This window comes from Collinsella sp. AM43-1 (assembly GCF_003467925.1).
Lineage (GTDB): Bacteria > Actinomycetota > Coriobacteriia > Coriobacteriales > Coriobacteriaceae > Collinsella.
The window spans coordinates 1-105,343 of the sequence record NZ_QSFR01000010.1 but is presented as its reverse complement, the minus strand read 5'-3'; the positions used below and the strand labels follow the sequence as shown (position 1 = coordinate 105,343).

Below are 105,343 nucleotides of genomic sequence, written 5' to 3'. Positions count from 1 at the left end.
GTCGTTTCCGTGCCCCTGGATTGGGTCATAGTGTCTGTCGTGGCCGGGGAAGTGGGTCTTCCGTTCTTTTCACTAATCGATTGATTCGCTCCAGGAGGCTCGAGCCCGTGAGGGAGCGAGCGTTTGGGGCGTGGCTGTGGCGTTGTTTGCCGCGAATGTCCGCTTTGGGCGTATCATCGTGGGCATCTCGCAAAACCTCGTTGCAAGGGAGACTCATCCCATGGCTACAGAAAAGTCCTCGTCGCGCCCATGGATGTCCGATGCCGCGATCTATCAGATCTATCCGCGCTCGTTTAAGGATTCGACTGGTTCGGGTCTGGGCGATATCGCGGGCATTACCCAGCAGATGGACTATCTTGAGCAGCTGGGCATCGAGGCCATCTGGCTGAGCCCGTTTTACCCATCGCCTCTTGTCGATGGCGGCTATGATGTGGCGGACTACTGCGATGTCGACCCACGTCTCGGCTCGCTTGACGACTTCGATGACATGATCGCTGCGGCTCATGCGCACGGCATCAAGGTCATCGTCGACATCGTGCCCAACCATTCGTCCAACCAGCACCCCTGGTTCAAAGCCGCTCTTGCCGCCGGCCCCGGATCACCCGAGCGCGCCCGTTATATCTTCCGCGATGGTCGCGGCGAGCACGGCGAGCTGCCTCCCACCAATTGGAATGCCAACTTTGGCGGCCCCGCCTGGACGCGCGTCGCGGACGGTCAGTGGTATCTGCACATGTTTACGCCCGAGCAGCCGGACTTTGACTGGTCGTGTCCCGAGGTTCATGCGTTCTTTTGCGACGTCCTGGCGTTTTGGAGCGATCGAGGCGTCGATGGCTTTCGCATTGATGTGGCGCACGGTCTCGCCAAGGATCTCGACCGCGATGACCTCGACCGGTGGCATCTCGCCGAGGGCGATGACATGGTTGAGGACGGCACCCATCCGCTGTGGGACCGCAACGAGGTCCATGAGATCTATCGCGAGTGGCGCCGCGTGTTCGACCGTTATGATCCGCCGCGCAGCGCCGTTGCCGAGGCGTGGGTTCTGCCCGAGCGCCAGTATCTCTACGCACGCCCCAGCGAGCTTGGCCAGACATTCAACTTTGAGTTCGCCAAGGCCACTTGGACCTATGATGACATGCACGCTGCAATCGAGAAGGGCTTGAAGGCGGCTATCGAATCCAATTCTGCCTCGACCTGGGTACTCTCCAACCACGACGTGCCGCGCGTGGCGACACGCTATGCCCTGCCGCAAATCAAGGCGACGCGCTACCATCAGATTGCGCTCGACTGGCTCTTACGCGACGGGTCGTCTTATGACGAGGGCCGTGAACTCGGTGAGCGCCGCGCGCGGGCGGCCCTTTTGCTTGAGCTGGCGCTTCCGGGCTCGGCATACGTGTATCAGGGTGAGGAGCTCGGCCTTTTTGAGGTGGCCGATATCCCGTGGGCCGCACTCGAAGATCCTACTGCGACCAATACGCACGGACCGAAGCGCGAGAAGGGGCGCGACGGCTGCCGTGTGCCCCTGCCGTGGGTGGCAGCGGACGATCCCGTGCAGGGCGGATCGTTTGGGTTTTCACCGGCGGACGCCGATGCGGCGCCCCATCTGCCGCAGCCTGCATGGTTTTCCGATTACGCTGCCGATAGGGAAGAAGCGGACCCGACATCGATGCTTGCGCTCTATCGTGACGCCCTCTGGCTGCGGCGCAAGCTGCGCGGGCGCGCCAACGATCTTAAGTGGCTCGATCTTGACGGGCGCACCGGCCTTGCGGATGGTGCCGAGGGCGCTGAGGGCGGCGTCATCGCCTATCGCCGTGACAACGGCTGGGCGTGTGTGACGAACTTCGGTGCAGCACCCGTGGAGCTGCCGGCGGGCAGGGTCCTGCTCACCTCATCACCGCTTGCAGACGGCAAGCTCGCGCAGGACAGTTCTGCCTGGATCATGCTCGCTGAGTTGTAGGGGCCTCTTGCGGCGAGTTTGCGTTTGCCTGCGCTTTCCGTGGTGGCTGATGTCTTCGCGAGGTTCGCGAGGGTGTCGCAAAACTTTTCAAAAAAAGTTCTTGCATTTGGGTGGATTATCCCGTATATTAAATCCTCGCAGGCGGACATGGCTCAGTTGGTAGAGCACAACCTTGCCAAGGTTGGGGTCGCGGGTTCGAGCCCCGTTGTCCGCTCCATTTGGGCGTTTAGCTCAGGGGGAGAGCGCTTCCCTGACACGGAAGAGGTCAGAAGTTCAAATCTTCTAACGCCCACCAAATGTTCGCAGCTCAGAGGCTTAGCCTCTGAGCTGTTTTGTTTTGGTCGCCAAATCGCCGGCAAAAGGTACCTCGCTTCATGAAAGAGCGGTTCTGAACGTCAGTTTAGCCTTGTCATCTCAATCGAGTGGGGGTTGACCATTTTGAACATAACCGTGCATCTCGTTGACGTTTCTGCGATCGATCCCGGCGAGACCGTTGATATGGCATCAATCGCGGGACGTTATGCCTCGCGTGCCTCCAATGGAGATCTCCCCATTGCGTCTCGGAGGGAAGCTGCGGGCGTGGGTCTGCTGCTTCGCGACGCCCTGGGTGTCTTCGACGACACCCAGCTTGCGCGCTCTGCTTTCGGCAAGATCGAGCTTGCGGATGGGGAGGCCCCCTCTATTTCCATTTCACATGGCGGAAGCGTGGCCGTCCTCGCTGTTTCCGATGTTGCTCGGTCGGTCGGAGGACCTATTGGCGTGGATATCGAGGCGGTCGATGAGATTGTACCTATTGCGGTTGAGCGTATGGCGAGCTCAAGGGAACGGGCGTGGATTGACGCTGCGGCAGATTCGCAGGAACGCGCCTTTCGGCTGTGTCGGGTTTGGACGCGTATCGAAGCCGTCCTGAAGGCGGAGGGGTCCGGCTTTTCAATCGATCCCCGCAAAGACGGGTTGCCGAGCGGATGGTTTACTTCCTCGGTGGTGTTTGGCCAGTGTGTCATCTCTTGTGCAGCGCGTTCTATGCCCCATATCGCCATTGAGGAGCATGCCTTTCGGGTAGCCATAGTAGCCAATCGCCAACAGGGGAGGCCTTCTATGTCACTGAACGCTAAAAACGATATTGCTTCGCGGATCGAAGGCGCCGTCTTTGAACTTATGGCGACAACGCCTGTGCAATCGATTAAGGTCACCGACGTACTCCGTCTTGCCCATACATCAAAATCAACCTTCTATCGTTGCTACCGCTCTGTCGATGATGTGGTCAAGCGCTTTGAAGATGAGCTGCTCCAGAACATGCAAGACATTAACGACGTTGCCCTTGAGGCTCGTTTTGGTGATGCGCAGCTTGATCCCACGCCCACGATGATCAAGCGCATGGAAATCCTCAAGGCCAATCGCTCGAAAGTCCTGGCGCTTAACAGCGATAACGGTGATCCCGTGTTTGCACACAAGGCAACGATCTTCATGCATGACTATTTTCGCGATCGTTTGCGGTCGACGTTTTCGGATGAGACGGACCTCGATCTGTATCTTGCTTTTGCGCTTGCGGGCCACCATAACCTCATCCAGTATTGGCTCGAAGTCCGGCCTGACCTTGAGGCACGAACCGTTGCCGCCGCGCTCAATCGCATGTTCTACGCACCGCTCTTTGTCGACGATACCTCGCGCCATTGGCACCCACGTATCCCCGATTTTGAAAAGCCACTCGGGTGAGCGGCTGTTTTTTAGGGATGAACGGTTGCGCATGCAGCGAACTCAAAGTGCTCCAACCCTATGAATCGGTTTTAAGCACGGTCATTTATCTGCTATTTGGAACGAAATTAAGCTATGCGTACCAAATGATGGGACATATAACGGCTTTTTGTCCCACAACACCAAATAAACCCCTCATAAACTAAAGCTACGTTCAAAAGAACCACTGCAGTAGTTCAACGTGTGACGGCACAGAAAAGCCGCGAGCGCTCTCTCACCTTCGCTCGCGGCCGGACTGCGCCATCACTCCGTACACCCTCACATGATTAGGATGTGATATTCAGTGGTTACGCTCGGAAAGAACATGCGCAGCGTCTCGATTGTAGGCGTAGGCTGCACCCCGTTCAAGGATTTTGAGGAGCATCCCGAGACCCAGGGCATTGGCGAGGGCGAGGCGTTTGGCTATGCTGCCCTCGAGGCAATTGCCGATGCCGGTCTTGAGCCCCGCGATATCGACTTTTTCTACCACGGCAGCGCCAATCCGTATCTTGTTGGCGATTGCATTACCCCCAACATGCAGGTTGCCGATTGGTTTGGCGTTCGCGCCAAGGGTTCCGTCCATCATTCCGAGGCTTGCTGCACGGGCTACGTCGCCCTTGAGCAGGCCGTGATGGCAGTCGCCTCCGGTGCCTACGATGTCGTCCTTACGGGTGCCTGCGATTTGGCTTCGACCCTTCCCGTTGAGCACATGCCCTCGCATATTCGCCAGGACTTTACGCTTGACGTCATGATTCCCTCGCTCGATAAGATCTATGACCGCGCGTATGGTCGCCCGCTCGATGGTGCCTTTGGCGTGTCGTTCGACAACTGGATCAACGAGTATTCGATGCAGTACGACCTTACTGCCGATCAGATCGATGACGCCCTGAACGGCCTTACCAAGAGCCTTCGCCGCGGTGCCGTCCTGAATCCCCTTGCCTGGTACGAGACCACGGTCGAGGAGGATGCGAAGGCGGCTGGGTTCGATACCGCCGACGAGTATCTCAAGAGCATGTACAACCCGCGCGTTACGCAGTACCTGCGCGTTACCGGCTTTGAGAAGAAATGCGACGGTGCCGCCGCTGTTGTCGTGATGCCCACGGAGAAGGCCAAGGCCATGGGTGTCCCGTATGCACCTATCGAGGTTCTGGGCACGGGCGCCTCTGCCGTCGAAGCCGGCCTGCTTCACAACGAGCACTGGGCTACCGAGCTTGCTGCCAAGCAGGTCTACGACCTTACCGGCGTGAGCCCCGATGAGATCGACCTGTTTATGTGCAATGACTTCTTCCTGGCTTCCGAGATCGTCTCGGCCGAGGAGTGCGGCTATATTCCGCGCGGCGAGGCTTGGAAGTATGCGATCGATGGCCGCACCGCTTTTGACGGCGATAAGCCCATCAACCCGCACGGTGGCCGTTGCAACTTCGGCCACGCTCATGGCGCATCCGGTATCGCCGATATCGTCGAGGCCGTCAAGCAGATGCGCGGCGTCGCCGGTGCAACCCAGATGAAGAAGATTCCTGAGACGGCCTTCCTGCGCGGTTTTGGCGGTTCTCAGAATGTGCGCTGCCAGATTCTTCGTACCGTCGCCTAAGCGACCGCGGTTTTCGATTTCCCATAAGGAGTATTCTCATGCAACTCAAAGATATGGAGCCCGTGGTCAAGAAGTTCTACACGGGTCTTGAAGAGGGCATCTATTGGGCACGTCAGTGCCCCGAGTGCGGAGCCGTCGAGTTTCCGCCTCACCTTGCCTGCAATGCCTGCGGCTACCACAAGACCGATTGGGTCCAGGTTTCCGGTCACGGCCATCTGATCGATTTTACCCTGCCTGGTCCGCAGAACGACAAGCCCTACCTCAAGGAGTATGGCAAGTACGCCTACGGCGCCGTCGATATTGACGAGGGTTCTCAGTACACCTACGTCATCTACGGCATTACCAAGAAGAAGGCCCCCGAGATCCGCGCCAAGCTCATGGCGGGCGAGACCGTTGGTGTCCATGCCAAGGTCATCGATCGACCGGGTTACAAAGAGCTCACGTTTGAGCTTGACGACTAGGTTTTCACCCTTTTAACAATTCGATTCCTCTCTTAGGCCACGGCGGGACCCGTGTCTCCAGCCCGCCGTGGCCGCCCCTCTTTTTATCTTAGAAAGGCACCATCATGAACGAAGAACTCACTCAGCAGATCTGCGATTTTGCCAAGTCCGCTTACAACTACGATGGCGATGTGACCCCCGAGACGACGTTTGAGACCCTGGGCAAGGGCTCGATGAAGATGATCGCCCTGACCTCCATGATCGAGAACGAGCTCGATGCCGAGGTCCCCGTTCGCGAGGTCATGGTCATGAAGACCATCGGCGAGCTTATCGAGCGCACTGCCGAAGAGATGGAGTAGCTGCCATGGACCTGATGCAGACCCTGCGCGAGCAGGCTGCCGCCAAGCCTATGCGCGTTGCTTTTCCCGAGGGCGAAAACGAGACCATGATGCAGGCGGTCGCAAAGATCGCCGCCGAGCATCTTGCCGAATGTGTGCTGGTCGGCGACGGCGGTAAGCTCAAGGAGCTTGCCGATGAGCGCGGCATCTCCCTTGACGGCATCGAGATTGTCGATGTGACCGACGAGGAGGCGAACGCTGCCTGCTGCGAGCGCTACCTTTCGCATCCGGATTGCAAGTTTAAGCCCAAGGGCGCCGCGCGCCGTATGGCGCGTCCGCTTGAGCGCGCCCTGATTTTGCAGGTGCTCGGCGATGTCGACGTAATGTTCGCCGGCATTGATAACGCCACGGGCGATATTATCCTGGCGGGTCAGACCATCGTCGGCCTTGCCGACGGGGTGGACACCGTGAGCTCGTGCGGTATCGCCGACATTCCCAACTGGAACGGCGGCGAAGGTGGCCTTTTGGCTTTTGGCGATTCCGCCGTTTGCGTCGACCCTACGAGCGAGGAACTTGCCTCGATCGCGATTTCGTCGAGCGAAACGGTGCGCTCGCTGACCGGATGGGATATCCGTTGCGCGCTGCTTTCGCATTCGACTGACGGCTCGATGGATAACGAACTCGTCGACAAAGTACGCCGCGCTCGCGAGATTGCCAACGATCGCCGTCCCGACCTTGCCATCGACGGCGAGTTCCAGTTTGACTCGGCGATTAACCCCAAGGTTGCGGCCAAGAAGGTACGTCGTGAGTCCGCTGTTGCGGGACAGGCCAACGTGGTCATCTGGCCTGATATCAACGTTGGCAATATCGGCGTCAAGATCATCCAGAACCTGACCGGCGCCAATGCTTACGGCCCCATGCTTCAGGGCTTCAAGAAGATCGTGTGCGATTGCTCGCGCTCTGCGCCCGTCGACGAGATCGTCGGCAACGTGGTGATGAGCTGCGTGCGCGCCCAGGCGCTTAAGGAGGCTTAAGATATGTCCGATAAAAAGACTCCCTGGCGCATCCTGGTAATCAACCCGGGTTCCACTTCCACGAAGGTGGGCGTTTTTGAGGGTGATGAGTGCAAGCTCAGCAAGAACGTTGCGCACGATGCGAAGGACCTCGCCCAGTTCGATGGGGTTTCGGCTCAGATGCCGTATCGCTGCGATCTGATTCTTGGAGCACTGGGGGAGGCGGGCCTGAAGCTCGAGGACTTTGATGCATTTGTCGGTCGCGGCGGCGGCTTGCTTTCGTTGCCCGGCGGCACGTATGCCATCAATGAGGTCATGCTCGAGCATGCCCGCATCGGTGCGAACGGCATTCAGCACCCGGCGCAGCTTGGCCCCCAGATTGCCCATGAGTTCGCTTCAAAGACGGGCAAGCCCTCTTTTGTGGTGAATCCTCCCGATACCGATGAGCTGTGCGACCTCGCACGTATGACGGGCATTAAGGGCGTGTATCGAAACGTGCACCTGCACGCCCTTAATCTTAAAGAGACCGCCATTCGTCACGCGGCAAAGCTCGGTCGCGCATATGACGAGTGTAACTTTATTGTTTGTCATATCGGCGGTGGCATTTCGATTTCCGCTCACCTTAAGGGCAAGATGGTCGACGGCAACGACATCGTCGGCGGCGAGGGCCCCATGGCGCCGACGCGCTGTGGCTCGGTCCCCGCAATCGAGGTCGCGAAGTATACGGCGGAACATGGTCTCGACGTTGCCCGCGCCCATTGCATGAAGACCGGTGGCTTCGTTGACCTTTTGGGTACGTCCGATGCCATCGAGGTGTGTGAACGTGCCGCTGCGGGCGATAAGGCTGCAGCACGCGCTTGGGATGCAATGGTTTACCAAATCTGCAAGTGGATTGGCGAGATGGCCTGCGTGCTGAAGGGCGACGTCGACGGCATCTTGCTCGGAGGCGGCATGGTCCACAGCAAGGAGCTCGTTGCCTCGATTGAGGAATGCTGCTCTTGGATCGCTCCCGTATCGGCTTATCCCGGCGAGTTTGAGCTCGAGGCGATGGCGTCTGGCGCCTGCCGCGTGCTCGATGGTGTCGAGGAAGCGCTCGTGTACAGCGGAGAACCCGTGTTCACCGGATTCAACGACTAATAGTGCTGTGTTTGGGGCGGCCGCTGGTGATGTCTGGCCGCTCCGACCCTTTTCTTTAAGTGTAAGGATGGATCATGGATAAAACCAAGATCAAGTACCTGGTGGGCATTTACGCAGCCGCCATGTGCATCATGGGCATGCTCGTGCCCGTTCCCATCGTGGCCTCTGTTGCGGCCGCGTTTCCCAACGAGAACATCGCTGCCGTTCAGATGATTATCGGCATCATCCCGTTGATGATGGCGTTGTCCGCCATGCTCGTCTCTTCACAGCTTGCCTCTCGCGTGTCCAAGAAGAAGACGACGCTCGTCGGTCACATTATCGTGATGCTGGCAGGCGCCTCGGTGCTGGTGTTCCACGACTCGCTCGGCCAAGTCTTAGCGGCTTCTGCTGTCATGGGCCTTGGTCTCGGTGCCGTGCAGAATTCAACGGACGCTCTTATCGCGGATTACTTTGGCGGAAAGCAGCGCTCGTTTGTCATGGGCATCTACTCCACTTTTGTTGCACTGGGCGGCATTATCTGGACGATGGTTTCCGGCATCTTGGGTTCTGCCGAGTGGTTCCACAGCTATGCGGCGTACTTCATCATGATCATTTTCATCGTAATCGAGGCTGTTTGCCTTCCTGAGGGTCATCTTGAGCCCAAGCGCGAGGTCAACGTGTTTGCCAATATGCCTAAAGAGGTCGCGATTATCACGCTCATGAGCTTTGTGTTCGTACTTACGTTCCAGCTCTTTAGCTCCAATGTCTCGCTGCTTGTCGTGGGCCGTGGCTTTGGCGGTACCGTGGAGGCCGGTCTTGCCTCTACCGTTATGACCGTTGCCGGTATTGCGGCTGGTCTTTTGGTCGGTCCGCTGTTTGCCAAGTTTAAGAACCTGGCTATGCCGATCGCGTGGGGCGTGACGCTCGTCGGCCTGGGCCTGACGCTGGTTGCGCCCGCCTTTATGGTGCTGTGCGTTGCGGGTTTTGTCGTTGCGCTGGGCAAGGAGACCTACGTGCCGCTGGAGGGCAATTTTGCCGCCGGCAACTCTGCCCCCGAGGGACGTGCGTTTAACCTCGCCATTGGCATGGCAGGTATCAACTTTGGCATGGCATTGTCTCCCATTGTGTTTGAGGCCGTGACGTCGCCGTTTGGTGCAACGATTGACCAGAAGTTCATCGCCGGCATGATCGTCTGTGCGGCTTGTGTCGTCTTTGGCGCCATTAAGTATCGCAAGCTCACCCCGGCCCAGCTTGCCGAGGCCGAGAAGATGGCGGCCGGCGGCGAGGCGGAGTAGCCGCTCGAGTAGTTGCTTTGCCGCACATCATGTTTTATCGGGGCCGCCGACATATGCCGGCGGCCCTCTTTCTATCAATGACTTTGAAAGGCTTACGGCTATGAAGTTACCTGTCAGGCGCGTTATCGGTATTCTCAACGGCTTCTTTAACCCGCTATTGCTCTGCGCGTTTCTCCCCATCATTGAAGGGGCGCCTGGCTTGGATCTGACGGGCCCCACGGGCTTTTGGGGACAACTCATCGTGGCCACGGTGATCGCCGAGGTTCTGAGCGCACTCCCGCTGTTTGGCAAAACGGTTGGTATGTGCCTGGACTTTTTTGGTTTTGAGCAGGGGAGTGCATCACACAAGATCGCCGGTACGGTCATCGGTGCCACGCTCCTTTTTATGGTGATCGGTTTTGGCGAGATTGCCTTCCAAGGAGGATTCGGAACGATTGAAGGCCGTACGTTCTTCGCGCGTTGGGCCGGCCTCGTCACAAAGGGATGGGCCTTTGTGGTTATCGCCGGCGTGCTGCTCGATCCCTTTACAGCGGCTCTCGGCCGCATGATGGTTCGCGAAGAGAGGTAATAGATCCTCGCCTATCGAATGCCGGCGGACGGGGCGCCGGGGCTGTAGTCTTCCGAGCGTTTACAGTCCTGTCGCTCCGTCCGCCGGCATTCGACCGCAACATGTTGGTCAAGCATAATCTTTTGGATTCTTTTGGCGTGAGCGGCTTGGTTTTGGTAGGATTTGTCAGCGGCGCGGTTGAGGGGGTTTCAAAACTGCCGTGCAGGTAGTCGAGCTGATAACGTTTTAGCACTCTGCCAAGAGCCCTTCATTTTTAATGCGTTTGCAAAATGACTAATTGCTTTGACCTGCTGAAACACTATATGTTGTGTTTGACCTAAAAAAAGAATACAGGATATAGATGCCTCTTTGTCGTATGATAGATGGCGGACAGAGAACGAAGACCTTAACTGCCTCTTTTGAACGTGTCCTTGAGCCGCTTGATCGGCTTCTGGGAATGTCCGCATGGAGGCTTATGGTTTATCGAGAACACAGATTGCGCGACGGCGCCGCAAGACAGGGACAGGCCCTGCCGGGCATCGTTTGGCTCTGAAGCGCAATGAGGCTACGATGCGAAAGAGGCAAGAGGATGAAGATCATCAAGCGCAGCGGCACCGAGGTTGTCTTTGACATCGATAAGATCGTCAATGCCATCCGCGCCGCCAACTTGGAGGTCGAGGAGAGCTCTCGTCTAACCGACCGCCAGGTGGTTTACGCGGCACAAAACGTCGCCGAGGCATGCGAGAACGCGGGCCACACCGTTTCGGTCGAGGAGATCCAGGATTTGGTCGAGGACGAGATCATGCGTCTCGACTGCTACGAGGTTGCTCGCCACTACATCATCTATCGCTATGTTCAGAGCCTGAAGCGCCAGAAGAACACGACCGACGACAAGATTCTGTCGCTGATCGAGTGCAATAACGAAGAGGTCAAGCAGGAGAACTCTAACAAGAACCCGACCGTCAATTCCGTCCAGCGTGACTATATGGCCGGCGAGATTTCCAAGGACCTGACTCAGCGTGTGCTGCTGCCCCAGGAGATCGTGGATGCCCACAATGAGGGCCTGATCCACTTCCACGATTCTGACTACTTTGCCCAGCACATGCATAACTGCGACCTGGTGAACCTGGAGGACATGCTCCAGAACGGCACCGTTATCTCGGGCACGCTGATCGAGAAGCCGCACAGCTTCTCGACTGCCTGCAACATCGCGACGCAGATTATCGCCCAGGTTGCTTCCTCCCAGTACGGCGGCCAGTCTATTTCGCTGACCCATCTTGCCCCGTTTGTTGAGGTGAGCCGTCAAAAGATTCGCGGCGAGGTTGCCCGCGAGCTCGAGGAGCTCGGTGTTTCGGCATCTGCCGAAAAGGTCCGTGAGGTCGTTGAGGACCGTCTGCGCGATGAGATCCGTCGCGGCGTCCAGACGATTCAGTATCAGGTCGTGACCCTTATGACCACCAATGGCCAGGCGCCGTTCGTGACGGTCTTTATGTATCTCAATGAGGCCCGTACGCCCCAGGAGAAGCACGACCTTGCCATGATCGTGGAGGAGACGCTTCGTCAACGCTATGAGGGCGTTAAGAACGAAGCCGGTGTGTGGATTACCCCGGCATTCCCCAAGCTTATCTATGTACTCGAGGACGATAACGTTCACGAGAATTCTCCGTACTTCTACCTGACCCAGCTGGCTGCCAAGTGCACCGCCAAGCGCATGGTGCCCGATTACATCTCCGAGAAGAAGATGCGCGAGCTCAAGCTGTCGAAGGGCGAGACCGCCGGCAACGGCGATTGCTACACCTGCATGGGTTGTCGCAGTTTCCTGACGCCCGACCGCTCGGGCAACGGCTTTAACAATGTTGCCAACGCGCTGAACTATGACCCGACCAAACCTAAGTACTATGGCCGCTTTAACCAGGGTGTTGTGACCATCAACCTGCCCGATGTCGCGCTGAGCTCGCATCAGGACATGGATAAGTTCTGGAAAATCTTCGACGAGCGCCTCGAGCTGTGCCACCGCGCCCTGCTGTGCCGTCATGAGCGCCTGATGGGCACGCTTTCGGATGCCGCGCCGATTCTTTGGCAGTATGGTGCCCTAGCGCGTCTGAAGAAGGGCGAGACGATCGATAAGTTGCTCGTGGGCGGATACTCTACCATCAGCCTTGGCTATGCCGGCCTGTATGAGTGCGTCAAGTACATGACGGGCCACAGCCACACCGAGAAGGAAGGCACGCCGTTTGCCATGGCCGTCATGCAGCGCATGAACGACAAGTGCGCGGAGTGGAAGGCCGAAAGCGATATCGATTTCTCGCTGTACGGTACGCCGTTGGAGTCGACGACCTACAAGTTCGCCAAGTGCCTGCAGCGTCGTTTTGGCATCATCCCGGGCGTGACGGACAAGGGCTACATCACCAACAGCTACCACGTCCACGTGTCCGAGGAGATCGACGCATTCGACAAGCTCAAGTTCGAGGGTATGTTCCAGCAACTTTCGCCGGGCGGTGCCATCTCCTACGTCGAGGTTCCCAACATGCAGGACAACCTCAAGGCTGTCATCCGCGTGATGCAGTACATCTACGACAACATCATGTACGCCGAGCTCAACACCAAGAGCGATTACTGCCAGGTGTGCGGCTACGACGGTGAGATCAAGATTGTCGAGGATGACGGCAAGCTGGTGTGGGAGTGCCCCAATTGCGGCAACCGCGATCAGGAGAAGATGAACGTCGCTCGTCGTACGTGCGGCTACATCGGTACCCAATTCTGGAACCAGGGCCGAACCGAGGAGATCCGCGACCGCGTGCTGCATCTCTAATAACCATCCCAGGCTGCCCCGTAGCGAGGCCCCGGACCTTTACTCGCTATTTCGGACAGTCCTGGCTCACGACGGAGGCGCCACTGGCGCCTCCTGTTCGTGCGGAACTCATATCGAGCAAAGGTCCGGGGCCTCGCTGCGGGACAGCCAAGGTGATGTAGCTGAGATGCGGCATGCGGTCTGCTCGCTCCTCGAAGTTCTTAGCGGAAATGAGTTGAGCTGCAATGACGATCTGCTTGCAATTGCGGCTGAGCTGCAGCTGAGTATTTATTGGACCTCGAACCCTATACTCGATGTTCGCTTCGTTCATTGAGTTACCCTTTGCATGAGGCCGGGACATATCGTCCCGCCCGCAGTTTCGCAGGCCGAAGGCCGAGAATGTTTGAGGACGGGATGATATGTCCCGGCCTCCCGGGAGAGTTACCTATGAACTACGCGAACATTAAGTATTTCGACATTGCTGATGGGGAAGGCGTTCGTACTTCTCTGTTTGTGAGCGGGTGCCGTCGTGGGTGCAAGAACTGCTTTAACTCTGTCGCGTGGGACTTTGCTGCGGGCGAGCTGTTCGATCGTGCCGTCGAGGACAAGATTATCGAGAGCCTCGACCATCCCTTTATTGACGGCCTGACGATTCTGGGCGGCGAGCCTATGGAACCTGAGAATCAGGCGGGGCTCGTTGAGTTTGTCGAGCGTGTTCGTGCCGCTTATCCTGCGGGGTCAGGAAAGACCATTTGGTGTTTTACTGGCGACGTGCTCGAGGAACTTATGCCGGGCGGTCGTCACCATACCGAAGTCACGGACCGTATCCTTGCCTGCCTCGATATGTTGGTGGACGGCCCGTTTGTTCAGGATCTGTACGATATCTCATTGCGTTTTAGGGGCTCGAGTAACCAGCGCGTGATCGATATGAACGCCACGCGCGACCGTGCTGAGCGCGAGGGCGTTGCGCTTTGTGATGCGGTTGAACTTTGGCGTGATGATCCGGTCTATTCGACCCATACTATGTAGCTTGTGGTCGATGCCGAAGGGCGTGGTACCATAGCGCGAACGTGAAATCGGAAAAGTGAGGCCCAGATGGTCGATCAGGAAAAAGTCGAGGCCGCCATTAAGCTGTTGCTTGAGGGCATAGGCGAGGACCCAACTCGTGAGGGCCTGCTGGAGACCCCGGCGCGCGTTGCCCGTATGTATGGCGAGATCGCCGGCGGTATGGAGCAGAGTGCCGAGGAGCACCTGTCCAAAACCTTTGCCGTCGCTTCGAACGATTTGGTTATCGAGCGCGACATCACGTTTTACTCGCTGTGCGAGCATCATCTGCTGCCGTTTTATGGCAAGGCTGCGATCGGCTATATCCCTAACGGTCGCGTGGCGGGTCTGTCTAAGCTCGCTCGCACGGTTGAGGTCTATGCCCGTCGTCTGCAGCTGCAGGAGCAGCTGTGTGCGCAGGTTGCCGACGCCCTCATGGATTATCTCGCTCCCCAGGGAGCGATTGTGCTCATGGAGGCTGAGCATATGTGCATGACCATGCGCGGCGTGCAAAAGCCCGGCACCAAGACCGTGACGCTCGCTCGCCGCGGCGTCTTTGAGACCGATCCCGCGCTCGAGGAGCGGTTCTTTAGGATGCTGGGCCGTTAACATGAGGGTCGTCAACGACTTTACATCGAAGACCGATGAGGGGACGTCGCGTCGCGGCCTTATGGCTTCGGGCCTGGCCCCTTTTGGTGCTATGCCTCGCATTGATTACATTTGTGCCAACGGGCTGTTCCGGCGGCACCTGGGTAACATTGCGCAGTTGGAATCGGGACGCATTTTCTGCCGCCACGGTATTGACCATCTGCTCGATGTCGCTCGCATTATGTGGATCAAGAATCTCGAGGAACAGCTCGAATTTGACCGCGAGGTCATCTACGCCACAGCACTTCTTCACGATATCGGCAAAGATGAACAGTACGAATCGGGTATATCCCATGATGTTGCAAGCGAACGCGTCGCTGATGCGATTCTCGGCGGCATGCCCGATGATGTGGCGTTTGAGCCGGCCGATGCCGCAGCCATTAAGACGGCCATTTTGGGCCATCGAAAGCTGCGCGTGAACAGCCAACCGCTTGAGCGTCTGCTCTATGCAGCCGACAAAGCGTCGCGCGCCTGCTTTGCATGCCCCGCGCGCAATGCTTGCAACTGGAGCGATGATAAAAAGAACCTGTCGATTCGCGTGTAGTTAGTTTGCGCGGTCGGGGTTCTAAACGAAGGAGACGATCGCGATGAGTAACAAGAAGCTGCCCGAGAGTGCAACCAAGACTGAAGGCGCCGAGCTCGCCCGCCGTGGAAGGGGCGAAATATCCACCGCAACGGCGGTGCCCCACGTGAGCTATGACGACTTGCGCCATGCCGACCGTATTGTCATTGACGGCCTAGAGGTTTTTGCCAACCATGGCGTGTATCCCGAGGAGAACGCGCTGGGTCAGAAGTTCATCGTGTCCTTGGTGCTCTATGCCGACCTGCGCGCAGCGGGGGAGCACGATGACTTGGACGCCTCGATTGACTACGGCTCGGTGTGCCACGATGTCGATGGCTATCTGCGCGAGCATACGTTTAAACTCATCGAGGCGGCAGCCGAGGGGACGGCCCAGATGCTGCTGCGCCGTTATCCCTCGCTGCTTGGTGTGCGCATAAAGCTCGATAAGCCGTGGGCTCCTGTTGACCTGCCCCTGGCAAGCTGCGGTGTCGAGATCGAGCGCGTGCGCTAACCGGTTCTAATACGTCTCTACGGGAGGCTGCTTGAGCCGCTGCGACAGAGCTCTATTGTTGGGGCAGTACGTGTCGAGCAGGGCGTGAAACCGCTGATTGTGGCTTGGCTCGAGCAAGTGGACGAGCTCGTGGGCGACAACCATGTCGAGGCATTCGACGGGGTAGGCGGCGAGCTCGCGCCCGATGCGAATGGCGCCGGATTTGGGCGTGCATGAGCCCCAACGCGTTTTCATGCTGCGTACGGAAATGCGGGAAACGGTGACGCCCATTGCGATTTCGTACGCGTGCACGATGTCGCGTAGCGCTGCGGTGACCTCGGATGCATAGAGTTGGTCGATGCGGGTCTGGAGTTCTTTGGGCGTTAGGCCGTCAAGGGCTGTGCGCTGCTTTGCCTGCGTGCGCCCACTTGGCTCATCGGTACCCATAAAACTTGCGAAGGTGGCCTGTTTGGGTCGCGATGCGGGTGATGCAAAGTTGTGATCGAGTGCATCCTGTACCGTAATGGGCTTGCCCCAAAGTGCAATGATGGACGAGGGACTGAGCGGCTCTCGCGCCGTCGCCTGACGCTGCTCACGCTGGGCAAGTCGGCTGATAATCCAGGCGCTGTTGCGCTTCACAAACGCTTCGATACGCTCGCGGCTGGCGCCGAGCGGTGCGCTGGCGTGGACCTCGCCGCTCGATGTGACGCGTAGGTTGAAGTTCTTGACGCGCTTTTTGGTAACGACGACAGGGATGGGCGTCCCATCCGGTCGGGATACGGAAATCGTAAACTGCTGCGTCAAAAGCGGTCCTTCAGATTGGGGACGGGCCGGCATGTCGACCGTTCGGCATGCCGGCCCGCTCAAGGGATGTGAAATTAATAGCGCTCGAAGAAGGCAAGCGCGTTGTCGCTGCAGAGCTTTTGCATCACGGTCTTGCCAAAGTGCTTGGAGAGCATGTTCTGGAACTCGGGCATCATGCTGGCATCGGAGAGGAAAGCGGGCACAGTGGCGCCGTCCCAGTCGCCGCCGAGCGCGATGACGTCCTCGCCGCCCAGGTCGAGCCAGTGCTCGATATGTGCCGCTAGCTGGTCGAAGGTGACGTCTGCGGCGGTCTTGTCGGTTGCGTCGTTGGAAAGGAACTCGCTGCAGTAGTTGAGGCCGACGATACCGCCCATGTCGCGAATGGTGCGGAACTGGTCGTCGGTGAGGTTGCGCTTGACGCCGCAAACCGCACGGGAGTTGGAGTGGCTGGCGACGAAGGGACGCGTGGCGTGGGCGACAACCTCGTCAAAGCACTCATCGTTGAGGTGGGAGACGTCAAGCACCATGCCGGCGTGCTCCATCTGCGTAAGTGCCTCGATGCCGGCGGCGGTGAGGTCGGCGTGGGTATCGTGTCCGCTTGCGAGCGGCCCCTGCGCGTTCCAGCTGAGTGACGACATGAGTACGCCCAAGCTCTTGAGCACCTCGATCAGCGCGGGGTCCTCGGCAAAGAACGTGGCGTTTTCGATGGTGTGGATGCAAGCGACCTTGCCGTCCTTGAGCGCGGGGCGGATGTCTGCGGCGCTGCGCACGTTGACCATACTGTCGTGGTTGAGCATTGCCTGGCCGCTCATATGCGCCATGATCTGCGCCTGGAAGCGCGCGGCGTGGGCGGTGGGAATCTCGTCGGGGACAAACGTGGCGAAGCACTGTGCCCATGGCGTGTTGCCGATCTTTGCGAGCGAGATGGCGCAGGCGTTACCCTCGATGAGGTCGAAATCCTGCGGATGCGTTTCGTCGCCGGGGAAATAACCGTCGGTACCGGCGGTAAAGCGCAGGTCGAGATCGAGTGTGGCCCAGCCGATGCGGTCGGCGGTGTCGCAGTGTAGGTCAAATACGGGATATGCCATGGTTCCTCCGGTTGCAGCGTTTCTTTGCAAACTGTCTTTGAATTGTATGACTAGGGTATAGTTAGCGCCATATGTTCATGGCGGTCCGCGTTGTGCGCCGCCCTTATCACGGAGGTTACCATGTCCAACCAGGGCAAGAAGGTCAAGACCCATTATCGCGGCACGCTCGACGACGGCACGCAGTTCGATAGCTCCTACGATCGCGGCGAGCCGCTGGAGTTCACCTGCGGCGCCGGTCAGATGATCAAGGGCTTCGACGCCGCTGTTGTCGACATGCAGGTGGGCGAGAAGAAGACCGTGCACATTCCTGCTGCCGATGCCTACGGCGAGCACAATCCCGAGATGGTTATTACCTTCCCGGCCGAACAGGTTCCCAACATCGAGCAGATCGAGAAGGGCATGAAGTTTTTCCTGTCCACGCCGAGCGGTATGCCCGTCCCCGCCGTGGTCATCGACGTAACGCCCGAGGCCGTGACGCTCGACGCCAACCACGAGCTGGCCGGCAAGGACCTCAACTTTGATATCGAGCTCGTCGAGGTCGAGGGTTAGAGTATGCCTGAACGCTTGGTTTCGACGACATGCTTGGGAAATCTCAACGATCCGTCCTATGAACTCCTGCTTCGCCGGAAGTTGGGCGGCGTCTTTGAAGTTGACGAGCTGCTGCTCGATTGGGACCAGGCTGATGTATGCGCGCTTGTGGGCGTGACGGAGCTGGGGCGCATGGTCGATGTTCGGCTGGATACTGCCGACGGCGGTCGTCTTGCCGACGGTGACGTGCTCGCTATCGACCATACGGGTGCGGTGCCCGTGGTGGTTGTCGTACGTCTGCGCGGCGCCGAGGTTTATTTGGTCGAAGTTGACCGCATGGACCCGATTGCGCTCGCGCATGCGTGCTGGGAGATCGGCAATATGCATACGCCGCTTTTCCGAGGCGATTCGGACGAGCATACCGTGCGCATGTATACGCCGGTGCAGCCTGTTTTGGGCCGCATGCTCCGGGGCGTCGAGGGCGTTCGGCTCTCGGTGGTTACCCGTGAACTCGATTCGGACCGGCGCTTTGCGTCGAATGCGGCGGATGCCGTTGTGAGTATGGCTCCAGACTTTACGATCGTAAAGAAGGCGCGCGGTTAACGTGCGTATAAGTAAGACGGACTTTGAGAGGCAACTATTCAAAGTCCGTCTTTCTGTTGATGAGATGCTGTGGGGGAAAGCATATGGGTCTTGAAGGAATCAAGCTGATTGCATGCGATTTGGACGGCACGTTGCTGCATCCGGGGGAGCGCGAGCCGCGTTCCGAGGCCTTTGAGCTCATCGATGAGCTGCATCGTCGCGGTATCGTGTTTATGCCGGCGAGCGGCCGTCAATATGCGAGCTTGCGCTATCTGTTTGCCCCGGTGGCCGATGAGCTCGCCTATGTATGCGAAAACGGAGCTCTGGTGATGAGCGAGGGACGCGCCGTTGTCAAGCGTTCCATGGAGCGTAGCCTTGCTATGGATATCGCGAATGCCGTGATTGCATATCCCCATGCCGACGTGACCCTTTCGTGTGAGGGGCACCTCTACACCATGAGCGGCAACGATGCGTTCGTCGATCATTTGCGCTATGAGGTCCACTGCGATGTGGCGGTGGTCGACCGTCCCGAGGACATCGAAGAGGACGTCATTAAGATTGCCTTCCAGACGCCCGAGGTGAATCAGCCGGCGGCGCTGGAGTATTTTGAGCGCCACTTTAGCGATCGAGTCGATGTCATGACATCGGGAACCGAATGGACGGACTTTATCGGCTTTGATTCGGGTAAGGGTTCCGCGCTTGCCGATTACGGTCGTGCCCTGGGTATTTCGCCCGATGAGATGATGGCGTTTGGCGATAACGAGAACGACCGCGACATGCTCAACGTAGTGGGCCATCCTTATCTAATGGAGAGCTGCAATCCCTCTATGCGTGGCATCAACGACCGCGTCCGCTATGTGTACACGGTCGAAGAAGAACTGCGTCGCCTGCTTGCCGAGTAGGCATGTCCCAAACATCTACCGGCAGTCGGGGCAGAGACCCTCGAAGATGGTGTAGTGCGACGTGACGTGCCAGCCGATTTGCTCGGATGCCTTGGCGTCGAGCTGGGCATCGAAGGGGAGTGGTATGTCGATGACGCGGCTGCACGAGGTGCAGATGATATGCGCATGCGGCTCGATCGTGCGATCGAAGCGGCTGCCGCCCGGCGTCTTGATGGAGAGAATCTCGCCGGCGTCGGCCAAGAGATTGAGGTTGCGGTAGACCGTGCCGCGGCTGATTTTGTCATCCTGCGCGCGCACGACGTTGTAGATTTCGTCGGCGGTGGGATGGTTATAGCTTTGGCGCACGGCGTCAAGAACCAGCTTTCGCTGCCTGGTATTCCTTCTTTGCACCGCCATGCGCCTCGCCTCTTTTCTATCAACGGTCGTAGGTAAATGATACCGTATTTAGCACACAATACTAATAACGAGGCGTGAAACCGTCTTCATTGGCAAGTGGGGCTCGGGCCTGGGCGTCTACGAGGCGAAAACGCGTTCCCATACGCTCGTAGGAGGCATGAAGCGCCTCGAGATGAGATAGGATATTTGCCGGAGCCCCCTGTATCTCCATCTCGACTGAGCCGTCTTCCATGTTACGCACCCAGCCGGTGAGCGCGCGTGCCTGCGCGAGGTTGGTGTTGGTAAAGCGAAAGCCAACGCCCTGGACTTGCCCCGCCCAGCGCAGGAAATAGCGCAGGGGAGTGTCTTGAGTGGCCTCGTCGCTTGCGAGCACAGTAAGCCTGCGGCGCAGCTCGAGCTCGACGTTTGATGGTTTTTGAGGCTCTCGACTGCCGCCGGTGACGCTGGAGAAGAACGTATCGAAGAGGCCCATAGCTATGCCTGCTTGCCTGCGTCGGCCGGGAAGGTTATGCCGGCCTGCTGGCGCACGGCATCCATGATGCGCAGTGAGACGAGTGTGACATCGCGGTAGTGGCCAAGCTCGTGGCGTCCCGCCGGGGTCTCCCAAATCTCTTCCTTAACGTTATCGATGCCGCCGATGGCGGTGATAAAGTCTGTGAGTTCGTATTCCATAGTGTTGCTCGATTTGGGCAGGTCGAGCACGCGGCCGTTGTCTCCCTGTTCGCGCGGTGCCTCGGTCGCCGAGCCGCGTACGACGTCGCCGCGATAGTCGATGCGGACGTTGCGGGGCGTGGACAGATGGTCGATCTGGATAGTGCCACGCTCGCCTTCGATCTGCGAGGGCAGCAGGTCATTCGTAATTTTGGAGTGCGCGAGCTCGACGGAGATACGGCCGCCGCCGTAGCTGGCGAGGATGGAACCGCAGCCATCGATGGGGCCGTGCGTGAGCCGTCGCGTGGTGGGATCGAGCAGAGTGGTCATGCTCGTAAGGCCGGAGGGCATGCCAAAGATCTCGACCATGGGCTCGACGGTATAGACGCCAATGTCCATGAGGGAACCCGATGCCATATTGCAGTCGAAGATATTGGTGGCGCGTCCCGCGAGAATCTCGTTGTAGCGCGAGGAATATTTGCCAAAGCGCAATGAGGCGCGGCGGATGGGGGCGATCTCGCCCAGGGCGTCCTCGATGGCGTGGAAGGCGGGATCGTGGAGGGGACGCATGGCCTCGAGGGCCACGACACCTGCTGCCTCGGCAGCGCGGAAGACTTCCAGCGCCTGCGCTTCGGTGGCGCAGAAGGGCTTCTCGACGATGACGTGCTTGCCACCGGCGATGCAGGCAAGGGCCTGCTCGTAGTGAAGTGCGTTGGGGCTGCCGATATAGACGGCGTCGACGTCGGCGGCTGCCGCAAGCTCATCGAGTGAGATAAAGTTTCGCTCGCCATCGCGCTCGGCGGTAAAGGCAGCACCGCGATTGGCATCGCGTGAAAGCGTGCCCACAAACGCGGCTTGGTCGTTGGCGTTGACGACTTGGATAAAGTCGTCGGTGATCATGGATGTGCCGATGGTCGCGATGCGCAGCATACGTCCCCCTTGCGTTGTTTGGTCTACAGGATGAGTGTAGCGCGTGGGGATATAAAGCTGTGCGAAAACGCTATTACAGGTCGCTCTCGTTAAAGCCGGTGTCGATATCGAGGTTGCTGCCGTCGGCCGCCGTGGTGGCGAGCTCATCGCAGCGCTCATTGAGCTCGTGGCCGGCGTGACCCTTAACCCAGATGAACTCAACCTTATGCTTGCTTTTGGCGGTGAGTAGGCGCTCCCACAGGTCGCGGTTCTTGACGGGCTGCTTGTTGGCGGTTTTCCACCCGCGCTTTTTCCAGCCGTCGATCCAGTGCTTCTTAAAGGCGTTGACGACGTACTGCGAATCGGAATGGACTTCGACCTCGCAGGGGCGGTTGAGTGCCTCGAGCGCCACGATAACGGCCATGAGCTCCATGCGGTTGTTGGTGGTCTTGGCGTAGCCGCGCGAGAGCTCGGAGGTAAAGGTCTTGCCGGCGGGGTTGGTGTATTTGAGCACGGCGCCGTAGCCGCCGCGTCCCGGATTTGATCGGGCCGAGCCGTCGGTATAGATGATGACCTTCACGGGTTTCCTTTCTTTGAGTGCATTTCATGTGAGTGACCATTGTAGCGCCATGCCCGCCGGGGGCCAGCAATCTACGATTTCTGCCCCGTCTTCCGACTGTTAGCTGGCATGGATGATGCGGTTGAGCTCGTCGAGGTATTGCTGCAAGAGGAGAGAGGGCTTGCGCTCGTCGTGCATGATGTAGCCAACGTGCATCGTTGGGGCGTCTGCTAACGGGATCGATGCCATGCCCCATTGCATTTCATTGGAGAGGACACCGGTCGACAGGGTGTAACCGTTCGACGTGATAAGTAAGTTGGTAAGTGTTCCGCGGTCCGATATTCGTATGTTGCGGTCGCAAGGGATATAGCTAAAAGGTTCCTCGGCGTAATAGAAGGAGTTTGAGGTTCCCTGCTCAAAGCTGTAGCGCGTATAGGGCGCGAGGTCGGCAAGGGACAGCTGAGGGCGGCGTGCGAGCGGGTGGCGTTCGCTGACGAATACGTGGACCGTCGCGTCGAATAGGGGATGGAAGCTTGCGCGGGCATCGGCGAAGGCCTTCTGCAGAACGCGGGCGTTAAAGTCATCCAGATACAGAATGCCGATATCGCTGCGAAACGCACGGACGTCATCGATGATCTGCGATGTGGTGGTCTCGCGCATGATGAACTCGAACTTGCTGTCGCGGCAGCGCTCGACCACGTTGACAAAGGCCTCGACCGAAAAGGCGTAGTGCTGGGCGGAAATGGCGAGGCGGGCTTGCGGGGTGCCGCCGTTCTCGTAGCGTGCCTCGAGCATGTCGGCCTGCTCTACGACCTGGCGCGCATAGCCCAAAAGCTCGGTGCCGTCGTTGGTGAGCGTGACGCCGCGGCTGGAGCGCGTAAAGATCTCCAGATGGAGTTCCTGTTCCAGGCTTTTGACGGCGTTTGAGATGTTGGACTGAGCGGTATAGAGGCGCTGAGCTGCGGCGTTGATTGAGCCGGACTCTGCCACGGCGATCAGAAAACGAAGCTGCTGAAGGGTCATCGACGCCATCCTTTCGATAGTTATCTATAAAACAGATAACAAGTTAGCGCTTTTTAGTGATTGACCGAGGAAGACAATGCCCGTACTATTCAAAACACACAAAGGCGGTAGGTTATTAAGCCGACTACGGAATCGGGACGCGAAAGGAGGCCCGCATATGAATTGCTTACCAAGACGAATGCCGGGCTCCTGTTTGCGCCCGTCGGCGTGATCAGGAGACAGCGACTTACTTCTCTCTTTTTACTTACTTTCGTTCGATCAAGGAGATCATCATGAGCCAGTTCATCAACAACCCCGAGCACACCTTTGGTTTCGATACCCTGCAGCTGCACGTTGGCCAGGAGAGTGCCGATCCCGCATCCGACTCCCGTGCCGTGCCTATCTACCAGACCACGAGCTATGTGTTCCGCAACTCCCAGCACGCCGCCGACCGCTTTGGTCTTGCCGACGCCGGTAACATCTACGGCCGTCTGACCAACTCCACCCAGGGCGTCTTCGAGGACCGTATCGCCGCGCTCGAGGGCGGCGTGGCAGGTCTTGCCGTCGCCTCCGGCGCTGCTGCCATCACCTATACCCTGCAGGCTCTTGCTCAGGCTGGTGACCACGTGGTGGCTCAGAAGACCATCTACGGTGGCTCCTACAACCTGCTGGAGCATACGCTCTCCCAGTTTGGCGTCGAGACCACGTTTGTCGATGCCCATAACCTGGAAGAGGTTGAGGGTGCCATCAAGGACAGCACCACGGTCATCTATCTCGAGACGCTCGGCAACCCCAACTCTGACATCCCCAACATCGACGCCATCTCCGAGATTGCCAAGAAGCACGGTCTGCCGGTTGTCGTCGACAACACCTTCGGCACCCCGTATCTGTTCCGTCCGCTGGAGCACGGCGCCAACATCGTCGTCCACTCCGCAACCAAGTTCATCGGCGGCCACGGTACCTCGCTGGGCGGTGTGATCGTCGACGGCGGTAACTTCGATTGGAAGGCGAGTGGCAAGTACGCCCAGATCGCTGAGCCCAACCCCTCCTACCATGGTGTTTCGTTTGCCGAGGCTGCCGGTCCCACCGCCTTCGCAACCTATGTCCGCGCTATCCTGCTGCGTGACGAGGGCGCCTGCATCAGCCCGTTCAACGCCTGGGTCCTGCTCCAGGGCACCGAGACTCTGTCGCTGCGCGTCGACCGTCATGTCGAGAACACCAAGAAGGTCGTTGAGTTCCTGGCTGGCGACAGCCACGTCGCCAAGGTGAATCACCCGAGCCTGCCTGAGCACCCCGATCACGAGCTCTATCAGAAGTACTTCCCCCGTGGCGGTGCTTCGATCTTTACCTTTGAGATTAAGGGTGGCCAGGAGGCTGCATGGAAGTTCATCGATCATCTGCAGGTGTTCTCGCTGCTCGCCAACGTGGCCGACGTCAAGTCGCTCGTCGTGCACCCGGCTACCACCACGCACTCCCAGCTCTCTGCCGAGGAGCTCGCCGAGCAGAACATCACGCCCTCCACGATCCGTCTTTCCATCGGTACCGAGAACGCCGAGGATATCATTTGGGATCTGAAGCAGGCCTTTGCCGCGCTGGACGAGTAAGGCGACTTGTGCAAGGACCCCTTGCGACTCGATAGGTATAACTGCATAAAATGCCTGCTCAAGGCGCCTGTGCGAACAATGGTTGCACAGGCGTCGTTTTTGCATAGAGAGGGTGCAAAAACAGGGTTTTTGACACGCTTTATGCAATCGAGATGTGGAAAACTCCTGTTGAGAGGATGTGAGTTTTACGCAATTGACGTGCGCCTTTTGAGTAAAACCGCAGGTCGCGATTTGCTCGGGGTACTATGCAGCGCGATTAAATCACACGCAGCTCAAACGCAGCAAAAACGCACTACGGAGGTTTCCAGCTACATGAGGATCGATTCACGAAAACCGAAAGCCGCCGCCCTTTCCGCCGCTCTGACCGTGGCACTTTTGGCGGGCGCCGGCGCAACTGATGCCCACGCGGCAACACTATCCGATACGGTCGGATCTGCGCCGTCCGAGGCGACGCTGGTGCAGCCCGTCGACTACCGCGGCGACGGTTATGGCTCTATGCAGGAGTGGAACGCCTCGATGGGGGCAAAGCGCGATTCCCTGGAGATGCGCGCTCAGATCATTATGAATATGTATGGCGACTATGCTACCGATGACGAGCGCGCTGTGTTGCAGGGTTGCATCGACGGTGCGGGTAGCCTGTTGACGATGGGGGAAGTCGACGCCAAGTCGACCGAGCTCGACGAGCTTCGCTCCACGCTTGAGGATGCCAAGCGCGAGGCGCTCGAGGCTGCCGCAGCCGAAGCCGAGGCCGCTGAGGCCGTTCAGGCTTCGTATTACAACGCCGGCTCCGGCTCGTCTTATACGTCTGCTGCGTATTACGCGAACGGCTCGGGTCTGACGCGCTCGAGCGGCGTCAATAACTATAACGGCCGCCGCGAGACTTATTACAGCAGCAACGTGTTGTATCACCACCGCACGGGCGAGTGGACGCAGGATTCCGAGGGCTTTTGGCGCGATTCCGATGGTTACTACGTCGTTGCCGCGGGCGATAAGGCCCAAGGCTCTACGTTTACCGGTTCCAAGGGCGAGTGCAAGGTCTATGACTCCGGCTGCGCTGCCGGAACCACCGACTACTACACTGGCTGGTAATCTGCCATAAGCCAATAGGACATGACGGGCGGGCGTCTTTACCGAGCCTTTGGGCAACGTAAGGGCGTTCGTTTTTTGTGCGTGCTTGAGTTAACAGAGCGCTTACCGTGGCAGTACGCCGCGCATATGGGCGCGGGGCACACTAGTTCATGAGAAATAAGGTCTTTCTCTTGGAGGAAGTGGTCTTGTGAACGCTCGAGATATCGCCGTTGCCGCCGTCGCATTGGTGCTTGGTTGCCTTGGTCCTACGGCCGCGCTCATTGCGGGCATGCAGGGGTCATGCGGGGCTGCTCCAATCGTGGTTGGCGCGCTGATTGCGGCCGCGCTGCTGGGAAGTGCGGGTGTAGTCCTTTGTCGCGACGATGAGGGCCAGGCCTCGGAGTCGCAGCTCTAACCGTCGGGACATCGACTACTGGTTATAGATGAAGATGAAAGCCGCCGTAAGGGGAGTGCCCTTGCGGCGGCTTTGCTGTTGAGTCTGTTGACGTGGTGAGTCGGGCGCTACCAGCTTGCCTCGATATCGCGAATACGCTGATAGAGCCATTCGTTCTGCGGTGCCTGGATATCGTGCTTGGTCGCCAGACGGCAGATGGTGCCGGCGAACTCCTCGACTTCGGTTTTGCGCCGCGCGACGCGGTCTTGCGCCATCGAGGGCATGCCGGCGGGATCGATTCCTTCGATGAGGTGCACCATCTGCGTCAGGTCTGCCTCGGTCAGCTCAACGCCCTCGGCGTTGGCGACCGCAAGCGTTTCGCGCATGGCGGAAACAAGGCAGCGACGCTGCTCGGAGCCCGGCTCCGTGGCACTTCCGTACGTGCCGCCGTAGGCCATGCAGGTCTGGTTGATGCCGTCGTTGAGCATGAGTTTGGCCCACATGCGGTGCGCAATGTCGCTCTCGACGGTATGGGCGATGCCGCAGCGCGTGTAGAGCTCGTCGATTGCGGTGATGGTTGCGGGGTCCGTACCGGCCGCCGCGCCAAAGCGGATTTCGCCCGTGTTGGTAAAGGTGAGCTCTCCGTTGAGGAACACGGCGTCCATACCCTGGCAAATACCAAGAACGGTATGCTCCCAGCCAAAGCGCTCGGCAATCTTTTGCTCGCTCGTGATGCCGTTGCACAGCGAGGCGATGAGCGTATTGGGTCCCACGACGCGCTCCATAGTCTTGAGTGCTTGGTCGAGACCGGTGGTCTTGACCGTCAGGATGACCAGATCGGCGGGCGTTGCCTTGCTGGCGCGGACGGACTTGAGCGCACAGGGCTTGCCGTTGACGGTGAGCGCATCGTTTGCGTGACGCTCAAAACGGGCGTCATCCATAACGTATTCGACGGCGTCATTGCCGAGGGCCTTGGCAATCATGCTGCCGTAGAGCAGGCCGACGCCGCCCTTGCCGATAAAGGCGATCTTGTTGATCTGCATGCGAATCATCTCCCCATATAAAAGGCGCCCGCGTAAGGGGCGCCTGATGGATTGTATGCCGCCGGACCATGCTGCGTGCACCGGATGGCCGTATTTGTTTGTTGCTCCTTTCATCGGGCTTTTTGCTGATGTTAAAGCGGTGTCGTGACGGCTCGATTTCTGCTGCGTTACGATACGTTCTCGATTGCGATTCCACGATGTTTCGGTCGCGTGACCATTGTGTTTCGTCTTGCCGGGGCGCTGATGGCGAAAGGAGGGGCCGTGCAATACCGCGTTGACCCCAAAAGTGGTAACCGAATATCTGCTCTGGGTCTGGGCTGCATGAGATTTCCCGGTGCGCCGGGACACCCCGATGCGAAGACGGCCGATGCCATCATTTCCCGTGCGGTGGAACAGGGGATTAATTATCTGGATACTGCGTATCTTTATCCCGGTAACGAGGTGTGCGTGGGCGCCTCACTTGAGCGCTTGGGGCTGCGTGACCGGGTGTTGCTGGCGACTAAGTTGCCGCACGCTTCGTGCAAATGTGCGGAGGATTTCGACCGCTTTTTTGACGAGCAACTGCACCGTTTGCGGACCGACCATATCGACTACTACCTTATGCACAACATTACCTCGCCCGCCCAGTGGGAGCGCGTGGTGGCGTTGGGCATCGAGGACTGGATTGCGCACCAAAAGGCTGCGGGGCGTATTCGCCAGATAGGTTTTTCGTATCACGGCAGTGCGGCGGACTTCCTGACGATGCTCGACGCGTATGACTGGGATTTTTGCCAGATCCAGTACAACTACGCTGGAGAGCGCTACCAAGCGGGAACGGCGGGACTCATGGCGGCTGCGGAGCGCGGGCTCGCGGTGTTTGTGATGGAGCCGCTGCTGGGCGGGCGTTTAGCGGGCAAGTTGCCGCCGCGGGCCCGCGCTGTGCTCGATGGCGCCCCTGACCCGCATTTGCGCACTCCTGCCGCCTGGGGCCTTTCGTGGGTGTGGAACCATCCTCAAGTCACGATGCTGCTTTCGGGCATGACCGATACCGCGCAGGTGGACGAGAACGCGGCATTGGCGGATCGCGCACTGCCGAATTCGATGACGACAGAGCAGCTCGATACCATCGCGCGTGTGCTGGGAGAGTTTGAGAAATCGAATCGCGTGCCCTGTACGGGCTGCGGCTACTGCATGCCGTGTCCCAAAGGCATCAATATCCCTGGGTGTTTCGCCGCCTACAACGCAAGCTATGCGCACAGCTGGTTTACGGGCCTGTCGCAGTATTTTACGGCGAGCGCGGTGCGGACGAGTGAGCCCAAGTTGGTGAGCAATTGCGTCAAATGCGGCAAATGCGCACGTCACTGCCCGCAGCACATCGATATTCCTGAGCGTCTCGACGATGTGCGCCGACGTTTCCAGCCTGGCCCCGTAACGGCCGCGCTTAAAGCCTTTTGCAAAACGCGTTCCTGATGCCCCTTTTATAAGTTGCGGTGGAATAGTTCCTGTTTGCGGCAGAATAGGGCATCGACAGGAACTATTTCACCGCAACTGATGAGGGGGAGCTGGAGATGCTGACGATTGGGTGTCATCTTTCGACGACGAAGGGCTATCGGGCGATGGGGGAGACGGCGCTATCCATTGGCGCCAACACCTTTGCATTCTTCACGCGCAACCCGCGCGGCGGCAAGGCGAAAGATCTTGACATGGATGACGTGGCGGCCCTGCGCGAGCTTATGGAGAAAAACGACTTTGGCCCGCTTGTGGCTCATGCCCCCTATACCTACAACCCCTGTTCTGCCAAAGAGCGGGCACGCGAGTTTGCCTTGGAGGCAATGGCCGAGGACTTGCAGCGTCTGGAAGCGCTGCCCGGCAACTACTACAACTTCCACCCCGGCGCGCATGTGGGGCAGGGGACTGATGCCGGCATTCAGATGATCGTCGACACCTTGTGTCAGGTGATGTTTGAGGGGCAGCAGACGACGGTGCTGCTCGAGACCATGGCGGGAAAGGGTACCGAGGTGGGCCGTAGCTTTGAAGAGCTGGCGCGCATTATCGAGGGTGCTGCCGCCAGGCGTCCAGAGCTATCGGACAAGCTGGGCGTGTGTCTGGACACCTGCCATGTGAGCGATGCCGGCTACGACATCATCCATGATCTGGACGGCGTACTCGACGAGTTCGACCGCGTGGTGGGTATCGACCGCTTGCGTGCCGTACACATCAACGATTCGAAGAACCCCAGTGGTGCCCATAAAGATCGTCACGAGTGCATCGGCAAGGGCTACCTTGGCAGCGAGGAGTTTGGCGGCGGTATGCAGGTTATGCAGAATATTGTATCGAATGGCCGCTTGCGCGCATTGCCATTCATTTTGGAGACACCGAACGAACTTGCAGGTTATGCGGCTGAAATCAAACTGTTAAGGTCATTGCAGCAGTAATGACTGTCATAAAGTGGAGTGTTCCATTCACGTTATGGGTTTGTTTCAATCAGTTTTCTAATTGCGGATTCTTCCAAACGAGCGCATAATATCCAACAGTTTTTGCAGACCTCTGAATCAAACGGGGTCACCGGAAGGAGACTGATTATGAAGCTGAAGAAGCTTGGCGCATTTGCCGCCACGGGCGCCATGGCACTCGCCCTCGCACTGACGGGCTGCGGCTCGTCCAACGCCACCTCTGGTTCTGATGCCGGTTCCAGCAGCTCTGACGACGCTAAGGTCGAGAAGGTCGACGGCTCCAAGGAGTACGCGCTCGTCAAGGACGGTACGCTGACCGTCGGCACCTCTGCCGAGTACGCTCCGTTTGAGTACAAGGATGACAACGGCGATTATCAGGGCTTTGACCTTGAGCTTATCAAGGCTATCGGCGACAAGCTGGGCCTGGATGTCGAGTACGTCAACAATGACTTTGACACGCTGGTTCCGGGTGTCGCTTCGGGCGCCAAGTATGACGTTTCCATCGCGGCTATCACCGACACGCCCGAGCGTGAGAAGGAAGTCACTTTCTCCGATTCCTACTACATGGACGATCAGGCTATCGTGACCAAGGTCGATAACACCGACATCACGGCCGACAACTACAGCGAGAAGCTCAACAACGCCGACGCTACCATCATCGTCCAGTCTGGATCGACCGCCGAGGCCTTTGCTCAGGAAAACTTCCCCAAGGCTAAGATCGTTCCCTACAAGGACGCCACCGAGTGCTTCAGCGCCCTGCAGTCCGATAAGGGCGATGCCGTAGTCACCAACCGCTCCGTTGCCAGCCAGCTGACCGCCGAGCAGTTCAACACCTGCCAGACCATCAAGCAGGTCAGCACCGGCGAGGAGTACGCCATCGCCATCAACCAGGGCAACACCAAGCTCAAGGACGACATCAACCAGGCCATCAAGGACCTGACCGACGACGGTACCGTTGACGCCCTCATGGCTAAGTACAACATCAAGTAAATTAATGCTTGATTGCGCGCGGGCCCTTTCCGTTTTGCGGAGAGGGCCTTTGCGCCTCTCTTGACGGAGAGCGTTTCCGTCTCGTTTTGTCGGCAACTTCTACGATAGGAGCCACCTTGTCTCGACTGAACAAAGGGGCCACGGAGCAGCGTTTTTCACTGCCCGCCTTGCTCCAAAAGCTAGCCTGCGTCATGGCCGTGGCGCTCGCGCTGGTGTGCGCGGGGGCATATGCGCCCACGACCGCCCAGGCGCTTGAGACCGCAAAGATTACTGCCCGACCCAACACCGGTTCGGGCAGCGCTGTGGTCGGCGGCACCGAGACGCGCATTACCTGGGAAGTTCAGGCCGATGCCGACGAGGAGCTGAGCGGTCTATCGCTGACGTTTGTCGACGGCACGACGTTTGGTACCGATGACACGCGATTGACGATGCTCTCGGGCGAGGACCTCATGGACCGTACGCCCATGAAGCCTACGTGCAAGGTCGACGGCCAGACGCTCAAGATCGATTTTGGCGAGACGGCTCCGGCCGGCGGCTATTTCCGTGTCGAGGTCTACGGCGTGACCTTCCCCGTCGAGGGCGGCGACGAGGCTTTTAGCGGCACCTACACGTTGGCTGACGGTTCAACCAAGAAGATCTCCAAGATTCCTTCCGTCGAGATTAAGGGCGTGACGGCATTCGATAACTTCCTGGCCGACCTTAAGGAGCAGCCGTGGGTCGAGGCATGGAATTCCAACATGTTCCTTCGCCTGTTCCTGAACCCGGTCATTTTGGTTCAGAGCCTGCCGATCGTATTCAAAGGCTTCCTCATGTCGCTCTCGATCGTGCTCGTGGCATTTCCGTTGGCCATTCCCTTTGGCTTTGCCTTGTCACTCATGCGCATCTCCAAGTCGCGCATCCTGCGTTGCCTTGCCGGCATCTATGTGAATATCATCCGCGGTACGCCGGCGTTCCTGCAGATCTACATCGCGTTCTTTGGCCTGCCGCTGGCCGGCGTCAAGGTTGACGATTATGTGCTGGGCGTCATCGTCATGGCCATGAACTCGTCCGCCTACCTGTGCGAGATCTTCCGTGCCGGTATTCAGTCGATCCCCAAGGGCCAAAACGAGGCCGCGCGCTCGCTGGGCATGAATGCCTTCCAGACACTGCTCTACGTGATGATTCCGCAGACGTTCCGCAATGTCCTGCCTACGCTGACCAGTGAGTTCATCCTGCTTTACAAGGATACGTCGCTGCTCGCGGCCGTGGGCGTGGTCGAGATCGTCATGAACGCCCGTACCATCGTGGCCACGACGGGTTCCATTACGCCGTATGTGGTTGCCGCCCTGTTCTACCTGGTCATCACCCTGCCGCTTGCTCGCTTGGTGAGCGGTCTTGAGGCGAGGCTTCTGGGGACGGCCGAAACCAAGAAGAAGCGTCCCGCCAAGAGCGCTGGACAGGTCGTCGCGACGCCCGCCGACCACATCGCCGGTCTGTAAGGAGGTCCTATCATGAGCGAAACCAATAACTCGAACGAGGTCGTCGTCAGCATCAAGAACCTCCAGAAGGCCTTCGGCGATAACGTGGTCCTGCGCGATATCGATCTGGATGTGCACAAGGGCGAGGTCGTCGTAGTCCTGGGTCCTTCGGGCTCGGGCAAGTCGACGATGCTTCGCTGCATCAATCGTCTGGAGCATCCCACGAGCGGCTCGATCGTCGTTGAGGGCGTGGACGTTTGCGCCAAGGGCGTCGACCTTAACAAGGTACGTACGCATCTGGGTATGGTGTTCCAGCAGTTCAATTTGTTCCCGCACCTGTCAGTCAAAAAGAACGTCATGCTCGCACAGCAAAAGGTACTCAAGCGCAGCAAGGAAGAGGCCGAGAAAATCGCTATCGAGGAGCTGACCAAGGTCGGTCTTGCCGAGCGCATCGACTTTATGCCGAGCCAGCTCTCGGGTGGCCAGCAGCAGCGCGTTGCCATCGCCCGCGCCCTGTCGATGAACCCTCACGTCATGCTCTTTGACGAGGCCACTTCGGCACTCGACCCCGAGCTGGTTCGCGACGTTCTTGGCGTTATGCGCGATCTTGCACGTGACGGTATGACCATGATCGTCGTGACGCATGAGATGGGCTTTGCCCGCGACGTCGCCGACCGCGTCGTCTTTATGGACGGCGGCGTTATCGTGGAAGAGGGTACGCCGAGCGAGGTCTTCGACCACCCCAAGAGCGAGCGCACCAAGGCGTTCTTGGGAAATATCTCGTAGCCGCTTTATATGACTGACATAACAGAAAACGGGAGCCGGATGTGATCCGGCTCCCGTTTTTGTTGGGATGCGAATGTGTTTTGGTGCAGAGCGCGTTATGGGCGGAGCTCATTGCCGCTAGGCGAGCTCGGCTCCAAGGGCGCGGCAGGCCGCCTCGCCCTCATCGTCGGGAGCGTCGTAGCAGATGACGGAATCGACGACGTTGACACCTGCCTCGTCGGCGTCGGCCTTCCAGTTGTCCATCCACTCGCCCTCGGCCCACGAATAGGAGCCAAAGAGGACGACCTTCTTGTCACCGAGGGTTTCCTTGACTTCGTCCCACATCGGCTGGAACTCATCGTACTCGAGTTCCTCGGAGCCCATGGCGGGGCAGCCGAAGGCAAAGGCGTCGTAGTCGGCGGCCTTATCTGCGGAGAAGTCGGCGCAGGAGATGACCTCTGCCTCGGTGCCGGCATCGGTTGCACCTTCGGCAACGAAGTTTGCCATGGCCTCGGTGTTGCCTGTACCACTCCAGTAGACGACTGCGATCTTGCTCATATGTTTTCCTTTCGGTTGTGCGGTGTGCGGCCGCGTTTTGTATGCTCTATCGGGTTGCCTGGACAAGTTGTCCCAGGGTGCAGCCCTGTTGATAGATGTACGTAAGGTATTGCGTGCATGCGCGATAGGAATCGAAGGTCGTGAGCGCCTGCTCAACGTTTGTGTATACCTTCCATGCGCCAAAGACCTTATAGTTTTCGCCGTGCTGGACGATAAACTGATGGACATCTTCGTAGGGATAGCCCAAAAAATAGCCAATTTCGTGGGGGAACTCGCACATGCACCCCGTATCGCAGTGCCTATTTCGCGCGAGTGCGCAGACGCTGCTGTCATAGGCGCTTTCTGCGGCATTGCTGCTTGCCAGCGTGATGCGCGCGGCGAGATGCACCAGGGATGCGGGCAGGTTGTGGACATCGTAACCTTCGGCGGTAAGCGCCGTCGTGGCGCGGGGGTCGGAGAGGTATCGCATGAGGTCCGCAGGGCGGTACACATAGATGAGCGCTCCGCAGGGGCGCCAGACCAAAACGCTCATATGGATCCCGAGTGGCTGGAGCTCGCGGTTGCATTGGGCAATGACCGCGAGCAGGCGAGAGCGTCGCTCTTCGATATGGGCGGCGCCGGGTTTTCCGCCTTGGTTGGCGTAAACGCCGGGATAGGTAAAGAGCGAGGCCGGCTTGATACCTGCGAGCGTAGGGGAGCAGTTGCGCACGACAGCCGTTTGGTATGTTGGGATGTCAATGGTTCGAGTCACGATGCTCCTTTCGGGTCCTCAGTTGTTAGCCTAGGAAAACTTATACACGAAAGTAAGCCAAGGTCAACAAAAAAGTTTGAAGCGGGAAACTAATTGACCGAACCGACACGAGTTTGGAGTAAGATGGGAACACCCCATGGGGGTATAGGTATAAGAGTTTGGAGAAAGGGGATCGCATGGAAGACTTGCTAAACCCTGCAAATATCATCGTGCTTGCCGCGATTGTCGTCGGCATGTTCTTTGGCCTGCGGCGTATTGTCGCTTCGACACACGGAAAGAGCTGCTGCAGCGATGGCACGAGCGGTAAGAAGGCCAAGAAGGTAGTGGTTGCGGATACCGATCCGTCCCACTACCCCTATAGCGATGAGCTGCTCATCGGCGGCATGAGCTGCGATGGCTGCGCTCAGAATGTGGCCAATGCCCTCAATGCGCTGAATGGTGTGTGGGCAACGGTAACGTACGCGGACCACACGGCGCGCGTGCGTTCGAAGCGTCCGATTGACCGCGAGGCACTCGAGACGGCGGTGAGAGGTGCGGGCTATTTCGTTATGAAAATGTAGATGCCGCCCTCTCCAATGGGTACCGGCCTCCTCCCCATTGGGGCTATCGACGTCCTAAAATTTGCGCAAAAAACAACTCGCGGATGTGGAGAAAGTGGAGTTTGGTGACGGTTCGCGCGGAATTCGTGACCAATCGAGCATTCGCTATCCCATAAGAAAAATTACAGGTGTAAATTTATATGCTGATTATTGCTGTGCCCAGATTGCAATTAAACGTGGACAGAGATGATGAATGCTAAAACTGGGCTTAAGGACAGGGGAGGCTATAGCCTTATGAGACGAGTGGGAACACTTGGCTTGGTGGCAGCGCTTGCCGCTATCTTGGTATCGCCGCTGCCGGCGCACGCCGAAGACGCTTCGGGTGCCGTTACCTACAATGCGGGAAATGGGTATTCCTTTGAGAAGCTCTCGCATCCTACGGTAGGAACGTCGCAGCCGGATGGCATCGTCGACTACCAGGGTGACGGTGCCGTTGCCGTTCCGGGCGCCGATGGTAACACGGCCAACAATGAAGGCGATCGCGGCCAGAGCTACACTTGGGCGGCTGCGAGCTATGGTGACTGGCTTTATGTGGGCACCTGCTATGCGGCGATGGGCAACACGCTGACGCTCATGAACGGCGTGCTGGGCGATTCCTTTGATGCCGAGACCATGCGCCTGACGCTGGAGGCCATGTTTAACGGCACCTTCTTCTATGGACAGCAGAAGGAGGACGGCACGGCCGACAAGGACAGCGGCGGCATCCTGGTCAAGATTAATACCAAGACCGGTGAGACCAAGCTGCTGCTCTCTGAATCGCTCAACGGCGTCGGTCCTTTGTTCCGCAATGCCGTGAGCTATAAGGGTAAGCTCTATTTCTGCGGCAGCGTCAGGACCAATGGCGGCAAAAGCGGCCTGCCTGCTGTATATGAGATCGATCCTAAGACGGATGAGTACAAAGTTGTCTATCAGGGCCTTTCGAGCATGCAGGATTACGGTGCTGCCTACAAGCAGGGCATTTCTACCGGTATCCGCGGCATGTGTGTCCATGATGGCCAGCTCGTCATCAGTAATGTGGGTAAAGACGCGGCCGGTAACTTTGTGTCGACAATCCTGACGTCGTCTGACCCGTCGAAGGGCCAGGACAGCTTCACCGAGATTGCCAACTCGGGCACGCTGTTTGGCTATCCGGCGATTCGCTATCAGGACAGCATCTACGGCGGCGCCATTTGGGATATGGTCTCGTACAATGGCCATCTCTATGCGACCATCTGCACCGGTACGCCCGAGAACGCTCCCGATGATAATTCCATGCAGTCGTTCGCCATGGTCCGTGGCGACAAGAACGCCGACGGCAGCTATTCGTGGACTCCCATTGTTGGCGATCAGGAGACGGACGGTGCAAAGTACTGCTTTGGCATCGATCCTGCCCGTACCCGTTCTGGCGCTGCTAACCTCATCGTCTACAACGACTACCTCTATATCGGTGAATACAACGACGAGGAGATTGCTCTCGAGCGCATCCTGTTCAACAAATCCAACACCGAAGAGGGCGGCAAGAACAGCATGGGTGGCGTTGACTGCTCGTTTGTGAATGCCAATCTTGAGCAGTCGGTCAACATCTATCGCATGGACAAGGACGAGAACATGGAGCTCGTCGTTGGCGATCGCACCGACATGTTCCCCGAGGGCGGTATTTCCGGCCTGACTTCGGGCTTTGGCCGAAACGAGAACCAGTACATTTGGCGCATGCAGAAGTTCGACGGCAAGCTGTATATCGGTACCTTTGATACCGCGAGCCTGCTTGAGCCGATCGGCCAGTTCTCCAATGGCGACATTATCGATATGACGCCCGAGGAGTGGGACTCTCAGGTTCAGCGCCTTAGGGACCTGCTCAATCACCTGCTCGACAAGAAATCACCTGACGACCCCATCGTTCCCGTGAACACGCTTGCGGACGATGATTCAAACGAGGCCGTCGAGGTCGATGATTCGAACGAAGCTGCCGATGTCGATGACGAGAAGACTGAGGTTGCTAAGGGCTTTGGCGACCTGAGCGATGCGCTGGAGGATGCCACGGGCGATCTTTGCGATCAGGCCGCGACGATGTCCCAGGACTTTGAGGACGACGCCGCTTATGTCCAGAAGATCGATGGCGAGATCGCGTACTTCAAGTCCTTTGCCGACCAGTATCAGGACATGCTCGATAGCTATGAGAACCTGAAGCAGCAGTACGAGGATGCCTATGGCACCGAGCTGCCGAGCGATATTCAGGATGCGCTCGATAAGCTGCTGAGCGAGGATAACCTCAAGAAGCTGCAGAGCGTGCTTACGTGCATGTGTTACCTTCGCGATGCCGAGCGTGGCTTTGATATGTATGTGACCGAGGACGGCGTGAACTTTACGACGCTGACGACCAATGGCTTTAACGATCCGTATAACCATGGTCTGCGCACCTTTGCGGTGACCAACCAGGGTCTGTGCCTCGGTACCGCCAACCCGTTCAATGGCTGCCAGGTTTGGATCCAGCGCAAGGAGAATTCTGAGAATCCGATTGATCCCGGTACTCCGGATCCGACGGAGCCCACGGATCCCTCGCAGCCGGGTGGCGGCGATCAACCTGGTGGCAGCCAGACGGGCGGCAACGACCAGTCGAGCAGCACCACGACCACCGTCACGACGACCGCTAAGAAGACTCCGAAGGACGGCTCGCTGCCTCACGCTGGCGACTCGACCCTCACGCTGGTCTTGGGATTGCTGGTTGCAGCTGCCGCAGTACTTGGCATTGCTCTCGTCTTGCGTAAGCGTTCTCGTCGCTAGGCTCGACCACGCAGCTCGATGCCTTGGATATCGTCGAAGTTGATGGCGATATCCCTGAGTTTGAGCAGCTTGAATGCGGGTAATACTTCGTCGAGAATGCCCGTGCGGCTGCGATAGCCGTATGTATCGTAATAGGTGACACGAACCAAGTCGCCACGTTTGAGACCCTCGAGCTTTTTAGAAAGTACGAGGGCTTTTTCTTCCGTGAGCTCACGTTTTGACTCGACGGTGATTTCCTGCTTGCGCACGAGTTCGTAGTATCCCGTGAGGGCGGCAAAGGGCATAAACTGTGCGGCGCGGTTGGCGCGCACGGCACCGTTGGCAGTGAGGTTGGGGTCGGCGGCGCGGCGTCTGCCCTCGGGGTCCGCCAGGCGCTCGAAGGCGGTCGGCGGGCGCACGGGCTGCTGCTTGGGTTTAGGCACGATGTCCTCCAACTTGGCCGTTGCGTTCGCGCGCGGTGGCGCCGGCGGTAAAGCTTAATCCCTTGACGAGCGCGTTCTTGCCGTACTTGCCTTTCACGGCCAGGACGGCGCGCGCCAGGTCGCGCTCGCGCTCATCGGCCTCGATATCGCTGAACAGATCGATGGTGGCAAATTCCTCGGGCACAAGATTGCCAAATCCCAGGTTGATGCGCTTGACCGGTCGTTTGGGATCGACCGTTTGTGCCCAAAGGTCATCGAAATACCCCATGATTTTCTTAAACGAATTAGTGCGCTCGGGCAGCTTTCGCGAGGCGTTGGAGTGCGCAAAGAGTGCGGCATAGCCACCACGCGGTTTGCCGCCATGCTCTCCCACAAAGATGCCATCGATTGCCTGCGCTTCGCGCACCAGGCGACGCCTTTCGTCATCGCGCTGGACGGGCTTGGGAGCACGGGGCGCGAGCTCGGGGCCGTCGGTCGCTGCGGGCTCGATGCCCGAGGTGCTCGAGCGCAAGTGTCCGCAGCCGTCTATATACTGCGCCGTGCCGCTGGCGTTGAGCCGGCGTATGTCGGCGCGCTCGCTCGCGTAGCCCACAAAGAGCGAGATACTGTCGCAGACCACGTGCTTATCGACTAGATCCAACACGGCGTTGTCGACCATTTCGCGCAAGACGGTGTAGGCCTGCTCGTAGGCATAGCCCTTCGAGAGCACCTGTCCTGTGGTGGTCGAAGTTGCTTGCGGGCGATAGGCTTGGATATCGGCGATGGTTGTCGGCTCGCGCCCGAAGGCATGGTCGATGAGATATTCGGCATTGACGCCGAGCTCGTCGTAAAGCAGGTTTTCGTCGAGCGCCGCGACGCCCATCAGATCGTAGACGCCGTATTTCTCGAGGCGGGCTGCCACGCCGGGACCGATGCCCCAGATATCGGTGATGGGACGATGGGGCCAGATCTCCTTGCGAAAGGTCTCGTCGTCGAGTATGCCGATGCGGCTGGGTACGTGCTTGGCGGTAATGTCGAGCGCTACCTTGGCCTGGAATAGGTTGGGGCCGATGCCGACCGTCGCCGTGATGCCGGTGCGCGCGAGGACCTCGTCGCGCAGCGTGCAGGCGAACCCTTCCGCATCTGTGTGATAGAGGTCCAGATAGGGCGTCACGTCGATAAAGCACTCATCGATGGAGTAGACGTGCACGTCCTGGGGGCTGACGTATTCCAGATAGATACCGTAGATTTTCGCCGACACCTCCATGTAATGCTGCATGCGCGGTACGGCCGTGATGTAGTCGATGCCATCGGGAATTTCGAACAGACGGCAGCGATTGTGTATCCCGAGGTCCTTCATGGCCTGTGTGATGGCGAGGCAGATGGTCGTGCGCCCGCGCGATTCGTCGGCAACGACCAGGTTGGTGGTGAGCGGATCGAGCCCACGGTCGACGCACTCGACGCTGGCATAAAACGTCTTGAGGTCGATGCAGATATAGGTGTGCTGCTCGTGCGCCATCCGTGTCCTTTCATCAAACACATGTTCTTATCGAATACCTGTTCGATAATACCCGCTCGTCCGGACATCGTCAAAACCTGTCAAAAAGGGACTGGTTTGTTTTGGTCGGTCATGAATCGGGTTTTAACGCAGCTCTAAAGAGTGCGAAACAGCTCGGAAAACCTCGCTTCGTAGCATGAGGCTAACGATTGATACCACCATAAAGCACGGAAGGGTTGTGGGGATAATGGTCAACTATGGGTTTGGTATGCCGACGCGCTTGGTTGCGGATGGGGATGTGGCTCGCTGGTGCGGGCGATTGGTTGCCCACTATGGCGGCACCAAGGCACTGGTCGTGCTGGGAGGCGACAAGCACACGCGTGATGAGCTCGTTTCGGCGGCGCTGGGCTCGGTTGATCGCGCCCTGCTCGAGCGCGTGCTTTTCCGCTGCGGCTCGGTTGAAGGCGACGGAGGAGACGAGCTGATCGACGAAGCCGTGGCCCTGGCGACCGACGAAGGCGTGGACTTTGTCTTGGCGATTGGCGATGCCGATACTGCCGGCTTTGCGCGCGAGCTCGCCCGTCGCATGGCGGCGCTCGATGTCGGCGAAGACGGTTTTGTCCCTTATGGATGTATCGTCTCGGCGGGCAAGGTGCCTGCCGTCGTGGGGGCCGGCGAGGTTCCCGTTTTTGCCATCATCGCGCCCGAACTGCTGGAGGGCATCGGGTCTCCTCTGCGTGAGTTGCTCGGTAGCGTCTGCGCTGCGGCCTAATATTTGGCATAAAGGGATAGGTTATTTTTGATTGGTAAAGCGTTTGACCTGCCAAATTAAACCTGTCCCTTTTTGGTCGGTTGCCGTTTGGGGGCCGATTGGCAACGCTCGCTGATTATAGTCTTGACCTGCGCTAGAATAGTGGCATCTGAATGTCCGGGCGCATGGAGGCGTGCGCCCGTATGCTGAGGAGGACTCTATGGCAACTGTTGCCGCACCTATCGATGCTACGTCGACTGCCGCTTGGAAGGCGCTCGAGGCCCATCAGGAGAAGCTCGAGGCCGAGGGTATCGACCTCAAGGCCTGGTTCGCCGCCGATGCCGAGCGCGTGAACAAGCTGAGCTTTGACGCCGGTGACCTGCACTTCGACCTGTCCAAGAACCTGGTGACTGATGAGACCGTCAAGCTGCTGTGCGATCTTGCCCGCGAGGTGAAGCTCGAGGAGCGCCGCGACGCCATGTTCTCCGGCGAGCACATCAACACCACCGAGGACCGCGCCGTCCTGCACACCGCGCTGCGCCGCCCGGCAAGCGAGAAGGGCCAGCTCATCGTCGACGGCCAGGACGTCGTCGCCGACGTGCACGAGGTTCTCGACCGCATGTATGCCTTCGCCGAGCGCGTGCGCTCCGGTGAGTGGAAGGGTGTTACCGGCAAAAAGATCGAGCACCTGGTGTCCATCGGCATCGGCGGCTCCGATCTGGGCCCGGTCATGGCCTGCGAGGCCCTGCGTCCCTACGCCGACGCCGGTATTGACTGCCGCTACATCTCCAACATCGACCCCAACGATCAGGCAGAGAAGCTCAAGGGCCTCGATCCCGAGACCACGCTCGTGATTATCGTCTCCAAGACTTTCACCACGCTCGAGACCCTCACCAACGCTCGTGAGGTCAAGACCTGGATGCTCGAGCAGCTCAAGGCTCAGGGTGCCATCGACGGCTCCGATGAGCAGAACGCCGAGGCCGTGGCCAAGCACTTTGTCGCCGTTTCCACCGCACTCGAGAAGGTCGAGGCCTTCGGCATCGACCCCGCCAACGCTTTTGGTTTCTGGAACTGGGTCGGCGGCCGCTACTCTGTCGACTCCGCCGTGGGCCTGTCGCTGATCGTCGTGCTCGGCCCCGAGCGCTTCCAGCAGTTCCTTGAGGGCTTCCACGCCATCGACGAGTACTTCTGCAACACCCCGCTCGAGAACAACGCCGTCGCGCTGATGGGCCTGCTCAACGTCTGGTACGTCAACTTCTTCGGTTCCAAGAGCCACGCCGTGCTGCCGTACTGCCAGTATCTGCACCGCTTCCCGGCCTACCTGCAACAGCTCACCATGGAGTCCAACGGCAAGCACGTCCGCTGGGACGGCAGCGCTGTGACCTCCGATACCGGTGAGATCTTCTGGGGCGAGCCCGGTACCAACGGTCAGCACGCCTTCTACCAGCTGCTGCACCAGGGCACCGTGGTGGTCCCGGCCGACTTTATCGCTTTCGCCAACACTGCCAACCCCGCAACCGACAGCGGCCAGGACGTCCACGAGCTGTTCCTGGGCAACTTCCTGGCCCAGACCAAGGCGCTCGCCTTTGGTAAGACGGCCGACGAGGTTCGTGCCGAGGGCACGCCCGAGCGGATCGTCCCGGCCCGCTGCTTTGAGGGCAACCGTCCGACGACCTCGATCTTCGGCGACACGCTGACCCCGTTCGCACTCGGCGAGCTCATCGCCCTGTACGAGCACATCACGTTTGTCGAGGGCACGGTCTGGGGCATCGACTCCTACGACCAGTGGGGCGTCGAGCTGGGCAAGCAGCTTGCCAAGCAGATCACCCCGGCCTTCCACGACGACGCCGCCAAGGCCGAGCAGGACGCTTCGACCCAGGCGCTCATCGAGTTCTATCGCGCTCATCGCAAGTAGTCTTTACGGCTGAGTTGGCTTATGGCTGAAAGGGGCCCGTATCCGTTGGGATACGGGCCCCTTGCTATTTGGATAGGATGGAATGTATCGGGAGGCGCCTCGACGGGCATCGCAATCGTCGAAGGCGCGCCGTTCATGTTTGGGACAATATGACATTTTTCCCGTTGCAAACAGCGCCGCCGTGGGTGTTCTGTATGATGGCTCAGACAAGGTTGTTCAATGACAGGGAGGCATATATGGCAATCAAAGCCATCGCAATGGATATCGACGGTACGCTCACCAACGATCAAAAGGTCATCAGCCCGCGTACGCGCGAGAAGCTGCTCGCGACGCAGGAGTCGGGCATTAAGCTCATCTTGGCTTCGGGCCGTCCCGCATGGGGGTTGCACGCCTTGGCGCAGGAGCTCGACCTTCAAAACCATGACGGTCTGCTAGTTGCCTTTAATGGCGCGCATGTGGTCGACGCTCAGACCGATGAGGTCCTTTTTGACCAGGCCATGCCGGCTGACGAGCTGCACCGTCTGATTGATCATCTGCGCAATTTCGACGTGATCCCTATGATTTCGCTCGGTCGCGATTTGCACGTCGAGGACTCGTACCATTGCATGATCACGCTGCCTGACGGCTTGCAGAAGAATATCGTCAAGTATGAGCGCGATGCGTGCGATCTTAAGATTCGCGAGGTCGAGAGCTTGCATGAGGTCGTGGACACTTATCCCGTGGACAAGCTGCTGACGGCGGGTGATCCGACCTACCTGCAGGCGCATTACGAGGAGATGTATGCGCCCTTTACCCAGACGCTTTCGGGCATGTTTACGGCCGACTGGTACTTTGAGTACACGGCGCCCGGTATCGATAAGGCCCGTGCGCTCGAGGGTGCCCTGCCCAAGCTCGGCATCGATGCCAGTGAGGTCGTATCGTTTGGCGACGGCCAGAACGACAAGTCCATGATTGAGTGGGCCGGCACCGGTGTTGCCATGGGCAACGCCGTCGATGAGGTTAAGGCCGTGGCCCAGATGGTGACCGCCAACAACAACGAAGACGGTATCGCGGTAGCACTTGACCAACTGCTGGGTTAGAATCGCCGATAGTGTATGGTTCGGGCGTCCGCTTGCGGGCGCCCTTTTGTTAGGGAGGGTGCCGTGTCTGCATTTCCGTTCGACGCCGTTATCTTTGACATGGATGGCGTCATCGTCGATACCGAGTATTACTACCTGGGGGAGACCGCCGCGTTTGCCAAGGAGCTTGGGCTGAATCTAACCCAAGAGGAGCTAAACGGGCAGGTTGGCACCTCACATCAGTTCTTCCTGCATATGCTGGTCGATTGGTTTGAGCGCGCCGGTAGGGGGCATTTCACTGGCGAGGAAGCGTTGGCCCGTTGGGACGAGTGGGCGCATAAGCGCCCGCGCGACTATCAGGCTTTGATCAACCCGGGTGCCGTTGATACGATTCGAGAGCTGCCGCGCCGCGGCGTCCGTGTGGCGCTGGCGAGTTCGTCTCCCATGGTCAGCATCGAAGAGGTGCTCCATGCATGCGGACTGTCGGACGCCTTTGAGTACGTGGTGAGCGGCGAGCAGTTTAAGGAGAGTAAGCCCGAGCCCGACATCTACCTGCATGCGCTGGATCTGTTGGGGCTGCCTGCGGACCGTTGCTGCTGCGTTGAGGATTCGGTGCCTGGTATCACTGCCGGCAAACGCGCGGGGTTAACGGTGATTGCCAAGCGCGAGGAGCGGTTTGGCTTTAGCCAGGATGCCGCGGACAAGATCATCGACCAGCTGCCGGAACTGCTTGAGCTTTCTTAGGGGGTCTGTTGGAGGCTCTTTAGGGGTTCGTGGACAAAAAATGCCAAATATGAGTACTGTCACTAATTTAGTAACAGGGAAATTATGCTTTTAAGGCCCTGGTTGAGCGCCTGGGGGCGATTATAACCTGTTAAATATGGCTTTAGCCATGCTAAAACGCCTTGATAATGAACAGCTGTACATTATCAAGGCGTTCTTTTGTCACAATATAATGCTACTAGCTTTGCAGCAGTACTCATATTTGGCGTTTTTTGCCCACCGGGGTCAGTTGAAGTCAAATATGGAGTGCGAATTTCCTAAAACGGTTGATTCGACGCTCTCCTCGGCGCAGTTTTTAAGTTCGGCGATGTGCAGGGAGGCGCTTTTTAGCGATGTGATGAGCTGTCGCGCGCTTGCATCTGCTTGCGGTTCGGCTGGAGCGTCGGTTTCGAGCAGCAGACGGTCGAGTGGGATCTGTCGGGCGTATTCACGACCGCGCTTGGTAGCGAGCATCCGCTCGTTCACGGAAAAATAGCAGCCTGCGTTTCGCGCACGGTCGAACTCGTTCGAGGTGCCGCTAAACCAGTGGAAGATGATGGCGGGGGAGTTGGGGCTTGGGGTGAGTAATCCATATGACTCAAGGGCGTCCAGTACGGTTCCTGCCGAACGAACAGCGTGAATTGATATCACGCGCCCGGCAAGAGGATAGTGCACGAGTGCATTACAGAGCTGGTCGAGCGCCTGTGTTTGTAGCGGCTCGCTTCCGGCACAGCGCGCGGAAAAGTCGAGTCCGACCTCGCCGATAAAGCGCTCTTGTGCGGCGACCTTGCAAAGCAGATTGATTTCGGCGGCACCGCATCGTCCGTCGGCGAGCCACCAGGGATGGAGGCCGATGCCGGCAAAGATGTTTGAACGGCTACGGGCGCGCTTGTTGGCGCTTGCGAAGTCGCGCGGATCGACGCCGCAGTCAAAGAGACCCATGCCCAGCGCCGTCGCCTCGTCGGCAACGGCGTCCGGGCGAGCCATTAAATCGAGATGGCAGTGCGCGTCAAATAACTGCGGTGTCATTGCGGCACATCTCGTTAATCTAGGCGCTGGCCGTCGGCGCGCACGCGCTCGCACCCGCGCCCACTGATCTGGCGTATAACCTCGCCGGCGATCATCTGGCCCATGATGGGCGGCATAAAGCTCGCGGTTCCCAGCTCGGTGCGCTCGTGGATGTTGGAAGGGTCGCGGGGCTGGGTTTTAACCGATTCCTCGCAGCTAAACAGCACGTGCAGGCTCTTGATGCCGCGCTTTTTGCACTCTTTGCGCATGATGCGGCTCATGGGGTCGCGCACGGTGTCAAAGATATCGGCAAAACGCAAGCATTCGGGATGCAGCTTGTTGGCCCCGCCCATAGAGCTAACCAAACGAATGTCGTGATCTTGAGCATATTTGGCAATGGTGAGCTTGGCCGAGATGGTGTCGATGGCGTCGACGACGTAGTCGAGCTTGCCGCCCGTCTGCTCCAAAACGCTCGCGAAGAAATCATCGATGTTGTCGCTCAGCAGGTATTCGGTACGTTTGATAACGGTGGCGGCAGGATTGATATCGTGGATCATGGCTTCCATAACATCGACCTTGCGCTTGCCGATGGTGCTGTGAAAGGCGATGGCCTGGCGATTGATATTGCTGGGCGCGATGATGTCCTTGTCCAGAATTACAAAATGACCAATGCCGCCGCGGGCGAGTGCCTCGCAGCAGTTGGAGCCCACACCTCCGCAGCCGAGTACCAGCACCGTGGCATCGGCGAGCTTGTCGAGTGCCTCGCGGCCCATGATGATCTCGAGCTTGGCATCGCGCGTCTCGTTGGGAGTTGCGGCTGTGGTTTCGGTCATAGACATCCTCCGATGGGGAAGCGAATCGTGTTTTAGCTATCGCCATTATAGGTATTATCGCGATTCCATTTGAGCCCTAGGGGCTTGTTGAAATGAGGCAGTGATTCGCATAAGATGAAGCAGATGGCACCCGTTGCAGCGGGTTGGCCAACTCCCAAACACGTTTGTAGCGTGAGAAGTGGCCGTCTTCGCATTACGCGGGGGCGGCTATTTCATTCGACCTCCAATGTGGATGCCGAGCTCCACAGCCGCGATTACAAGCAACAACAACGTCAGGACATCGTTAATACTCATAGTCCATCTCCTTCTTGGGAAGAGGGAGCTGGCCCATCTGCTTCTGGACCCATTGTATCTAAAAACGAACGAATGTTCTATACATAACATTGCTATTAGATAATTAGACAAACATCTAAATATCGAGTATAGTGTGCACGTCGCGAGAGATAGCGAGAGGAGGTTCTATGCCGGGAGAAGGTTTTAAGGCGCTGGCGGATCCAACGCGGCGGCGCATTTTAGAACTGCTGCGCGAGGGCAATTGCACGGCGGGGGAGCTTGCCGAGCATTTCGATATCAGTAAGCCGTCGCTAAGCCATCACTTGGCGACGCTCAAAAATGCCGGGTTGGTGACCGACGAGCGCCATGGCCAAAACATCGTATACAGCTTAAACACCACCGTCATGCAGGATTTAATTGGCTGGTTTATGGGCTTTACAAACACTGAAGGTGATAAGGATGAATAACGAAAACAAGGGCATTCACCCCACGGGGGTATCGTCGCGCGTGTGGATTGCGCTGGTCGCTCTGTGCGTCGCCAATGTCGTAGCGCACCTCATGGTGATGCCGAGCTTGCCTGCGCAGATTCCCACGCACTGGGGCGCGAACGGCGCCGTCGACGGTTGGGGTCCTAGCTGGATGGCCTCCGCGCTCGGCGCGCTGCCTCTGGCGCTTCTCGCAATGTTCTGCGTGGTGCCGCGCATCGACCCCAAAGGCGAGGCATATCGAACCTCGGGCAAGTTCTATCAGGGCTTCGTAATCGCCTTCACCTTGTTCATGTGCGCCATAAGCTGGCTGGGAGAGCTTACGGTCTGGGGCGTGGTGCCGGCGGTCGGTTCGGTCAACGTGCTGATTTCCGGTGCTGTCGGTTTGCTGTTCATCGGCGTAGGCAACTACTTGCCGCGTGTGAAGCAGAACTATACGCTCGGTATCAAGACGCCCTGGGCGCTTGCCGATCCCGAGAACTGGCGCCGTACGCAGCGCTTTGGCGGTGCCTGCTTTATGGTGCTGGGTGTTGGCCTGATTGTGATGGGCGTGGCGGGCAGCGTGCTTTCGAGTGAAGTCGTCGCCGCGGTGATTGCGGCTCTGGCGTTTGGTTCGGCCGGAGCTGCCTACGCCTATTCGTATCTGCTGTGGCGTAAATCGCAGCGAGCCGTTCGCTAAGGTTGCGGAAAACTAGCGTACGCAGTTCATAGTATGTTCCGGGGGACTTTTCCCAGGTAGTATTAGGGGGTGTGGGCAACCATGCCCCTTTTTCGTTAAGTTTCAGAGCTGGTTTTCTCATTTCGTTTCCACTAAAGCGAATCAAGAATAGGGAAACAGCAGGTAGAAAGGATAGGACAGACATATGGCGGAGTTTATCTACCAGATGTATCAGGCTCGCAAGGCCCATGGCGACAAGGTAATCCTTGACGACGTGACCCTGAGCTTCTACCCCGGTGCCAAGATCGGCGTCGTGGGTCCCAACGGCATGGGCAAGTCGACCCTGCTCAAGATCATGGCCGGCATTGAGGAGGTCTCCAACGGCGATGCCAGGCTCACCCCCGGCTACACCGTGGGTATCCTGCAGCAGGAGCCGCCGCTCGACGACGACAAGACTGTCATCGAGAACGTGCGCATGGCGTTTGGCGATATGATCGCCAAGGTCGATCGCTTCAATAAGATCGGCGAGGAGATGTGCGACCCGGATTGCGACATGGACGCCCTTATGGCCGAGATGGGCAAGCTCCAGGACGAGATCGATGCCGCCGACGGCTGGGATATCGATTCCAAGCTCGGCCAGGCCATGGACGCCCTGCAGCTGCCCGATTCCGACATGCCGGTCAACGTGCTCTCTGGCGGCGAGCGCCGTCGCGTGGCCCTGTGCAAGCTGCTGCTCGAGGCTCCCGACCTGCTGCTGCTCGACGAGCCCACGAACCACCTGGACGCCGAGTCGATCCTGTGGCTCGAGCACTTCCTGCACAACTACCAGGGCGCGGTGCTTGCCGTCACACACGATCGCTACTTCCTGGATAACGTTGCCGAGTGGATCTGCGAGGTCGACCGCGGTCACCTTTATCCCTACAAGGGCAATTACTCCACGTATCTGGAGACCAAGGCCGCGCGTATCGAGGCCCAGGGCAACCGTGACGCCAAGCTCGCCAAGCGCATGGAGGCCGAGCTCGAGTGGGTACGCAGCTCGCCCAAGGCTCGCCAGGCCAAGAACAAGGCCCGTCTGGCTCGCTACGAGGAGATGGAGGCCGAGGCCCGCGCAAGCCAGAAGCTCGACTGGACCGACATCCGCATCCCTGTGGGCCCGCGTCTGGGCAACAAGGTGCTCGAGGCCCATCACCTGCACAAGGAGTTCGATGGCCGCGTGCTCATCGATGACCTTTCGTTCACCCTGCCGCGCAACGGCATTGTGGGCGTTATCGGCCCCAACGGTGTCGGTAAGACCACGCTGTTCAAGACGATTGTGGGCCTGGAGCCGCTGACTTCGGGCGAGCTCGAGGTGGGCGAGACCGTCAAGATTTCTTACGTCGACCAGAACCGTTCCGGCATCGACCCCGACAAGAACCTGTGGGAGGTCGTCTCGGATGGCCTGGACCACATGATGGTCGGAGAGACCGAGGTTCCGAGCCGCGCTTATGTGGCGAGCTTTGGCTTTAAGGGCCAGGACCAGCAGAAGCGCGCTGGCGTACTCTCCGGTGGCGAGCGCAACCGTCTGAACTTGGCGCTTACGCTCAAGCAGGGCGGCAACCTGCTGCTCCTCGACGAGCCCACGAACGACCTCGACGTCGAGACGCTGTCCTCGCTTGAAGCGGCGCTGCTCGAGTTCCCGGGCTGCTCGGTGGTCATCAGCCACGACCGTATGTTCCTGGACCGCGTCGCCACGCACATTCTGGCGTGGGAGGGCACCGACGAGAATCCGGGCAACTGGTATTGGTTCGAGGGCAACTTTGAGGCCTATCAGGCCAACCGCATCGAGCGTCTGGGCGAGGACGCAGCCCAGCCGCATCGTATTCACCGCAAGCTGACGCGCGATTAGTCGAGCTCAGGTGACCTAACGAGAAAGGGACGATAACCTTGGGGTTATCGTCCCTTTTTGTTACTTGGTAGAAGGCTCGACTTTATCGATGACCCAGGTGGATCCAAGGCCACCGGTGGTGTTGCGGCGGATGCGCACGGTAACCTCGCGGCGCTCGCCGGCCTGCGTGTAGCGCAGGGGGAAGCTTGCGCGGTTTCGCGCGGCCTCGATGGTACCGCGCTCGCGGGCGATCCAGTAGTACTCGCCGACAATGCCGAGGGTGTCGGCGCCGTAGGGGAGATAGGTCGACAGCTGGTGCAGAAGCGGGCCGGGGCAGAAGACCTCGGTTGCGAAATCGACGGGGAAGTTCTCGGGGATGGTCGGTGCTGCAGGTGCGGGGGCTGGGGCCGCTGCGGGTGCCGAAGCCGGTGCCGGTGCGGGAATTTGGTCGCAAGCAGCGGCGGGCACGGACTCGATGACGGGTGCGGGCTCCGGCGTCGCTTCCGGCCTGGTCGTGGAATCTGCGGGCTTCACGATGGCGGGCGCGTCTGCAGCTGCAGTTTCAACCTCAACCTGCGCCGCGTTCTCGTTCTCGACGCTCGACTTTGCCTCGATGGGCGTGGACGCCATGGTGGTGATGCCGGCGTTGGCGTTCTCGGGATCATAGACGACCGTGAGCGAGATGGCGGGCTGCGGCGTCCCGGGCTCCGGCGCCGACTCGGTAGCGTCTTGATCGGCGGGCTCGTCGGACTGATCGTCCTCGGCCTCGTCGCCAAAGACATCGCTGTTTTGGAATGCAGGCGTCTCGGGTTGGTCAGCGGCTTCTTCGGTTGTCGATTTGGGAGCCTCGTTGAGCTCCGCAGCGGCTTCCTGCTCGGATATGACTTTGGGATTGGTCGTGGCGGCGATTTCGGTTTCGGCTTCTGCTGTTACCTCAATAGCGACTTCAATCTCTGCCTCGGGCTCGGGTTCCGGTGCGGCGTCAACCATGGCTTCGGGCTCGGGACGCTTAACGTGCTTGGGACGCACAGCCTTGAGGTCCTTCTCGCCGCGCTTTTTCTTTTTATAGGACTGCTTGGCTCCCTTGGTAGCCTTGGGCTTGTCCTCGCCTTTGGCAAGGGCGGCATCCCAGACCTCGTTGGCGATGACGGTGGCATACAGGCGACCGCCCTTAAAGACGGTCAGCTTAATGCAGTCGTCGAGCTCCTCGAGCAACTCGCGCGTGGACTCGAAGCCCAGGTCATAAGCGGCCATGTCACCAGCGGCGAGTGCCTTCTCGACCTGCGTCATAAACGTTTGCTTGCCGCATCCAATCGCATCGCGCAGCAGGCGATACAGATAGATGTGGTTGCCCAGCGATAGTGTGGGCTTAACTATTGTCTTGCTCATGGCAAATCTCCTCTTTACACACCAAAGCATCTTACCATCGCACGGGCCTTGCCATCTCGTCGCCCAAGGTAAACGGGCGCGACCGTTGCCGGTTCGCGCCCGTTATGCAGGTCGGTTATCTATGAGAGACAAACGTGCTTAGTTGCCCGATGCCGTGTCTTGGCTCGAGCTGTCAGATGCCGTGCCGGAAGCGGTTCCGCTCGAGCTGTTGGTGTTGCTATTGTCGGTAGATCCCGTGCCCGATGCATTGCCGCTCGTCTGGTCGCCTGTGCTCGGTTGAGAGTCGTCAGTCGTTTGGCTTGAGTCAGTCGTGCTGGATTGCGTGCCACTGTTGGCCGTAGAGGAATCGGCGCCCTGCGATTGATCGGGGGTGTTCGATGACGAGTCGGTGGGTGCGGAGTTGCCCTGCGGGTCGTCCTGCTGGCTTTGCGATTGACCGGAGCTATCCGCGTCGTGCTCGGTCGTATGCGACGACAGGATTGGCTCGGGACGCTCGCCCAGGCCCTCACCGGCAGTGGTGATAAGGATGGCGCCGGCGCAAGCGATGACCGCGACGATGGCGATGGCGATCGAGAAGACGATAACCTTCTTCTGCGTCTGGCTGCGCTCTGCCGCCGCCTTGGCGCGCAGGCTGTTGGGGGCGACGCGCGCCGTGGTCGCGCGCCCCGCAATCTGGCGCACCTCCTGCGTAGTCGCGGCGCCGCCCAGGTGCTCCTCGGCATTCAACTCAACGGGCTCATAGGCGCCGGCAGGGTAGTCGTCGGCGGCGTGCGTACCTTTGAGGGCTTCGGCGCTGGCAGAGATAAAGTGGCGGTAGACCTGCGAGGACACAACGGTGATGACCGAGCTCACGGCGGCACCAATTACTGAACCAGCGATACCAATCTTGGAGGCAAGCGCGACGCTCGTGGCGGCGGCTGCGGCGCCGGCGATGATCTGGGGAATGGAAATGTCGTCGAACAGGCCCTTTTTGGGCGCGATGGCCATGGTCTGTCCGATGGAATGGTTTTCGTGAACGCCGTTGTTGAGCGATGCCGGCGTCATGACGCGCGTGCGCGGCGCGTCGGTGTACTTGGTTGTCATACGGGGTCCTCCCGGCGTAAATCTGCTTCGTTTCGTGTAGCCATCAGGGTACCCACCAGATGTGAATCGTACGTGACATTTAACAGATACCATCAACTCATCAATAGCTCACCAAGTTGGTGGGATGCGGTTGCACCCGGCGGTTGAACTACAATAGGGCTTGCTAATTGTTGTGAATGGCGTCTACGCACGGGAGCATTCTTATGAATCTTCACCTTTCTCAGTCTGATGGCTTTTTGCGTGTGGCGGCGGCGTCGCCGCAGATTCGCGTTGCCGATGTCGAGGACAATGCCGAGGTTGCGCTGGCGGCTGTTCGCGATGCTGCCGAGCGCGGCGTTCGTGCGTTGGTGTTGCCCGAGCTTAATCTGACTGGCTATACCGCAGCCGATCTGTTCCATAACCGCACATTACTGCATGCCTGCGAGACCGCACTGGCACATATTCTCGATGAAACCCGCGGGCTGCCGATTGTCTTTACCATCGGTCTTCCCGTTGCAGTTGCCGAGAATATCTACAACTGCGCCGCCGTGTGCTGCGCGGGCGAGCTTTTGGGCCTTACGGCCAAGAAGTATCTGCCCAACTATGGCGAGTTCTATGAGCGCCGTTGGTTTGCTCCGGCGCCCGCCGATCCTGTGTGGGTTGAATTTGCCGGTCAGGGTCCGGTTCCGCTGGGTTCGGGGCTTGTCTACCGTTGCTGTGATGAGGGCGCCGAGGACCTGGTGCTGGGCGTTGAGGTCTGTGAGGACCTGTGGGTGCCGGCGCCCCCTTCGACCGAGATGGCGCTTGCCGGTGCGACGGTGATTCTCAACCCGTCGGCCTCGGACGAGATTATCGGTAAGGCAGATTACCGCCGCAGCCTAATCTCCAATCAGAGCGCGCGCCTGTACTGTGCCTATGCCTATGCAGACGCGAGCGAGGGCGAGTCCACGACCGACATGGTCTTTGCGGGCGAGAACCTTATCTACGAAAACGGATCCAAGCTCGCCGCCACTAAACTGCTTACCTGCGATATGGCGGTGGCCGATGTCGATCTTGACCGTCTGGTTGCCGAGCGCCGTCGCTCGACGACGTGGACGCGCACCGACGATGCGCCGGAGGCCACGACCGTTGAGTTTTCGTTTGAGGGCGTGCTGGCCGAAGAACCTGTCCTGCGCGATGCCTGCGATATCGACCGCGTCTTCCCCCGCGCGCCCTTCGTGCCTGCCGACCATGGTGACCTGGCTGAGCGCTGCGAGACCATCCTCGACCTGCAGACCGCGGGCCTCAAGACCCGCCTTGCCCATACGGGTACCAAGGCTGCGGTCATCGGCCTTTCGGGTGGCTTGGACTCCACGTTGGCGCTGCTTGTGACCGTGCGTGCCTTCGATGCGCTGGGGCTGCCGCGCACGGGTATCACGGCGGTCTCCATGCCAGGTTTTGGCACGACGCATCGCACCAAGTCGAATGCCGAGTCGCTCGCTCGTGACTTGGGTGTGAGCTTCCGCGAGGTCTCGATCCATGCAGCCGTGGAACAGCACTTTAAGGATATCGAGCATGATCCGGCCGTGCAGGACGTGACCTACGAGAACAGCCAGGCGCGCGAGCGTACGCAGATTCTGATGGATCTGGCCAACCAGGCTGGCGGTTTTGTCATCGGCACGGGCGACCTGTCGGAGCTGGCGCTCGGCTGGGCTACCTATAACGGCGACCACATGAGCATGTACGCCGTCAACGCGAGCGTGCCCAAGACGCTTGTGCGCCATCTGGTGCGCTATGCCGCCGATGTCTTTGGCGGGCGCATTGCCGAGGTCTTGCTCGATATCCTCGATACGCCGGTGTCCCCCGAGCTTCTGCCGCCCACGGGCGACGGCGAGATTGCGCAGAAGACCGAGGATTTGGTGGGCCCGTACGAGCTGCACGACTACTTCCTCTACTACCTGCTGCGTTTTGGCTTTGAGCCTGGCAAGATCTACCGCATGGCGCTCAAGAGCTTCGAGGGCGTCTACGACGCCAAGACCGTCCACACGTGGCTACGTACGTTCTACCGTCGCTTCTTTGCCCAGCAGTTTAAGCGCAGCTGCCTGCCCGATGGTCCCAAGGTGGGCTCGGTGACGCTCAGCCCGCGCGGCGATTGGCGTATGCCGAGTGACGCTAGCTCGCGTCTGTGGCTTGCGCAGATCGACGCGCTCAATCCAGTTGACTAAGGTTGGCTAAATTGAACCAATACGGGGGTTGCAAGCGTTACACTTTTGCAATCTGATGGCCCGTATCGCGCGGCGCTCTTGTCGGAGCGCCGCGTTTTTTATATCGAAAGGTGGCACCATGCAGGCATCGCAGCGTCTCGACCGCTTTGGCGCGGAGGTCTTCGCCTCGCTCAACAACAAGCTTCTCGCGCTGAAGGCTCAGGGCAAGACCATTTACAACATGAGCGTGGGCACGCCCGACTTTAAGCCGTACGACCACGTGGTCGAGGCGCTCACGCAGGCAGCCCAAGATCCCGAGATGTGGAAGTATGCCCTGCGCGACCTGCCCGAACTCAAGCAAGCCGTGTGCGATTACTATGAGCGTCGCTTTGGCGTTTCGGGCATTACGCCGTCTATGGTGCAGTCGTGCAACGGCACGCAGGAGGGTGTGGGCCATTTGGGCCTGGCCCTGCTCGATCCAGGTGACACCATTCTGGTTCCCGATCCGTGCTACCCGGTCTTTGAGGCGGGTGCCAAGATCGCCGATGCCAAGCTCGAATACTATCCGCTGGTTGCCGAGCATAATTACCTGCCCTATGTGGCGGGTATTGATCCCGAGGTGGCCGATCGTGCCAAGTATATGATCGTGTCGCTGCCCGCGAACCCGGTCGGCTCGGTGGGCACGCCCGAGGTCTACGAGGAGATTATCGCCTTTGCCCGCGAGCATGATCTGTTGATCGTTCATGACAACGCGTACTCCGACATCGTGTTTGACGGCGAGCCCGGCGGCAGCTTCTTGCAGTATCCCGGTGCGCTCGAGGTGGGCGTTGAGTTCTTCTCGCTCTCCAAGTCGTTTAACGTCACCGGTGCGCGTATCGGCTTTTTGGTCGGCCGCGAGGACGTGGTCTCTGCCTTTGCCAAGCTGCGCAGCCAGATCGACTTTGGCATGTTCTTCCCGATTCAGAAGGCCGCCATCGCCTGCCTGAACGGTCCGCGCGATGAGGTCGAGGCGCAGCGTCTGAAGTACCAGGAGCGCCGCGATGCCCTGTGCGACGGTCTTGAGGGCCTGGGCTGGGAGCGTCCCAACGCACATGGCTCTATGTTTGTGTGGGCCAAGCTTCCCGGTGGTCGCACCGATTCCATGGCGTTTTGCGAGGAGCTCATGGAGAAGGCCGGCGTTGTGGTGACGCCGGGCGCGAGCTTTGGTCCTTCGGGCGAGGGACACGTGCGCATGGCGCTGGTCCTGCCGCCCGACCAGATTGCTTTGGCTGTCGAGGCCATTCGCGAGGCGGGCCTGTATTAGAAAGGTATTTCGACTCGTCAATAGCTCGAAACCGATTTCGTGCAGTTATTTTACGATTTCTGCAAACAATTTCGGTAAACGGTCGATTTTTGGCTGCGAATAGGAGCATAATCAAAGTCCCGATTGGATGTATTGGGATTACGGCAAGCCGCTCGGGTCGTTCCCGGGCGGCTTGTTTGTGGAGAGAGATGGGAGTTTCTAATGGTTAACGAGAAGAAGGTCGCTATTGTCGGCTGCGGTTTCGTTGGTTCGTCTTCGGCGTTCGCGCTGATGCAGAGTGGTCTGTTCTCCGAGATGGTCCTCATCGACGTGGACAAGAACCGCGCCGAGGGTGAGGCCCTGGATATCGCGCACGGCATGACGTTTGCCGAGCCGATGAAGATCTACGCCGGCGATTATTCCGATGTCGCCGACGCCGCCATGATCGTCGTCACCGCTGGCGCTGCCCAGAAGCCCGGTGAGACTCGCCTGGACCTGGTCAACAAGAACGTCAGCATCTTTAAGTCCATTATTCCCGAGATTAAGAAGTCCGGCTTCGACGGCATTCTGCTCATCGTCTCCAACCCGGTCGATGTTCTGACCTACGCCGCCATCAAGATGTCCGGCCTGCCCGAGGGCCACGTCATCGGTTCCGGTACCGTGCTCGACACCGGCCGTCTGCAGCAGATGCTTGGTGCCCATGTCGAGGTCGACCCGCGCGATGTCCAGGCCTATGTCATGGGTGAGCACGGCGATTCCGAGTTTGTCGCTTGGTCCAGCGCTCAGGTTGCCGGCGTTCCGCTGAACACCTTCTGCGAGCTTCACGGTCATCTGGAGCATGAGGCTGCCGAGAAGCGCATCGCCGAGGACGTCAAGAACTCCGCCTACACCATCATCGAGAAGAAGCACGCCACCTACTATGGCGTTGCCATGGCCGTCAAGCGCATCTGCACCGCCGTCATGCGCGATGAGCAGACCGTTCTGCCCGTCTCCTCGCTCATGGTGGGCGAGTATGGCCTGTCCGATCTTGCCATCTCCATGCCGACGGTCGTTGGCCGCGACGGCGTTGTCTGCCGCGTCCCCGTGCCGCTGAACGATGACGAGCAGCATGAGCTTACCGCCTCCGCCAAGGCCCTCAAGGACATCATCGACAGCGTCGACTTCTCCTGCTAAATCAAGCTCGCTAGAGCGAAAAGCTACAATGAAGGCGTCCGGGTCCACACGGCCCGGGCGCCTTTTTGGTGCAAAGTAACCTGACCCCAATGCACCATAGTTGCCCCAATGCACCATAGTTGATGGGAGGGCCATGTCGGATTCGCCTAATTTTTTAACCTATGCCCAGACGGCGTTTGATCCGTTTGAGGAGAGGCCGTTCTGCGCGGTGGATAGCCTCGTCTTTGCGTGGTTGTCCTATTTGCGTTTGCCGGGTGATATGGCGGAGCTGACGAACTGGCAGGGCCTAGACGTACGCGAGCTGCTGCGTGCCGAGTGCTACCGGGACATGATTGACGACTTGTGGGACCCGGAGGGGAGCAAGGCCTTGCTGGAGGCCGTGGCAGCAAGTCCTCGCTACCGTGGCGTGCACGTTTGCGGCTATCGTGCCGTGAGCGATGTGGTGGCGACAGAGCAGTTTGCAGCCATGGCGTTCCGGTTTCCGGCGGGGTTTAGCTATCTTTCCTTCCGGGGGACCGACAGCACGATTGTGGGCTGGAAAGAGGACTTTAACATGGCGTTCCGGTATCCTGTGCCGGCCCAGGAATCCGCGGCGCGTTATGTGGACGAGGCGGCGGATGCGATTGACGGGCCGCTTTTGTGCGGAGGTCATTCCAAGGGTGGAAACCTTGCGGTGTACGGTGCGGCGATGTGCTCCGATGTCGCCCGTGCGCGAATCGAACAGGCGTATTCCCATGATGGTCCGGGTTTCGTCGAGGAGTTTCTGAACGGCAACGCCTTTGCCGATCTTTCCGGTCGAATCGACAAGACGCTACCTCGGTCGTCGATCTTTGGCATGATGTTCGAGACGCAGGAGGACTATGCCATCGTTGAGAGCACCGAGTTCAGCCTGCTGCAGCACAATCCCTTTAGCTGGGTGGTTGATGGTCGCGACTTCGTGTACTGTGAGCGCCTGTCCGCCGGTGCTCGATACGTTGATGGCTCCATTCGCGAGATGCTGCTTGCAGTTTCGCCTAGCGAGCGCGAGCGTTTCGTAGATGCGTTGTTCTCCGTGTTTGAGGCTACGGGTGCTGAGCGGTTTGCGGATATCGCTGGGAATCTGCGCGAGAGCCTGCCCGTGATGCTCCAGGCTGCGCAAGGGTTTGACAAGGATACGCGACGCTTTGTCTCGCAGACCATCGTGGCAATTCTTAAGTGTGCGCTGCTGCCCAAACGTCCCGAGTTCAGCGTGCCTTCTAGTGGTAAGAGCCTGGCAGAACAGCTCGAGGTATGGCAGTCCGAGCTCCTGCGCTAGCCATTGGTGCAAAGCAACCTGTCCCCGATGCACCAATCTTCGATGCGCCTGGGGCGGGCTCGACCGCTATACTGGTTCGTGCTCAATTCAATCTAGAACGGAATGCCGTATATGAAAATCAATCATGCGATTCTGCATATCCTGGACTTTGACTCTGCCGTCAACGTTATGAGCCAGCGCGAGCTCGATATCGAGAGCCGTACCGTGCGCAACTTCGTGACCACGCATCTGCGCCGCGCACGTACCTCGGCCGACAATAAACGCGCCGCGTTTGCCGAGAACTCTGCGTTTGGCGGCGAGCTCAAGGGCTATTTCTTTGGCGAGCGCGAGTTCGTAGACCTGTCGCAGCAGATTGCGGAGTTCATTTCCTCCGAGCTTACCAAGGCCGAAAAAGCCGAGTCCACCGATGTGCTCGTGGCCGACTTTGACGACGATGAGGATGCCCGCTGGTTTGCCGTGATGCTGCTGGGCTCCAAGCAGGCCTTTATGCATGAGGTGGGCCGCGAGGAGGGCGAGGTACGCAACGACATCGCGCGCCACTATGCTATCCTGCCGAATCCTTCCCAAAAGGTGCCAAGCTATGCCATCGTGCGTGCGAGCACCATGGAGATCGGCTATGTGGACAAGAAGCGCAAGATTGCCGGCGAAGACCGCATGCTCATTCCCAACGGTCTGCTGCAGTGCGATACGGGCGTGTCGGGCAAGGAGGTCATCGACACCGTGACGCGCGTGGTCGAGGAAGTCGCCGAGGAGCACGGTGCCAATACGGCCGTAGCGCTCGCTAAGGTTAAGGCTGCCGTTGCCGAGAAGGTTGAGGATGACGAGGAGCTTCCGCCCTGGGATATCGTCGATGAGGTCTTTGAGGACGAGCCGGTCATCAAGGAAAGTGTGCGCGCGGCACTGACCGAGGAGAAGGTTCCCGAGCGCGTTCCCGTGGAGCGCAAACAGGTCGAGCGCGCGGCGGTGCGCAATCATAAGATCCGTACCGACACGGGTATCGAAATCAGCTTCCCGGCCGAGATGGGTTCGAACTCCGAGTACATCGAGTTTGTCAACGAACCCAACGGCCTCATCTCCATCGAACTCAAAAACATCGGCAGCATCGAGAATCGATAAGTTGCGTTACGCCTGCAGCGAGAAAGCGAAGGCCGAAGCCCCCTTGGAGCTTCGGCCTTTTTGTTTAGGGCTGAATTGCCCCGCAGGTTGAGCATAAGTCAGCGAAAACGCCCCTAGGCGAGCAAGGTGACGTGAAAGAGGAGGGAAGCGTACTTCGGTACGCGACCGACGATTGAACGTCAGATTGCCGCCTAGGGGCGCTTGCAGCGTCGAGCCGTTACGCGGTTTGGTAAAACCGCGTAACCCTACAGCTGGCGCAGGCCTTCCTCGAGACCGGTCTTGCTGTCGGTCTGGGCGTCGCGCATCTTGATGACGCGGGCGGGGACACCGGCCACGACGGCGCCGGCGGGGACGTCCTCGACGCACACGGCGCCGGCGGCGACAACAGCGCCCTTGCCCACGCGCACGCCTTCCAGGACCACGGCGTTTGCGCCGATCATGACATCGTCCTCGATGATGACGGGCGTGGCGCTGGCGGGCTCCACAACGCCTGCCAGCACGGTGCCGGCGCCGATATGGCAGTTCTTGCCCACGGTGGCGCGGCCGCCCAGCACGGCGCCCATATCGATCATGGAACCCTCGCCGATAACGGAGCCGATGTTGATGATGGCGCCCATCATGATGACGGCACGGTCGCCGATCTCGACGCGGTCGCGGATGATCGCGCCTGGCTCGATGCGGGCGTTGATGCCCTTAAGGTCGAGCATGGGCACGGCGGAGTTGCGGCAGTCGTTCTCCACATCGTAGTAATCGATGGAATCGGCGTTGGCGTCCAGGATGGCCTTAAGCTCATCCCAGTCACCAAAGACGGTCTTGCCACGACGACCGCCGTAGACGTGTGCATTGCCCCACTGGACCTTCATGCCCGGCTTTTCGCGCACGTACAGTTTGACGGGCGTCTTTTTGGGCGCGGTGGCGATGTAGTTGATAATCTCTTGGGCATCCATCTCGGCTGCGTTACTCATATGCTGTCTCTCCTTTGGGTGGATCCGGTTGATACCTGGTTAGGCAAACATGACCTGGTCGAATGTATAGAAGCCGGGTTCGCGGGTGACGAGCTTTTGCGCGGCTGCCAAGGCGCCGTTGACAAAGATCTGACGACTCGTGGCGCGGTGAGTGAGCGTGATCTCCTCGTCCTGGCCAAAGAAACTCACCTCGTGCACGCCGGCGACGGTGCCGCCGCGCAGCGAGTGCATGCCGATTTCCTGGGGGTCGCGCGCGCCGCACATGCCCTCGCGTCCGTAGACGGGGTGGTAGCCTGCCTCGGGCTCGGCCTCGACTATGGCGTCGAGCAGCAGCTTGGCGGTGCCGCTGGGGGCATCAACCTTTTGGTTATGGTGCGTCTCGACGATTTCGCAGTCAAAGCCGGGCAGCTCGCGTGTGGCCTGTGCTACCAGATGACGCAGGGCGGCGATGCCGATGGAGTAATTGCCGGAGTGCATGACGCGGGCGTTCTGACCCAGCTCGCGCAGGCAGCCCATCTGCTCGGGTGTGTAGCCCGTGGTGCCCGAGACTAACGCGGCGCCTGTACGCTTGACATAAGCGACGACGGCGTCAAAGGTCACGACGTTCGAGAAGTCGATGATGACGTCGGCTGCCGGGGCACTCTCGAGTTCGGACAGATCGAAACCGATCTGGGCGACGATGTCGAAAACGGGCTGACCGGCGGCGTCGACAACGCCCTCGGCGGTAGTGCGGATGAGCGAGCCCATGCGGCCCGTTCCCATAATGACGGTCTTAATCAAGCAGACCAGCTCCCTTCAAAGCATCGGTAAGTGCAGCGCGCGTGTCGTTGGCCATGGGGCACAGCGGCATACGGTAGTTTGCCTCGATCATACCCATCTGAGCGAGCGCCTCTTTGACGGGGATGGGGTTGACCTCACTAAAGAGGGCGTTGATGAGCGGCTGACCGGCAATCTGGATATCGCGGGCGCGCTCCACGTCGCCGTCCAGATAGGCGCGGCACATGTCGTGCACGAGCTGCGGCTGAACGTCGGCCCACACACTGATGGTGCCCGAGGCACCCAGGCTCATGAGCGGCACGGTGAGTGCGTCTTCGCCCGAGTACATGCGGAAGTCATCAGACAGCAGGTGGGCGATTTTGGCCGCGTAGGCGACGTTGCCCGAGGCCTCCTTGATACCCATGATATTGGGGTGCACGGCCAAGCGCTCCACGTTGCGCTCGCTGATGCCGCAGCCACAGCGGCCGGGGATGTTGTACAAGATGCAGGGGATGTCCACGGCATCGGCGACGGTCTTAAAGTGCTGGTAGATGCCCTCTTCGTTAGACTTGTTGTAGTAGGGGGTAATGAGCAGCAGGCCGTCGGCGCCCAGGCCCTGATAGGTGAGCGACTTGGTGAGCATGGTCTGCGTGGAGTTAGAGCCCGAGCCGGCAATAACGGGGACGCGGCCTGCAACCTGCTTGACCACCGCGGCGACAACGGAGTTGTCCTCGTCGTCGGTCATCGTGGCACTCTCTCCGGTGGTGCCCAGGGTGAGGATGGCGTCAGTGCCATTTTGCAGGTGGAAATCGATAAGGCGCTCGAGTGCTTCAAAGTCGACGCTGCCGTCCTTTTTAAACGGCGTAACAAGGGCGACGATTGAGCCCTCGAGGTTGCGGATATCCATGTTCTTCACCTTCGCTTCCGCGATCTGGATGCGCTTATTCCATTGGGCGGCGACGGCCAAGCGCTCGTCCTGAGCGCGACGGCGAGCACTTTCGGCGCGCGACTTGGCCAGCAGCTCTCGGCCGCACGGCAGCACATCGAGTGTGGCAAAATAGTCGCCCGGGCGCTCGGCGCGGCGGATGAGGTCGGCCGATCCGTCGGGGCGCAGCAATACCTCGGCGGAGCGCAGGCGTCCGTTGTAGTTGTAGCCCATGGAGTAGCCGTGCGCGCCGGTATCGTGGATCACGAGCACATCGCCCATGTCGATATGCGGCAGCTCGCGATCGATGGCGAACTTGTCGTTGTTCTCGCACAGATTACCCGTAATGTCGTACTTGTTTGTGACAGGCGCCGCGGTCTTGTCGGCGCCACCCGGCTGACCCATTACCGTAATGTGGTGGTAGGCGCCATACATGGCGGGGCGAATCAGGTCGACCGCGCTTGCATCGACACCGATATAGTCCTTGTAGATCTGCTTTTCGTGGATGGCCTTGGTGACCAGGCAGCCGTAGGGGCCCATCATAAAGCGGCCCATCTCGGTGCAGATGGCCACATCGTCCATGCCGGCGGGAACCAAGATCTCGTCGTATGCCGCGTGCACTCCCTCGCCGATGGCATGGATGTCGTTAGCCTGCTGCTCGGGCAGGTAGGGGATGCCGACGCCGCCGGACAGATTGATGAAGGCGACGTGTGCGCCGGTCTCGCGCTCCAGGCGCACTGCAAGCTCAAAGAGGATGCGCGCAAGCTTGGGGTAGTAGTCGTTGGTGACGGTGTTGCTGGCAAGGAATGCGTGGATACCAAAGTCCTCGGCACCCTTGGCCTTGAGCATGCGGAAGGCCTCGAAGAGTTGCTCGGTGGTCATGCCGTATTTGGAGTCGCCGGGGTTATCCATGATGCCATTGGAGAGCTGGAACAGGCCGCCCGGATTAAAGCGGCAGCTGACCGTCTTGGGGATGGGCCCTGCGACGCGCTCAAAGAACTCGATGTGGCTGATGTCGTCAAAGTTGACGATGGCGCCCAGCTTGTCGGCGAGCTCAAAGTCGGCAGCTGGCGTGTCGTTAGACGAGAACATGATGTCGTGTCCCGTGATGCCCAGCGAGCGGGCAATCATGAGCTCGGTATAGCTCGAGCAATCGCAGCCGCAGCCGTATTCGTTGAGAATGGAGATGAGCGCCGGGTTGGGGTTGGCCTTGACGGCAAAGTATTCCTTAAAGCCCGGGTTCCATGCAAAGGCGTCGCGCACTTCTTGCATGTTGCGGCGGATGCCCGCCTCGTCGTATAGATGAAACGGCGTGGGGAACTGCTCGACGATATGCTCGAGCGTTACCTTGTCCACAAACGGCTGTTTGGCCGCATATGCCTCGTTGGGGGTCAATGCCATGTCCCGTAAACCTCGCTATCCAGACGGCGCCATCTGCGCATCGAATCCGCATAGCGTGGACCCAATGTCCGGATAGCGCTCCCGCATTGCTGCAGACAGTCCTGCGGGTGTTTCCCGCAGGCCCACCAGGTTGTTCGTGCCTGAAAAACCCAGTTCGGCGGGTTTCGCCTCCCCGCGGGGTCAAAGCCTGCCGGCTCGCCCGCGGCTCTTCGTGCCCGCGCCTCTATCAAGTGGTAACGACCCTACCACGTTGCACTTTACCAAACAAGAGTATTCGTATATAACGTTTAAAAAATGCAGGGATATGCTAGAAACAAGGGTGTCACAATTCTGCATCACAATAGTGTGTGAATGGATATGCCCCCATGAAAGGATCCTTTATGACCGAGCTCCAAGAACTTCGTCGCTATCGTCGCGACCTGCATCGCATTCCGGAGCTCGATTTCGATCTTCCTCAAACCATAGCCTATATCGAGGGCGTGCTCGCCTCGCTTGCCTGTGAAGTGATCCATCCCTGTCCCAGCTGTGTTTGTGCTTTCTTCGACGCTGGCACGGGCACCGTGCATGCCACGGCGATTCGCGCCGATATGGACGCGCTGCCCATCGCGGAGGCGACGGGTGCGGCCTTTGCCTCGACGCATCCCGGAAAGATGCACGCTTGCGGACACGATGGACACATGGCCATGGCACTTGCGGCGGCAACCTTTGTCGATCGCACGATTCGTGAGCAGCCGGGTGCCATCAAGCGCAACGTGCTCTTTGTGTTTCAGCCGGCCGAGGAGACGACTGGTGGTGCCAAGACGGTATGCGAGAGCGGTGTGTTCGAGCGCTACGGGGTCGACCGCATTTTTGGCTTTCACGTGTGGCCCGATCTGCCTGCGAACACGTTGGCGAGCTGCTCCGGTCCATTGCTGGCGCGCTCGAGTGAGACGCACGTGCACATTCACGGGACAAGCATCCATATCGCCAAGACCTACGGCGTTTCCGTAAACGAATCGCACGATGCCGCGTTGGCGGCAGCGAAGTTTTTGGTTGCCGAGCGCGAGCTGATGGACGAGCTGGGCACCGACGAGCCCTGTATCGGCAAGTTTGGTCTGCTGCAGGCCGGTACCGTCTGCAACGCGGTGGCGGGGGAGGCCCATGTGGCCGGCAGTCTGCGTGTGTTTACGGACGACATGTTCGACCGTGCGCGTGAGGGCGTGCGCCGTGTGCTTGATGAGGCATGCGCTGCAACGGGCTGCACGTACGATCTCGACTTTGCTGAGGGCTATCCGCCGGTCGACAACGACCCCGAGTTGTTTGATCGAATCGCGCCTGCTCTGCCCGAGTTACAGCTCGTGGACGAGCCGCTGCTGATTGCCGAGGATTTCGCGTTCTATCAACGCCATCTGCCGGGCGTATTTTTCCTGCTGGGCACGGGTATGCCAGAGGACCAAGACAACCCGAGTGATTCGGATGGCTGCCCCGCCTATGCCACAAGCGCTCTGCATACCGATAGTATGCTCTTCGACGAGGAAATCCTACTCAAAGGCCTCGATGTCTACAAACGATTGCTTTTGCTTGACTAAGGCGTGAAGGACTATTTGTTCTAGAAAATACGAACAAACGTACGATATAATAGAGATGTAAGTCTATAGAAACGTTTGACGTTACTAACGTAAGGCGATACTATGATTGCATCGTATAAAGATGAGGATACCGAACGCTTTGCCATGGGTGTGCGGGTCAGGAAGTTCGTGCCCTTTGAGCGTGTTGCGTTGAGGAAGATTCGCCAACTGCAGGTTTGTGCTTCGCTTGATGATCTTCGCGTTCCACCGGGCAACCGCCTGGAAGCTTTGAAGGGCGATCGTGCCGGGCAATATAGCATCCGTGTTAACGAGCGCTATCGGGTCTGTTTTGAGTGGAGACAGGAGATGGCTTGGAATGTCGAAATCGTCGATTATCACAAGTGATGAGACCTCGGCCGATTTGCTGTCGCCAGTGACTCCTGGTGAGCTTCTCAAAGAGGAGTTTCTTGTTCCCATGGGCATTTCTCAATATCGCCTTGCGAAAGAGACCGGGATTCCGGCTCAGCGTATCGGGCAGATTGTCTTGGGAAAACGTCGCGTGACGGCCGACACCGACCTCCGTCTTTGCCGTTATTTTGGCCTGACGGATGGTTATTGGCTGCGCGCTCAGATGGCGTTTGACCTTGAGGCCGAGAAAAGGCGGATCGAACCGGAACTCGATAAGATCGTTCCTGTTCAGCAGGCCATCGCACTGTAGTGCTCAGAGATGATGGGGGTGGCGCGGCGATGAAGCGACGCCGACAGTCTGCCGTATATAGTCCGGGTGGATGCGGGTGCGGTTTGCTGCTGCTTCCGGTCATCGCTGTGAGCATTGGCGTGATGTTTGCGCTTGCTGGGCTTGCCGCGGCGGCGCTCGTGCTGTTTATCACTGCCATCGGCGTGACGATTTGGCTCTGCCGCAATCGCGGGCAACGCCGTGCCGACGGTAAAACCAATGTCGGCTGGGTCGCCTTCTTGATCATTGCGTACCCGCTGAGTGTCAGCTACCTGGTGTTCTTTGCCCTGTTGACGATCAGTGCCTTTACCGGGGAATCCGTCACGGTGGGTTGATGTGCTGCCAGCAGACGGTCGTGCAAAGTGCGTTTGCTCGGCGTTTTGATAACTGCATTGGCCGTTTATCGTATCTTTAGCTCTCAGCTAATGAATTCAAGTTCAATCCTTCCTACGATGTGCTGTGTGCCGGCGCGGTAGCCGGATCGTAGGAAGGATGCATGATGAAAAAGCTCGAAAACGAAGTGCTGCTGAGCCGTCGCGCTGCGCTTGGCGCGTTCGCCACCGTTGCCTTGGGGACTGCCGGCCTGCTTGCGGGCTGTGGCAGCGATAAGGCGACCGTTATCGAGGACGCCGGCGACGCAGATAAGAAGGAGGAGTCGAAAAAGGAGGAACAGCCAACGACCGACCTGGCCGTCGGCACGACCGTGACCACGGCTGCCGGTCTTTCCGTTACTGTCGATTCCGTGCAGACCGGGCTTACCAATTTTGACAGTTCGACCATGACGGGCATTCACGTCACGTACGTCAACAATGGCGATGAGGGCGCGGATTACAATGTCTACGACTGGAAGGGCGAGGACGCCAACGGCGCCCAGCAGAACCAGGGCTATTACAGCGAAGGCTCTGACGAGCTGCAGTCTGGCACCCTTGCCGCCGGCGGCTCCGTTGCGGGCAATATCTACTTTGACGGCGACATCAAGAAGGCCCTGTATTTTGCCAACATGCTCGAAAAGACCGCGACTGCTAGCTGGGTGCTTGCTTAGCGTGTTGATGCCGTTGGGTCGTGTGGAGGTGAGGCCGCGTGCCCGATAAAAAGCTGACGGACGAGTTGCTCAACGAGCTTCTTGATGCGCCGAGTATCGATGGCTATATCAAGGAACACGACTTTGCCGCCCCGTCGCTTTCGGATTACTTAAAGCAGTTGCTGCAAGAGAAGGGGCTCGAGCGTTCGCGCGTGGTGCGTATGGCTGACCTCAACGAGACCTTTGGCTATCAGATCTTTACCGGTTCGCGCAATCCGAGCCGCAATAAGGTGCTGCAGATTGCCTTTGCAATGGCGCTGTCGATGAAAGAGACCAACCGCGCCCTGACGGCTGCCGGAGTGAGCGTCCTCAACTGCAAGGACCGTCGCGATGCAATCATTATCTTTTGCATCGACCGTGGCTGTAGCCTCCAAAAGGTCAATGAAGAGCTGTATCGCTTTGGCGAGGAAACGGTGAGTTAGTGGCCGATGGCTGAGCCGGTTGTGTCACCAGAACAACCATGCAAACGAACGGGGTGCGGACAACATGGGGTGTCCGCGCCCCGCGTTATGATGGACGCTATGGATACTCAGAGCCCAACATATTCCGATGATGAGCTGATTGCTTCGCTTGTCGAGCATTTGGCGTCGTTCGACCGCGATGACAGCTACCGTGTGGAGCGCGTGCTCAAGCTCTCGGATGTCGAGACGACCGAACTCGTCTATTTTGAGGGCTCTGGTGGCGGGTCTCTTGGCCCCTTTGTCCGCAAGCGCATCGATGCTTCGGTGCAGATTGGCGGAGCTTATGAGCGCCTGTTTGCGGCCCAGCGCGCCGGTTGTCGTTTTGAGCACCTGCCCCGAATCGTCGATTGCCGCCGTGTGGGCGACGAGCTCGACGTGGTGATGGAGTATGTCGAAGGCGAGACACTCGAGGCGTTGGTGGGACGCTTGGGGGCGACGCCCGATTATGCCCGCGGGCTGTATCCCGTTTTGTGTGAAGCGGTAGGCGAGCTACATGCTGGTTTTGCAGCTGCGGGGGAGCCGGGGGTACCGGTAATCCACCGCGACCTTAAACCCTCGAACATCATCGTATCGGGCGTGAGGTATGCGGCCGATGCTGGCATGACCTTCTCGTCGCTGGTGATTATCGATTTGGGGATTGCGCGGGTGTGGCGTGACGGGGCCGATGCCGACACGGTTAAGTTTGGAACGCGACCCTATGCGCCACCCGAGCAATATGGTTTTGGGCAGACGAGCGTGCGCAGCGATGTCTATGCGCTCGGCGCGCTTCTGTTCTTTTGTCTGACGGGGGCTGACCCTAAGCCGGGTCAGAATATGCGCGAGCAATGCGAGGCGTGCGACGTCCCCGCGGCGCTGGCTGATGTCATTTGCATGGCCATGGCGCTCGATCCGGCCAAGCGCTTTGCAAGTGCCGAGGCTCTCGGACACGCTGCGCGCGCGGCATACGGGCTGTGTCTGCCTGAGCCTGGCTCGAATAGCACGACGGCGCCTTCAATGGCGCAGGCTGCTCCGCAAATGGCGCCGTCTTTCGGGCGGCGGCCCAAGGAAGTCTCTTCGGTGACTCCTCGCCGCAAGAGCCTGCTTTCACGGATCCCGGAACCCATTGGGCGTATATGGAACGGCATGATCTATGCGGCAACCTTGCTGCTACTGGTCGGAAGCCATTTTGCCGTATTCCAGCCCACGGGAGCCAACCGCAGCTATCCAACGTGGTTTTTGGCCCTTGAGTATTTTCTTATGGTCGATGGCATGGTGGTGCTCATCTCGTTTGGCATGCTCGACCGCCGCAGGCTTCGGCGCCGCTTTCCCGTGCTTGATCGTTATCGGGGCCGTGAGTTTGTCACGCTGTGGCTTAAGGCGCTGGGAATTATGTGCGTCATCATGATCGTGATTATTGCCGTCGGCAACGCAACCGGCATAGTCGCTTAATGCAATGTACCGCTACTGCAAAGGGCCCCGATTGGGGCCCTTTGCAGTAGCGCTTAAATGCGGTTCATCTGGTTGCAACCTTGTTGTACCAGTCCTGCCTCGTGGGCGGGGCGAGTGCCCATCGCCATAGGTGTTGTGACGGTTAAATTGCTCCGTGCTTCGAAGCGCCGTCAATTATCACCACAGAATTCCGTCAACTGTCACCATAATTCGCCGTCAATCCTCACCACAAATTTCCGTCAATCGTCACCACGCAGCTGGTAAAATACCTAATATTGGTAAGTCAAGAAGGAGGCTGTGTGGATAGGTATGTAGATAGATGCATCGATAAGGCAATCAGCCGTAATCTCAATATCTTCGGTGCGGTCCTTATTCAGGGTCCAAAGTGGTGCGGAAAGACCACTTCGGCTAGTCGTTTTGCTAATTCATCCTTGTCTCTTTCCGATCCGGCTGGAAATTTTTCCGCTCTCCAGCTGGCACGGATCGATCCGGCGCAAGCATTAGCAGGGCGATCTCCCAGGCTCATCGATGAATGGCAGGAAGAGCCGAAGCTGTGGGATGCCGTGCGTTTCGAGTGCGATGCAAGGAGGGGAGAATCCGGTCAGTTTATTCTTACGGGTTCGGCAACGCCTCGGGATTCGATGCAGCCGATGCATAGCGGCGTTGGACGAATAGCTAGGTTGCGAATGGACACCATGACGATGTTCGAGCTTGGCGTTTCTTCTGGCGCGGTTTCGATTGGAACGCTTCTTTCCGGTTACCCTGCCAAGCAGGCTGTCGGGTCAATCTCCGGCATCGCCGGAATCGCCGATTTGCTGTGTCGTGGCGGTTGGCCTCAGGCGATGGGGAAAACGACTGACGATGCCATGCAGATAGCCGCTGCCTATGTTGATGGCGTATGCGAATCGGATGTTTCTAGAACTGATGGCGTTAAGCGCGATCCGGTCAAGGTCAGGTCTCTTTTGGCATCGCTAGCGCGGAATGAGTCGACGCTTGCTGGCTCAAAGTCTATTGACAAAGATATCGGTACCGGCGTTTCGAAGAACTCGGTCTCCAGATACATGGACGCCCTGAGACGAATCAATATCGTCGACGATATCCCCGCTTGGCATCCAGCGCTCAGGTCTCCGGTGAAGCTGCGGCAGGGGGCGAAGAGGCATCTCGCCGATCCTTCGCTTGCCGTTGCGCTGCTCGGAGCAAATCCGGAGTCGTTGGCATCTGACCCGAAGACACTGGGGTTGCTTTTCGAATCCCTCGTCCTGCATGACCTCAAGGTTTACGCCGCCGCAAATGACTCGTTGGTGTCCCATTACCACGATGCCGACGATCTCGAGGTTGACGCAGTTATCCACAGGCGCGATGGAACTTGGATTGCCGTGGAGGTGAAGCTTGGAAGCCCTCAAATCCCCGAGGCATCTGCAAATCTGCTTCGGCTGGAGCGAAAGCTGGTCGAGCGTGGCGAGAAGCCGCCTGTGGCAAAACTCATCATCATTGGGTTCGGCATGCCGGTTCATACAACGCCCGATGGCATCATCGTTGCTCCCGTTGACACACTCGCGCCATAACGTTGTGGTGGGATCACCTTGCCTTCGGAAGGGGCTTCAGTCTCAAGCGACTTTTCCAACACTCACTTATGCCTGTATGCCAATTCTGGTCTAGCAAGGCCAAAGAAAAGGGGTCCCGTTTGGGGCCCCTTTGCAGTTGCACTTAAATACGGTTCATCTGGCCGGCGACCTTGTTGTACCAGTCCTGCCACGTGGGCGGGCAGTACTTCTTGGCGGCTGCCGGGGTAAGCGTGGAGCCATAGTTGGCGCCCAGGTAGGCAACGTGGGCGGAGACACCCTCGCTCCAGCTGCCAAAGCTACGCCAACCACCGCCGCGGGCACTCCAGCCCCAGGCGTTATAGGAGCCGGCGCAATAGAGGCCCTTGCTGCTCTCGATGCAGGCGATGGCGGGGGACCAACGGGGATCGACGCCGGTGTTCCAGGCGGCGACGGCAAAGTTATAGCCCTGGCCCGCCATGGGGGAGCCGGCAAGATAATTATCGATGCGGCTCGTCCACTCATTAATGAACGAATCGTAATCGGAGCTACCGGTATTGGAGTTGTTCACCGTGGTGTCTATGGTGGTGTTGGTGTTGGTGGCCTGGCTGCTGGAATTGCCGCCGCTTACGCCCTCGCCCGAGAGCTTCTCGGCGGCAGCGGCCTTATCGGCCTCAAGCTTGGCAAGCTCGGCGGCATTTTCCTGCTCGGCTTTTGCCTGTGCCTCGCTGCGGAGCTGCTGGGCCTGCGCCAGCGCATCCTCGGCGTTTTTCTGCTCTGCCTCAAGCTGTGACTTGGCCTGCTGGAGCTCGGCCTTGTTCTGCTCGAGTTCGGTTTGCATATTATTGAGCTCTTCGATCTCGTCGACGCTCGAGCTCGTGATCTGGTTGGTGTATTTGCAGGTCGTGATGAACTCACCCAGGCTCTGCGCGTTGACCAGGAAGCTCACGATAGGATTGGTGCCCTTCTGATACTTGTACAGATCGCGCATGGCGGAGCTTGCCTTGGCCTGCTGCTCGGGAAGCTTAGCCTCGATTTCCTCGATGCTTGCCTCGTTGGAGTCAATCTGCTTTTGCAGGTCATCGAGTTTGGTGCGGGCGTCGTTGTAGGCACTCGTGGCGGCTTCGATCTTCTGCTGGGCTGCGGAAAGCTGGTCCTGCGTTGCCTGCGAGGCGGCATACGCCGCAACGGGGGAGAGCATCGGCGTGGCCGTCAGCGCAACGGCGAGCGCGGCGCTCGTGATGATACGAGCCGGCTTCGACGCAATGAGCGCTGCGGTGCGATGATTCGAATGCTGCATCCAGTCCCTCTGCAATCAATCGTAGGTTATGGTTCGAACGGTATTCTACTACTGCTTTCGACCTCAACTTGAACCTTAAAGGTTCCAAAGGGTCAAGTTGAATTTGAGGCTTTGGCTTTGACCTGCAGTTATGATGAATTGTTGAGAAACCATAGAGTTCAACTTTAACGTTACTGGGGCCTGTTTGCGGACGGGCTTTCGGCCGTGAAAGCTATCTCAACAGGGGGTTTGCAGCTACAAGGCCCCATCGCGGTGAGTGCGGCTTTATGCTGGACGATCACGTCGATTGCCATAGATACGGTGGAGCTTTGGGCACCAGCGGCTCGGCACGCTAGAATAAATCAGTTGCGCAAAGACCGCCCGTTGTGTGGGCAGTTCATGATAGGAAGTTTCCATGGCATTGCAGTTTACAGAGCGCGAGTTCATTCCCGTGCTGCTCGGTGGCGACATCAACGCCTATTCGGTGGCGCGCGCCTTCTACGAGGAGTACCAGGTCAAGAGCCTGGTCTTTGGCAAGTACCAGACGGGTCCCGCGTACCGTAGCCAGATTATCGACTACACGCCCAGCGTGGATATCGATACCATGCCTGTGATGCTCAGGACCGTCAACGGCATTGCCCAAGCGCATGCCGATAAGACGATTGTCCTTGTGGGCTGTGGCGATAACTATGTTGCCCTCGTGGCTCAGGCCAAGGATGCCCATGAGTTGGCGGATAACATCGTCGCGCCTTACGCTCCCTATAGCATGCTTGAGCAATGTCAGAAGAAGGAGATCTTCTACGAGCTGTGCGAGAAGCACGGCGTGCCCTATCCGCATACCTTTACCTTCACCATGGCGATGCTGAACGCCCAAGGCGAGGCACCTGCCGAAGTGCTCGACCAGATTGACTTCCCCTACCCGATGATCCTGAAGCCTTCTGACGGCATCATGTGGTGGCAGCACGAGTTCGAGGGCCAGAAAAAGGCCTATGAGATTGCCGACCGTGCCGAGCTGGAACAGGTCATTCGCGACTCGTATGCCAGCGGCTACACCGACGACCTGATCTTGCAGGATCGCGTGCCCGGCAATGACGAGTGCATGCGCGTGCTCACCAGTTATTCCGACCGCAACGGCAAGGTGCGCATGATGTGCCTGGGTCACGTGCTGCTCGAGGAGCATCAGCCTCACGGTGTCGGCAACCACGCCTGTATCATCACCGAGCCCAATGACGAGCTCATGGGCGGCGTGCGCAAGTTGCTCGAGGACCTTCACTTTGTGGGCTATTCCAACTTTGACGTTAAGTACGACGAGCGCGACGGCTCGTTTAAGTTCTTCGATTTCAACACGCGCCAAGGTCGCAGCAACTACTACGTCACTAACAGCGGCTTTAACGTTGCCAAGTATGTGGTGGACGAGTATGTGTTCAACCGCCCGTTTGAGCCGGAGTTTGTGACGGCGCAGGACGAGGCGCTGTGGATGGTCGTCCCCATGGGCGTCGTCGACAAGTACGTCAAGGATCCCGAGCTGCGCGCTAAGGTGCATCGCCTGGACAAGGAAGGCAAGGGCGCCGACCCTTCGTTTATGAAGGGCGACTTTGTCTTTAACCGCTGGCTGCGCATGTGGCACACCAAGCTGCGCCACTTTAAGCTGTTCAAGACGTATTACAAGTAGATGAGTGCGGCGCCCGTCCGGTTTACATCGGGCGGGCGCGGGTGTGATACGCGCAATTGCGCAAGCGTCACCAAGGAGGCGGCGATGGAAAAGCTGGGAGTTATCGGCGGCATGGGCGCCGAGGCCACGTCGTATTACTACGACCAGGTAGTGCGTCATACGGCTGCTGCCTGCGATCAGGATCATATCGACATGGTGGTGCTCTCCAAGTCGACCATGCCCGACCGCACGCTGGCCATTAAGACTGGCGAGCACGCCAAGCTGCTGGCGACCATGAAAGAGTGTGCCCAGGCACTCGAGTCGCTGGGCTGTGCGCACATTGCCATTCCCTGCAACACGTCACACTACTTCTACGACCAGATCCAGTCGTTTACGAAGGTGCCGATTATCCACATGCCGCGTGAGTCGGTGCGCTATGCCCTTGCGGGTGCGGTGATGGGGGAGTGCGAGTTCGACCCCAACCTGAGTATGCCGGCCGAGCCGGTGCACAAGATTGGCATTATGGGCACCGACGGAACCGTGGGCGCGGGCGTCTACGGCCGCGAATGCGAGGCTGCGGGTGTTGAGGTCGTCTATCCCAGCGAGAAACGTCAGAACGATGTGATGTCGCTTATCTACGATGATGTGAAAGCCGGACGTGAGCCCGATATGGATAAGTTCGACCGCGTGATGTGGGAGTTCGCCCGTAGCGGCTGCGACCGTGTCATTCTGGCCTGCACCGAGCTATCGGTGCTGCAGAAGTATCGAGAGATGCCCGAGATCACCCTCGATGCCATGGATGTCCTGGTGCGCGAATCCATCATCCGCAGCGGCGCCCCCTACCGCCTCTAGCTTCCGACCTGTCAAAAAGGGACAGGTTAATTTTGGTAGGTTTTATCTGGTGAAACAGTAAAGGCCTCGGCTCGTTTGGTGCGAGCCGAGGCCTTTTGCGTTGGGCGGTTGCTGCCGGTGGCGAACTAGAACAGGAAGCCGATGGCGATGAGGGCGATGCTGACGATGAGCACGGCGATGTCCAAGCCCTTGATGGGGTAGCGCTTGTACGAGCTGGCGCGTGTACGCAGATAGAAGCCGCGCTGTTCTGCCGCCAAGGCTGTGGCATCGGTCTTGCCCACGCTCGAGATGAGCAGTGGCACGCACAACGGCAGCATGAGCTTAAGCTTCTTGATGGGGTTCTTGGTGTCGTACTCGACGCCGCGTGCGGTCTGCGCTTCCATGATGGCGTTCATCTCCTGACCAAACACCGGCACAAAGCGTAGCGCCGTGGTAAAGGTGAAGGCATAGCGATACGGCACGTGCAGCACATCGACGCAGGCGTTGGCAAGGTCGTTGAGCTTGGTCACCATGAGCATGAGGATGAGTGGTAACGCCACGCCCAGCAGGCGCAGGCAGGCCTTCGATCCCGTGATGAGGCCCGTGTCGGTGATAAAGCCCCACACCACGTTGCCATCGCGCATAAAGGCTAGCTGGAGCACCAGCATGATAAGCGCGAGCGGAATCAGCAACTTGAGCAACGAGAACAGACGGTCGACGACGCCGGCATAGGCACCCAGCGCAAGGGTGAGTGCCAAAAAGCCCAGCAGCGCCACGTAGGTGTCGGACAAGAAGATGCCGACGATGATGGCGGCGGCGAGGCCCAGTTTGACGACGGGGTTCAAACGATGCAGTAGCGTATCGCCCGGCATGTAGTCGATGACGTTAACCACGGTGGACCATCTCCTTGGTAATTCGAACGACATCGGTGACCTCGCTCACCTGCGCAAAGACGGGAGAGACGGAGGATGCCAGACGATGAGAAAGCTCTATGACCTGAGGTGGCTCAACGTAGGCTTGCTGCATGAGCTCGATGTTCGAGAACAGCTCGTGCGTGCGGCCGCGCTCGAGGATGCGGCCGTCGGCCATCACCACGATGCGCTCGGCAAAGTCGGATACGACTTCCATGTCGTGGCAGACCATGATGACGGCGCAGCCGCGCTCGGCCATGGTGCGCACGGTTTCCATGACAATCATGCACTCACGGTAGTCAAGGCCGCTCGTGGGCTCGTCGAGCACCACGATTTTGGGCTCTACGACCACGACGGAGGCGAGTGCCACCATCTGGCGCTGACCGCGCGAGAGCGAGAAGGGCGCCTCGTCGGCCGGCAAGCCAAAGCGATCGACGACGAGCTGGGCGCGACGCAGCGCCTCGGCACGGTCGATGCCGGCAAGCTCCAGGCCAAAGGCGACCTCGTCGAGCACGGTGTCCTTGCAGATCTGGCGGTCGGGGTTTTGGAAGAGGGTTGCGACTTCGCGGGCGATGCGGCTCGTGGGAACGGCTGCGGTATCCAGTCCCGTGACGCGCACGCTGCCCGAGGCGGGCTTAAGCAGGCCCGTGAGCAGCTTGGTGAGCGTGGTCTTGCCGGCACCGTTCTGGCCGACGATGCCCACGAGCTCGCCGGGATAGAGCGTCAGGTTGAGGTCGTGTACGGCGGCGCCGCCATTGGGATAGGCAAACTCAACATGGTCGAAGGTGAGTACGGGTTCGGCGTCCTTGGCATGAGGGCGCAACGACGGTGCATGCGGGGAGCCGGCGGGCGCCTGGGTTTCGCTGGCCGCGCGTGCGGGGTCGACGATGCCCGAAATCAGGCGCTCGGCCTCATCGACATCCAAGCAAGGGGTACCGCTTACCAGGCCATCGGCCTCGAGGCTATTGAAGATACGCGTGACGCGAGGGCAGTCGACGCCGATGGCACGGAGCTCGTCGGTATGCGCGAAGACCTCGTGTGGTTCGCCCTGCAGCGCGATTTCGCCATGGTTGAGCACGAGCACGCGGTTGCAGTACTCCGAGAGCAGGGCGACCTTTTGCTCAACGACGACGATGGTGATTCCAAGTGCGCGGTTTGCCTCACGCAGCGTCTCGAAGACCAGCGTGGAGCTGGCAGGGTCGAGTGCCGCGGTGGGCTCGTCGAGAACCAAGACGCGCGGACGCATAGCGAGAATGGCGGCGATGGCTACCTTTTGCTTCTGTCCGCCCGAGAGGGTGGCAATCTCGCGGTCGCGCAGGTCGCTGATGCCGACGGTCTCGAGCGTTTCGCTCACGCGCTGCTCGATCTGGTCATGGGGGACGCCAAAGTTCTCGAGGCCAAAGAGCATCTCGTCCTCGACGACCGAGGCGACCATTTGCGTGTCGATATCCTGCAGCACGCTGCCGACGATTTGCGACACGTCGGTCAACGAGACCTCGCAGGTGTCGTGGCCGTCAACCATGACGGACCCAAAGAACGTGCCGGTGTAGTGGTGGGGCACGGCGCCCGACAGGCAGGCGGCAAGCGTGGACTTGCCGGCGCCCGAGGGCCCGATGATGCCGATGAAATCTCCCTTGTTCACGCTGAGTGAGATGTGGCTGAGCGCCTGCTCGGTCTGCGTGCCATAGGAGAACGAGACATCGTCGACGTTGATGATCGTTTCCATGGATACCTTTCATAGTCATCGGGGACGTTCTTTAATGACTAGTCGTTTAAGAACGTCCCCAAGAGCTAGTTGTTTGGGACAGTCTTTGTTGGTGGAGTGCGGAGACGGCTTTACGAGGGGCCCCAGGTTGGCGCGAAAGAGGAGCGAAGCGTACTTGGGTACGCGAGCGACGAATGAACGCCAAGATGGGGTGGCTCATAAAGCCGAGCGGGTTAGTTGAGCTTCAGGGCCTTCTGAATGGGCAGATAGAGGGCGCCGACCAGAATGGCGTTAAAGACGGCGGTCATGGCGACGACGGGCAGCATGGCGGCGGCGAGCTCGCCGACCACGCCAAGCATGGCCATCTTGATAACCATGAAGATGACGCCGGAGACAAAGGTGGTCACGAAGGTAGCGACGATGGCGACGGCAGGCTTGACCTGACCGTTCTTGCCGGCGGCGTTGACGATGCCGGCCATGAGCATGGCGGCGATGCCCTCGGCGGCAAAATCGACGAACGGCGAAGTGGTGGTGATCTGGATCACGGCAGCCGAGATGAGGCCAATGACGAGCGCCTGGCCGATGTTGGGGCGAACGACCAGGATGGTGAGGCAGAAGGCCGAGATGATGAACTCGGGGCTGATCATGCCGCCCGAGATGCCCGAGATTGCCTTGCCGACGGTGAAGTTGAGGATGAAGCCGGCGGCGAGCAGGATGGCGAGCAGGACGAGGGCGCGGACATCGAGTTTGCCACGGTCGGCGGTCTGGACGGTGCGGGGCTGGGTGGCGGTGGTGTTCTGAGACATGGTGAAAATCCTTTCGGAAGGGGATTGCAAGAGAAAAGCGGAGGCGCGTGATGCGAATGCGATCGGGCTCGAGATAGAAAAAGGCCCCCGGTCGAAACCGGAGGCCTTCCAATCACCTAGAGCGCAAAAACAGGCGTGAGGGACTCACTGTCGACCGATCGTATTCGCATCACGCCACCACCAGTTGTTGAGAGATTTCATCGTGTTCTTCATGTTGGTGGCTCCTTTCGTGATGCCGTGGCGCGGTCGCACCTAGTTGCTGTTGCGCTGCACTATAGCACAGCGAAGTGTGTGCGGGGAAATCTTTTTTAAAAAGATTTCAGGCGGGTTTCCCGTGGGTTTCCCGTCGGCCAAAAAGGCGGGTTAAGCGGGCGAGGCTGCCATTGCTGCCTCGCCCGCTCAGCTAAGACGTTACTCCTTATTGCGACGGTAGAGGAAGTAACCGCCTGCAGAGATGACGGCAACGCCAGCGATGGCGAATGCGGCCACCATGCGGCCATCAAAACGATCGCCAGTGGTGGGCAGGCCGCCCTTGGTGTTCGTCTTGTTGGTGGTTACTGTGGTCGTGGTGTCGGACTTGCCAGGCTTCTCGGGCTTGGTGGTGGGCTGCTCGGGCTTAGCGGGCTGCTCGGGCTTAGCGGGCTGCTCGGGCTTAGCGGGCTGCTCGGGGGTACCGGGCTGCTCAGGAGTACCAGGCTGCTCGGGGGTGCCAGGCTGATCCGGGGTTACCGGGTCGGTGGCAAGAGCGTCCTTGGCGTAGGTGATGGACACCTTGAGGCCGTTGGTCTCGGTGTTCAGGTCGCTCGGGGTGAAGGGCGTGCTGAAATCCTCAGCCTTCAGATAAGCGCGCATCTCCTGGAGCAGGGCCTTGCACTTGACGTAGGTGTTCTCAGTGGCAGCCTTGCCGGCCTTGTTTGCCAGGGCGGTGCGGCCCTCAGTGGTGGTCTCGGCCTGCATAGCAGCATCGACCTCAAGGTTCTGTTCGATGAGCTCGTTCTGGAGAGCGTCGAGGTAGGCGCGAACGCCGGTGCCGAGCTGCTCGCGGTGCTCGTAGCAGAGGGAACTAATGTCCATGAGGACGTAGTTGATGGAGTTCTCGGGCTCCTCGTTGTTCACGATGTCCGTCTCTTCGCAGTGATCGTAGGAGACATCCTGATTGCTGAAGTAGGGGCTGACCTCGGTGAGCAGTGCAGAGTACAGAGGAATAGCGACGGAGTAGGCGGCGCGGGAGAGCATCTCCCACTGAATGGTCGCGATCTCGGGGTCCATGTCCTGACGGATCTGGAAGAGGTTGGTCTCGGTGCTTCTTTCGGTGCCGATGGCGTAGACACCGTCGGTGTTGGCGTTGAGGCCGGGGACATTTTCGCCGCGGTTGCCAAATGCACGGATCATCTCAAAGGTGTTCCAGTCGGACTTGCCGGGCTGGAAGAACAGGGGCTGGATCTCGCTGACCATGGCCCCGATTTGGTCGGGGCCTTTTTTCGGTTTAACCGTGACGATGTCGTAATCCGCGCCCTTGGTCAACGGGGCCATGAAGTAATCGCGGCCCTGGACATAGCGAGTCCACTGATGAACGCCGGAATCGGCGACGCTTTTGCCATAGGTCTTGGCAACGTCGAACTTGCCGTCGGTGTACTCGGCGAAGCCATTTTTCTCGGGCATGGTCTGGATGCCCTCGGAGTGGAGGCAGTTCTCGGTGTCATCAAGGTTGACATCGTAATTGAGTCCGCCGATGTTGGGGTTGAGTGAGGCGACGTCATCGGCGAGCTTCATGGCGATCCACTGGTGGCCGGAAAGTGCGGCAAACAGCCAAGTCTCGTTGCTGTCGGCGATGATAATCTGATCGTTGCCGTTGGCGCCCTGCTCGTCGATGATCTTGCCGAGGAGCTCGACACCCTCACGTGCTTTGGCACTTTCGCCTAAGATAACGCTGCCGTAGCTATACTCGCCAATGCCAGTGTCGGTCAGGGGGTCTGCCTTGGCGGCTTTATCGTTCATGTTGGTGGTCAGCGTTGCGGAGCAGGACACGCCCTTCTCATTGATGCCTGCCTCAGAGTAGGCATCATAGCGCCCGTGCCACTGCGAAGGATGATCGCGCACGTAGCTATAACGATATGTAGTCTTGGTCGACCTGTATGAGAAGCCGGACTCGTCTGAGCCGTAGGTATACCCGGGGGCATGCGACGGCTCAATGCCAAAGTGCTTGAGGTAGCGCGGGCCAAAGTCCTCGGCGCGACCATAGTACGTGTTGTTGTCGGCCGTAAGGTTTTTGCCCATGTACATTTGCGTGCAGGCGAGCGCAGATGTCGGCATGGACATGATGGTCGCAGCTCCAAAGGCGAGGCCTATGCCTAGCTTCTTGAGCGCGTTGACGGGGCGAGTTTTCCTCATTTTCCCTCCCAGCGTGCGAAAGCCCTCTGTCGCCAGAGGGCTTCAGCCAATAAAGACACCTCATTAGCGTAACGAACTGGAAACAATATTCATCTATGAAAGAAACTTACTCGATAAGCGTGATGAAATATGCGATGAGCGGTTAATCGTACTCAGTTTGCAGCTTTACTTTAATAAAGACGCCCTGTAATTACTGTAGCCGAATAAAGTAGCTGGGAATGCCCGAAATGAAAATCCCCCGCTGTTTGACGAATGCATAAACAGCGGGAGAGGCCATAACTGGATGAATATCATACCAATGTGGATTTACTTCTTTCGGCGGTGAATCACGTTGATGGCGTAACCGACGAGCATGGCCAAGACGATGACAATAAAGCCGATCAGGGGATTGTCGTTCATGGGGTCCTCCTATTTTCCGAGCGGTGAGAATTCGTCGACGATGAGGTCGAGGCATTGCGGAAGCGCGCGGGCTCCAAAGACGCCCGAATTGCTGGAGATAATCTCGCCATCGAACTGCATGCCCAGCGACGGGGTGCAGGTGATCTTGGCTTCCTTGGTCTGGATGATCTTGAACTGCGGGCGCCCGAGTACCTTGCCGGCGGGGTCAAGCGCAGCGGTGATCACAGTAGGCAGCAGCTGCACGGTGCGCACGGGTTCTATGACCGCAATGTCGACCATGCCATCGTTCATGCGGCAGTCGGGGAACAGGTTGATGTCGTTTTGGATGACCGAGGTGTTGCCGGCCATGCAGCAGATGCCGTCGAGCTCCTCGACAATGCCGTCATGCTCAATCGTAAAGTGCGCCACCGTGGGGTTGGGCGTGGCGAGCGCAGAGAGGAAGTAGGCGATCTCGCCGATGTCGTTTTTGGTGGGAGCGGCCTTCATCATGATCTCGGCGTCGAAGCCCGAGCCGGCGATGATGATAAAGCCGTGGCGCTTCTCGTTGCCGTCCTCGTCGAGCCAAAAGAGCTCGCCCATGTCGACTTTGACCGTGCGACCGGCACGGCAGGCCTTGGCGAGCGCCGCCGCCTCAGGGGCATTGCCGATGTTGTTGAAGAACAGGCAGGCCGTACCGGAGGGGAAGATGAGCGTGGGGACACCGCATCCGCGCATCTGATCGAGCACGTTGGAGACGGTGCCGTCGCCGCCCGAAACGACCACGCGATCAAACTCGCGCACGTCTGCCACGGCGTCCTCGGGCTCCATGCCATCGCCGATAAAGCGCATCACGACCTCGTCGCCGCCTTGCGCGAGGGCGTGCGTGAATGCGTAGATTTCATCTGAGCTGGGGCCCGATGCCGGGTTGTGGATGATAAGGCAGCGCATACTTACGTTCCCGTTCTGTGACTAACCGAGTATAGTTGTAAGGCAATGCCGATATCCTACCCGTGTTTTTCGGGCCTAACCTTATTCGATGGGTTGATATGTACATTTCCACACATCAGGCTCTACTCGACTTTTGCCAGCGCGCCCGTGAGTTTGACGCGATTGCCGTCGATACCGAGTTTTTGCGCGAGCGCACGTTCCATCCGCGCCTGTGTTTGGTTCAGATTGCCACCCCTGCCGAGAGCGTCGCGGTCGACCCTCTGGTGATCGACGACCTGTCGCCGCTGGCCGAGCTTATGGCCGACGAGAGCGTGACCAAAGTCTTCCACGCCTGCTCGCAGGATATGGAGGTTATGCTCCATACCGTGGGCGTGCTGCCGCGTCCGATTTTTGACACGCAGGTGGCCGCCGCCTTTTTGGGCGAACGCCAGCAGATTTCCTACGGCGCGCTCGTGCAGACGTTTTGCGGCGTCTCGCTGCCCAAGACCGAGTCGCTGACCGACTGGTCGCGTCGCCCGCTGACCGACAAACAGATCGAGTACGCGATCGATGACGTCAAGTACCTGATCGTCGCCTTTACCGAGATGATGAGCCGCCTGCGCGAGCTGGGCCGCGTGGACTGGGTGCTCGACGAGCTGCGCCCGCTGGCTGACGAGTCGCACTATCGCGCCGATCGCCACGAGGCGTTCCGTAAGGTCAAACGCATCAATTCGTGCAGCCGTCACCAGTTGGGCATCGCGCGCGAGCTCGCCGCCTGGCGCGAGGACCGCGCCGAGCGCCGCAACATCCCGCGCAAGTGGGTCATGTCCGACGATACGCTGCTGGCGCTCGTTAAGCGCAATCCCGTGCGCGTTGAGGAGTTCCGTAGCATTCGCGGTACCGACCAGTTGGGGGAGCGCGACGTGGACGGCGCGCTCATGGCCATCAAGCGCGGTGCGAGCTGCCCGCACGATCGCCTGCCGCTCATGGTGCGCGGGCATCGCCAGATTTCGCCGGAGCTTGAGAGCGTGACGGACCTGATGTATGCGCTTATTCGCTTGGTTGCCGAGCGCTCGGGGGTGGCGACCTCGGTCATTGCCTCGCGCGATGACCTGGCCGATTACATCGAGCATCCTGAGCAAAGCCCCCTGCGCGAAGGCTGGCGTTTTGAGCTTGTGGGTTCGCGCCTGGACGATCTGCTTTCCGGCAATATGGGGCTCACCGTGAAGGACGGAAAGATTGAGTTGTTATAGGGAAGCCTAGTCTGCTGAGTGGGTAGAATGCCTCCAACGTGTAACTCGATTCGGAGGAATTCGTATGCCCTACTACTATGGATACGGCTTTGGCATCGACCCGCTGTACCTGCTGGTTGTGCTTGTCTGCACGGTGCTTGGCCTTGCCGCACAGAACTATATCAATTCGACGTACAAGACGTGGTCCAAGGTTCGCTCGGACGGCGACACGGGCGCTGCGGTCGCGCGCCGCATGCTCGACGCCAACGGCTGCAATGCCGTGGGTATCAAGGGCGTCGCTGGTGAGCTTACCGACCACTACAACCCGCAGGACAACAATCTGTATCTGTCGGATTCCAACCGTTCGGGCGGCTCGGTCGCAAGCGTTGCTGTCGCTTGTCACGAGGCAGGCCATGCCGCTCAGCGTCAAAGCGGCTATACCATGATGAAGGTACGCACCGCCCTCGTGCCGGTCGTCAACTTTACCCAGAACACTTGGACCATCGTGCTGCTCATGGGCCTGTTTATGAACATCGCGGGACTCACGACCCTCGCGCTGATCTTCTTCTCGTTTAGCGTGCTGTTCCAGTTCGTTACGCTGCCGGTCGAGATTGACGCCAGTCGGCGCGCCGTGGCGTATATTGAGCAGTCGGGTATGAGCTCCAAGCAGGTCAACGGTGCCAAGAAGGTCTTGACGGCAGCCGCGCTTACCTACGTGGCGGCGGCACTCACCTCGATTATTCAGCTGCTCTATCTTATGGCTCGCTACAACAGAAACTCCAACCGATAACAAATTGGGTCGCTGGGCGCCGCGGGGATTTGTGTCCCCGCGGCGCTGTACTATGTGTTGGACTTGAATTTGCGCAGGGCCAGAGCCTTTGTGCACGATAACGAAAGGAGGTTGCGTGGCAGGTTGGAATCTAACCGGCAATAGCGTTTCCGCCGAGTTCGACGGTTCGGACGAGCAGGAGCGTAAAGAGCTCAGCGTGAGCCAGGCGGTAGAGATCGCCGCCGGTGCGCTCGATGCTATTCCGCAACTGATCGTCCTGGGCGAGGTCACGGGTTTCCGTGGTCCCAATGCCCGAAGTGGCCACTGCTACTTCCAGATTAAAGACGACTCGGCCGCCGTCGACTGCATCATCTGGAAGGGCGCCTATCTCAAGCGTACCTTCGATCTGCGTGACGGCATGCAGGTGAGCTTTAAGGGCAGCTTCAATCTCTATAAGGCCACGGGCCGCATGAGCTTTGTCGCTCGCTCGTTTTCGCTGGCGGGGGAGGGTCTGCTGCGTCAACAGGTGGCGCAGTTGGCCGAAAAGCTACGCCGCGAGGGCCTGATGGACGAGTCCCGCAAACGCCGCATTCCGGTGTTTTGCTCACGCGTGGCGGCCGTCACCTCGCTTTCCGGTGCGGTAATCGACGACGTCAAGCGTACGCTGCGCCGTCGCAACCCGCTCGTCGAGCTTGTTTGCGTGGGCGCCAAGGTCCAAGGCGAGGGTGCGCCGGCCGAGCTCATTGAGGGCTTGCGCCGCGCCGCTTCCATTACGCCGGCGCCCGACTGTATTTTGCTGGTGCGCGGCGGCGGCTCCTTTGAGGACCTCATGACCTTTAATGACGAGGAGCTTGCCCGCGCGGTGGCGGCTTGTCCTGTGCCCGTGGTGACCGGCATTGGCCATGAGCCCGATACCTCGATTTGCGACATGGTGAGCGACCGACGCGCCTCCACGCCCACGGCGGCGGCAGAATCGGTGGCGCCGGCTATGACGGAGTTGGCCGATGTGCTCGAGGCGCGCCATCAGCGTCTGGGTGCCGCGATGGCATCGATGATTGGGTCGGCCCAGGTCGACCTGGAGATGCTCGATCAGCGCGGTCGCCGTGCCTGGGATACCTATACGGCTCGCTTGGGTGATGCGCTCGATGCCGCTGCGTGTCGCCCGTGCCTCAACGACCCCACATTTATGGTCGAGCGTCGCGAATCGGAGCTTGCACTGACTGCCGATCGCCTGTCGGGCGCCATAGTACGCTCAGTCGGGGTCTTCCGCTCCAACTTCGAGCGTCTGCCCGAGCGTCTGGTTGCAAGCACCTCAGGGCTCGACGGCAAACGCCATGCGCTCACGCTTACGAGTTCCCGTCTGGAGCATCAGGGGCGCACGATGCTCAGCAAACCAGCGTCCGACCTGGGCCGTGCAGCGGCTTCGCTCGATGCCCTGTCGCCGCTTAAGGTACTTGCCCGCGGCTATTCCATCGCGTACAGCGACGATGGTGTGGCTATAAGTGCCCAGACCTTTAAGCCGGGCGACGCCATCCGCGTGCGCATGGCGGACGGTAACGTGTCGGCAACCGTCAACGCGGTCGAGTAGACCGCGTTTCGCAGTGATAGACCCTTAGGAAAGGAAACAGATATGGCAGAGAAGACCCCGGTAGAGCAGCTTACGTACAAGCAGGCCTCGCAGGAGCTTGAGCTCATCATCCGCAGCCTGGAGTCGGGCGATATGGAGCTCGAGGAGTCGCTCGAGAGCTACACCCGCGGCGTCGAGCTCCTCAAGAGCCTGCGCACCCGCCTGTCCGATGCCGAGCAGAAGGTCTCGGTGCTCCTTAAGGACGTCGACGGCAACGACGTGCTCGCCGACGGCGAAGCCGCCAACACGGACGACAACCTCTCGTTCTAAGCATCTCGACCAAATATAATTACCTTGGTCTGTGAGAAAGGAACCAGCTATGTGTGATTGCATCTTCTGTAAAATTGCCAACCACGAGATCCCCTCGACCGTTGTCTATGAGGACGACCAGGTCATCGCCTTCGATGACCTCAACCCCCAGGCGCCGGTCCACACGCTCGTGATCCCCAAGAAGCACTACAGCGACATCGCCGACAACGTGCCTGCCGAGACCATGGGCGCCATGGCTCACGCCATCCAAGAGGTCGCCAAGGCCAAGGGTCTGGAGGACGGTTTCCGCGTCATCTCCAACAAGGGCGTCAACGCCGGCCAGACCGTCATGCACTTCCACATGCACGTCCTCGGCGGCAAAAACCTGGGCGAGAACCTCATCTGAGGGCGCTTGGTCCGTCGACTTGGCTGCCTTTGGAGTAATCTATGCAGCTTTCTCAACTCGAATACCTTCAAGCGGTGGCGAACTATGGCGGCGTGCGCAAAGCAGCTCGCGCCGTTCATGTGAGTCCGCAGGCCGTTTCGTCGGCAATCAAAAAGTTGGAATCTGAGTATCAGATTGTTTTGCTTGACCGATCGGCGGGGGAGGCTGTTTTGTCTCCGGCGGGCAGAGAATTTGCGCGTCGTGCACGCGTGATCCTGGCACAAGTCGACGATCTCAAAAAGTACGCTCAATCGAGGGGCGACGGCGTTTCGCCCGATGGCCACTTTCGTCTTTACGCCCCCTGCCTTCATGGGCGGGGGCGCCTTTTTGCCGAAAGCTGGTATGACTCGTTTGAACGCTCGCACCCTCAGATTCACCTTGATGTGTGGCATCAGCCAACGGCTACATGCTTTGAATCACTTGTGCTTGGCATTTCGGATGCGGCTATCTCATTCGAGGAACCACGGGACAGCGTCCTTTCTTCAAAATATTTGGGTGAAAAGGAGCTCAAGGTTCTTTCATGCCCAGCGGGTCATCAATCTGTGGGCGCCATGACCATTCGCGAGTTACTGGGCGGCAGGCTCGCTGTTCCCATTAATTTGTCACCCTGTCTCAATGCAATCAATCAATGTCCCGAAGCTCAGCTGGTTAATTTCCGCTTCCGCGATGTCGAATACGGAAACAGGGCTCAGACTGAGTTTCTTCAAGCCGGGGGATTGATATTGGGTTTGTCTGGGTCCTCTCTTGCGTCGGATGGATCAGAAGTGAGTGAGTGCTCAATTGAAGGTTCGCGTGATGTAACCTTGCCTATCTACTTTTGCTATCGGCAAAATTCCTGGACTGATCGACACCAGACGGTTTTTCTGCACCTATTGCGTCATCTTGCTTCGTGAGATTAATTGGCTTCGAGGCATCAAGTGATTATTGACGCCTTGTAACACATAGCTGACAGCTTTGCCCTCATGCTTTTCCAAGATTCCGATTTAGATTGCTGACTCTTGGAGGGTGGAGCATGAAAAACCGTACGGTTTTGCTTTATATGACGTTCGTTTTTCTGTCGAACTTCAGCACCATCTTGTATTTTCTAACTGTCTACCTTGAGTTCGTCGGACTTTCGATGGTATCGATTTCTAGCATGATGATTGCATATCAAGTGAGCAAGTTCATCCTTGAAGTTCCCACTGGCTATATTGCTGATAGGTTTGGGCGAAAGACAAGCGGTCTCGTTGGCGTCGTGGGAATGCTTGGATACTACGCCGCCCTGCTTCTCGTCCGTTCTCCCCTGCTTTTAATCGGTGCGTTCGCTCTCAAGGGTTTTGCCGTTGCGTGTGTGAGCGGATCCATCGAAGCGATTTACATTGACAGCGTCTCTCAGGACCAGCTCGTAAGACTTAATGTCGTTGAGCGGTTTGTTTTCTATGCCTCTTATGCCATCTCCGCTTGCGTGGGCGGTTTCATTTCGTCCGTCGGTGCATATCTCATTGGTCTTTCGGCAGATATCATCGCAATGGTGTTGACGTTGGTTGTCGTTGTCTGCATTCCTGAAATGCGAAGAGGAGGCACTGCGACGACACCTGAACATGGGATTAGCCCGAAGATGATCGGTACCGCTATTGCGGGTAATGGCATTCTTCGTTCAGCGTTCATCATGGACTGTTCTCAGGCATTTGCTTTTGTCGCCCTGGAAGACTTTTTCTCACTGCTGCTTGCAGGTCGCGGAATGAATGCCGTCGCTTCGGGTGTGACCATTGCGGTCCAGCTCCTTGCCTCGGCCTCCATGGGACTTATTGTGCCCTGTGCGATTGCTCATGTCGACAAGGGCCGCTTTGCGCGTATTTGCGGCATCGTTCGCTTAGTATTGACAGCTTTGTTTTTGATCCCCCTTACTCCGGCTAATTTGCTGCCCGTGTTCTATGTGCTGCAGACGGTTGCGTACTCGTTATTTGCTCCAATTAAATACTCAATTTTTCAAAAGGCAGCCGATTCTTCGATGCGCTGTTCACTGATTTCGGTTCAAAGCCAGATGGTGGCGGTGGGTGCCGTTCTTTTCTATCTGCTCAACGCTGTGTTGAGTAGCGTTGCGGGCATTCGAGTCGTATTGCTTGTTGCGCTCGGGATTTCTTCCCTTGTGTATATCCCCGCGCTCTTTCGTCTTACACGCCAAAGGTCATGAGTATTTGGGCACCGATAACTTATATATCAACGCAATAAACCCGAGCGCGAGGGCGTTTGGGTTTATTATTGAAGCGTATGTAACCTGGCGGCGCCACACCGCCTGTTAGTAGGGAGACACATGAACGTTCTGGTCGTCAACGCAGGATCTTCGACCCTTAAGTATCAGGTCATCGATACCAAGTCCCACAAGGTGTCCGCAAAGGGCTCCTGCGAGCGCGTCTGCTTTACCGGCGGCACCTTCACCCACGCTGCCAACGGCTCCAAGAAGGTGACCGAGAACATCGAGTTCCCCGACCACAAGGTCGCCATCGAGGTCGTCCTGAAGGACCTCGAGGCTAACGGCGTCAAGATCGAGGGCATTGGCCACCGTATCGTTCAGGGCGGTTGGTACTTTGGCGATTCCTCCCTCGTCGACGAGGACGTCCTTGCCAAGATCCGCGAGGTCGCTCCGCTCGCCCCGCTGCACAACAACCCCGAGGCCAACGTTATCGAGTACTGCCTGGAGCAGTATCCCGACCTGCCCAACGTCACGGTCTACGACACCGCTTTCCACTTCAACATGCCCGAGGTCGCCAAGACTTACGCCCTGCCCAAGGACGTCTGCGACAAGCTGCACATCCGTAAGTACGGCGCCCACGGCACCAGCTACCGCTACATCTCCAAGAAGGTCGCCGAGATGACCAACGGCGAGGCCCGCAAGGTCGTCGTGTGCCATATCGGCTCCGGCGCTTCCCTGTGCGCCATCGAGGACGGCAAGTGCATGGACACCACCATGGGTCTCACCCCGCTTGACGGCGTCATGATGGGCACCCGCTGTGGCTCCATCGACCCGGCTACCGTGTGCTACCTGCAGCGCGAGGGCGGCTACACCTTCGACGAGGTTGACGAGATGATGAACAAGAAGTCCGGCCTTTTGGCTGTGACCGGTGGCAAGACCAACGATTGCCGCAATGTCGAGGAGCTCGCTGCCGCTGGCGACCCCGAGGCTCAGCTCGCCTTCGATATGTTCGTCTACAAGATTGCCGCCAAGGCTGCCGAGATGGCCACTTCTATGTGCGGTATGGACACCCTGGTCTTTACCGCCGGCATCGGCGAGCACGCTCCGGCCGTCCGCGCCGGCGTTGCCGACCGCCTGGCCTTTATGGGCGTCAAGATGGATCATGCCCGCAACGCCCTGCGTGGTGACGGCGCTTGGTGCCTGTCTGCCAAGGATTCCAAGGTCAAGATTTTCGTCATCCCCACGGACGAGGAGTTCATGATCGCTTCCGACGTCGAGCGCATCGTCAACGGCAAGTAATTGCAAGAGGGGAGGGGCTGGACGACCGAGCGCCGTTCAGCCCCTCTTTCGTCTCGTTGAGCGATATGCCTGATAGCTATTTATCAAGTTGTGATAACTTCTTATTAACATGCGGCCGCCTTAAGGGGTCTGCGCCGACCGTATCGCACTGCAAAGGAGTCTCATGAACGTACTTGTTGTCAACGCCGGCAGCTCGAGCCTTAAATATCAGCTTTTGGATACCGATACCCGCGAGGTTTTCGCCAAGGGCAACTGCGAGCGTATCGGCTCGGATATGGGCATCTTTGGCCACTCCGAGAACGGTGGTGCCAAGCAGACCGAGGAGATTCCTTTTCCCGATCATCGCTGCGCCATTGCGCGCGTGCTCGAGGAGCTCGAGAAGACCGACTTTACGATCGATGGCATCGGCCACCGTATCGTTCAGGGTGGCTGGCACTTCGATGATTCCGCGGTCGTCGACGATGAGGTCATGGCTAAGATCCTCGAGGTTGCTCCGCTCGCCCCGCTGCACAATTACGGCGAGGCCGCGGCAATCGAATATTGCCGCGAGAAGTATCCGGAGCTGCCCAACGTGGCCGTCTTCGACACCTCGTTCCACATGACCATGCCCGAGGTCGCCTACACCTACGCGCTGCCCAAGGACGTGTGCGACAAGTACCACGTGCGCAAGTACGGTGCCCACGGCACGAGTCACCGCTATGAGTGGATGATGGCCAAGGAGATCCTGGGCTCGCGCTGCCACCGCCTGCTCTCGTGCCATTTGGGCAACGGCGCCTCGCTTGCCGCCATCGAGGACGGTGTATGCCGCGATACCACGATGGGCCTCACGCCGCTCGACGGCCTGATGATGGGCACCCGTTGTGGTTCCATTGACCCGGCTACCGTGTGCTACCTGCAGCGCGAGGGCGGCTACAGCTACCAGGAAGTCGATGACATGATGAACAAGCAGTCTGGTCTGCTTGCCATCTCGGGCATCTCCAACGACGCCCGTGACATCCGTACGCGCGCCTCCGAGGGCGACGAGCGCTGCCTGCTCGCCTTCGATATGTTCGCCTACAAGGCCATGCAGCAGGCCGGCTCCATGATCGCTTCCATGGCGGGCGTGGACACCATTACCTTTACCGCCGGCATTGGCGAGAACGACTGGTCGATCCGCAAGGCTTTCTGCGACTGCTTCGAGTGGCTGGGCGTGCGCATCGACAACAACAAGAACCGCGAGGCCGTGGGTAACGGCCCGCAGGTCATCAGCGCCGCCGGCTCTTCCGTCACGGTCATGGTCATCCCCACCGACGAGGAATACATGATCGCCCACGACGTCGAGCGTTTGACCGCGAATAACTAGTGCGTTCGCTTGCGATTGAACGAAAGGCCTCCTGAGCAGCAGCTCAGGAGGCCTTTTTGCTAGCAGGCGGAAATTCGAGTCCCAAAGTGATCATCACCAGTAACGCCAGCGCTCCCAGCAACGACACCCATTCATTCAGATCCTCAGCCCCAGCTCGTAGCCAAGCCGCCGTCCACTCCAGATGTTCTGAATGCTTCGTGGCAGTAGAAGGCCGTACGGGCTAACCCCTGAAAACATTCCGCAGACCAGAAACGCCCCCGTTCGTAGCTCCGAAGGAGCAGAACGGGGGCGTTTCATTGGTCGAGGACGTTTTCAGGGGTTAGCCCGTACGGCCTTCGGGCGAGTGCGTCCGCTACTCAGCCATCTGAGCCTGGACGGCGGTGATGGCTACGACACCCACGATGTCGTCGGCAGAGCAGCCGCGCGACAGGTCGTTGACCGGCTTGGCGATGCCCTGCAGAATGGGGCCGTAAGCGTCGGCGCCGGCGAAGCGCTGGACCAGCTTGTAGCCGATGTTGCCGGCCTCGAGGTCGGGGAACACGAGCACGTTGGCCTTACCGGCGACGGAGGAGCCGGGAGCCTTGAGCTGGGCGACGGTGGGGACGATAGCAGCATCGAGCTGCAGGTCGCCGTCGATGGCGAGCTCGGGTGCCTTCTCCTTGCAGAACTTCACGGCCTCCTGGACCTTCTTGGCGACCTCGCCACCGGCGGAGCCCATGGTGGAGTAGGAGAGCATGGCCACGTGCGGCTCAACATTGCCCATAAAGGTGGACCAGGAGTGGGCCGAGGCGATGGCGATCTCGGAGAGCTCGTCAGAGGACGGGTTGATGTTGAGGCCGCAGTCGGCGAAGATCAGCGTACCGTCGGTGCCGAATTGCGGGGTGTCGGTGCACATCACGAAGAAGGCCGAGACCAGCTTGGTGCCCGGGGCAGTCTTGAGGATCTGCAGCGCGGGGCGCAGGGTGTCGGCGGTGGAGTGGCAGGCACCGGAGACCAGGCCGTCGGCATCGCCCATCTTGACCATCATGGTGCCAAAGTAGGTGGCGTCCATCACCTGGGCACGAGCCTGCTCGATGGTAACGCCCTTCTTGGCGCGGAGCTCGGCAAACTTCTGTGCGTACTCCTCGTGCTTCTCGGCATTGCGCGGGTCGATGACGGTGGCGCCGGGAACGTTGATCTCGTTGGGATCGCCCAGGATGACGATGTTGGCCAGGCCTTCTTCGATGATCTTGTTTGCCGCGACGATGGTACGCGGATCCTCGCCCTCGGGCAGGACGATCGTCTTAAGGTCGGCCTTGGCGGCAGACTTCATACGGTTCAGGAAATCGCTCATGATACTCCTTACAAGCGTTTCGCTAAGCTCCAGGCCCTCGGCTGTACACGAATAAACCCGCTGCTAGCGGGTTTACCTTTCAATAATGTACGCCGCGGTGCTTGAGCTTTCCTTGTGTGGCAAGCTCATTATAGGACGCATTAGCGCTATAATCGCTCTGATAAATATGTCTCGACGTATGTTCGAGAAAAAGCCCAGTTAAAAAGCGTGTGGCTTTTGACAAGGAGTATCGATGCAGATTACCTCAGGCCTGCCTGAAGGCTTTAATGCCGGTGCGTACGACATGATCGTTGTCGGCGCCGGTTATGCCGGTGCCGTTTGCGCCCGCCGTCTTGCCGAAACTATCGGCTATCGTGTTGCCGTTTTGGAACGTCGCGGCCACATCGCGGGTAATGCCTACGACTGCACTGACGAGGCCGGAATCCTGGTCCACGAGTACGGTCCGCACATCTATCACACTTTTAATGAGCGCGTCCATAACTTCCTGTCGCGCTTTACCAAGTGGACGGACTACCAGCACAAGGTGCTCGCCAACATCAACGGCACCCTCATGCCCGTACCCTTTAACCATGCGAGCCTCAAGCTCGCCTTTGGCGATGAGCGCGGCGAGGAGCTGTATCAGAAGCTCGTGGAGACCTTTGGCAAGGACGTCAAGGTGCCCATTATGGAGCTGCGCAAGAAGAACGACCCGGATCTTGCCGAGGTCGCCGATTATGTCTATGAGAACGTCTTTTTGCATTACACCATGAAGCAGTGGGGCCAGACGCCCGACCAGATCGACCCCTCGATCACCGGCCGCGTTCCCGTCTTTGTGGGCGATGACGATCGCTACTTCCCGCAGGCTCCTTTCCAGGGCATGCCGCAGGACGGCTATACCGCGCTGTTCGAGCATATGCTCGATCACGATCTGATCGACGTATTCTGTGACGTAGACGCCCGTGACCTCTTTGAAATCGACGAGACCACCGTCAAGATCGACGGCAAGGTCTATGGCGGCGAGATCGTCTACACCGGTCCGCTCGACGAGCTATTCAACCTCGACCTGGGCGCGCTGCCGTACCGCACGCTCGATATGAAGTTCGAGACGCTCGATATGGACCAGTTCCAGCCCGTGGGCACCGTCAACTACACCACGAGCGAGGACTATACGCGCATCACCGAGTTCAAGAACATGACTGGTCAGGTCCTGCCCGGCAAGACCACCATCATGAAGGAGTACTCCAAGGCCTATACGCCCGGCTCGGGCGAGACGCCGTACTACGCTATTCTGGAGCCCGAGAACCGTGAGCTCTATGAGCGCTACCTTGAGCGCGTCCAGAACCTGACGAACTTCCACCCGGTGGGTCGTCTGGCCGAGTATCGTTACTACGATATGGACGCCGTGACCAATTCTGCCCTCGATCTTTCGGATGAGATTATCGCCTGCCATGCATAAAGTCATAACATTCGGTATTCCCTCGTATAACGCCGCCAAGGATATGGACCATTGCATCACCTCCATCTTGGAGGGGAGCAATTACGCCACCGATATCGAGATTATCGTGGTGGACGACGGCTCCAAGGACGAGACGGCCGCCAAGGCCGACGAGTGGGAGGCCCGTTATCCTGGAATCATCCGCGCGGTGCACCAGGAGAATGGCGGCCACGGTATCGCCGTCCTCTCGGGCCTGTGTGAGGCGCATGGTACGTACTATAAGGTCGTTGACTCGGACGACTGGCTCGACGGTGCGGCGCTTTCGACCATGCTGTCGATTCTGCGTGGCTTTGAGGAGCGCGACCAGCGCGTCGACCTGTTTATCTCGAACTACGTGTACGAGAAGGTTTACGAGGGTACGCATACGGCCATTGGTTACAAGTTTGCCCTGCCTCGAAAAAAGATCTTTACCTGGGACCAGATCGGCCATTTCCGTTTGGACCAGAATCTGCTCATGCACAGCCTGTGCTATCGCACGGATGTGCTGCGCGAGTCCAACCTGCCCATGCCGCCGCACACGTTCTATGTGGACAACATCTACGCCTACGTGCCGCTGCCGCGTTGCAAGACCATGTACTACGCCGACATCGACCTCTATCGCTACTTTATCGGTCGCGAGGGCCAGAGTGTCAACGAGGCCACGATGGTCAAGCGTCTGGACCAGCAGTTCCGTGTTACGCGTATCATGATGGAGTCGTACCACCTGTACAGCGATGTCGAGTCGTCGCGTCTGCGTTCGTACATGATGGGCTACTTCACCATGATGATGGCGATCTGCTCGGTGCTCACCAAGCTTTCCGACGAGGATTGTGCCGATGAGCGTCTGAAGACGCTGTGGAATGATTTGAAGGCCTATGACGAGCGTATGTATCGTCGTGCACGTTACGGTGTGGTCGGCTTCTTCACTAACCTCCGCGGTCGTGCCGGAGACAAAACCACACTCGGCCTATACCGTCTTGCCTCAAAGATCTTCAAATTCAACTAACTGCTGAGTTATCGATACTGTTGGGTTGACTGGGCCCCTTGGCCTTTAGTTTGCTACTGCGAACAGTCCTGCTCGCACGGAAAGCACATTAAGTGCTTTCCGGCTCGTGCGGAACTTGTATCAAACTAAAGGCCAAGGGGCCTCTGCTATAAGTATCGATTTTCAGATGATTTGAATTTGAAGATCTTCGACGCGCGGTACACAGGGGCCTGGGCTGAAAAGAAAAAGGTTGGAAGTCGGCCGGAGGCGGGCGGGCATTACGTTTGTCGCGAGCTCCGCATGCAAAGAAGGCCACTTAATGTGGCCTTCGTCTTGCATAGGACTGTAGAGCAGCAAACGTAATGCCCGCCCGCCTCCGGCCGACGGTCGAGTGAGATTACTTCGCAGCACCTGGGATGCCGTGGGAGGTTTTGGCGGTTTTGGCTCCGTTTACGATGGCGGTTTGCAAAGCCCTTACGGCGAGCATGCCCAGCAGGTCTAGGGGAACGGCGGCGCTTGCCTGGGCACCCAGTTTGCCGCTGGCGAGGGTGTAGATGGTGTCGCCATCGTTGGTGGTGTGCGTGGGACGGATGGCGTGTGCGTAGGCGTCTGCGGCCATCTGAGAGACCTTGGTGGCTTGTGCCTTAGTGAGTTCCACGTTGGTGACGATGCAGCTGATGGTGGTGTTGGTGCGGTCGAGCGGCATCTGCATGGATCCGGCGGCGGCAAAGGCTGCGAGTTCCATGTCGACGATCTGGTCGCTATCGGCTGCGGCGCGCATACCGGCGACCCACTCGCCGGTGAAGGGGTCGACAACGTTGCCACAGGCGTTGACCGAGACCACGGCGCCCACCTTGATGGGGCCGAGCGCCACGGCGGCAGCGCCAAGGCCGGCCTTCATGCAGGTGGCAGGGCCCATGAGCTTACCCACGGTAGCGCCCGTGCCGGCGCCTACGTTGCCCTGTTCGAGCTTGGTGGGGGTGTGGTCGAGCGCCTCGCGCACGGCGGCGATGCCGGCCTCAATGTCGGGGCGAACGGTGGGGTCGCCAAAGGCAAGGTCGAAGATACAGCTGGAGCACACGATGGGCACCTGCGTGGGGCCGACGGGCAGACCAATGCCGCGGCTCTCGAGTTCGCGGGCCACGCCGCTTGCAGCCTCGAGGCCAAAGGCCGATCCGCCCGAAAGGCAGACGGCGTGGACCTTGTCGACGGTGTTCTCGGGTCGCAGCAAGTCGGTTTCGCGCGATGCGGGAGCACCGCCGCGAACGTCAACGCCACCGGTGGCACCCTCGGGCGCCACGATTACGGTGCAGCCGGTGCCAGCTTCCTCGTCCGTATAGTTGCCAAAGCAAAAGCCATCGACATTGCAAACATCGATGGCTTCGAGCAGTGTGTCCATGTTTTCTCCTATCGGTTTTCCGCCGGGCCTTATGCCCGGTCGGGATCCGTACGGTACGGCAAAATTGTAGGCGCTGGGGGATACCCAGCGCCAGATGCAATTACGAGAGTTTTTGAATCGCGCGTGCGACGCGAGCGATGGGCAAGCCCACCACGTTGTAGAAGTCACCCGAAATATCGTGCACAAGCATGCGGCCGCCTGTGCCTTGGATGCCGTAGGCCCCGGCCTTGTCCATGGGTTCGCCGGAGGCAACATAGCGCTCGATCTGCTCTTCGGTAAGCTCATAGAACGTCACGTCGGTCACATCGACAAACGACAGGCTCTCGGCGGCATGCGGAGCTGTAGCGTCGCCGGCTTTAACGATGCAGACGCCGGTTGCGACCTGGTGCGTGCGGCCCGAAAGCTCGCGGAGCATGGTGCGTGCCTCGTCCCCGTCTGCCGGCTTGCCCAAAATATGGCCGTCAAAGGTGACAATAGTATCGGCCGCGACGGTCAGTTCGTTGGGCTCGGCATGCTCGGCGGCAACGGCGGCGGCTTTGGCGCGTGCTAAGCGTTCAACGAGCGTAAGCGGGACCTCGCCATCAAAAGGCGTTTCGTCGATATCTGCGGGAATCACGCGAATGTTATAGCCTGCCTCGCGCATCAACTCGATGCGGCGCGGTGATTGCGAAGCCAAAATCATAGCTGAATGCCCTCGGCGACCTTCTCGACGGCCTTGTCGCCGGCGAGCGTGCGCAGCAGCTCAAGCGCAAAGGGGAGCGACTGGGCCATGCCGCTGGCGGTGATGATGTTGCCGTCGTGCGTGACCTTGTCGCCGGTATAGGCGCCCTCGGGGAAGCTCTTCTCAAAGCCGGGGAAGCACGTGGCGTGGCGTCCCTCGAGCAGGTCGAGCTCGCCCAGGATAAACGGGGCGGCGCAGATGGCGGCAACGTGCTTGGTCGCGGCGAAATCGCAGACTACGTCGCAGACGCGCTGGTCGGCGCGCAGGTTGGTGGCACCGGGCAGGCCGCCGGGCAGCACGACGCAGTCGTACTCGTCAAAATTGATCTCATCAAAGAGCGCATCGCAGGTCACGGGGATCTGCAGCGAGCTTACGACCTCGCGCGTGGGCATAATCGAGACAAGCGTGGCGCGCACGCCGCCGCGACGCATGACATCGACCATGGTCAGGCATTCAATAGTTTCAAAGCCATCGGCGGCGAGAACGGCAACGCTGGGCATGAGGGTTCCTTTCATAGGCGGCATACAATTAGCCGTCTTATACCCCGAAGACCTCCGCTTGCCACGCTCGATTTTCCATTGTTTAAAAAGGGACGGGGCTATTTTAGCTACCCCACTTGCAGGGTAGCTAAAATAGCCCCGTCCGAATTAGCTACCCTCACCCATCCTCAACAATCTCAATCTGTAACATCTAGACCCACTTTTGACCCCTAACTGTTACAGATCAAGACAAACGGAAACCGCCCCGACAAAACGTCTAAATCTGTAACATCTACGGACCAAAACCGGGTCTTACTGTTACAGATCGAGACAGCCCCCAACAGCACCGCCCCGTTCGGGGAAACGACCGCTACAGGTACGGCGGGCAGAGGCTCACTTTTTTCTTCGGTTTTTCTTGACGGAATCTCACCTGTTGTAGTACTTTGTCCCAGTCTAAAAACGCGTGGACTTTTCTGGGCGCTAGCCACCTTTTTGCCACGCAACCGAGCAGTCGGTTGCGTGGCTTTTTTCGTCTTGGCAGCAGGTACCACATGCACCGCCAGAAGACCGCACGAGCCCACCTTCCGACTGCAGGGAACAGACGCACGAGACGTGCATCTGCAAGACAGCAGACGGAAGGGAGCCTAATGGCAGAAACAAACACAATCAAGCAACAGACCGCCGAGGCGGGAGCCGCGGGCGCGGGGCAGGTCAAGGCGGCGCTCCAGGTCTTTGCGGGCGGCGCCTGCTACGGCGCGATGGCCACGACCTACAAGCTCGCCTACGCCGCGGGCTTCACCTCAGCGCAGGTGGTGGCGAGCCAGGCGTGGTTCGGCTGCCTCTTCTTCGCCCTCGCCACGCTCGCAGGGCACGCACTCGGGCACCGCTGGCAGCGCGTGGGCTGGAAGCTCGCCCTCAAGCTCATGGGCCTGGGAGCCCTCACCTGCCTCACCTCAATCCTCTACTGCTACGCCATGAGCGTGCTGCCCGCCCCGGTGGCACTCACGCTCCTCTTCCAGTTCACGTGGCTGGGGCTCGTGTGGCAGACCGTCATGACGCGCCGGCCGCCGAGGCTCCTCCAAGTGGTCTCCGCCCTGGTCATCGTCTTCGGAACGGTGTTCGCCAGCGGCGTCTACAAGACCGGCATCACCGGGTACGACCCCGTGGCCCTGCTCTGCGCGCTGGGGGCGGCCGTGTCCTGCTCCCTCTTTGTCACCCTCTCCGGCAAGGTCGAGGCCCCCTGCTCGTCCGAGCAGCGTGGCGTCATCGTATGCGCGGGCTCCGTGGTCATGTCGCTCACGGTGTGTCCGGACTACGTCGTCTCGGGCGTCCTCGCCCAGGGCATCCTGCCCTTTGCCGTCATCGCCGGCTTCTTTGGCATGCTCTGCCCGGTCCTGCTCTTCGGCATGGGCTCTCCGCACCTGCCCGCGGGCCTGTCCACCGTCATGGCCGCCGCGGAACTCCCCGCCGGCCTGCTCATCGCCATGATCGTCCTCGGCGAGCCGCTCGGCGTCGTCGAGTGGCTGGGCGTCGCCATCATCCTCGCCGGCGTGTGCCTGGCACAGGTCCCCTCCCTGCTTGGAGGCCGGGAGGCACGTCGCGCCGCCGCAGGACAAGCCGTCAGCTAGTCACCCCTTCACAGGCGGCCCGCGCGCATCAGGGAAAGGGCCACGGGCCAGGCGCGCGAGGCCGCAAGGACGTTATAAAGCGTCCCCCGCAGAGATGGGGGCGCCAGAGAGAAGGAGGCACCATGCCATTTCCAAAAGGGTTCCTTTGGGGAGGAGCCACCGCCGCCAACCAATGCGAGGGAGGTTATGACGAGGGCGGCCGCGGCCTTGCCAACGTCGACGTCATCCCACACGGGCCGGAGCGCAACGACGTAAGCCGCGGCCTGAGGCGCATGCTCGACTTCGAGCCCGGGTACTACTACCCGGCCCAGACGGGCATCGACTTCTACCACCACTACCGCGAGGACATAGCCCTCTTCGCGGAGATGGGCTTTAAGGTCTTTCGCCTCTCCATCGCCTGGAGCCGCATCTTCCCCAATGGCGACGAGGAGGAGCCCAACGAGGCCGGGCTCGCTTTCTACGAGGACGTGTTCCGCTGCTGCCGCGAGCACGGGATCGAGCCCCTCGTGACCATCACGCACTTCGACTGCCCCATCCACCTCGTCAAGAAGTACGGCGCCTGGCGAAACCGCACCCTTATCGAGCTCTACAAGCGGCTTGTGACGGTGCTCTTCAACCGCTACCGCGGCCTCGTGCGCTGGTGGATCACGTTCAACGAGATGAACATGATCTTGCACCGTCCCTTCATGGGTGCCGGCATCGTCCTCGAGCCCGGGGAGAATGCCCGCGAGGCCGAGTACCGCGCCGCGCACAACGAGCTCGTGGCGAGCGCCTGGGCCACCAAGATCGCCCACGAGGTCGATCCGGAGAACAAGGTGGGCTGCATGCTCGCCGCGGGAAGCTACTACCCCTACTCCTGTCGTCCCGAGGACGTTCGCGCGGCGCAGGTCAAGAACCAGGAGGACCTCTTCTTCGTGGACGTGCAGGCGCGCGGTCGCTACCCCGGCTACGCGCTCAAGATGCTCGAGCGCGAGGGCATCGACGTGGGCATGACCGCCGAGGACGAGCGCATCCTTGCGGAGAACACCGTCGACTTCATCTCGTTTAGCTACTACTCCTCGCGCTGCACCGCGGGCGACCCCGACTCCGTGGGCGGCGTCGCCGAGGGCAACGCCTTCGCCGGCGTGGAGAACCCCTACGTGCGCACGAGCGACTGGGGCTGGGTCATCGACCCGCTGGGATTCCGCATCACGATCAACGACCTCTGGGACCGCTACCAGAAGCCGCTCTTTGTGGTGGAGAACGGCCTCGGCGCCTATGACGAGGTGCTTCCCGACGGCACGATCGAGGACGACTACCGCATCGCCTACCTGCGCGAGCACATCGAGGCCATGCGTGACGCCATCGAGCAGGACGGCGTCGAGATGCTCGGCTACACCACCTGGGGGCCGATCGACCTCGTGAGCGCGGGCTCCGGCGAGATGGAGAAGCGCTACGGCTTCATCTACGTGGACCGCGACAACCTGGGCAACGGCACGCTCGAGCGCAGGCGCAAGAAGAGCTTCTACTGGTATCAACAGGCCATCGCCACCAACGGAGGCGACCTGGGCTAGCCGCCCGGGCAATATCACTAAGGAGAAAATAATGGCTGAAAAATACGACGATCTGGCCAGATCCATACTCGAGAACGTAGGCGGCACAGAGAACGTCGCCAGCGTCGCGCACTGCATCACGCGCGTGCGCTTCAAACTCAAGGACGAGTCCCGCGCCAACACTGCCAAGATCGAGGCCCTCAAGGGCGTCATCCAGGTCATCCAGGCCAACGGCCAGTACCAGGTGGTCGTGGGTAACATCGTCGAGGACGTCTACGACGCGGTCCTGGAGGCCGGCAACTTCTCGGGCGGCGCAAGCGCCGACGACGAGCCCCAGGGCGATAAGACCGTTGCCTCCGTCGTCATCGACCTCATCTCTGGCATCTTCCAGCCCATCCTGGGACCGCTTGCCGCCGCAGGCATCATGAAGGGACTGCTTGCCCTCATCACCTACTTCGTCCCGGCCTTTGCAAACGACGGCCTCTACACGCTGCTCTACACCGTGGCTGACGGCTTCTTCTACTTCCTTCCCGTCGCCCTGGCGTTCAGTGCCGCGCGCAAGTTCCGCATGAACGAGTTCACCGGCGTGGCAATCGGCGTGGCGCTTCTCTACCCGACGATGGTCGCCCTGACCTCGGGCGAGGCGCTCGGCAGCATCGACCTCGGCGTGGCCGGCACGTTCTCGTGGTACGCCACCGCCCTCGGGCTCCCCATCATCATGCCCGTGTCCGGCTACGTGAGCTCGGTGATCCCCGTCCTTCTCATGGTGTGGTTCGGCTCTATCCTTGAGCGCTGGCTCAAGAGCTGGATGCCGGCTGCGCTCAAGATGTTCCTTGTCCCGCTCGCCACGATGACGGTCTCCATCGTCTTGGGCTACCTCATCATCGGCCCGGTGGCCACCCTCATCACCAACCTGCTGAGCGCGGCATTCTCGTTCATCTTCCAGCTCCCCGTGGTTGGTTCCGTCCTGGGCAGCGCCCTGGTTGGCGGACTGTGGATGTGCCTCGTCATCTTTGGCTTCCACTGGAGCCTCATCCCCATCTCCATCATGAATCTGAACACCCTCGGCCACGACAGCGTGCTCGCCGCCACCATCGGCCACGGGTTCGCGCTCGGAGCGGTCATCTTTGCCATGTACCTCAGAAACAAGGACGAGCGCTTCCGCGGCATCGCCCTTCCCGCGATGATCTCCGCCTTCTTCTTCGGCGTCACCGAGCCGGGCATCTACGGCATCGCCCTCCCCAACAAGCGCGCGTTCGTCGTGGCATGCCTGAGCTCCGCCGTGGGCGGCGCCATCGTGGGAATGACTGGCGCTCTCATGTACATCTCGGGCGGCCTCGGCGTCTTCAACCTGCTCAACTTTATCGACGGGACCCCTGGTGGCGCCGGGATCTCCCACATGATCTTCGCGATCATCGCCTCGCTCGTCTCTGCCGTCCTGGCCTTTGTTATCGAGTTCATCACCTACCGGCCCAACGACGATGAGGAAGGCACCCGCTAGCCTGCGCCCTCCTCAATCAGCTCTATGTAATTGAGGGGCAGTTGAGGTGGGTGAGGGCCGAGGGCGATCAAGGTGGCCGCCCTCGGCCCGGGACAACCTGCCAGAAGGCGTTTAGCTTTCTCGGGCGGCGCTGAAATGAACTGCGCCCCGATACTTGGACGGGTCAATTAGCGGCCTATGCCGCACATGGGGACTGATTTCGGAACTCCTCCGGGGTCAGTCCCTTTTGCTTAACCCGCCTCCTCTTGTTCCAGTGAACGGTATAGGCTTCGAGGTCCCGCTTGAACTCCTCGAAGCTCCGCCACGTCCGGCTCCTGTAGAATTCGTCCTTCAGGCGCCCGGGCAGCAGCTCCGTCGCATGAGCTTGCCCTCGCACGCCGCCGGCCCCGGCCGGGTCCGGGCACCCTTCGGCCTCCCGCTGGCCTTCGGCGCGCCCGCACCCCCTGTCGCAAAGCTCTGCTGCAAGAGTCCTCAGCGTGGCGTCGTGCCTGACTCTCCCGTCCATAAAGAAGCCCCCATTTCTAATGTTCAAGAAATGAGGGGCGGTTCAATTTCGGGACGGGGATTAAATAATCATTCGGAGCAAATCTATTTTTATCCCCGTCCCAGAAAAATCATCGGGCGTGGTCTTGGGCAAACGGTCTAGTTACGCTTGAGGTGGACGACGGTTTCGCAGTGGAAGGTTTGCGGGAACAGGTCAACTGGCGTGATCTTTACGGGGGAGAAGGTGCCTTCTTCGACAAAGCGTTTGAGATCGCGCGCCAGGGTGGCCGGGTCGCAGCTCACGTAGGCGATATCGCGGGCACTCGTGCTGGCGATAAGGTCGATCGCCTCGGGGGCGAGGCCTGCACGCGGCGGGTCGACCACCAGGACATCGGCGTCCTGATCGGGGAACTCGCGCACCGCGTCGCCGCCGATGACGTCGACGTTATCGAGTTTGTTGATCTCCAGGTTACGGCGCAGGTCGCGCACGGCCGGGCCGTAGGCCTCGACGGCGGCAACAAAGTCGCAGCGGCGGGCGAGCGGCAGGGTGAAGGTTCCAGCTCCGCAATACAGGTCCACGGCAAGTTCGTCTTCCTGCGGGTCGAGCGCCTCCATGACAAGCTCGATCAAAATCTCGGCACCCTTGGTGTTGACCTGGAAAAACGACGGGGCCGAAAGGCGCATCTGGCCGTCGGCGATGTTCTCGGTCCAGGAGCCCTCGCCGGCGAGCATCTCAACCTTGGAGACGCGGCGGGCCTTCTTTTCACCCTTGCTCATAACGCGCACTATGCTCGTGGGGTGTGCGGCGTCTGCCAGCACGCGCGAGACTTGCGAGCGCGGAAACGACCCCGTGGGCGTCCAGAGTGCGACCTCGAGTGCCTTGGTGCGGCGCGATGCGCGAATGCCCACGCGTTCGAGCCCCAAGTCATGGCTGCCGCTTAGATAGTTGAGTGCGCCGACGACTGATTTGAGCGCCTTCGGGAAGCGCTTATCGAACAGAGGACACGTATCAACAGTCACGATTTTGCTGGGGTCGACACCGTGCATGCCAAGGCGCACGCGACCGTTGACGACGGTCGGTTCGAGCTCGATTTTATTGCGGTAGCCCCAGTCGTCCTTGGTGTGGCAGATGGGCTGCACCAACTCATCGACCTGCTCAGGAGCGAACTTGCCGATGCGCTCGAGCGTGGAGCGCAGGTTTTGCTCCTTGGCGGCGAGTTGTGCCGTGCGTGAGAGATTGCCCCACGAGCAGCCGCCGCAGATGCCCACGTAGGGGCAGGGGGGCTGAATGCGATCGGGGCTCGGCTCCAGAATCTCGGTGGTGCGGGCGCGCATGAACGACTTGCCGTCCTGTACGACCTCGGCCTCGACGGTGTCGCCTGCCACGGCACCCTGCACAAAGACGGCTTTGCCGTTGTCGGCGTGCGCCAGCCCGTCGGCGCCGTAGGTCATCGATTCTATAGTGAGCTTCATATCCCTGCCTGTCATTCGTGTTGTTGCTCGCACCATGGTAGCAGGGAAAAGCGCCCCGCATCCGAGGCTTTCCTCAAATGCGGGGCGCTTCTACAAACTGCTTCTACAAACGACTATTTCGTCTTGCCGGTAATGAGCGTCTTAAGACCCAGGCCGATCAGGCCCAGGCCCATGCGCACACGACCGGGGCGATGGCGCTCGATGGCCTTGGTCTTGCCGGCGGGCTTATCGCGACGGGCGCTCGTCTCGGGTGCGGGCTTAGCTGCCTGCGGCTCGGGCTGAGGTGCAGGTGCGGGCTCGGGCTCAATGACGGTCGCCTGGACCTTCTGAACCTCGGGTGTGGCCGGCTGCGGCTTAGGAGCAGGGGCGGGCTTTGCCTCAATGACGGGTTCGGGCGCGGCCTCGGCGTTGCGGTAGGCACGCTCCAGCAGGGCTTCCTGCGAGTTGAAGGGTTTCTCACCCTCTGCGCGCTCCACGGGGACCCAGGTGCCGTCGCTCGTGAGGCTGCGGGCCTTCACGTTGTCGCGCAGCTGCATGCTCATGTACTCGTGCACCAGGGCGCGGCAGGTGGGGTCGAGCACGGGGAAGGCGATCTCCACGCGGTGCTCGGTGTTGCGTGTCATCATGTCGGCCGAGCTCAGATAGATCATGTCCGAGTCCACGCCAAAGGCGTAAACGCGCGCATGCTCCAAAAAGCGTCCGACGATAGAACGGACATGCACGTTCTCGGTCTTGCCAGGAACGCCCGGCTTGAGGCACGAGATGCCGCGGATGATCATGTCCACGCGGACTCCTGCGCACGATGCCTCGGCGATCTTGTCGATGACCTCGCGGTCGGTGAGCGAGTTGAGTTTAAAGAACACGCGGGCGGGCTCGCCGGCGAGGGCGCGCTGGATCTCGCGGTCAAGCCCGCGCATGATGAGCGGTTTCAGTCCGACGGGCGCCACACCCAGGAAGCGGTAATCGCCGCGCAGGTTGCCCAGCGACAGGTTGCGGAAGAACAGGTTGGCGTCCTCGCCGATGCCGGGGTGAGCGGTCATGAGCATAAAGTCGCTGTAGAGTTTGGCCGTCTTCTCGTTAAAGTTGCCGGTGCCCAGCAGCGTCAGGCGCGTTAGCGCCATGCCCTCGCGATAGGTGAGCTGGCAGATCTTGGAGTGGCACTTAAAGCCCTCGGAGCCGTAGATGACGGTGCAGCCGGCCTCTTCCAGGCGCTCGGCCCACTCGATGTTGTTCTGCTCGTCAAAGCGCGCGCGGAGCTCCATGAGCACCGTGACCTCTTTGCCGTTCTCGGCGGCATCGATCAGTGACTCGCACAGGCGGCTCTGCTTGGCCACGCGGTAGAGCGTGATGCGCAGTGAGATGCACTCGGGGTCGTAGGCGGCCTCGTGCACCAGATCCAGGAAGGGGTTCATGGCCTCATAGGGATAAAAGAGCAGCTTGTCGTGCTGAAGTACCTGCTCGCGGATGGAGCGGGTCATATCGATGGTGGGGTTGGGCTGCGGCTTAAACGGTGTAAAGAGCAGCTCGTTGCGCAGGTGCTCGGGAATCTTGCCCTCAATGCCAAAGACGTAGCCTAGGTCGAGCGGGATATCGCAGGTAAAGACAGAGCGGCGCGAAAGCTCGAGCGCCTTGCGGATGGTCTTGAGCGTCGCCTTCTCGAGCGACCCCGAGACCGCGAGCACCACCGGCTGCAGGCGCAAGCGTTTCTTGAGGATGCGCTTCATGTGCTGACGGTAATCCTCTTCCTCCTCGACGCCCTCGCCGTCCGGGTCGATGTCGGCGTTGCGGGTGACGCGGATGAGCGCGCGGTCGAGCGGCTTATAGGAGCCAAAGCAGCTGTCCAGGCAGGCGAGGATGACGTCCTCGAGCAAGATGTAGGAGTAGATGCCGGTGGGCGAGGGGATCTCGACCACGCGGTTCATCGAGGTGGGAATCTCGATAAGGCCCAGCAGACTCTCCTCGTCGGTGACGCCGTCCAGGCCGCAGGCCAGGTAGAGTGCGCCGTTGCGCAGGTTGGGGAAGGGGTGGCGCGGGTCAATCACCAGCGGTGAGATGACCGGCGACACGTAGGCCTGGAAGTAACGGGTTACAAAGGTGCGCTCCTCGGGCGTAAGCGAATCGATGCGGGCGCGGTGAACGCCCAGGGTGTCGAGCTTGCCCTCGATGCTCTTAAAGATGGACTCCCATCGGGTAAGGAGCCCGGGCATTTCGGCCATGACAGCATCGACTTGTTCGGAGGCGGTCATATTGCTCTTGTTGTCGACAGGCTGTTTTTTGAGCTCTGCCAGATCGGACAGGCCGCCCACGCGCACCATGAGAAACTCATCGAGGTTAGACTCGAAAATCGACACGAACTTTAGCCGCTCGAACAGCGGAACGGTCTCGTCGAAGGCTTCGTCAAGCACACGGTTGTCAAAGCGCAGCCAGCTGAGCTCTCGGTTCTGCGTGTACGAGAAGTCGCGCGGCGGCTTACGCAGCTTTGCAGCGGCTTGCTTTTTTTCGATTTTGCTCGGCATATGCATCTGTCCGTTCAGTCCCCGTGGGGGACGGTTGCCTAACACTATTCACTATTGTCTCAATTTAGTCGGCCTATGGCACGGACGTATCGCGTGAACGGTATCTTTACCTACTTCTTACGCTGACAAGCCATAGAGCTGACGCCCTTCGCGTTGTGAAAAACGGTCTATATCCTCACTCAACTGGTGAGTATGTGTGAATAAGAATGATAGGTAGCTGAATATCATCGAATACAGACAGAAACACGAACAAGCGTCATTTATATACATAAAACCGTTTTAGATATGCAATTCTTAATCGAAAGATTGGAGTTGTAATTGCGAATGATTTTTAAGAAAAAAGAGCATTTACCTTAGAAAAGCTACTTTAGAACGCCGAAGTGCATTATGGGAGAATCATATTCGATATACCGTTCATCGAACTTTGTTGACCGTTCGGGGGCGAGGTGGAATTGCGGTTGGAATTTGGATATAACTAGAGCTGTCAGCAAGCAGCACCCGTTACGGAAGGGTGCTGAGAGATTCGGCCGAAAGGCCCGAAAGAAAGGTAGGAGGCCATGACGAAAGGTCTGCA

96 protein-coding genes, 2 tRNA genes and 1 riboswitch are annotated in these 105,343 nt (G+C 59.3%); of the genes, 65 read left to right on the top strand and 33 right to left on the bottom strand.

Annotation, left to right across the window (positions count from 1 at the left end; all coding sequences use genetic code 11):
• The first annotated feature begins 220 nt into the window (after positions 1-220).
• The 12 genes from DW925_RS06585 (at position 221) to nrdD (ending at position 12,840) form a co-directional block, all read left to right on the top strand.
• On the top strand, positions 221-1,954 hold the full coding sequence (locus tag DW925_RS06585; RefSeq protein ID WP_233503832.1) for a glycoside hydrolase family 13 protein: 1,734 nt from the start codon (positions 221-223) through the stop codon (positions 1,952-1,954).
• A gap of 141 nt (positions 1,955-2,095) precedes the next feature.
• Positions 2,096-2,171: transfer RNA gene (locus DW925_RS06580), tRNA-Gly, on the top strand.
• 3 nt (positions 2,172-2,174) lie between these two features.
• Positions 2,175-2,249, top strand: a tRNA-Val gene (locus tag DW925_RS06575).
• Positions 2,250-2,533: 284 nt separating this feature from the next.
• A complete protein-coding gene (locus tag DW925_RS06570; RefSeq protein ID WP_158565754.1) occupies positions 2,534-3,670 on the top strand; it encodes a 4'-phosphopantetheinyl transferase superfamily protein in 1,137 nt (378 codons plus the stop codon).
• A gap of 322 nt (positions 3,671-3,992) precedes the next feature.
• On the top strand, positions 3,993-5,279 hold the full coding sequence (locus DW925_RS06565; protein WP_233503833.1) for a thiolase family protein: 1,287 nt from the start codon (positions 3,993-3,995) through the stop codon (positions 5,277-5,279).
• 38 nt (positions 5,280-5,317) lie between these two features.
• Positions 5,318-5,740 carry a Zn-ribbon domain-containing OB-fold protein gene (locus DW925_RS06560; RefSeq protein WP_117583871.1) on the top strand — a complete coding sequence of 141 codons (423 nt, stop codon included), beginning with the start codon at positions 5,318-5,320 and terminating at the stop codon, positions 5,738-5,740.
• A 104-nt stretch (positions 5,741-5,844) separates the two neighbouring features.
• Positions 5,845-6,078: an acyl carrier protein gene (locus tag DW925_RS06555; RefSeq protein WP_055251381.1), complete on the top strand. Its 234-nt coding sequence runs from the start codon at positions 5,845-5,847 to the stop codon at positions 6,076-6,078.
• 5 nt (positions 6,079-6,083) lie between these two features.
• A complete protein-coding gene (locus tag DW925_RS06550; RefSeq protein ID WP_117790657.1) occupies positions 6,084-7,091 on the top strand; it encodes a phosphate acyltransferase in 1,008 nt (335 codons plus the stop codon).
• 3 nt (positions 7,092-7,094) lie between these two features.
• Entirely contained in the window at positions 7,095-8,207 is a 1,113-nt protein-coding gene (gene buk, locus DW925_RS06545) for a butyrate kinase (protein ID WP_117629736.1), read from the top strand.
• 74 nt (positions 8,208-8,281) lie between these two features.
• Positions 8,282-9,481, top strand: coding sequence for an MFS transporter (locus DW925_RS06540; protein ID WP_117583874.1), 1,200 nt, complete (start codon positions 8,282-8,284; stop codon positions 9,479-9,481).
• A gap of 100 nt (positions 9,482-9,581) precedes the next feature.
• Positions 9,582-10,049: a hypothetical protein gene (locus DW925_RS06535; RefSeq protein ID WP_117583875.1), complete on the top strand. Its 468-nt coding sequence runs from the start codon at positions 9,582-9,584 to the stop codon at positions 10,047-10,049.
• Positions 10,050-10,617: 568 nt separating this feature from the next.
• Positions 10,618-12,840 (top strand): anaerobic ribonucleoside-triphosphate reductase, encoded by a 2,223-nt coding sequence (gene nrdD / locus DW925_RS06530; RefSeq protein WP_117583876.1) that lies wholly within the window; start codon positions 10,618-10,620, stop codon positions 12,838-12,840.
• Between the two features lie 46 nt (positions 12,841-12,886).
• Here the strand turns inward: nrdD and DW925_RS06525 are convergent, their stop codons facing one another.
• Entirely contained in the window at positions 12,887-13,150 is a 264-nt protein-coding gene (locus tag DW925_RS06525) for a hypothetical protein (protein WP_117790656.1), read from the bottom strand.
• A 116-nt stretch (positions 13,151-13,266) separates the two neighbouring features.
• On the opposite strand from DW925_RS06525, the gene nrdG reads away from it, so the two are divergent.
• From nrdG to folB, 4 genes are all read left to right on the top strand, one after another.
• On the top strand, positions 13,267-13,848 hold the full coding sequence (gene nrdG, locus DW925_RS06520; protein WP_117583878.1) for an anaerobic ribonucleoside-triphosphate reductase activating protein: 582 nt from the start codon (positions 13,267-13,269) through the stop codon (positions 13,846-13,848).
• A 66-nt stretch (positions 13,849-13,914) separates the two neighbouring features.
• Positions 13,915-14,472 carry a GTP cyclohydrolase I FolE gene (folE, locus tag DW925_RS06515; RefSeq protein ID WP_117583879.1) on the top strand — a complete coding sequence of 186 codons (558 nt, stop codon included), beginning with the start codon at positions 13,915-13,917 and terminating at the stop codon, positions 14,470-14,472.
• A 1-nt stretch (position 14,473) separates the two neighbouring features.
• A complete protein-coding gene (locus tag DW925_RS06510) occupies positions 14,474-15,055 on the top strand; it encodes an HD domain-containing protein (protein WP_199577050.1) in 582 nt (193 codons plus the stop codon).
• Between the two features lie 43 nt (positions 15,056-15,098).
• On the top strand, positions 15,099-15,584 hold the full coding sequence (gene folB, locus DW925_RS06505) for a dihydroneopterin aldolase (RefSeq protein WP_117790655.1): 486 nt from the start codon (positions 15,099-15,101) through the stop codon (positions 15,582-15,584).
• 6 nt (positions 15,585-15,590) lie between these two features.
• On the opposite strand, the gene DW925_RS06500 is transcribed toward folB, so the two are convergent.
• Entirely contained in the window at positions 15,591-16,367 is a 777-nt protein-coding gene (locus DW925_RS06500; RefSeq protein ID WP_158551674.1) for a M48 family metallopeptidase, read from the bottom strand.
• A gap of 74 nt (positions 16,368-16,441) precedes the next feature.
• Positions 16,442-17,455, bottom strand: a complete 1,014-nt coding sequence (locus tag DW925_RS06495; protein ID WP_117583882.1) for a dipeptidase — start codon at positions 17,453-17,455, stop codon at positions 16,442-16,444.
• A gap of 120 nt (positions 17,456-17,575) precedes the next feature.
• On the opposite strand from DW925_RS06495, the gene DW925_RS06490 reads away from it, so the two are divergent.
• The 3 genes from DW925_RS06490 to DW925_RS06480 all read left to right on the top strand — a co-directional run bounded on the left by DW925_RS06490 (position 17,576) and on the right by DW925_RS06480 (position 19,467).
• Positions 17,576-18,004 (top strand): peptidylprolyl isomerase, encoded by a 429-nt coding sequence (locus DW925_RS06490; RefSeq protein WP_117790654.1) that lies wholly within the window; start codon positions 17,576-17,578, stop codon positions 18,002-18,004.
• A gap of 3 nt (positions 18,005-18,007) precedes the next feature.
• Positions 18,008-18,586 (top strand): urease accessory protein UreE, encoded by a 579-nt coding sequence (locus DW925_RS06485; protein WP_117790653.1) that lies wholly within the window; start codon positions 18,008-18,010, stop codon positions 18,584-18,586.
• A gap of 83 nt (positions 18,587-18,669) precedes the next feature.
• The gene (locus DW925_RS06480; RefSeq protein WP_158551675.1) at positions 18,670-19,467 is read left to right on the top strand and encodes an HAD-IIB family hydrolase; all 798 of its coding nucleotides are present in this window, start codon (positions 18,670-18,672) and stop codon (positions 19,465-19,467) included.
• A 15-nt stretch (positions 19,468-19,482) separates the two neighbouring features.
• On the opposite strand, the gene DW925_RS06475 is transcribed toward DW925_RS06480, so the two are convergent.
• The 5 genes from DW925_RS06475 to DW925_RS06455 form a co-directional block, all read right to left on the bottom strand.
• Positions 19,483-19,863: a Fur family transcriptional regulator gene (locus tag DW925_RS06475; protein WP_199408885.1), complete on the bottom strand. Its 381-nt coding sequence runs from the start codon at positions 19,861-19,863 to the stop codon at positions 19,483-19,485.
• 61 nt (positions 19,864-19,924) lie between these two features.
• Complete coding sequence (locus DW925_RS06470; protein ID WP_117583885.1) at positions 19,925-20,335, bottom strand: acylphosphatase; 411 nt, start codon at positions 20,333-20,335, stop codon at positions 19,925-19,927.
• A 2-nt stretch (positions 20,336-20,337) separates the two neighbouring features.
• Positions 20,338-21,444, bottom strand: a complete 1,107-nt coding sequence (locus tag DW925_RS06465) for a Gfo/Idh/MocA family protein (RefSeq protein ID WP_117583886.1) — start codon at positions 21,442-21,444, stop codon at positions 20,338-20,340.
• Between the two features lie 73 nt (positions 21,445-21,517).
• Positions 21,518-22,003, bottom strand: coding sequence for a ribonuclease HI (rnhA, locus tag DW925_RS06460; protein ID WP_117583887.1), 486 nt, complete (start codon positions 22,001-22,003; stop codon positions 21,518-21,520).
• Positions 22,004-22,102: 99 nt separating this feature from the next.
• On the bottom strand, positions 22,103-23,005 hold the full coding sequence (locus DW925_RS06455; RefSeq protein ID WP_117583888.1) for a LysR family transcriptional regulator: 903 nt from the start codon (positions 23,003-23,005) through the stop codon (positions 22,103-22,105).
• Positions 23,006-23,277: 272 nt separating this feature from the next.
• On the opposite strand from DW925_RS06455, the gene DW925_RS06450 reads away from it, so the two are divergent.
• From DW925_RS06450 to DW925_RS06440, 3 genes are all read left to right on the top strand, one after another.
• On the top strand, positions 23,278-24,588 hold the full coding sequence (locus tag DW925_RS06450) for an O-acetylhomoserine aminocarboxypropyltransferase/cysteine synthase family protein (protein WP_117583889.1): 1,311 nt from the start codon (positions 23,278-23,280) through the stop codon (positions 24,586-24,588).
• A gap of 312 nt (positions 24,589-24,900) precedes the next feature.
• Positions 24,901-25,677, top strand: coding sequence for a hypothetical protein (locus tag DW925_RS06445; protein WP_117583890.1), 777 nt, complete (start codon positions 24,901-24,903; stop codon positions 25,675-25,677).
• Positions 25,678-25,864: 187 nt separating this feature from the next.
• A complete protein-coding gene (locus tag DW925_RS06440) occupies positions 25,865-26,071 on the top strand; it encodes a hypothetical protein (RefSeq protein WP_117583891.1) in 207 nt (68 codons plus the stop codon).
• Positions 26,072-26,178: 107 nt separating this feature from the next.
• Here the strand turns inward: DW925_RS06440 and DW925_RS06435 are convergent, their stop codons facing one another.
• Entirely contained in the window at positions 26,179-27,093 is a 915-nt protein-coding gene (locus tag DW925_RS06435; protein ID WP_233540249.1) for a ketopantoate reductase family protein, read from the bottom strand.
• Between the two features lie 261 nt (positions 27,094-27,354).
• Between DW925_RS06435 and DW925_RS06430 the strand changes: the two genes are divergently transcribed.
• From DW925_RS06430 to DW925_RS06410, 5 genes are all read left to right on the top strand, one after another.
• On the top strand, positions 27,355-28,542 hold the full coding sequence (locus DW925_RS06430) for an aldo/keto reductase (RefSeq protein WP_117583893.1): 1,188 nt from the start codon (positions 27,355-27,357) through the stop codon (positions 28,540-28,542).
• A gap of 98 nt (positions 28,543-28,640) precedes the next feature.
• On the top strand, positions 28,641-29,507 hold the full coding sequence (locus DW925_RS06425; RefSeq protein WP_117716548.1) for a deoxyribonuclease IV: 867 nt from the start codon (positions 28,641-28,643) through the stop codon (positions 29,505-29,507).
• A 147-nt stretch (positions 29,508-29,654) separates the two neighbouring features.
• Positions 29,655-30,515, top strand: a complete 861-nt coding sequence (locus DW925_RS06420; RefSeq protein ID WP_117629739.1) for an ABC transporter substrate-binding protein — start codon at positions 29,655-29,657, stop codon at positions 30,513-30,515.
• 116 nt (positions 30,516-30,631) lie between these two features.
• The gene (locus tag DW925_RS06415) at positions 30,632-31,993 is read left to right on the top strand and encodes an ABC transporter permease subunit (protein WP_233505693.1); all 1,362 of its coding nucleotides are present in this window, start codon (positions 30,632-30,634) and stop codon (positions 31,991-31,993) included.
• A 12-nt stretch (positions 31,994-32,005) separates the two neighbouring features.
• Positions 32,006-32,758 carry an amino acid ABC transporter ATP-binding protein gene (locus tag DW925_RS06410; protein ID WP_117629740.1) on the top strand — a complete coding sequence of 251 codons (753 nt, stop codon included), beginning with the start codon at positions 32,006-32,008 and terminating at the stop codon, positions 32,756-32,758.
• 117 nt (positions 32,759-32,875) lie between these two features.
• On the opposite strand, the gene DW925_RS06405 is transcribed toward DW925_RS06410, so the two are convergent.
• On the bottom strand, positions 32,876-33,295 hold the full coding sequence (locus DW925_RS06405; protein WP_117629741.1) for a flavodoxin: 420 nt from the start codon (positions 33,293-33,295) through the stop codon (positions 32,876-32,878).
• 46 nt (positions 33,296-33,341) lie between these two features.
• A complete protein-coding gene (locus DW925_RS06400; protein ID WP_158551283.1) occupies positions 33,342-34,046 on the bottom strand; it encodes a DUF3793 family protein in 705 nt (234 codons plus the stop codon).
• 176 nt (positions 34,047-34,222) lie between these two features.
• Here DW925_RS06400 and DW925_RS06395 point away from each other — a divergent pair, with 176 nt between their 5' ends.
• Positions 34,223-34,606, top strand: a complete 384-nt coding sequence (locus DW925_RS06395; RefSeq protein WP_117629743.1) for a heavy-metal-associated domain-containing protein — start codon at positions 34,223-34,225, stop codon at positions 34,604-34,606.
• Positions 34,607-34,879: 273 nt separating this feature from the next.
• Positions 34,880-37,405 (top strand): hypothetical protein, encoded by a 2,526-nt coding sequence (locus DW925_RS06390; protein ID WP_147329354.1) that lies wholly within the window; start codon positions 34,880-34,882, stop codon positions 37,403-37,405.
• On the opposite strand, the gene DW925_RS06385 is transcribed toward DW925_RS06390, so the two are convergent.
• Together DW925_RS06385 and DW925_RS06380 are read right to left on the bottom strand one after the other, a co-directional pair.
• Positions 37,402-37,827, bottom strand: a complete 426-nt coding sequence (locus DW925_RS06385) for a hypothetical protein (RefSeq protein WP_233540248.1) — start codon at positions 37,825-37,827, stop codon at positions 37,402-37,404. The genes DW925_RS06390 and DW925_RS06385 overlap by 4 nt on opposite strands.
• Positions 37,820-39,325 carry a DNA repair protein gene (locus DW925_RS06380; protein WP_117790651.1) on the bottom strand — a complete coding sequence of 502 codons (1,506 nt, stop codon included), beginning with the start codon at positions 39,323-39,325 and terminating at the stop codon, positions 37,820-37,822. The genes DW925_RS06385 and DW925_RS06380 overlap by 8 nt, the downstream gene beginning before the upstream one ends.
• Positions 39,326-39,551: 226 nt before the next feature.
• Between DW925_RS06380 and DW925_RS06375 the strand changes: the two genes are divergently transcribed.
• The 4 genes from DW925_RS06375 (at position 39,552) to DW925_RS06360 (ending at position 43,772) form a co-directional block, all read left to right on the top strand.
• Complete coding sequence (locus tag DW925_RS06375) at positions 39,552-40,076, top strand: iron-containing alcohol dehydrogenase (protein WP_158565753.1); 525 nt, start codon at positions 39,552-39,554, stop codon at positions 40,074-40,076.
• A gap of 199 nt (positions 40,077-40,275) precedes the next feature.
• Complete coding sequence (gene pgi / locus DW925_RS06370; RefSeq protein ID WP_117790649.1) at positions 40,276-41,970, top strand: glucose-6-phosphate isomerase; 1,695 nt, start codon at positions 40,276-40,278, stop codon at positions 41,968-41,970.
• A gap of 236 nt (positions 41,971-42,206) precedes the next feature.
• The gene (locus DW925_RS06365; protein ID WP_117583901.1) at positions 42,207-43,049 is read left to right on the top strand and encodes a Cof-type HAD-IIB family hydrolase; all 843 of its coding nucleotides are present in this window, start codon (positions 42,207-42,209) and stop codon (positions 43,047-43,049) included.
• 63 nt (positions 43,050-43,112) lie between these two features.
• Positions 43,113-43,772, top strand: coding sequence for an HAD family phosphatase (locus DW925_RS06360; RefSeq protein WP_338134623.1), 660 nt, complete (start codon positions 43,113-43,115; stop codon positions 43,770-43,772).
• Between the two features lie 264 nt (positions 43,773-44,036).
• Here the strand turns inward: DW925_RS06360 and DW925_RS06355 are convergent, their stop codons facing one another.
• Complete coding sequence (locus DW925_RS06355; protein WP_117583903.1) at positions 44,037-44,819, bottom strand: TatD family hydrolase; 783 nt, start codon at positions 44,817-44,819, stop codon at positions 44,037-44,039.
• Between the two features lie 14 nt (positions 44,820-44,833).
• Positions 44,834-45,631, bottom strand: coding sequence for a ThiF family adenylyltransferase (locus DW925_RS06350; RefSeq protein ID WP_117583904.1), 798 nt, complete (start codon positions 45,629-45,631; stop codon positions 44,834-44,836).
• Between the two features lie 461 nt (positions 45,632-46,092).
• On the opposite strand from DW925_RS06350, the gene DW925_RS06345 reads away from it, so the two are divergent.
• The 3 genes from DW925_RS06345 to ettA all read left to right on the top strand — a co-directional run bounded on the left by DW925_RS06345 (position 46,093) and on the right by ettA (position 48,932).
• Positions 46,093-46,371: an autorepressor SdpR family transcription factor gene (locus tag DW925_RS06345; RefSeq protein ID WP_022094448.1), complete on the top strand. Its 279-nt coding sequence runs from the start codon at positions 46,093-46,095 to the stop codon at positions 46,369-46,371.
• Positions 46,364-47,068 carry an SdpI family protein gene (locus DW925_RS06340; RefSeq protein WP_117790648.1) on the top strand — a complete coding sequence of 235 codons (705 nt, stop codon included), beginning with the start codon at positions 46,364-46,366 and terminating at the stop codon, positions 47,066-47,068. Before DW925_RS06345 ends, DW925_RS06340 begins: the two co-directional genes overlap by 8 nt.
• 184 nt (positions 47,069-47,252) lie before the next feature.
• Positions 47,253-48,932, top strand: coding sequence for an energy-dependent translational throttle protein EttA (ettA, locus tag DW925_RS06335; protein ID WP_055251458.1), 1,680 nt, complete (start codon positions 47,253-47,255; stop codon positions 48,930-48,932).
• Positions 48,933-48,992: 60 nt separating this feature from the next.
• Here ettA and DW925_RS06330 read toward each other — a convergent pair whose 3' ends face one another.
• Entirely contained in the window at positions 48,993-50,300 is a 1,308-nt protein-coding gene (locus DW925_RS06330) for a hypothetical protein (RefSeq protein WP_117790647.1), read from the bottom strand.
• A gap of 138 nt (positions 50,301-50,438) precedes the next feature.
• Positions 50,439-51,383 carry a hypothetical protein gene (locus DW925_RS06325; protein WP_117790646.1) on the bottom strand — a complete coding sequence of 315 codons (945 nt, stop codon included), beginning with the start codon at positions 51,381-51,383 and terminating at the stop codon, positions 50,439-50,441.
• A 203-nt stretch (positions 51,384-51,586) separates the two neighbouring features.
• On the opposite strand from DW925_RS06325, the gene DW925_RS06320 reads away from it, so the two are divergent.
• From DW925_RS06320 to DW925_RS06300, 5 genes are all read left to right on the top strand, one after another.
• A complete protein-coding gene (locus DW925_RS06320; protein WP_233540247.1) occupies positions 51,587-53,566 on the top strand; it encodes an NAD(+) synthase in 1,980 nt (659 codons plus the stop codon).
• A gap of 118 nt (positions 53,567-53,684) precedes the next feature.
• Positions 53,685-54,848, top strand: a complete 1,164-nt coding sequence (locus DW925_RS06315) for a pyridoxal phosphate-dependent aminotransferase (RefSeq protein WP_117745888.1) — start codon at positions 53,685-53,687, stop codon at positions 54,846-54,848.
• 201 nt (positions 54,849-55,049) lie between these two features.
• Positions 55,050-56,000: an L-lactate dehydrogenase gene (locus tag DW925_RS06310; RefSeq protein WP_089573042.1), complete on the top strand. Its 951-nt coding sequence runs from the start codon at positions 55,050-55,052 to the stop codon at positions 55,998-56,000.
• A gap of 133 nt (positions 56,001-56,133) precedes the next feature.
• On the top strand, positions 56,134-57,294 hold the full coding sequence (locus tag DW925_RS06305; RefSeq protein WP_117583912.1) for an Mbeg1-like protein: 1,161 nt from the start codon (positions 56,134-56,136) through the stop codon (positions 57,292-57,294).
• 111 nt (positions 57,295-57,405) lie between these two features.
• The gene (locus tag DW925_RS06300) at positions 57,406-58,410 is read left to right on the top strand and encodes a nucleoid-associated protein (protein WP_117790644.1); all 1,005 of its coding nucleotides are present in this window, start codon (positions 57,406-57,408) and stop codon (positions 58,408-58,410) included.
• A 245-nt stretch (positions 58,411-58,655) separates the two neighbouring features.
• Here the strand turns inward: DW925_RS06300 and dapD are convergent, their stop codons facing one another.
• The 3 genes from dapD to dapA are packed head-to-tail and all read right to left on the bottom strand — an operon-like array spanning position 58,656 to position 62,457.
• Complete coding sequence (gene dapD, locus DW925_RS06295) at positions 58,656-59,375, bottom strand: 2,3,4,5-tetrahydropyridine-2,6-dicarboxylate N-acetyltransferase (protein ID WP_117790643.1); 720 nt, start codon at positions 59,373-59,375, stop codon at positions 58,656-58,658.
• Between the two features lie 39 nt (positions 59,376-59,414).
• On the bottom strand, positions 59,415-60,155 hold the full coding sequence (gene dapB / locus DW925_RS06290) for a 4-hydroxy-tetrahydrodipicolinate reductase (RefSeq protein ID WP_199577049.1): 741 nt from the start codon (positions 60,153-60,155) through the stop codon (positions 59,415-59,417).
• A complete protein-coding gene (dapA, locus tag DW925_RS10260) occupies positions 60,148-62,457 on the bottom strand; it encodes a 4-hydroxy-tetrahydrodipicolinate synthase (RefSeq protein WP_117790642.1) in 2,310 nt (769 codons plus the stop codon). Before dapA ends, dapB begins: the two co-directional genes overlap by 8 nt.
• A 65-nt stretch (positions 62,458-62,522) precedes the next feature.
• Positions 62,523-62,691, bottom strand: a riboswitch (Lysine riboswitch).
• Positions 62,692-62,837: 146 nt separating this feature from the next.
• Between dapA and DW925_RS06280 the strand changes: the two genes are divergently transcribed.
• From DW925_RS06280 to DW925_RS06245, 8 genes are all read left to right on the top strand, one after another.
• The gene (locus DW925_RS06280) at positions 62,838-64,025 is read left to right on the top strand and encodes an N-acetyldiaminopimelate deacetylase (RefSeq protein ID WP_117790641.1); all 1,188 of its coding nucleotides are present in this window, start codon (positions 62,838-62,840) and stop codon (positions 64,023-64,025) included.
• A gap of 102 nt (positions 64,026-64,127) precedes the next feature.
• Positions 64,128-64,409: a type II toxin-antitoxin system RelE/ParE family toxin gene (locus DW925_RS06275; protein ID WP_117635415.1), complete on the top strand. Its 282-nt coding sequence runs from the start codon at positions 64,128-64,130 to the stop codon at positions 64,407-64,409.
• On the top strand, positions 64,381-64,722 hold the full coding sequence (locus tag DW925_RS06270) for a HigA family addiction module antitoxin (protein ID WP_117635414.1): 342 nt from the start codon (positions 64,381-64,383) through the stop codon (positions 64,720-64,722). The genes DW925_RS06275 and DW925_RS06270 overlap by 29 nt, the downstream gene beginning before the upstream one ends.
• 29 nt (positions 64,723-64,751) lie before the next feature.
• Positions 64,752-65,075 carry a hypothetical protein gene (locus tag DW925_RS06265; protein ID WP_147349524.1) on the top strand — a complete coding sequence of 108 codons (324 nt, stop codon included), beginning with the start codon at positions 64,752-64,754 and terminating at the stop codon, positions 65,073-65,075.
• Between the two features lie 164 nt (positions 65,076-65,239).
• A complete protein-coding gene (locus DW925_RS06260; RefSeq protein ID WP_233540246.1) occupies positions 65,240-65,782 on the top strand; it encodes a DUF4352 domain-containing protein in 543 nt (180 codons plus the stop codon).
• Between the two features lie 38 nt (positions 65,783-65,820).
• Complete coding sequence (locus tag DW925_RS06255) at positions 65,821-66,243, top strand: XRE family transcriptional regulator (RefSeq protein WP_117790638.1); 423 nt, start codon at positions 65,821-65,823, stop codon at positions 66,241-66,243.
• A 99-nt stretch (positions 66,244-66,342) separates the two neighbouring features.
• A complete protein-coding gene (locus DW925_RS06250; protein WP_117790660.1) occupies positions 66,343-67,710 on the top strand; it encodes a protein kinase in 1,368 nt (455 codons plus the stop codon).
• Between the two features lie 299 nt (positions 67,711-68,009).
• Positions 68,010-69,275: an ATP-binding protein gene (locus tag DW925_RS06245; RefSeq protein ID WP_147349523.1), complete on the top strand. Its 1,266-nt coding sequence runs from the start codon at positions 68,010-68,012 to the stop codon at positions 69,273-69,275.
• A gap of 142 nt (positions 69,276-69,417) precedes the next feature.
• Here the strand turns inward: DW925_RS06245 and DW925_RS06240 are convergent, their stop codons facing one another.
• Complete coding sequence (locus tag DW925_RS06240; protein WP_117790636.1) at positions 69,418-70,551, bottom strand: glucosaminidase domain-containing protein; 1,134 nt, start codon at positions 70,549-70,551, stop codon at positions 69,418-69,420.
• Positions 70,552-70,945: 394 nt separating this feature from the next.
• On the opposite strand from DW925_RS06240, the gene DW925_RS06235 reads away from it, so the two are divergent.
• Both DW925_RS06235 and DW925_RS06230 read left to right on the top strand, forming a co-directional pair.
• Entirely contained in the window at positions 70,946-72,202 is a 1,257-nt protein-coding gene (locus tag DW925_RS06235; protein ID WP_117790635.1) for an ATP-grasp domain-containing protein, read from the top strand.
• An 84-nt stretch (positions 72,203-72,286) separates the two neighbouring features.
• Positions 72,287-73,033: an aspartate/glutamate racemase family protein gene (locus DW925_RS06230; RefSeq protein WP_233540245.1), complete on the top strand. Its 747-nt coding sequence runs from the start codon at positions 72,287-72,289 to the stop codon at positions 73,031-73,033.
• A gap of 125 nt (positions 73,034-73,158) precedes the next feature.
• Here the strand turns inward: DW925_RS06230 and DW925_RS06225 are convergent, their stop codons facing one another.
• The 5 genes from DW925_RS06225 to DW925_RS06205 all read right to left on the bottom strand — a co-directional run bounded on the left by DW925_RS06225 (position 73,159) and on the right by DW925_RS06205 (position 80,151).
• A complete protein-coding gene (locus DW925_RS06225; protein ID WP_117790633.1) occupies positions 73,159-73,905 on the bottom strand; it encodes an energy-coupling factor transporter transmembrane protein EcfT in 747 nt (248 codons plus the stop codon).
• Complete coding sequence (locus DW925_RS06220) at positions 73,898-75,649, bottom strand: ABC transporter ATP-binding protein (protein ID WP_117790632.1); 1,752 nt, start codon at positions 75,647-75,649, stop codon at positions 73,898-73,900. Before DW925_RS06220 ends, DW925_RS06225 begins: the two co-directional genes overlap by 8 nt.
• A 212-nt stretch (positions 75,650-75,861) precedes the next feature.
• On the bottom strand, positions 75,862-76,434 hold the full coding sequence (locus tag DW925_RS06215) for a hypothetical protein (RefSeq protein ID WP_117635404.1): 573 nt from the start codon (positions 76,432-76,434) through the stop codon (positions 75,862-75,864).
• A gap of 411 nt (positions 76,435-76,845) precedes the next feature.
• Positions 76,846-78,825 carry a C69 family dipeptidase gene (locus DW925_RS06210; protein WP_117790631.1) on the bottom strand — a complete coding sequence of 660 codons (1,980 nt, stop codon included), beginning with the start codon at positions 78,823-78,825 and terminating at the stop codon, positions 76,846-76,848.
• 408 nt (positions 78,826-79,233) lie between these two features.
• Positions 79,234-80,151 carry a diacylglycerol kinase family protein gene (locus tag DW925_RS06205; protein WP_117790630.1) on the bottom strand — a complete coding sequence of 306 codons (918 nt, stop codon included), beginning with the start codon at positions 80,149-80,151 and terminating at the stop codon, positions 79,234-79,236.
• 98 nt (positions 80,152-80,249) lie between these two features.
• Between DW925_RS06205 and rnd the strand changes: the two genes are divergently transcribed.
• The 9 genes from rnd to DW925_RS06160 all read left to right on the top strand — a co-directional run bounded on the left by rnd (position 80,250) and on the right by DW925_RS06160 (position 89,266).
• Positions 80,250-81,383, top strand: a complete 1,134-nt coding sequence (gene rnd / locus DW925_RS06200; protein WP_117790629.1) for a ribonuclease D — start codon at positions 80,250-80,252, stop codon at positions 81,381-81,383.
• A 64-nt stretch (positions 81,384-81,447) separates the two neighbouring features.
• Positions 81,448-82,152, top strand: coding sequence for a zinc metallopeptidase (locus DW925_RS06195; protein ID WP_117790628.1), 705 nt, complete (start codon positions 81,448-81,450; stop codon positions 82,150-82,152).
• A 115-nt stretch (positions 82,153-82,267) separates the two neighbouring features.
• Positions 82,268-83,719: an exodeoxyribonuclease VII large subunit gene (gene xseA / locus DW925_RS06190; RefSeq protein WP_369831919.1), complete on the top strand. Its 1,452-nt coding sequence runs from the start codon at positions 82,268-82,270 to the stop codon at positions 83,717-83,719.
• Between the two features lie 42 nt (positions 83,720-83,761).
• Positions 83,762-84,028 (top strand): exodeoxyribonuclease VII small subunit, encoded by a 267-nt coding sequence (xseB, locus tag DW925_RS06185; protein WP_006234311.1) that lies wholly within the window; start codon positions 83,762-83,764, stop codon positions 84,026-84,028.
• A gap of 49 nt (positions 84,029-84,077) precedes the next feature.
• Positions 84,078-84,413, top strand: coding sequence for a histidine triad nucleotide-binding protein (locus tag DW925_RS06180; RefSeq protein WP_035137921.1), 336 nt, complete (start codon positions 84,078-84,080; stop codon positions 84,411-84,413).
• 41 nt (positions 84,414-84,454) lie between these two features.
• Positions 84,455-85,345: a LysR family transcriptional regulator gene (locus DW925_RS06175; protein ID WP_089573081.1), complete on the top strand. Its 891-nt coding sequence runs from the start codon at positions 84,455-84,457 to the stop codon at positions 85,343-85,345.
• Positions 85,346-85,464: 119 nt separating this feature from the next.
• Positions 85,465-86,625 (top strand): MFS transporter, encoded by a 1,161-nt coding sequence (locus tag DW925_RS06170; protein ID WP_117790627.1) that lies wholly within the window; start codon positions 85,465-85,467, stop codon positions 86,623-86,625.
• 120 nt (positions 86,626-86,745) lie between these two features.
• Entirely contained in the window at positions 86,746-87,924 is a 1,179-nt protein-coding gene (locus DW925_RS06165) for an acetate/propionate family kinase (protein WP_006234305.1), read from the top strand.
• Between the two features lie 163 nt (positions 87,925-88,087).
• Complete coding sequence (locus tag DW925_RS06160) at positions 88,088-89,266, top strand: acetate/propionate family kinase (RefSeq protein WP_117757329.1); 1,179 nt, start codon at positions 88,088-88,090, stop codon at positions 89,264-89,266.
• A 352-nt stretch (positions 89,267-89,618) separates the two neighbouring features.
• Here DW925_RS06160 and pta read toward each other — a convergent pair whose 3' ends face one another.
• The gene (gene pta, locus DW925_RS06155) at positions 89,619-90,599 is read right to left on the bottom strand and encodes a phosphate acetyltransferase (protein WP_089573084.1); all 981 of its coding nucleotides are present in this window, start codon (positions 90,597-90,599) and stop codon (positions 89,619-89,621) included.
• 232 nt (positions 90,600-90,831) lie between these two features.
• Here pta and glf point away from each other — a divergent pair, with 232 nt between their 5' ends.
• Complete coding sequence (glf, locus tag DW925_RS06150; protein ID WP_055252340.1) at positions 90,832-92,034, top strand: UDP-galactopyranose mutase; 1,203 nt, start codon at positions 90,832-90,834, stop codon at positions 92,032-92,034.
• Positions 92,027-93,058 carry a glycosyltransferase family 2 protein gene (locus tag DW925_RS06145; protein WP_117790626.1) on the top strand — a complete coding sequence of 344 codons (1,032 nt, stop codon included), beginning with the start codon at positions 92,027-92,029 and terminating at the stop codon, positions 93,056-93,058. The genes glf and DW925_RS06145 overlap by 8 nt, the downstream gene beginning before the upstream one ends.
• Before the next feature lie 376 nt (positions 93,059-93,434).
• On the opposite strand, the gene DW925_RS06140 is transcribed toward DW925_RS06145, so the two are convergent.
• The 3 genes from DW925_RS06140 to DW925_RS06130 all read right to left on the bottom strand — a co-directional run bounded on the left by DW925_RS06140 (position 93,435) and on the right by DW925_RS06130 (position 95,657).
• Positions 93,435-94,436 carry a P1 family peptidase gene (locus DW925_RS06140; protein WP_117583932.1) on the bottom strand — a complete coding sequence of 334 codons (1,002 nt, stop codon included), beginning with the start codon at positions 94,434-94,436 and terminating at the stop codon, positions 93,435-93,437.
• A gap of 100 nt (positions 94,437-94,536) precedes the next feature.
• Entirely contained in the window at positions 94,537-95,118 is a 582-nt protein-coding gene (locus DW925_RS06135) for a nucleoside triphosphate pyrophosphatase (RefSeq protein WP_117583933.1), read from the bottom strand.
• Positions 95,115-95,657, bottom strand: coding sequence for a DJ-1 family glyoxalase III (locus DW925_RS06130; protein ID WP_117583934.1), 543 nt, complete (start codon positions 95,655-95,657; stop codon positions 95,115-95,117). The genes DW925_RS06135 and DW925_RS06130 overlap by 4 nt, the downstream gene beginning before the upstream one ends.
• A gap of 875 nt (positions 95,658-96,532) precedes the next feature.
• Between DW925_RS06130 and DW925_RS06125 the strand changes: the two genes are divergently transcribed.
• From DW925_RS06125 to DW925_RS06115, 3 genes are all read left to right on the top strand, one after another.
• On the top strand, positions 96,533-97,264 hold the full coding sequence (locus DW925_RS06125; protein WP_233509019.1) for an EamA family transporter: 732 nt from the start codon (positions 96,533-96,535) through the stop codon (positions 97,262-97,264).
• 122 nt (positions 97,265-97,386) lie between these two features.
• Entirely contained in the window at positions 97,387-98,817 is a 1,431-nt protein-coding gene (locus DW925_RS06120) for a 6-phospho-beta-glucosidase (protein ID WP_117583936.1), read from the top strand.
• 31 nt (positions 98,818-98,848) lie between these two features.
• Entirely contained in the window at positions 98,849-100,297 is a 1,449-nt protein-coding gene (locus DW925_RS06115) for a PTS transporter subunit EIIC (protein ID WP_117583937.1), read from the top strand.
• Between the two features lie 175 nt (positions 100,298-100,472).
• On the opposite strand, the gene DW925_RS10200 is transcribed toward DW925_RS06115, so the two are convergent.
• From DW925_RS10200 to ppk1, 3 genes are all read right to left on the bottom strand, one after another.
• Complete coding sequence (locus tag DW925_RS10200; RefSeq protein WP_197032199.1) at positions 100,473-100,802, bottom strand: IS3 family transposase; 330 nt, start codon at positions 100,800-100,802, stop codon at positions 100,473-100,475.
• A 137-nt stretch (positions 100,803-100,939) separates the two neighbouring features.
• Positions 100,940-102,268 carry a 23S rRNA (uracil(1939)-C(5))-methyltransferase RlmD gene (gene rlmD, locus DW925_RS06105; RefSeq protein ID WP_117790625.1) on the bottom strand — a complete coding sequence of 443 codons (1,329 nt, stop codon included), beginning with the start codon at positions 102,266-102,268 and terminating at the stop codon, positions 100,940-100,942.
• A gap of 98 nt (positions 102,269-102,366) precedes the next feature.
• A complete protein-coding gene (gene ppk1 / locus DW925_RS06100; protein ID WP_117583939.1) occupies positions 102,367-104,775 on the bottom strand; it encodes a polyphosphate kinase 1 in 2,409 nt (802 codons plus the stop codon).
• Between the last annotated feature and the right edge of the window lie 568 nt (positions 104,776-105,343).

Bases quoted from the DNA above. Each gene is read 5' to 3' on its own strand.
- DW925_RS06410 (WP_117629740.1), top strand. From the start codon at position 32,006: ATGAGCGAAACCAATAACTCGAACGAGGTCGTCGTCAGCATCAAGAAC.
- DW925_RS06380 (WP_117790651.1), bottom strand. From the start codon at position 39,325: ATGGCGCACGAGCAGCACACCTATATCTGCATCGACCTCAAGACGTTT.
- DW925_RS06340 (WP_117790648.1), top strand. From the start codon at position 46,364: ATGAATAACGAAAACAAGGGCATTCACCCCACGGGGGTATCGTCGCGC.
- ettA (WP_055251458.1), top strand. From the start codon at position 47,253: ATGGCGGAGTTTATCTACCAGATGTATCAGGCTCGCAAGGCCCATGGC.
- DW925_RS06220 (WP_117790632.1), bottom strand. From the start codon at position 75,649: ATGGAAACGATCATCAACGTCGACGATGTCTCGTTCTCCTATGGCACG.
- DW925_RS06480 (WP_158551675.1), top strand. From the start codon at position 18,670: ATGGGTCTTGAAGGAATCAAGCTGATTGCATGCGATTTGGACGGCACG.
- DW925_RS06270 (WP_117635414.1), top strand. From the start codon at position 64,381: ATGTCGAAATCGTCGATTATCACAAGTGATGAGACCTCGGCCGATTTG.
- DW925_RS06320 (WP_233540247.1), top strand. From the start codon at position 51,587: ATGAATCTTCACCTTTCTCAGTCTGATGGCTTTTTGCGTGTGGCGGCG.
- DW925_RS06315 (WP_117745888.1), top strand. From the start codon at position 53,685: ATGCAGGCATCGCAGCGTCTCGACCGCTTTGGCGCGGAGGTCTTCGCC.
- glf (WP_055252340.1), top strand. From the start codon at position 90,832: ATGCAGATTACCTCAGGCCTGCCTGAAGGCTTTAATGCCGGTGCGTAC.
- xseB (WP_006234311.1), top strand. From the start codon at position 83,762: ATGGCAGAGAAGACCCCGGTAGAGCAGCTTACGTACAAGCAGGCCTCG.
- DW925_RS06250 (WP_117790660.1), top strand. From the start codon at position 66,343: ATGGATACTCAGAGCCCAACATATTCCGATGATGAGCTGATTGCTTCG.
- DW925_RS06405 (WP_117629741.1), bottom strand. From the start codon at position 33,295: ATGAGCAAGATCGCAGTCGTCTACTGGAGTGGTACAGGCAACACCGAG.
- DW925_RS06375 (WP_158565753.1), top strand. From the start codon at position 39,552: ATGGTCAACTATGGGTTTGGTATGCCGACGCGCTTGGTTGCGGATGGG.
- DW925_RS06165 (WP_006234305.1), top strand. From the start codon at position 86,746: ATGAACGTTCTGGTCGTCAACGCAGGATCTTCGACCCTTAAGTATCAG.
- DW925_RS06205 (WP_117790630.1), bottom strand. From the start codon at position 80,151: ATGCGCTGCCTTATCATCCACAACCCGGCATCGGGCCCCAGCTCAGAT.
- DW925_RS06130 (WP_117583934.1), bottom strand. From the start codon at position 95,657: ATGCCCAGCGTTGCCGTTCTCGCCGCCGATGGCTTTGAAACTATTGAA.
- DW925_RS06490 (WP_117790654.1), top strand. From the start codon at position 17,576: ATGTCCAACCAGGGCAAGAAGGTCAAGACCCATTATCGCGGCACGCTC.
- folB (WP_117790655.1), top strand. From the start codon at position 15,099: ATGAGTAACAAGAAGCTGCCCGAGAGTGCAACCAAGACTGAAGGCGCC.
- pgi (WP_117790649.1), top strand. From the start codon at position 40,276: ATGGCAACTGTTGCCGCACCTATCGATGCTACGTCGACTGCCGCTTGG.
- DW925_RS06230 (WP_233540245.1), top strand. From the start codon at position 72,287: ATGGAAAAGCTGGGAGTTATCGGCGGCATGGGCGCCGAGGCCACGTCG.
- DW925_RS06450 (WP_117583889.1), top strand. From the start codon at position 23,278: ATGAGCCAGTTCATCAACAACCCCGAGCACACCTTTGGTTTCGATACC.
- DW925_RS06455 (WP_117583888.1), bottom strand. From the start codon at position 23,005: ATGACCCTTCAGCAGCTTCGTTTTCTGATCGCCGTGGCAGAGTCCGGC.
- DW925_RS06115 (WP_117583937.1), top strand. From the start codon at position 98,849: ATGGCTGAAAAATACGACGATCTGGCCAGATCCATACTCGAGAACGTA.
- DW925_RS06425 (WP_117716548.1), top strand. From the start codon at position 28,641: ATGCTGACGATTGGGTGTCATCTTTCGACGACGAAGGGCTATCGGGCG.
- DW925_RS06585 (WP_233503832.1), top strand. From the start codon at position 221: ATGGCTACAGAAAAGTCCTCGTCGCGCCCATGGATGTCCGATGCCGCG.
- DW925_RS06275 (WP_117635415.1), top strand. From the start codon at position 64,128: ATGATTGCATCGTATAAAGATGAGGATACCGAACGCTTTGCCATGGGT.
- rnd (WP_117790629.1), top strand. From the start codon at position 80,250: ATGTACATTTCCACACATCAGGCTCTACTCGACTTTTGCCAGCGCGCC.
- DW925_RS06345 (WP_022094448.1), top strand. From the start codon at position 46,093: ATGCCGGGAGAAGGTTTTAAGGCGCTGGCGGATCCAACGCGGCGGCGC.
- DW925_RS06135 (WP_117583933.1), bottom strand. From the start codon at position 95,118: ATGATTTTGGCTTCGCAATCACCGCGCCGCATCGAGTTGATGCGCGAG.
- dapA (WP_117790642.1), bottom strand. From the start codon at position 62,457: ATGGCATTGACCCCCAACGAGGCATATGCGGCCAAACAGCCGTTTGTG.
- DW925_RS06210 (WP_117790631.1), bottom strand. From the start codon at position 78,825: ATGAGGAAAACTCGCCCCGTCAACGCGCTCAAGAAGCTAGGCATAGGC.
- DW925_RS06310 (WP_089573042.1), top strand. From the start codon at position 55,050: ATGGTTAACGAGAAGAAGGTCGCTATTGTCGGCTGCGGTTTCGTTGGT.
- DW925_RS06485 (WP_117790653.1), top strand. From the start codon at position 18,008: ATGCCTGAACGCTTGGTTTCGACGACATGCTTGGGAAATCTCAACGAT.
- DW925_RS06435 (WP_233540249.1), bottom strand. From the start codon at position 27,093: ATGCAGATCAACAAGATCGCCTTTATCGGCAAGGGCGGCGTCGGCCTG.
- DW925_RS06215 (WP_117635404.1), bottom strand. From the start codon at position 76,434: ATGTCTCAGAACACCACCGCCACCCAGCCCCGCACCGTCCAGACCGCC.
- DW925_RS06280 (WP_117790641.1), top strand. From the start codon at position 62,838: ATGACCGAGCTCCAAGAACTTCGTCGCTATCGTCGCGACCTGCATCGC.
- nrdG (WP_117583878.1), top strand. From the start codon at position 13,267: ATGAACTACGCGAACATTAAGTATTTCGACATTGCTGATGGGGAAGGC.
- DW925_RS06365 (WP_117583901.1), top strand. From the start codon at position 42,207: ATGGCAATCAAAGCCATCGCAATGGATATCGACGGTACGCTCACCAAC.
- DW925_RS06195 (WP_117790628.1), top strand. From the start codon at position 81,448: ATGCCCTACTACTATGGATACGGCTTTGGCATCGACCCGCTGTACCTG.
- DW925_RS06555 (WP_055251381.1), top strand. From the start codon at position 5,845: ATGAACGAAGAACTCACTCAGCAGATCTGCGATTTTGCCAAGTCCGCT.
- nrdD (WP_117583876.1), top strand. From the start codon at position 10,618: ATGAAGATCATCAAGCGCAGCGGCACCGAGGTTGTCTTTGACATCGAT.
- ppk1 (WP_117583939.1), bottom strand. From the start codon at position 104,775: ATGCATATGCCGAGCAAAATCGAAAAAAAGCAAGCCGCTGCAAAGCTG.
- DW925_RS06180 (WP_035137921.1), top strand. From the start codon at position 84,078: ATGTGTGATTGCATCTTCTGTAAAATTGCCAACCACGAGATCCCCTCG.
- pta (WP_089573084.1), bottom strand. From the start codon at position 90,599: ATGAGCGATTTCCTGAACCGTATGAAGTCTGCCGCCAAGGCCGACCTT.
- buk (WP_117629736.1), top strand. From the start codon at position 7,095: ATGTCCGATAAAAAGACTCCCTGGCGCATCCTGGTAATCAACCCGGGT.
- DW925_RS06140 (WP_117583932.1), bottom strand. From the start codon at position 94,436: ATGGACACACTGCTCGAAGCCATCGATGTTTGCAATGTCGATGGCTTT.
- DW925_RS06525 (WP_117790656.1), bottom strand. From the start codon at position 13,150: ATGAACGAAGCGAACATCGAGTATAGGGTTCGAGGTCCAATAAATACT.
- dapD (WP_117790643.1), bottom strand. From the start codon at position 59,375: ATGAGTAACGCAGCCGAGATGGATGCCCAAGAGATTATCAACTACATC.
- DW925_RS06265 (WP_147349524.1), top strand. From the start codon at position 64,752: ATGAAGCGACGCCGACAGTCTGCCGTATATAGTCCGGGTGGATGCGGG.
- DW925_RS06300 (WP_117790644.1), top strand. From the start codon at position 57,406: ATGAAAATCAATCATGCGATTCTGCATATCCTGGACTTTGACTCTGCC.
- DW925_RS06355 (WP_117583903.1), bottom strand. From the start codon at position 44,819: ATGACACCGCAGTTATTTGACGCGCACTGCCATCTCGATTTAATGGCT.
- DW925_RS06510 (WP_199577050.1), top strand. From the start codon at position 14,474: ATGAGGGTCGTCAACGACTTTACATCGAAGACCGATGAGGGGACGTCG.
- DW925_RS06145 (WP_117790626.1), top strand. From the start codon at position 92,027: ATGCATAAAGTCATAACATTCGGTATTCCCTCGTATAACGCCGCCAAG.
- folE (WP_117583879.1), top strand. From the start codon at position 13,915: ATGGTCGATCAGGAAAAAGTCGAGGCCGCCATTAAGCTGTTGCTTGAG.
- DW925_RS06305 (WP_117583912.1), top strand. From the start codon at position 56,134: ATGTCGGATTCGCCTAATTTTTTAACCTATGCCCAGACGGCGTTTGAT.
- DW925_RS06495 (WP_117583882.1), bottom strand. From the start codon at position 17,455: ATGGCATATCCCGTATTTGACCTACACTGCGACACCGCCGACCGCATC.
- DW925_RS06395 (WP_117629743.1), top strand. From the start codon at position 34,223: ATGGAAGACTTGCTAAACCCTGCAAATATCATCGTGCTTGCCGCGATT.
- DW925_RS06540 (WP_117583874.1), top strand. From the start codon at position 8,282: ATGGATAAAACCAAGATCAAGTACCTGGTGGGCATTTACGCAGCCGCC.
- DW925_RS06420 (WP_117629739.1), top strand. From the start codon at position 29,655: ATGAAGCTGAAGAAGCTTGGCGCATTTGCCGCCACGGGCGCCATGGCA.
- DW925_RS06475 (WP_199408885.1), bottom strand. From the start codon at position 19,863: ATGGCGGTGCAAAGAAGGAATACCAGGCAGCGAAAGCTGGTTCTTGAC.
- DW925_RS06535 (WP_117583875.1), top strand. From the start codon at position 9,582: ATGAAGTTACCTGTCAGGCGCGTTATCGGTATTCTCAACGGCTTCTTT.
- DW925_RS06160 (WP_117757329.1), top strand. From the start codon at position 88,088: ATGAACGTACTTGTTGTCAACGCCGGCAGCTCGAGCCTTAAATATCAG.
- DW925_RS06350 (WP_117583904.1), bottom strand. From the start codon at position 45,631: ATGACCGAAACCACAGCCGCAACTCCCAACGAGACGCGCGATGCCAAG.
- DW925_RS06235 (WP_117790635.1), top strand. From the start codon at position 70,946: ATGGCATTGCAGTTTACAGAGCGCGAGTTCATTCCCGTGCTGCTCGGT.
- DW925_RS06445 (WP_117583890.1), top strand. From the start codon at position 24,901: ATGAGGATCGATTCACGAAAACCGAAAGCCGCCGCCCTTTCCGCCGCT.
- DW925_RS06325 (WP_117790646.1), bottom strand. From the start codon at position 51,383: ATGACAACCAAGTACACCGACGCGCCGCGCACGCGCGTCATGACGCCG.
- DW925_RS10200 (WP_197032199.1), bottom strand. From the start codon at position 100,802: ATGGACGGGAGAGTCAGGCACGACGCCACGCTGAGGACTCTTGCAGCA.
- DW925_RS06175 (WP_089573081.1), top strand. From the start codon at position 84,455: ATGCAGCTTTCTCAACTCGAATACCTTCAAGCGGTGGCGAACTATGGC.
- DW925_RS06120 (WP_117583936.1), top strand. From the start codon at position 97,387: ATGCCATTTCCAAAAGGGTTCCTTTGGGGAGGAGCCACCGCCGCCAAC.
- DW925_RS06465 (WP_117583886.1), bottom strand. From the start codon at position 21,444: ATGCTGCGCATCGCGACCATCGGCACATCCATGATCACCGACGACTTT.
- DW925_RS06390 (WP_147329354.1), top strand. From the start codon at position 34,880: ATGAGACGAGTGGGAACACTTGGCTTGGTGGCAGCGCTTGCCGCTATC.
- DW925_RS06560 (WP_117583871.1), top strand. From the start codon at position 5,318: ATGCAACTCAAAGATATGGAGCCCGTGGTCAAGAAGTTCTACACGGGT.
- DW925_RS06240 (WP_117790636.1), bottom strand. From the start codon at position 70,551: ATGCAGCATTCGAATCATCGCACCGCAGCGCTCATTGCGTCGAAGCCG.
- rlmD (WP_117790625.1), bottom strand. From the start codon at position 102,268: ATGACAGGCAGGGATATGAAGCTCACTATAGAATCGATGACCTACGGC.
- DW925_RS06550 (WP_117790657.1), top strand. From the start codon at position 6,084: ATGGACCTGATGCAGACCCTGCGCGAGCAGGCTGCCGCCAAGCCTATG.
- DW925_RS06470 (WP_117583885.1), bottom strand. From the start codon at position 20,335: ATGGGCCTCTTCGATACGTTCTTCTCCAGCGTCACCGGCGGCAGTCGA.
- DW925_RS06260 (WP_233540246.1), top strand. From the start codon at position 65,240: ATGAAAAAGCTCGAAAACGAAGTGCTGCTGAGCCGTCGCGCTGCGCTT.
- DW925_RS06170 (WP_117790627.1), top strand. From the start codon at position 85,465: ATGAAAAACCGTACGGTTTTGCTTTATATGACGTTCGTTTTTCTGTCG.
- DW925_RS06330 (WP_117790647.1), bottom strand. From the start codon at position 50,300: ATGAGCAAGACAATAGTTAAGCCCACACTATCGCTGGGCAACCACATC.